This is a genomic window from Pseudoclavibacter sp. RFBA6 (assembly GCF_002931575.1).
Lineage (GTDB): Bacteria > Actinomycetota > Actinomycetes > Actinomycetales > Microbacteriaceae > Pseudoclavibacter > Pseudoclavibacter terrae.
Genome location: NZ_PSUA01000005.1, coordinates 397,019 through 482,649 on the forward strand (window position 1 = coordinate 397,019; position 85,631 = coordinate 482,649).

Genomic DNA, 85,631 nt, shown 5'->3' on the forward strand with positions numbered 1-85,631 from the left:
GCATCGGCATGGTCCACCAGCACTTCATGCTCATCCCCGTCTTCACGGTGGCGGAGAACCTCATGCTCGGCCACGAGCCAGCGAACGGTGCGGGTGTCCTCGACATCGACAGCGCTCGCCAGAAGGTTCGCGACCTCTCGGCGCAGTTCGGCTTCAACATCGATCCGGATGCGCTGGTCGAGCACCTGCCCGTCGGCGCGCAGCAGCGCGTCGAGATCATCAAGGCGCTCTCGCGAGACGCGAAGATCCTCGTCCTGGATGAGCCCACCGCCGTGCTCACGCCGCAGGAGACCGATGAGCTGATCGTCATCATGGACCAGCTGCGCAAGGCGGGCACATCCATCGTCTTCATCACGCACAAGCTGCGCGAGGTCCGCAAGGTCGCGGACCGCATCACCGTCATCCGCCGCGGCAAGGTCGTCGGCACAGCACTCCCGAGCGAGTCCAACGAGGAGCTCGCCGCGAAGATGGTCGGCCGTGCGGTCGACCTCGACGTCGACAAGGAGGCCCCGAAGCTGGGGGAGACGACGTTCGTCGTCTCCGAGCTGACGGTCTTCGACGAGGTCGGCGCCAAGCAGGTCGACGACCTCAGCTTCGAGGTTCGCGAGGGAGAGATCCTCGTCATCGCCGGTGTGCAGGGCAACGGCCAGACCGAGCTGACGGAGGCAATCCTCGGCCTCCACAAGAAGGCTCTCGGCTCGATCAGCCTCGACGGCAACGAGCTCATCGGGCAGACCGTCAAGAAGACATTGGACGCCGGGCTCGGCTTCGTGCCGGAAGACCGGACGGAAGACGGCATCGTCGGCGACTTCACGATCGCCGAGAACCTCGTGCTCGACCGCGCCGACCGTGCACCGTTCTCGAACGGGATCGCGCTGAACCTGCGCGAGATCACGGCCTTCGCCGAGAAGAACGTCAAGGACTTCGACGTCAGGGCGCCCTCCATCGAGACGGCCGTCGGCCGCCTCTCCGGTGGCAACCAGCAGAAGGTCGTCCTCGCGCGCGAGCTCGGCCGGGACCTGCGGATGTTCATCGCCTCGCAGCCGACGCGCGGTCTCGACGTCGGATCGATCGAGTTCGTGCACGAGCAGATCGTGCGCGTCCGCGACTCGGGCATCCCGGTCATCATCGTGTCGACCGAGCTCGACGAGGTTGTGCAATTGGCGGATCGGATCATGGTCATGTACCAGGGCAAGAGCATGGGAATCGTTGGACCGGAGACGTCGCGCGACGTGCTCGGCCAGATGATGGCGGGGGTCGAAGTATGAGCCAGCTCCAGAACGTGACGGCCGAGACGCCGCCACCACCCGGCACGCAGGTGCCGGTCACCGCGAGCGAGCAGTCGCCGTGGCACGGCCTCTGGCGCGACATCCTCGGGGGCGGGCCGCTGCGCTCCATCCTGGCGATCGTGCTCGCGCTGCTCATCGGCTCGCTCCTCGTCGTCTTCACCAGCGACGACGTGCTCGAGACGACCGGGTACTTCTTCTCTCGGCCGATGGACCTCTTCACCGCCGCGGGCGGTGTCATCGGCGGTGCGTTCCGCGCGCTGTGGGAGGGCGCGATCTACTCGCCCCGCAACGGCTTCGTCCCGCTGACGAACACGCTCATGTGGGCGACGCCGCTCATCACGGCCGGCCTCGGGGTCGCGTTCGCATTCCGCGCTGGCCTGTTCAACATCGGTGGTCAGGGACAGATCCTCATCGCCGCGCTCTTCACCGGCTTCGTGGGCGCGAGCCTGCAGCTTCCCTTCGTCGTGCACGTGCTCGTCGCAGCCTTCGCCGGCATCGTCGGCGGCTCGGTCTGGGCCGGCATCGCAGGGTGGCTGAAGGCACAGACCGGTGCGCACGAGGTGATCGTCACGATCATGCTCAACTGGATCGCGTTCTGGGGTCTCACGTACCTGCTCAAGACCCCGGTCTTCCAGGCGGAAGGCGCCGGCGGAAACGCCAAGGCCAAGCCCATCGTCGAGTCGGCGCAGCTGCCCGACCTCGTGGGTGCCGCCGACTGGGGCTTCATCCTCGCGATCATCGCCGCCTTCGTCTACTGGTGGATCATGGAACGAACGACGATCGGCTTCAAGGTGCGAGCCGTCGGCCTCAACCCGAGCGCCGCTCGCACCGCGGGCATCAACGTCGCCTTCATCACGTTCCTCACCATGGCCATCGCCGGTGCCTTCATCGGCCTCGCCGGAGCCACCCAGGTGCTCGGACGCGCCACCGCGGGCTACGACCCCGGCGTCCACGCCGGCATCGGCTTCGATGCCATCACGGTCGCGCTCCTCGGCGCGGGACACCCCGTCGGCATCATCCTGGCCGGCCTCCTCTTCGGCGCGCTCAAGGCCGGATCCTTCCCGATGCAGGTCGTCGAGGGAATCCCGATCGACATCGTCGCCGTCATCCAGGGCCTCATCGTGCTCTTCATCGCGGCGCCTCCGCTCATCCGGGCGATCTTCCGCCTGCCGAAGCCCTCCGGCATCCGCCTGCTCGACCGCATCCGCGCAGCGAGGCAAGGGCAGGATGACGGGCCGTCGAGCACGAAGGACGGCACAGGCACAGGCAGCAACGGCAAGAAGAACGAGGTGAACGCATGACCGCAGTGACGCCGAGCACCGAGGAGCAGATCCCGGTAGGCGCGAGCACCAAGGCTGAGGTCCGCACGACGCGCAGCTGGAAGGCCCCCATCGCGTACGCCTTCTTCAGCGCGCTCGTCCTCGTCGTCTTCGGGCTCCTCGCACCCGCGGGCGCCTCGAGCACGATCGACCTCAACTCGGACGGCGTGCCGATCAAGTTCGACCCGCTGGTCCTCCCGACCATGGTCACGAACCTCGTCATCGGCGTGGTCCTCGCCGGCATCACGGTCGTCGCCTTCCTCCGCACCGCGGCAGGCGCGAAGCTGCCCATGTGGGTCATGGTCGTCTTCGGCATCCTCTGGGTGTGGGCGCTCATCGTCTTCATCGGCGCGAACGCCAACGTGCCGCTGACCTGGCTGCTCACGGGAACGCTCGCGATCTCGACCCCGCTCATCTTCGGCTCGATGGCCGGCCTCGTCTCCGAGCGCGTCGGCGTCGTGAACATCGCCATCGAGGGCCAGCTCCTCGCCGGCGCCTTCACCTCCGCGCTCATCGGATCGATGACGGGCAACCCGTTCCTCGGCCTCCTCGGCGCGATCCTCGCCGGCATGCTCGTGTCGCTCATCCTCGCCGTCTTCTCGATCCGCTACCTGGTCGAGCAGGTCGTCGTCGGTGTCGTCATCAACATGCTCGTGATCGGACTCACGAACTTCCTCTACTCGGGCGTCATGACGCGCGACAGCGGATTCCTCAACACGATCGCCCAGGACGAGAAGTACCCGCGCTTCGCGATCCCCCTGCTCAGCGACATCCCGGTCATCGGGCCGCTGCTCTTCGACAACACGTTCATCGTGTACCTGATGTTCATCACGGTGCCCGTCCTCACCTTCGCCCTGTTCAAGACCCGCTGGGGCCTGCGCCTCCGCGCCGTCGGCGAGCACCCCAAGGCGGCCGACACGGTTGGCATCAAGGTGAACAAGACCCGCTTCTGGAACGTCCTGCTCTCCGGTGCCATCGCCGGCGCGGGCGGCAGCTTCTTCACACTCGGCAGCGTCGGGTCGTTCAGCCAGGAGATGACGAGCGGCCAGGGATACATCGCCCTCGCCGCCCTCATCTTCGGCCGCTGGCACCCGGTCTACGCGACCCTCGCCGCGCTGCTCTTCGGGTTCGCCTCGAACCTGAAGACCCTCGTGAGCCAGGTCGGGGCAAACATCCCGCCCGAGTTCATGGCGATGATCCCGTACATCGTGACGATCCTCGCCGTGGCCGGTTTCGTCGGCCAGTCCAGAGGCCCCGCCGCGGCGGGCAAACCCTACGTGAAGGCATAGGTGCAGTCATGACGGCAACAGGAACCGAAGCGCTCGAGCCCGACTGGGCGACCCTCCGCGAGGCTGCGCGCGACATCATGACGAAGGCGTACGCGCCCTACTCGAACTACTCCGTCGGCGCGGCCGCGCTCGTCGACGACGGTCGCATCGTCGTCGGCTGCAACGTCGAGAACGCGAGCTACGGGGTCGGCCTCTGCGCCGAGTGCGGACTCGTATCGGCACTCCAGGCGAGCGGAGGCGGCAAGCTCGTCGCCTTCACCTGCTGCAACGGCGACGGCGACGTCATCATGCCGTGCGGCCGCTGCCGCCAGCTGCTGTACGAGTTCTCGGCACCGGGGATGCTCCTCGAGACCGTCTCGGGCATCCGCACCATCGACCAGGTTCTGCCGGACGCGTTCGGCCCCAGAGATCTCGAAGGGATCAAATGAGCTCCACCCCCGCCCAGTCCGCAATCGAGGCGTTCGACGCCGTCGACCTCATCAAGGCGAAGCGCGACGGCCGCGTGCTGTCGACGCCCGAGATCGACTGGCTCATCTCGCGCTACGCGAACGGCTACGTGGGCGACGAGCAGATGGCCGCGATGGCGATGGCCATCTTCCTCAACGGCATGGAGCGCACCGAGATCCGCGACATGACGCTCGCGATGATCGCGTCGGGTGAGCGGATGAACTTCGACGGGCTCGGCAAGGTCACGGTCGACAAGCACTCCACGGGTGGCGTCGGCGACAAGATCACGCTCCCGCTGATGCCGCTCGTCGCCTCATTCGGCGTGGCCGTGCCGCAGCTCTCGGGCCGCGGACTGGGCCACACGGGCGGCACCCTCGACAAGCTCGAGGCCATCCCCGGCTGGAGGGCCGAGCTCTCGAACGAGGAGATGTTCACCCTCCTGCAGGAGATCGGCGGCGTCATCTGCGCGGCCGGCGCCGGCCTGGCTCCCGCAGACAAGAAGCTCTACGCGCTCCGCGACATCACGGGAACCGTCGAGTGCATCCCGCTCATCGCATCGAGCATCATGTCGAAGAAGATCGCCGAGGGCACCGACTCGCTGGTGCTCGACGTGAAATTCGGCTCCGGCTCGTTCATGGGCGACATCGAGCGTTCGCGTGCGCTCGCCGAGACGATGGTCGCGCTCGGCGAGGATGCCGGCGTCCGCACCTCGGCGCTGCTCACGAACATGAACGTGCCGCTCGGGCTCGCGATCGGCAACGCCAACGAGGTGCGAGAGTCAGTCGAGGTGCTCGCCGGTGGTGGCCCCGCCGATGTCGTCGAGCTCACCGTCGAACTGGCTCGCGAGATGCTCCGCCTCGCGGGGCAGCCGGACGCCGACGTCGAGGGCGCGCTGAAGAACGGCGCGGCGATGGACGTGTGGCGCCGGTGGGTCTCGGCGCAGGACGGCGACCCGGATGGGGCGCTGCCCGTCGCGCGCGAGACGCACGAGGTGCGCGCCGACCGCGACGGTGTGCTCGTCCGCCAGGAAGCGCTGCCGTTCGGCATCGCGGCGTGGCGCCTCGGGGCCGGACGCGCGCGCAAGCAGGACCCGGTCATCCACTCGGCAGGCATCGACCTCGCGGCCAAGCCGGGCGACGCGGTGAAGAAGGGGGACGTGCTCTTCACGCTCTCCGCCGAGGATGCGGCCCGCTTCCCACGTGCCCTCGAGGCGCTCGAGGGGGCGTACGAGATTGGCGACGCCGGCTCGGAGACCCTCACCGGCGGTCCGCTCATCGCTGGCCGCGTCGGCGCCGAGTAATCGGGCTGGCGGTGTGGAGAAGGGAGACCTTCTCCACACCGCCACGCCAGTTCGCGCGCTGGTTGCCTCCGCCAGATAGAATCATGGCTCTGGACGGCCGCATTTTCTGGATCGCGGCCACATTCGAAGGGGAACACCGTGTCTGTGCAGAGCTCCGCGCCATACGACGAGGACGATTTCACGCTGCGAGACGGCACCAACATCCGCGCGCTGCCCAAGGTGTCGCTACATGACCACCTCGACGGCGGCCTCCGCGCCCAGACGATCATCGAGCTGGCCGACGAGATCGGCCTCGAGCTCCCCGCAGCGAACGCGCCCGAGCTCTCGAACTGGTTCGCCGACCAGTCCGACTCCGGCTCGCTCGTCGAGTACCTGAAGACCTTCGACGTCACCACGGCCGTCATGCAGACCGCACACGGCCTTCGCCGCGTCGCCCGCGACTTCGTCAACGACCTCGGCGCCGACGGCGTCGTCTACGGCGAAGTCCGCTGGGCTCCCGAACAGCACCTCAAGCGCGGCCTGAGCTTGGACGACGCGGTCAACGCCGTGCAGGCAGGCATCAACGAGGGCATCGACGACGTGCGCTCGCGCGGCTTGCGCATCCGCATCGGCCAGCTGGTCAGCGCGATGCGCCACGCGGGCAACGGCCTCGAGATCGCCAAGCTCGCCGTCCGCCACCGCGAGCAGGGTGTCGTCGGCTTCGACATCGCCGGCCCGGAGGACGGCTTCCCGCCCACGAATCTGCAGGAGGCCTTCGACTACCTCATGTCTGAGCGCTTCCCGACGACGGTGCACGCGGGCGAGGCGGCCGGGCTCGACTCCATCGAGAGCGCCATCTTCGACGCACACGCGCTGCGTCTCGGCCACGGCGTGCGCATCGCGGAAGACATCGACCTCGAGGGTGAAGACGACGACGGCACCTACGTGTCGCTCGGGCGACTCGCGCAGTGGGTGCGCGATCGCCGCATCCCGCTCGAGCTCAGCCCGTCCTCGAACCTGCAGACCGGCGCCATCGCCGCCTGGGGTGAGAACATCGAGGATCACCCCTTCGACCTGCTCTACCAGCTCGGGTTCACCGTGACCGTCAACACCGACAATCGCCTCATGAGCGCCACGAGCATCTCCCGCGAATTGACGTTGCTCGCGGACACCTTCGACTACGACCTCGCCGACCTCGAGACATTCCAGCTCAACGCCGCGGAAGGCGCCTTCCTGCCGATCGAGGATCGCGAAGAGCTGGCGGAGATCGTGAGCGAAGGGTTCGACGAGGCGGGAGCATGAACGCGCAGGCCACACCTGAGCTGCAGTTCGACCCCACCAGCGTGCGCCTCGCGGAGCACGCCCTCGACTGGCGGCAGGCCGTCGGCCAGATGGGCGAGCTGCTTGCCGAGCGCGGGTTCGCGAAGCGCGGGTACACGAGCAACATGGTCCGCGTCATCGAGCGCTTCGGCCCTTACGTCGTCGTCGGCCCAGGGGTCGCGCTCGTGCACGCTCGACCCGGCGAGGAGACCATCGAGAACGGTCTCGCCGTCATCACGTACCCGGAGGGAGTTGGCTTCGGTCACGCCCGCTACGACCCGGTACGGGTCGTCGTCGGCATGACGGCGACCAGCGCATCCGAGCACCTGAAGCTCATCGCGGCCCTCGCGAAGACCTTCGACAACGACGCAGTGCTCAGCGAGCTCATCGCAGCGGAGTCGCCCGCGTCGCTTGTCGAGCTGCTCAATCCGCGCCTCGCGGCTGCGGGACTCGTCATCGCCTGACGCCGGCGCTCCGTATGCCGCGGGGTGCTGCGAGCCCCCCGACGCGACCGTGATCGGTCGCCAGCGATCCTCAACCGTCGTGTCCGATTTCCGCGAGTGGATGCGCTTCGAACCTGCCAGACTCGTCGCATGGCAAGCACCGAGCTGACCGGAGACGACCGGTACCGAGCGATCCTCGCCAAGGACGGCCGCTTCGACGGCCAGTTCATCACGGCCGTCGGCTCGACCGGGATCTACTGCCGACCGAGCTGCCCCGCGCGCACACCGAACCGCGAGAACGTCACGTTCTACACGACCAGTGCCGCGGCGCACGAGGCGGGCTACCGGGCCTGCAAGCGCTGCCTGCCGGATGCGGCGCCTGGCGACCCCGCCTGGAACCTCCGAGGCGACGTCGCCGGCCGCGCCATGCGACTGATCGCCGACGGAGTGGTCGAACGCGAGGGCGTCCCGGGTCTGGCCGCGAGGCTCGGCTACTCCTCTCGGCACCTCGGACGCGTGCTCGCGGCGGAGCTCGGCGCGGGCCCGCTGGCGCTCGCCCGTGCGCAACGCGCCCGCACGGCCGCGACCCTCCTGGGAGCCACGGACCTGCCCTTCGCCGATGTGGCGTTCGCGGCGGGGTTCTCCAGCGTCCGGCAGTTCAACGAGACCGTCCAGGAGGTCTTCCAGCTGACGCCCACGCAGGTGCGCGACGCGTCGCGTGGCCGATCGGCCAGAGCGCGAGCTGCGAGCCCCGGCGTCGACGAAGAGCGTCCGGTCCTCGGGGCCGGTGGTGTCCCGGTGACGCTCGCTCTCGCCTACCGCGAGCCGTACGACGCCGCCGGTGTCTTCACCTGGCTGGGGGAGCGCGCCATCCACGGCGTCGAGGTCGCGACAGGGAACAGCTACGAGCGCAGCCTCCTGCTGCCGGGCGGCCCAGCCTGGTTCAGCGTGGACGCGGGTGGCGCACAACCCTCGTCCCTGCGCCTCCGGGCCCAGCTCACCGATCTCAGCGACCTGCAGACGCTCGTCACCCGCGTCCGCCGACTCTTCGACCTGGACGCTGACCCGACGGCGATCGACGCGGCCCTCTCCGCGCATCCGGAGATCGCCGAGCGCGTGCGTCTTCGCCCCGGCAGGCGCCTCCCCGGGGCGGTGGACCCAGACGAGATGCTGATCCGCGCGATCATCGGACAGCAGATCACCGTCTCAGCGGCCCGCACGGCCCTCGGCCGACTAACGGCGCGCGCTGGTGTCGGGCTCGCGGCACATGGCGACCCTCCCCGACCGGACGAGGTGGACACGGCTGGCGTCGACGTCGCTGGCGTCGACGCCGCTCTTGAGCCGGGCCCGGGCCGCCGCGTCACTCGGCTCTTCCCGAGCGCCTCAGCCATCGCAGAGCTCGGCGACGAGTCGTTTGCTGGACCTCGCGCTCGCTCGGCGACGATCACGAGCGTCGCGGAGGCGATCGCCAGCGGTCAGCTGCGTCTTTCACACGGCGATGATGTCGCGGAGCAGCACTCGGCGCTGACCGCGTTCCGAGGCATCGGAGACTGGACCGCCGGCTACGTGAGCATGCGCGTGCTCGGCAACCCGGACGTTCTGCTCACCGGTGACGTGGCCCTGCGCAGCGGGGCCAAGGCCCTCGGTCTGCCATCAGAGCCGAAGGCCCTCGTCGCGTTCGCGGACCAGTTCAGGCCATGGCGAAGCTACCTCTCGCTGCACCTCTGGGGAGCGACGCCACCCAGGGCGCGGGCGGTTGCCGACAAGACCACCAGGACAGGGTCCGCCACGCAGCCGTCTGCGGCCGTGGCACGCCGGTCCGCACCTCACAGCACGGAGAACCCAGCATGAGCACACACCAGACCCCAGGCACGCCGGTAGCAGCGGTCGAGCAGCGGGCCGTCATCGAGACGTTCGGCACCCCGGACGGCCCGTTCACGATCGTCGCCCGCGAGAGCGACGGCGCGGTCCTCTCATCCGGGTGGAGCGACGACGAGCAGCTCGTCGTCGCCCGCATCACGCCCAGAGCCAGGCCGATGATCCTCACCCGCCGACGCCTGGCAGCATCCGACGCCGTCCGGACCTACTACGACGGCGAGCTCGATGCCATCGACGACGTTCCCGTCGCCCAGTTCGGCGCGGAGTTCAGGATGCAGGGGTGGCGGGGCCTGCGCGACATCGCAGCCGGACATCCGCTCACCTACACGGAGTTCGCGACAGCCCTCGGCCGTCCGACGGCCGTGCGGGCCGCCGCGAGCATCTGCGCGAGCAACGCCCCGGCGCTGTTCGTGCCGTGCCACCGGGTCCTGCGCTCGGACGGCACCCTCGGCGGCTTCGCGTGGGGCGTCGACGTGAAGCGCTCGCTCCTGCAGCGCGAACTCGCCCACGCAGCCTGACGCGCCGCATCCACGCGCGGCAGGGTTCGCCCGTGTTCGCCCGTGCTCGCCCGTGTTCGCCCGTGCTGGCCCGTGCTGGCCCGTGTTCGCCCGTGCTCGCCCGTGTTCGCCCGTGCTCGCCCGTGTTCGCCCGTGCTCGCCACGGTTCGCCACGGAGCTCTGGCCGACCTGTAGCTCACCTCGCCAGCTTCGGGATGGGTTTCACGCACGCGGATGGGTTGCAACCCATCTTGAAGCGTGGAAGCCATCCCGATGCGACGCGGTCGGGCGGACAAGTCGCGTCGGGCCGGGAAGGGCGCGTCGGGCGGGAACGTCGCCTCGGGCCACGCTCGCGGTTTCGGGATGGGAACCTCGCTTCGTTGTGGGAAGTTTCCCTCAAGACTGCGAGGTTCCCATCGCGAGGCGGATGCGGGGCGTCAAGACGTGAACGACAGAGGGCTCGGGCAAGAGACGACGCAGCGCGAGAACGACAAGAGCCCCTCGGGATGGAGAGAACTCCAACCCGAGGGGCTCCGAAGACGCGCGGCGCGGTGCCTACGCGGTGGTGAGGGTGACGCGCAGGGCTTCACCGGCGCGCGCTGCCTTCGCTTCGGCGTCGGCCGCTCGTTCTGCGGGCGAGCCGTCTTCGCTCGACGCGTCGACGTAGACCTTGATCTTGGGCTCGGTGCCGGACGGGCGCACCATGACGCGGGTGCCGTCGGCGAGCTGGTACCGGAGCAGGTCGATGGGCACCTCGTCGCCCGAGAGGTCGCCGGTCTCGAGCACCTCGACACCGCCGACCTCGGCGGGGGTGTTGCCGCGTAGCACGGCCATGACGCGCGGGATCTCGGTGATGTCGTCGAAGCGCACCGACACCTGCGTCGACACGAACGTGCCGAACCGCTCGGCGAACGCGTCGTCGTGGTCGATGAGCGTGCGCCCCTCGGCCTGCAGCCCCATGATGAGCTCGAGGATCGCCACGGACGCGGAGATGCCGTCCTTGTCGTGCACCGTCTCGGGGTTGACGAGGTAGCCGAGGGCCTCCTCGTAGCCGTAGAGGATGTTCGGGGCGCGCGAGATCCACTTGAATCCCGTCGGCGTCTCGGCGTAGTCGAGCCCGTATTCGTGCGCGATGCGTCCGAGCGCCGGTGCGGAGACGACGGAGGTCGCGAGCGTGCCGTGCAGGCCGTCTGCTTTCGCCTGCTCGGCGGCGCGCCAGCCGAGGATCTTGCCGATGTCGTTGCCGCCGAATCTGCGCCATCCGGCTGCGTCCTTCACGGCGACCGCAAGTCGGTCGGCGTCGGGGTCGTGGGCGATGACGAGGTCGATGCCGGCCGCATCCGCCGTCTCGTAGGCGAGGTCGAGGGCGCCGGGCTCTTCGGGGTTCGGGAAGTCGAGCGTGGGGAAGGCCCCGTCCGGCTCGACCTGCTGCGCGACGACCACGGGCTCGGCGACGCCGAGCTCGGTGATGACGGCGCGGAAGGTCTCCCATCCGACGCCGTGCAGGGGCGTGTAGACGAAGCGGACGTCGTTCGGTGTTCCCCGCAGCAGCGAAGCCGTCGCCGACACGTACTCGCTGACGATCGACTCGTCGGCCGTCGCGTAGTCGGTGGAGCGTGGGATCTCGGGCACGGTCGTGCCGGCCGCGACGGCCCCGATGGCCGCCGCGATCTCGGCGTCGACGGGCGCGACGATCTGCGAGCCGTCATCGGCGCCGCCGAGGTAGACCTTGTAGCCGTTGTCCCATTTCGGGTTGTGCGACGCGGTGACCATGACGCCGGCGGATGCGCCGAGGCGGCGGACCGCGAAGGCCAGCACGGGGGTCGGCAGCTGCCGCGGCAGGATCGTCGCGGCCACGCCTGCGGCCTGCATGATCTCGGCGGTGTCCTCGGCGAAGCGCTTCGAGTTGTTTCTGGCGTCGTAGCCGACCACGATCGACGGCGACTCCTCGCGCGAGAGCAGGAAGTCGGCGAAGCCACGCGCGGCCTGGGCAACGAGCACGCGGTTCATGCGGTTGGGTCCGGCTCCGAGCCTGCCGCGGAGGCCCGCGGTCCCGAAGGCGAGACGTGCCGAGAACCGGTCTTGCAGTTCGCGCCAGGCGCGTGCTCGCTCGCTCGTGTCGGTGTCTTCGATGACGGTGAGCTCGGGCGAGACGTCGCCCGCGGCGTGGATGAGCTCCTGCAGTTCGGCGCGCGTGAGCTCGTCTGGGTCCTGGGCGAGCCAGGCGACGGCGTTGTGTCGCAGGGCGACCTGGAGCTGGCGGGCGAGGCCGCTCATCAGAGCTTCACCACGATCTGCGAGAGCAGCTCGGCGAGGTCGGCTTCTGCCGCCTTGCCCGCCTCGAGCACCTCGGTGTGGCTGAGCGGGTTCGGCGAGACGCCGGCTGCTGGGTTCGTGATGAGCGACATGCCGAGGACCTCCATGCCTGCCTCGCGTGCGGCGATCGCCTCGAGCGCGGTCGACATGCCGACGATGTCACCGCCGATGGTGCGCGCCATCTTGACCTCGGCGGGCGTCTCATAGTGCGGACCGCGGAACTGCACGTAGACGCCCTCGTCGAGCTCGCGCACCGTGAGCGCCAGTTCGCGGAGGCGTGCCGAGTACAGGTCGGTGAGGTCGATGAACGTCGCGCCCTCGAGGGGCGAGTCGGCCGTGAGGTTGATGTGGTCCGAGATCAGCACCGGCGTGCCGGGGCCCCACTCGGGCCGCACGCCGCCTGCGCCGTTCGTGAGGATCATGACGGAGGCACCGGCGGCGGCGGCGGTGCGCACGGAGTGCACGACCCGGCGCACGCCCTTGCCTTCGTAGTAGTGGGTGCGCGCGGCGATGACCAGCGCGTGCTTGCCGTTCGCGAGGCGGATGGAGCGGAGGGTCCCAGAGTGACCGGGGATGTCCGACTTCGCGAAGCCGGGCACCTCGTCGGCCGGGATGGTCGCGATCGTCTCGCCGAGCAGATCGGCGGTCTGGCCCCACCCGCTGCCGAGGGTGAGCGCGATGTCGTGGCGTTCGACACCCGTCTTCTCGGCGATGACCGCGGCAGCTGCCTGCGCGAACTCGAAGGGTGAGGTGGCTGGGTCGTCGATCGAGGTTGCTTCGTGCGTTGACATGCTCACCAGCGTAGCGACCGTGGCGCGGCGAACGGGGAGCGTGGGCTGATGAACTCCGGGGGCGACCGGAAACGGCCCGGATACCGGCCCGGTTTGGCGGGTTCATGCGGGAGGAGCAGAATGGGCTCATGGCCACGCCTTTTGATCGCAAGCACCGCATCGTCGTCGTCGGCGGGGGGCCAGGCGGGTACGAAGCCGCACTGTCGGCAGCCCGCCTCGGCGCGGAAGTCACTCTCGTCGAGCGCGTCGGCGTCGGCGGCTCCGCAGTCCTCACCGACGTCGTTCCGTCGAAGACCCTCATCGCGAGTGCGGAGGCCGCGACGGCGATCCGCGAGTCCGGGGAGCTGGGCGTGCAGTTCTTCGCGAAGGGCGACAGCGGCAAGCCGCTGAAGCCCGAGGTGGCGGTGAACCTCTCGAAGCTCAACAAGCGTCTGCTGCGTCTTGCGCAGAACCAGTCGGATGACATGCAGCGCACCCTCGAGGCGGCGGGCGTCAACGTCATCCAGGGGGAGGGCAAGCTCGACGGCAACTCGGCGGTCACGGTGGGTACGGGCTCCGGCGGGCAGGACTTCGATCGCATCGAGTTCGACTCCGCCGTCATCTCGGTCGGTGCTCGCCCGCGCACGCTCGACTCGTGCAAGCCGGACGGTGAGCGCATCCTCACGTGGACGCAGCTCTACAACCTCAAGGAGATGCCGAGCCATCTCATCGTCGTCGGATCGGGTGTCACGGGCGCGGAGTTCGCCTCCGCGTACTCGGCGCTGGGCGCGAAGGTCACGCTCGTCTCCAGCCGCGACCGCGTGCTTCCCAATGAGGACGCGGATGCGGCTGACGTGATCGAGGACGTCTTCAAGCGGGGCGGCATGACGGTCCTGTCGAAGTCCCGCGCGGCGACCGTCGTCCGTGACGGCGACGAAGTCGTGGCGACGCTCGACGACGGGCGCGAGGTGCGTGGCTCGCACTGCCTCATCGCGGTCGGATCCATCCCGAATACTTCTGGCATCGGCCTGGAGGGCGCCGGCGTCGAGGTCACGCCCTCCGGCCACATCCGCGTCAACCGCGTCGCCCGCACTTCCGTGCCGAACATCTACGCGGCGGGTGACTGCACGGAGTTCTTCCCGCTCGCATCGGTCGCCTCCACACAGGGGCGCACGGCGGTGTTCCACGCACTCGGCGATGAGGTTCGTCCCATCAACCTCCGCAACGTGGCATCGAACATCTTCACCTACCCGGAGATCGCCACGGTCGGGTGGCAGCAGCGCTCGATCGAGGACGGAACCCGCGAGGGGCGCGTCTACAAGCTGCCGCTGAGTGAGAACCCGCGCGCCAAGATGCAGGGTGTGCGCGACGGCTTCGTGAAGCTCATCGCGGGCAACGACCTCGGTACCGTCATCGGCGGGGTCATCGTCGCGCCGCGCGCCTCGGAGCTCGTGCTGCCATTGTCGATCGCGATCGAGCAGCGCCTCACGGTCGATCAGGTCGCGCGCGCGTGGGCCGTCTACCCGTCGCTCGCGAGCAGCATCTCGGATGCGGCGCACGCCATGCACGTTCCGTACTCGGAGCAGACGAAGAGCTAGCGGCTGACAGCAGCTGACCGGATGCTCGGGGCCTGGCACGCGTGCCGGCCCTGAGCATCTGCCGTCTGCGCCGCTCTGCTCGAGCTACGCGCCGAAGTACTCGTTCCAGATGTCGAACGCGAGCTTGACGAACAGCACGGCCACGACGATGAGGAACACCCAGCGGATGAGCTTGCTGCCGCCGCGGATGGCGGTGCGCGCGCCGAGGTAGCCGCCGGCGACGTTCGAGACCGCCAGGATGGCGCCGAGACCCCACAGCACGTACCCCTGGGGTGCGAAGAAGAGCAGCGCGCCGAGGTTCGTGCCGAGGTTCACGATCTTCGCCTTCGCGCTGGCCTGCAGGAACGAGTAGCCGAGCAGCGACACGAGGGCGATGACGAGGAACGACCCGGTGCCTGGTCCGAGCACGCCGTCGTAGACGCCGATCGCGAAGCCGATGAGTCCCGCGACGACGTGGTGCTTGCGGCCCTCGTACTTGAGCTTGTCGAGTTGCCCGACGCTCGGCTTGAATGCCGTGAAGATGCCGATGCCGAGGATCGCGACGGCGATGATGGGCTTGAAGGCGGCGGCGGGGATGCTGGAGGCGAGGATCGCGCCGCCGTAGGCGCCGAAGAGCGCGATCGCCGCCATGGGCAGCGCGGTGCGCAGGTCGGGCTTCACGCGCCGGAAGTACGTGATCGAGCTGGTCGTGGTGCCGGCGATGCTGCCGAGCTTGTTGGTCGCGAGCGCCTGCACGGGCGTGACGCCGGGCAGGGTGAGGAGCATCGTGAGCTGGATGAGTCCGCCGCCCCCGACGACCGCATCCACCCAGCCGGCGGCGAAGCCGCCGGCGATGACGAGCGCCAGCAGCCAGCCGTTGAAGCCCTCGAGGCCGGTGAACGACTCGAGCCAGTTCGGGTCGGACGCGACGACAGATGCGTCGAGGGGTGACGAGAGCAGCGCGGAGGTCAGGAGAGGAGCGTCGAGCACCAGTCGAGGCTACTCGGCGTCGGCGAGCTCGAGCAGCTTCGTGCCGCTCGAGACCGTCTCGCCCGCAGCGCCGGTGATGGCCGCGACGACGCCGTCACGCGGAGCCTGGATGGGCTGCTCCATCTTCATGGCCTCGAGGACGACGAGCAGGTCGCCTTTGACGACCTTCTGGCCCTCCTCGACGGCGAACTTCACGATCGTCGCCTGCATGGGGGCGGTGATGTCTCCGCTCGAATGCGTCTCGACGTTGGTGTGCGTGCGACGCTTCGGGGCGTGGCCCGCCATGGTGCGGCCCGCTCCGCCGTGGCCCGCGCCGGTCACCGCAAGCAGGCGCTCGGGCAGGGACACCTCGAGGCGCTTGTCGTTGACCTCGACGACGACGTTGCGCCGAGCGATGGGCTCGTTGACGTCACCGGCTTCGCCGCCCCACGGCTCGATGGTGTTGTTGTACTCGCTCTCGATCCAGCTCGTGTACACGCCGAACTCGCCGTTCTCGGCCGTGAACGCGGGGTCGCGCACCACGGAGCGGTGGAAGGGGAGCACAGTCGGCATGCCGTTGAGCTCGAAGTCCTCGAGGGCACGACGGGAGCGCTCGAGCGCCTCCTCGCGCGTGGCGCCCGTGACGATGAGCTTCGCGAGCAGCGAGTCGAAGGCGCCGGAGACGATGTCGCCCTCTCGGACACCCGAGTCGACGCGGACGCCGGGGCCGCCGGGCACCCGGAAGGTCGTGATCGTTCCAGGGGCGGGGAAGAAGCCGCGGCCCGGGTCCTCGCCGTTGATGCGGAACTCGAAGGAGTGACCGCTCACCTGGGGGTCGTCGTAGCCAAGGGCCTCGCCCTGCGCGATGCGGAACTGCTCGCGCACGAGGTCGATGCCGGTGACCTCTTCGGAGACGGGGTGCTCGACCTGGAGTCGCGTGTTGACCTCGAGGAACGCGACGGTGCCGTCTGCGGCCAGCAGGAACTCGCAGGTGCCTGCGCCCACGTAGCCGACCTCCTTGAGGATGGCCTTCGACGCGCGACGCATCTCGGCCTCCTGCTCGGCGGTGATGAAGGGCGCCGGTGCCTCTTCGACGAGCTTCTGGTGCCTGCGCTGCAGCGAGCAGTCGCGGGTCGAGACGACGACCACGTTGCCGTGGGCGTCGGCGAGGCACTGCGTCTCGACGTGGCGTGGCTTGTCGAGGTACTTCTCGACGAAGCACTCGCCGCGGCCGAACGCCGTGATCGCCTCGCGCGTCGCCGACTCGAAGAGCTCGGTGACCTCCTCGCGCTCGCGGGCGACCTTCAGCCCTCGTCCGCCACCGCCGAATGCGGCCTTGATGGCGACCGGGAGGCCGTGCGTGTCGATGAAGGCGAGCACCTCGTCCGGACCCTCGACGGGGTTGAGCGTGCCTGGTGCGAGCGGTGCGCCGACCTTCTCGGCCACGTGGCGGGCGGTGACCTTGTCGCCGAGCGCCTCGATGGCTTCCGGGGAGGGGCCGATCCAGGTCAGGCCCTGGCCGATGACGGCGCGGGCGAAGTCGGCGTTCTCTGCGAGGAAGCCGTAGCCGGGGTGTACGGCGTCTGCACCGGAGCGACGGGCGATGGAGAGGAGCTTGTCGATCACGAGGTACGTCTCGGCGCTGGTGGCGCCGCGCAGCGCGTAGGCCTCGTCGGCGAGGCGAACGTGCGGTGCGTCGCGGTCCTGGTCTGCGTACACGGCGACGGAGGTGATACCCGCGTCTCGAGCAGCCCGTGCGATGCGTACGGCGATTTCGCCACGGTTGGCGATGAGGAGCTTCGAGATTCGCGACATGGTTCCTAAGCCTATTGAGGTCGGGGCGGCCGGATTTGGCTCGATTCGACAAACTTATCCGGAGAAGGTTGTCAGATGCGCGCGGTTGGAGGTTCTCACCACGCCGAGGTGCTGTCAGGTGGGCGACATTGGCGTCGCCGCGCATTCCCGCCTGGTGGGAAGGCAATTGCAGGGAGCGGTGCCCCGTGCTTAGCTACAGGGCTGCGGTTTTTTGCCCAGCCAGGCACCTAGCCAGCAATGGTCATTCGTGTCAGGTCCGATCCGGACCCGCCCACACTGCCGTCCACTCCGCGTCTTCGGTGACGCGCATCCACCACGTTAGCGGATGCGCTGCCGAAGAGGCCTCGTCGTTCCGGAGAATCGATGCTCGGTAAGCTCCTCGCCCGTTACCTACGGAAGTACTGGCCGCTCCTCGCGGGCGTGCTGGTCTTCCAGTTCCTTCAAGCGCTCGCGTCGCTGTATCTTCCGCGACTCAACGCCGACATCATCGACAAGGGCGTCGCCAACGCCGACACCGACTACATCTGGTCGACCGGCGCGGTCATGCTGGCGATCTCGCTCGGCCAGATCACCTGCTCGATCATCGCGACGGTCTTCGCCGCCCGCGCGGCGATGGCGCTCGGCCGCGACATCCGCGCCGACGTGTTCGCCCGAGTCAGCAGCTTCTCCGAGCGCGAGGTCTCGCGCTTCGGCGCGGGCTCGCTCATCACGCGCAACACGAACGACGTGCAGCAGGTGCAGATGCTCGCCATGATGGCCTCCACCATGCTGGTCTCGGCCCCGATGCTCGCGATCGGCGGCATCATCATGGCCCTGCAGCAGGACGTGGGCCTGTCCTGGATCATCGGCGTCGCGGCACCCGTGCTGCTCCTGCTGGTCGGCATCATCATCAGCCGCATGGTGCCGCTGTTCCGCCAGTTCCAGGTGAAGCTCGACAACATCAACCGCATCCTGCGCGAGCAGCTCACCGGCGTGCGCGTCGTGCGCGCATTCGTGCGCGAGCCCATCGAGGAGCAGCGCTTCGAGGTCGCGAACAACGACCTCTTCCTGCTCGGCAAGCGCGTCGGCGACCTCTTCGTCACGCTCTTCCCGCTCGCCATGCTCGTCCTGAACATCACCGTGGTCGGCGTCATCTGGTTCGGCGGCATCCAGGTCGACCAGGGCACGGTCGAGATCGGCACGCTCTTCGCGTTCATGGCCTACGTCATGCAGATCCTCATGGGCGTGCTCATGGCCAGCTTCATGACGATCATGATCCCGCGCGCCGCGGTGAGCGCCGACCGCATCTCCGAGGTGCTCGCCACCGAGTCGACGCTCATCATGCCGGCCAACCCGGTCACCGACTTCCCAGAGCCAGGAGTCATCGAGTTCGACGACGTCGAGTTCACGTACCCGGGCGCCGACGAGCCTGTCCTCACAGGCATCTCGTTCCGCGCCGCCCCCGGGGAGACCGTCGCCGTCGTCGGCTCGACGGGTGCGGGCAAGACGACCCTCGTGTCGCTCATCCCGCGCCTATTCGATGCGACGGGTGGCACCGTCAGGGTCAACGGGGTCGACGTGCGCCAGGCGGATGCGGAGCTCCTCTGGGACGGCATCGGCCTCGTTCCGCAGCGTCCGTTCCTCTTCACCGGCACGATCGCGTCCAACCTCCGCTACGGTCGCGAGGCTGCAACGGACGACGAGCTCTGGAAAGCGCTCGACATCGCGCAGGCGACCGCGTTCGTGCAGGAGAAGGACAAGCAGCTCGAATCGCGCATCGCCCAGGGCGGCACGAACGTCTCGGGTGGGCAGCGGCAGCGACTCGCCATCGCGCGAGCCATCGTGCATGAGCCGAAGGTGTTCGTCTTCGACGACTCCTTCTCGGCGCTCGATCTCACAACCGACGCCAGGCTGCGCCGCGCCCTCTGGGAGCAGCTGCCGGGCGTCACCAAGATCGTGGTCGCCCAGCGCATCTCGACCATCGTCGAGGCCGACCGCATCGTCGTCCTCGATGACGGTCACATGGTCGGTCTCGGAACACACGACGAGCTGCTCGAGAGCTGCACGACGTACAAGGAGATCGTGGATTCCCAGCTTGCAGTGGAGGCACAGGCATGAGCCGTGACGCAGAGAACCAGAAGCAGGATGCGAAGGCATCGCGCGGACGCGGACGCAAGCCCAAGGAGGTCGTCGAGAAGGTGCTGACGGAGGAGGAGCAGCTCGAACTCGAGCTCGCCGAACAGGCCCGCCAGTCGTCCGGAGACTGGGACAGCGTGGCTCCCGGCAAGGCGATGAACTTCGGGCAGAGCTTCGGCAGGCTGCTCGGCAGGCTCCGCCCGTACCGGGCCGCGCTCATCATCGTGTCGTTCCTCGGGGCGGTCGGCGTCGTGCTCTCGGTCATCGCCCCCCGCGTGCTGGGTGAGGGGACGAACCTCATCTTCGAGGGCGTCGTCTCCAGCCAGCTGCCTTCGGGAGCGTCCAAGGAGCAGGTCGTCGCGGGTCTCCGCGACTCCGGCCAGACGCAGTTCGCCGACATGGTCGCGGCCATGGACATCACCCCTGGCGAGGGTGTGAACTTCGAGCGACTCGGCATGGTGCTGCTCTCCGTGCTCGCGCTCTACGTCTTCTCGGCGCTGCTCATGTGGCTGCAGGGCTACGTCATCAACATCATCATGATGAAGGCGATGTACAAGCTGCGCGAAGACGTCGAGCGCAAGATCAACTCGCTGCCGCTGAGCTACTTCGACCGCGTGCAGCGCGGTGAGCTGCTGAGCCGCGTCACGAACGACATCGACAACATCACGCAGACCATGCAGCAGTCGCTGTCGCAGGTCGTCACGAGCGTGCTGACGGTCGTGGGCGTGCTCGTCATGATGTTCTCCATCTCCTGGCAGCTCGCGCTCGTCGCGCTGGTCACGCTGCCCCTCATGGGGGTCATCTTCGGCGTCATCGGGCCGAAGTCGCAGAAGAACTTCGCCGAGCAGTGGAAGAAGACGGGGCGCCTCAACGCACGCGTCGAGGAGTCCTTCTCCGGCCACGCGCTCGTCCGCGTCTTCGGGCGAGAAAAGGATGCGCAGGAGCAGTTCCAGGTCGACAACGAGCAGCTCTTCCAGGCCGCCTTCAAGGCGCAGTTCTGGGCTGGCGTCATGATGCCCGCGATGATGTTCATCGGCAACCTCTCCTACGTCGGCATCGCGGTGCTGGGTGGCCTCATGGTCGCGAGCGGCAACCTCCGCCTCGGCGACGTGCAGGCGTTCATCCAGTACTCGCAGCAGTTCACGCAGCCCCTCGCGGAGCTCGGTGGCATGGCCGCCGTGCTGCAGTCGGGAACGGCCTCGGCCGAGCGCGTGTTCGAGCTGCTCGACGAGGAGGAGCAGGAGCCCGATTCGAAGGACGCCCCCAAGCCGGCGAACGGCGCGGGGGAGATCGTCTTCGACGACGTCACCTTCTCGTACACTCCCGAGCAGAAGCTCATCGAGAACCTCAACTTCTCGGTCGAGCCGGGGCAGACAGTCGCGATCGTCGGACCGACGGGTGCTGGCAAGTCGACGCTCGTGAACCTCATCATGCGGTTCTACGAGCTCGACGGTGGGCGCATCCTGCTCGATGGGCAGGACATCGCCGAGCTGCGGCGAGAAGATGTCCGAAGCCGCACCGGCATGGTGCTGCAGGACCCGTGGCTGTTCGCCGGGTCGATCCGGGAGAACATCCGCTACGGACGTCAGGACGCGACCGACGAGGAAGTCCTCGCAGCCGCGACCGCCTGCTACGTCGACCGCTTCGTGCACTCCCTCCCGGAGGGGTATGACACCGTGCTCGACGAGGACGCGTCGAACGTCTCCGCCGGTGAGCGCCAGCTCATCACGATCGCGCGTGCGTTCGTCTCCGACCCGCAGGTCCTCATCCTCGATGAGGCGACGAGCTCGGTCGACACCCGCACGGAGCTGCTCCTGCAGCAGGCGATGGCGGCGCTCCGCCAGGGGCGCACGAGCTTTGTCATCGCGCACCGTCTGTCGACGATCCGCGACGCCGACCTGATCCTCGTCATGGAGCACGGCTCCATCGTCGAGCAGGGGACGCACGATGAGCTCGTGAAGCAGGGGGGCGCGTACGCGAGGCTCTACAACTCGCAGTTCGAGCAGGCCGTCAGCGACCTGGACGCGGAGCAGAGCCAGCTCACCTCGTAGTCCTCCACCGTTTCGGGATGGGTTCCGCGCTTCCGGATGGGTTCTTTCCCATCCCGAAGCGAGAAGCCCATCCCGAAACTGCGTTCAGGGGTGTTTGGGCGACGGATGCGCTCAGGCGAGCATCTCGTAGACGCCTGAGCCGATGAAGACCAGTGCGATCACGACGAGGCCGATCCAGAAGAACTTGCGCGTGCGCGTGACGGGTTTGCTCATGTGGGAAGCCTACGTGCGGAGGAGTGCCCACCGTGCGTGCGGCGGGCACTCCGGGTGGCGCCGGGGCCTACGCGGCAGACCAGCCGCCGTCCGAGGGGAGGATGACGCCGTTGACGTTGACGCCGTCGTCGCTCAGCAGGAAGGTGATGGATGCGGCGAGCGCCGTCCCGTTCGTCGGCGTCGGCATGATCGCCATGCCCTGCTGCACGCGCTTCGCGCCGAGCTCGGAGTCGAAGCGCGCCTCGATGTTGGTGGCGACGCCGCCCGGGGCGACGGCGTTGATGCGGAGTCCGCTCGGGCCGTACATGAACGCGCTCGACTTCGTGAGGCCGGCGACGGCGTGCTTCGACGCGGTGTAGGCGGCACCAGCTGCCGACCCGCGGAGGGCCGCCTCGGAGGCGACGTTGACGATCGCGCCCTTGCCGACGGCGAGCATCGCCGGGATCACGGCGCGCATGAGCTTCATCGTGCCGGTCACGTTGACAGCGAAGACGCGGTTCCAGATCTCGTCGCTGACCTCGCCGACGGGGGTCATGTTGTCCATGATGCCGGCGATGTTCGCGAGGCCGTCGACCTGTGCCCCTGCTGCCTCGACGATCTGGGCGACACCCGCGTCGTCGGTGATGTCGGTCGTGAGGGTGACGATGTCGGCACCCTCGTGCTCGGTGACGAGAGCGGCGAGGCGCTCGGACGAGACGTCGACCGCGATGACCCGACCGCCCTCGCGGGCGATGCGCGACGCCGTGGCCTTGCCGATCCCGGAGCCTGCGCCCGTGACGATGATGGTCTTGCCGGCGAAGCGTCCGCCGGTCACCGCCTCGACCCAGGCGGCGGCGCGGGGAGTGGGCGGTACGTCGAGGTCGGCGACGGGGCCGAAGTCGCCGGGGGAGGCGGGGGTGACCTCGCCGCTGTTGACGCGCGCGATCATCGCATCCACCATCTCCTGCGGGAACTTGCCCTGGCTGAGCTCGACGAGCTGCGAGAGCGGTACGCCAGCGACGGGGGCGAGGGAGGAGGCATCCTGCCCGCCCTGGGCGAGGATCTCGCGGATCACCACGCCGCCTGTCGGGTCGGTGAGCCATTCGCCGATGGTGTTGTCGGCGGTCAGGGGGTTTGCGCTCGAGGTCATCTGGATGCCAGCTTTCTGCTCGGGCCGCCCCTCGCCGCTCGCTGGAGCCTCGAGACAGGCGGCGACAGCGCCGGATCGAACGAACCGGACAACACTGTCCGGATTATGCTATCCCGGTGTCGACTCCAACGAAAGCCAATCGAGGACCAAGCGCGGGGCCCGAGAATCGCCGCGCCCTCATCGAGGCCGCGCGCGTCGTCTTCGCCGAGGGGGGCGTCGAGGCGCCGCTCAGTGCCGTCGCCAAGCTGGCCGGCGTCGGCCAGGGCAGCCTCTACCGGCACTTTCCCACGCGGGGCGCACTGGCGCTCGCGGTCTTCGGCGACGCCATCGTCGAGCTGGAGGAGCTCATGCAGTCGCCGAGCTCCGGCCTGGCGGACCTCCTCGACCTCATCGTCCAGCAGATGCTCGTGTCGGTCGGGCTCATCCAGCTCACGCTGACAGACGTCGGCGATGCACACGGCTCGACGGTGCGCGAACGCATGCTCGCGGTCCTCGACATCGCCCTCCCCCGGGAGCGCTCGGCTGGCCGAGTCGGGAGCGACATCAGTGCGGAGGACGTGCTCCTGCTGCTCTCGATGCTCGCCGGGGTGCTGCCTCGCACGCCCCGCGGGGAGCGCGAGGCCGTGGCTCGCCGGTCCCTCGAGCTGTTCTGGCGGTCGTTCGCGCCCTGAGCGAGGTCAGGCGCCGGTCGCGTCGGCTCCGTCTGCCGCGGCTGCTCCGTCTGACAGCTGGCGGAGCACGCGGCGGATGCCCTGGAAGCCGAGCACCAGTCCACGCAGCTCGTCGTCGCTCAAGTGCGCGGCGAACTCGTCGGTGTCGGTCCGGAGTCCGAGGAAGCGCTCGTGCAGCCGAATGGCCTTCCGCGTCGGGGCGAGGTGCCTGATACGCCGGTCGGGTTTGCCCTCGGTCCGGGTCAGGAGTCCGTGCTCGACGAGCTTGTCGATGCTCGCGGAGGCGGTGGGGACGGCGACGCCCAGGTGCTCGGCGGCCTGGGAGATCGTCGTGACGGTGCCGGTTGTGACGAGGAAGACGGTCTTCAGCTGCTGAGCCGTGATGTCGAGCTCGAGGAAGGGGGCCATGTGTCGGGCAGAAAGGCCACGGGTGAGCTCGGCTCGGACGTCGTTCAGCTGCGCGAGCAGCTCGTCGCGTGCAGCATCTGCCTCCATGGGAACCTCCTGAGATTGCCGAGCATCACTCTAATAGTGAGGATTTAGCTAAGTATAGTTCGGGGTGCAGGTGCCAAGCGAGCGCGCCGCAGAGAACGGAGTCGATCATGAGCAATGAGACCTGGTGCATCGCCGGCGGCGAGAACGGGGCCGACCGACGCCTCGCCGATGCCCTCCTGCGCGGGGGCAGCACGGTCGCCATCGTGGGCCGCGACGTCGCGCCCTTCGCGCTGCTCGTCGACGACTACGCCGACGCGATCATGCCCGTCGAGCTCACCGCGACCACCCCGCAGGCGCTCGCGGAGCTGCGCGAGAGCATCGAGTTGAACATCGGGGAGGTCACGCACTTCGGGGTGCTGCTCGGCGAGCTCGGTCAAGGGACCGCCGAGCAGGTGGCGGAGCGCCTTCTCGGCAAGCTCAAGGTGGCTGGCGCCAGCGGCGCAGCGGGCGTCGACGAACGCGCCGACCGCTGGCCGGCCGATGCGCAGCTCATCCTCGTCCGCGAGGCCGCAGCCGAGTCGGGGGCCTCCGACCAGCTCGCGGAGAACGCCGATATCGAGCAGCGCATCCGCCTCGCCGCGGAACGGTCGAACCTCCCCGTTCCGGCTGTCCACGTCCGCGACCTCGAGGGGCTCATCCGAGGCGCATCGGTCGTCGCGCCGCGATGACCGAGGATCGGGCCGACAGCGTCTCCGACGGTTAAGCTGACCCGGTGTCCTCACGCGCCGAGAATCTCCTTCGTACTCTGCTGTCCCGCGCCAAGCGTGCCGTCGGAGCGACCGTGGATGAACCCCCGCTGACGTGGGCCATCAAGGTGCCGGCTCCAGACTCCCCGGAGGGTGACGTCTGGGGTGACGTGTTCTACGCGGACGACCTCGCGGCCGCCCTGCGCCGCCTCGGGCAGACCGTGTACGTCGACCGCTGGGAGACGCGCAACCGGCCTGACCCGAGCGTGCAGGACGATGTTGCTCTGCACCTCCGCGGGTTCCACCGCCCCGAACTCGTCGACGGAGCCGTCAATATCCTCTGGATCATCAGCCACCCGGACTGGGTGAGCGAGGAGGAGCTCGACCTGCCCTTCGACCTGCGCCTCGCCGCGAGCGTGCCGTGGGCCGCCGTCATGTCGCGCCCGGACCGCGAGATCCGGCCGCTGCTCCAGGCAACCAACGCTGAGCGGTTCACGCCAGAGCCTCAGCCGGGCGACCTCGAGTCTGGAGTGCTGTTCGTCGGGCGCTCGCGCAACGTCTTTCGGCCCATCGTGCGAGACTCCATCGCCGCTGGCGCCGACCTCGAGGTGTACGGCGACCTGTGGGAGCAGTTCATCGACGCACGCCACATCAGATCCGACTACCTCGACAACGCCGCGGCTCCCGGTGCGTACCGCGGCGCGCGCGTCGTGCTCAACGATCACTGGGACGATATGGCGCAGCACGGCTTCGTCTCCAACCGCCTGTTCGACGCGGTCGCTGCCGGCGCCGCCGTCGTCTCCGACGAGATCACCGGTGGGTTCCCCGTCGCGTTCGGCGGCTCCGTGCGCACCTACTCCTCCGTCGACGAGCTCCGTGGTCTCCTCGCGGAAGAAGCGACAGGATGGCCGACTCCCGCGGAGCGACTGGCGACCGCGCGGACGGTCGCCGAGTTCCACTCGTTCGACGCGCGGGCGCTGACGCTGCTCATCTCAGCGAGGGAGATCCTGGCCGCCCGGGGGTGACGCGCGCCGTTCCGTGGTCGAGACGAGCGGTTCCGGCTACGCCTCACTCGGCTCGGTCACTCTCGTCACCGCCTCGAGGATCGGGGTGCCGACCTTCCCGTCCCCGAGGCCAACCGCCTCGACCGACGCGAACGCGGCCGCGTTCAGCACGATGATCGGCGTGATGAGCGAGAAGCCGGCCGCCTCCACGATGCCGCGGTCGAACTCGACGAGCACGGTCTGCGGCGTCACCTCGTCACCCGCCTTGACCTTGACGTCGAAGCCCTTGCCATCGAGTTCGACCGTGTCGATGCCGACGTGGATGAGCACCTCCAGGCCGTTGTCGAGCTGCAGGCCGAAGGCGTGGCCGGTCGGCTGCGCGACGGCGACCGTGCCGGTTCCGGGTGCGTAGACGACGTTCCCACTCGGTTTGATGGCGGCGCCCGGGCCCATGATGCCCTGGCTGAAGACGGCGTCTGGCACCTCGGAGAGTGCCACGATCTCGCCGTCCAGCGGAGAGAGCACCTCGACGGTGCGCGGCTGCGCCTCGGCCTCGCGGGAACCGGCCGCCGCGATGACATCGTCCGTGCTCTCGCGCCTCTTCGCGGTCTCCAGATCGGCCACGGGCACGCGGGCCGCCTCAAAGGCGGCCTGCTGCTCGGGGCTGCGGTAGCCGGAGAAGATGACCAGGAACATCGCCACGAAGAACGCCGCGCCGACCGCGGTGGCGTACAGCGGGATGTTGTCGAAGGCCGGGATCGTGAGGAGCGAGGTGAAGACGAACGCGCTCGTCTTCACACCGCCTCCGATGCCGATGATGACGCCGCCCACGAGGCAGCCGACGAGCATCCGCCCGTAGATGCGCTTGAAGCGCAGATGGATGCCGTACAGCGAGGGCTCCGAGATGCCGCCGAGGAGGCCAGCCGCGAGGGCGCCCGTGGAGGTCTGCCGCATCTGCGCATCCTTCTCGCGGATCGACAGGTACAGCACACCCGCGGTGGCGCCGAAGCAGGCGAAGTTCCATGCACCCATGGGGCCTTGGATGTAGTCGTAGCCGAGCGTCTGGATGTTGAGGAGCATGATCGCGTTGATCGGCCAGTGCAGGCCGAGCGGCACCATGAACGGGTAGGCGAGCGGGATGACGATGGCGAAGATGAGCGGCGAGAAGTCGTTGATCGCCCGCAGCAGGTTCGCGAGGCCGGCACCCGTGTAGACGCCGATGGGCCCGATGAGGAATGCAGTGAGCGGGATCATGATCAGCATGCTCAGGAACGGCACGAAGATGAGGTGCAGGTCTTCGGGGATGAGCTTCTTCAGTCCCTTGTACAGGGGGCCGAGCAGCGCGGCCATGAGCAGCGGCGGGAACACCTGCGAGCTGTAGTCGAAGACGGTCAGCGGCAGTCCGAAGATCGGCACGACCGACACCTCGGAGCCGAACACCTCGATCGGGTCGATGCCATCGGCGAGCCCCGTGAAGCCGGGCAGCATGACGACGCCCATGATGGCGAACCCGATCCACGGGTCGGCCCCGACTCGCTTCGACGCGTTGTAGGCGATGTAGAGGGGGAGGAAGACGAACACCGCCTGCCAGCACAGGTTGAGGAAGCGCCAGGACGGCGGCAGATCCGTGCGAGGGTCGGCCCAGTTGGGAATGACGCCGAGCGTGCTCATGAGGGCCATGAACGTGATGAACAGGGATGCGCCGAGCAGCGCCCCGAGGATGGGCCGGAACGAGTCGGACAGGAACTCGAAGACGCTGTCGAGCCAGGCGAACCTGCCGCGGGGACCCTTCGCTCTCGCCGCCGCCTTGATGGAGGCCGCGTCCTCCGGATCGGCGGGCGCGCCGCCTCCCGACATGGAGGGCAGCGCCTGGATGTCGTTGTAGACGTTCTGCACGCCGCCACCGATGACGACCTGGTACCGGTCACCAGACTGGGGCACGACCCCCATGACGCCGGGAATCGCTTCGACGGCCGCCTGGTCGATGCCGGAGGCGTCGCGCAACTGGAATCGCAGCCGGGTGGCGCAATGCGTGAGGTTGTCGATGTTCCCAGCCCCACCGAGCTGGTCGACGATCTCCTGGGCTGGCCCAGAAGCTCCTGATGATGATGCGGACATGGCAGGACCCCTCCCCTGTGAGACGTCACCGTTGACGACTCGAGCGCGACGTTACGCCCGGCCTCCGACATCCGCTAGACGCGAGGAGCGTCTGTGCTCATTTTGTGTCCGAATGCGCGAAACCGCTCATCCGGACGCTGCCCGGGGCAGAAGGTTCGCGGAGGGTCAGGCCCGGTTCCAGAGCTGCGGCCACCCGACGCCGAACCCGCGCACGAGCCGCCGAAGCGCGGGCAGCGAGAGCCCAACGACCGTCGACGGGTCACCCTCGATGCGGTCGATGAAGGGCGCCCCGAGCGAGTCGATCGTGAACGCGCCGGCCACGTGCAACGGCTCGCCCGAGGCGACGTAGGCGTCGATCTCGGCGTCGTCGAGGTCGCCGGCGAACGTCACGCTCGCGCTCGCGGTGCTCCCGGCCCCGTCCCCGGACGCGCTCGAACCCCCACGGCGGTCGACGAGCCAGTGCCCGGACCACAGCGTGCCCGTCTGGCCACGCTGCGCGAGCCAGCGCTCGCGGGCCACCTGCGGCTCGTAGGGCTTGCCGAGCATCCGGCCACCGATCTCGAACATCGAGTCACCGCCGAGCACCAGCCCGTCGAGGGGTGCTCCCGTCGACGGGTCTGGCGCATCCGCGACCGCGAGCGCCTTGGCTCGGGCGAGCAGCCGCACGTAGTCGCTCGGCTCGAGAGGTCCCTCAGCGAGGCGGGCCTCGATCACGGCGTCCTCGTCCACGCTCGACGGGATGACGACGGGCTCGATGCCCGCCTGGCGGAGCAGCATGAGACGGGCGGGCGACGTCGAGGCGAGGTACAAGCGCATGAGGCGAGGGTACCGGGGCTGTGGGACGACTCGGCGGTGGGCACGCACGACCGGGCCTGGCTGCTGGTCAGGGCGCGGTCAGCCAACGCGCCAGCTCCTGCCAGAGTGCGCCAAGGCCGCTTGCATACGATCTGTCGCATGCTCATCAGGCTCCGCAGTTCGGCCCAGCGCCCAGATTCCGAGGGGAGGGGCGTCGGGTGACCCGTCTCGAATCGCGGTACCGTGCGCCGAGGCAGACCAGGTTCTCCCGCTCGTCGGTGGTGTGGGATGCGCCAGGTGTCGAAGCGGTCTCGGCCCCCGCCACGCTCGCCTGGGTTGCCGAGGCGACTGGGCATGTGGAGTCGGCGAGCGTCGTCGAGAACGCCGTCGGAGCTCTCACGGCAAACTCCCGAATCTCAGCGCCCGTCGCCGGCGCACCCGACCCGGCGCAGGATCCGGAGCTCGTGTATCTGCTCGAGACGGACCCGGTGCTGCGCACCCGACTCGTCTCCCTCCGCCGTCCCCGCTCAGGGGAGAGCCTCACCATCACGTCCAACGGCCGCGGCGACTGGCGCGTCGGCGATCGTCCCGCCCCGGAGTTGAGCGGTGCACTGGATGTGGATATCCGTGCGACGCCGCTCACCAACACGCTTCCCATGCGCAGGCTCGGCCTCGAGGTCGGTGAGCAGCGCGAGATCGAGGTCGCCTACATCGACACCGAGACGTTCGCCGTCTTCCTCGACCGCCAGCGCTACCGTCGTCTCGGCCGCACCCGCTATCTCTTCCAAGCCGTCGACGGCACCTTCGAGCGCGAGATCACGACCGACGAGCAGGCCTTCGTCCTCAGCTACCCCGGCCTCTTCGCCCGCCTCTGACCCTCACCCGGAGGGCGGAATGCACGCACCCGGCTAGGCTCGAGCGCATGACCCAGGACGGCACGACCCAGCACCTTTCGGCGGAGATCACCCCAGGCGACGAGGTCGAACTCGAAGTCGGCGACATCGCGCACGGTGGCATCTTCGTGGCTCGCCATGAGGGTCGCGTCGTGTTCGTCGCCGACGCCGTGCCGGGGGAGCGGGTGCGGGCGCGAATCACCGAGGTGCGCAAGTCGTTCGCTCGGGCCGTCGCGACCGACGTGCTGCGCGCATCCGCTGACCGTCAGGCGCACGTCTGGCAGGAGGCGAGCATCGAGCGAGCTCCGGAGGACCGGGCTGGCGGCGCCGAGCTCGGACACATCCGTCTCTCCCGGCAGCGGGAGCTCAAGGCGCAGGTGCTCAACGAATCCATGGCGCGCTTCGCCGGGCACGAATGGCAGGGCGTCGTCGAACCGCTGCTCGGCGACGACGAGAATGGTGGCACCCGGTGGCGCACCCGCGTGACCCTGCACGTCGACAAGGACGGACGCGTCGGCCCGTACGCCGCTCGTTCGCACCGCGTCATCGAGACCGAGACGCTGCCGCTCGCGCACGTCGACATCGAGGAGCTGGCTCCCCTCGGCGAGCGCCTCGCTGGAACCGGGCGCATCGAACTCGTCGCGCCGGCGGAGCTCGACACGCGCATGCGCACCATCCTCGATGGTGCCCACGGCCGCAAGCCGGGTGTGGTCACAGAAGTCGTCAACGGGCGCGAGTACCAGGTCGACGAAGACGGGTTCTGGCAGGTGCACCGACTCGCCGCCGAGACCCTCTCCAACGCCGTCGCGGACGCGCTCGACCCGGCACTCGTCGACGCGGAGGCCGTGAACCTCGACCTCTACGGCGGTGTCGGCCTCCTCGCCGCGGCCTTCGCGCAGGAAGCCGGACCAGGCGCGTTCATCGAGACCGTCGAGTCGAACGCGGCGGCCACTGGCCACGCCGCCGCGAACCTCGCCGAATGGCGCGGCGCGAGCGCCGTGACCGCACGCGTCGACCAGTACCTCAAGCACCTCGAACGTGACGCCACGCACCTCGACCGGGAAGGCATCAGCCGCGGCACCGTCATCCTCGACCCACCCCGCTCGGGTGCAGGAAAAGACGTCGTCGATCGCATCGCCGGCTTCACGCCAGCCCAGCTCATCTACGTCGCCTGCGATCCAGTCGCCCTCGCCCGCGACACGGGGCTCCTGCTCGCGCACGGCTACGCACTCGAGTGGATGCGCGCCTACGACCTCTTCCCGAACACGCACCACTTCGAGACGATCGCGCGGTTCGTGCGAGCCTGACCCGAACGACGTCGCCACGCGCGAAGAACGCCGGGCACTCGCATGAGCGAGGCACCCGGCGTTCGTTGCACGGTCTCCGTCGAACGACGAGACCACAGGGGCTCAGCGCGCGGCGCCAGCGAGGCTGCCCGTCGTCTGCGCGGCCTCGTCGGTGACGATGCACTGGATGAGGCGGTCATCGGCATCATCCCAGCTCTGCTGCGTGGGCGTGAGGTAGCTGAAGTTCAGCGCGCTCTCCTCATAGGGAAGCCCGACGAAGGTCGCGAACTGCGCCGTGCAGTCGCCTTCCGCCTGCGCGCTGATCGCTTCGTCACCCGGGTAGTCGCCCGCGGGCATCTCGACCTCGAAGTACACCTCGTAGTCGTGAGGCTCCGAGCACGGAACGACCGGGATCTCGCTGACCATGGTGCTGCCGGCGTCGTTGAAGCAGTCACCCATCGCGAGCTTGAAGACGTCGAGGTCACCCGACTCGGTGACCTCCTGCGTCTCGCCGTCGCGGACCTCGCTCTCCCCGCCCGAGAGCTCGCCCTCGACCGAGTCCGCGATCTCCTGGGCCGCGGAGCACCCGCTGAGGCCGAATCCGAGGAGCGCGAGAGCCCCGATCGCGAGTGCTGATGTGACGCTGGTCTTCGCCATGATCTCCCCTGGAGGTTCGGTGGTTTTCGCTCACTGTAGCGACAAAGCGAGCTTCTCAGGACCGCTTCTCGAGAAGCAGCGCAACGGCGCGCTCCTTGCGATCGACCGGGCAGTCCGCGAAATACGCTGAGCTCGCGATGAGCGCCTGCGTGTAGCACTCGGCGTGCCCCTCGACCGCGGGGACGGCGCTGCCGTCGCGCCCGGAGAACTGCCCGTAGCCTTCCTCGTCGAGCACGCGGATCATCTCGTCCGGATTCGGGAAGACGTACGCCTGCTGGGCGTGGCCCAGCTCATGGATCAGGACCGACGCGCCCACATCGGTGATCGTCGGGAACAGCGTCGCATCATCCGCACGCAGATGGATGCTGGCCGTCGGAGGCTCGACCGGGCAGCCGCTGCCCTCGCACCAGGACTGCTTCGTGCAGGCCTGCGCCTCCTCGGGGCAGGCCGTCTCGCCATCGGCGGCCCAGGTCGCAGGAACACCGGATGCCGCGATGAACGCGTCGATGCCAGCCTCCCCCTCCGGCCACGGGCCGAGCGGGGCCGTCACGAGCGGCGGGTAGCTCAGCGAGGAGCTCTGCGCATCCTCCGGTGCGACGACGACCGGCTCGAAACGGCTCTGCGTCCCGAAGACGTTGACCTCGAACCACTCGCGGACGTCCTCAGCGCTCCACGGCTCCGCCGCCGTCGCGCCGCCCCCATCGTTGGAGGGCACTCCGGCAGGGGTCGCGAAGACCAGCACCACGGCAAGCACGGCGACGACGGCGAACAGGAACCCGCCAGACGATCGCTCGGTTCGCATGCGACAGGATCAGCTCCGGTAGGAGCCGCCGAACGGGTCGCTCGCGGAGCCGCCACCCCGCATCCCGCGCTGGGAGAGCTCCCACGTCGTGCGCCGCCTGACGATGTCACGCGGTCGGTCGAGGTCCTGTGCGGACTCGATCATCGACGCGAGCACGAGCGTCGCCGCGGCGAGCTCGTCCTCGCTCGGGTTGCCGCTGACCGTGCGCACGATGTGCTCGAGGCCGACGTGCGAGGGGATCTGCTCCTGGCTCACAGCGGGATGTTCCCGTGCTTCTTGGGCGGCAGCGACGCGCGCTTCGTGCGCAGCGTGCGCAACGCCTTCGCGACGATCACGCGGGTCGACGCGGGCTCGATGACCGAGTCGAGCTCACCGCGCTCCGCGGCGAGGAAGGGAGACGCCACGTTGTACGTGTACTCGTTCGCGAGACGCGTGCGCACGGCGGCCACGTCCTCCCCGGCCTCCTCGGCACGCTTGATCTCGCCGCGGTAGAGGATGTTCACGGCCCCCTGGCCACCCATGACCGCGATCTCGGCCGTCGGCCACGCGAAGTTCAGGTCGGCGCCGAGCTGCTTCGACCCCATGACGATGTACGCGCCGCCATAGGCCTTGCGCAGGATGACGGTCACCAGCGGCACGGTCGCCTCCGCATACGCGTAGAGCAGCTTCGCACCGCGGCGGATGACGCCAGACCACTCCTGGTCGGTGCCTGGCAGGTAGCCGGGCACATCCACGAGCGTGAGGATGGGGATGGAGAACGCGTCGCAGAAGCGGACGAACCTGGAGGCCTTCTCGCCGGCCTCGATGTTGAGGGTGCCCGCCATGGCGTTCGGCTGGTTCGCGACGATGCCCACCGAAGTGCCGTCGACGCGAGCGAACCCGATGATGATGTTCGGCGCGAACAGCGGCTGCACCTCGAGGAAGTCGCCGTCGTCGACGATGAGCTCGATGACCTGCTTCACGTCGTACGGCTGGTTCGGGGAGTCGGGGATGACGGTGTTCAGCTTCTTGTCGAGGTCCGTGACCTCGAGCTCCGTCTCGATGTCGTAGCTCGGCAGCTCCGCCTGGTTGTTGTCAGGGAGGAACGAGAGGAGCTGGCGCGCGTAGTCGAGCGCGTCGTCCTCATCCGCCGCCAGGTAGTGGGAGACGCCCGAGGTGCGGTTGTGCGCGAGCGCGCCGCCCAGCTCCTCGAAGCCGACCTCCTCGCCCGTCACCGTCTTGATGACGTCGGGCCCCGTCACGAACATGTGGCTCGTCTTGTCGACCATGATGACGAAGTCCGTGAGCGCGGGGGAGTAGACGGCCCCGCCCGCAGCTGGACCCATGACGATGGAGATCTGCGGGATGACGCCGGAGGCCTGCGTGTTCCGGCGGAAGATCTCGCCGTACTTCCCGAGCGCGACGACACCCTCCTGGATGCGAGCCCCGCCCGAGTCGAGCATGCCGATGATCGGCACCCCCACCTTCATGGCGTGGTCCATGATCTTGATGATCTTCTCGCCCGCGACTTCGCCGAGCGAGCCGCCGAACGTCGTGAAGTCCTGCGAGTACACCGCGACTCCGCGGCCGTGGATCGTGCCGGTGCCGGTGATGACCGCGTCGCCGTACGGGCGGCGCGCATCCATGCCGAACGCCGTCGTCCGGTGCCGCACGTACTCGTCCAGCTCGACGAACGAACCCGGGTCGAGGAGCTCGAGGATGCGCTCGCGGGCGGTCTTCTTGCCCTTCGCGTGCTGCTTCGACGCGGAGACCTCCTCCGCCTGCGTCACCGCTTCCGCGTGGCGGGCCCTGAGGTCGGCGATCTTGTCGGCCGTGCTCGTGGGAGTCGGGCCGGACGCTGCGGAGTCAAGTGGTGCGGAGTTCACCCGCGCTACTTTACCGGGCAACGGCTCACATGCGGCCGTACGGGTTAGCCTGAGTGCCCGGCGGCGTGCACAAGACGCGCGCGACGTACGACATTCGAGAGGTTGACGGCATGACTCAGGGCACTGGTGCACCGAACGAGGCCGCGCCTCGACCGGGCGCCGAGGTAGTACCGCTCGCACCGGATGCGCAGGCTCAGCAGTGCATGCTGCCGCCGAACGCCCCCGTCACCCCGTACGACGCGAACGCGCGCGGCGACAAGCCGGCGGCTGTTCCGGAATCGCGGCGCAGCATCTGGGGGATGTGGGCGCTCGGCGTCGCCGTCCTCGCTCTGGTGCTCGCGTTCATCCCCGTTCCCGTGCTCAACATCGCGCTCGCGCTCTCCATCGCGGCGGTCGCGTTCGTGCTCGCGATCGTCGCCCTCTGGCAGAAGCGACGCTCGAAGGCGCTCGCCATCACCGCGCTCGTCACGCTGTTCGTCGCCGTCCTCGCCTCCGTCGTGATGACGTTCGTGTACCTCTCCTTCATCGGCTCGGCGATCGCGGGTGCCCAGTGACCGCCCCCGCCATCACCCAGCTCCTCCTCGGGGGGCGGGCGGCCGGCACCGAGCTCCGCCTCATCTCCGTGCCGGAGGCGACCTCGACCAACGACGTGCTCGCCGACATCTGGGAGCGCACCGGAGGAGAAGCCAGCCAGAACCCGGCCCTCAGCACGCTGGTCACCTATGCGCAGACCGCGGGCGTCGGACGGCACGGGCGCGAATGGATCTCCCCACGAGGCAAGTGCCTCGCCGCGTCGACGCTCGTGCGCCTCACCGACGACGAGAACGCTCCCCGCATCCTGGGCTGGCTGCCGCTCATCGCAGGCCTCGCCCTCCGCAGCGCGATCCTCGAGCTCTCACCACCCGCACCGGGCTACCGGCCCGACGAGCAGGCGGCCCGCGTCGAGATCAAATGGCCGAACGACGTGCAGATCGACGGCAGCAAGGTCGCCGGAATCCTCGGCCGAGTCCTCGGCACTCGTGACGGTGAGCTCTCCTGCGTCGTCGGGACCGGCGTCAACATCACGCTGCAGGCCGACGAGCTCCCCACCCCGCGGGCGACCTCGCTCGCCCTCAGCGGCATGCTCCCCGCGCATCCCGCCGAACTGCTCCCCGCCTACCTCGCCGAGTTCGTGGCGCGCCTCGACGCGCTTCGTGCAGCACGAGGAGACGCCGTCGCGAGCGGCGCGCACGGCGAGCTGAGCGACGTCTGCTCCACCCTCCGAGCGCGAGTCGCCGCAACCCTCCCCTCGGGCGAGGTGCTGCACGGATTCGCCACCGAGCTCACACCAGACGGGCACCTCGTGATCCGCGGTGACGACGGCGAGACGAGAGCCGTCGCAGCGGGCGACGTCGAACGGGTGCGCCCCGAGAACGGGGCCTGATGCGCGGCCGCCCACCGCACCCGAGCGAGCAGTCCTGGGATCAGATCTTCGGTGCCCCCGCCAGCGCGCAGCCGAGCTTCCAGCAGTACCAGGGGCAGCCTGCGCCCGGACAGTACCCGAACCAGCGCCCGAGCCAGCCCGCCCAGCAGCAGGTACCCCACTCGTACACGCAGTACCCGCAGCACGGCGACCCCAGCCAGCAGCACGGCAACCAGCAGTACGACGGATACCCCCAGCCAGACAGCGGCCCGCAGCGGCACTACGAGCCGCTCGGCATGCGCCTGCCCGAGCGGACGGTCATGCGGGTCCGCAGACACGGGCGCCGCCTCCTGCTGCCCTCGTTGATCCTCATCTGCGGTTTCGGCGCCGCCGGCTACAACCTGGGCGCCCTGCAAGAGGCCACCATCGGGGCACGCCACGCCTGGCTGCTCGTCTCGCTCGCCGCGATCGTCCTACTCGGGATCGTGCCCGTCGTCATGTGGCTCCAGGCCCGCAACCGCATCACCACGCACCGGATCGTGCTCTCCCACGGCACGCTGACGAGCGAGAACCGCGAGATCCCCATGAACGCCATCGTCGACGTCACCGTCCGGCGCAACCTGTGGCAGGCGATGTTCCGCTCGGGAACGATCGTCATCACCTCGGTGTCGGGGCAACGGCTGCGGCTCGTCGACGTCCCCAGCGCGAACTCGGTCGCCGCGTGCATCCGGGAGCTCAGCGGGCCCTAGGGACGAGGGCGTCGATGCTGGGCAGCGGGCCAGCGTCAGCTGGTCGCGACGTCTGAGCCGTCCTTCTCCTGCATCTCGGCGACGCGCTTCGGGGAGAACACCCAGAAGCGGTACAGGATGAAGCGGAAGATCGCACCGAGGCCGATGCCCACGAGGTTCGCGATGTTGTAGGCCACCAGCGAGTGATTGTCGAGCACTGCGTTCGTGAACCAGATCGGCAGAAGACCGATGCCGAGCCCCACGAGGCTGACGCCGAAGAACTCGATCGCCTCACGGAAGTTGTCCTGCCGCCTGTGCTGGCGGAACGTCCAGATGCGGTTGCCGATCCAGTTCGTCACGATCGCGGCGCACGTCGAGATGACCTTCGCCCAGAGCGCCCCGTGCGCGACCTCGCTCGGATTGAGCACGGTCAGCATGAGGACATTGAAGAGGCCCGTGTCGACGATGAAGCCGACCCCGCCGACGAGACCGAAGTTGATGAGCTGCGCCATCATGCCCTTGGACGCGGCGATGCGCCGGAACACGTTGGCGACGCGGCCCCAGAGCGACCTCGAGGTGCGCTGAGCGGGAAGATCGAACTCGGCCGTCTCAGCAGCGACGAAGCCGACGAAATCCTCAGGCTCAGAGTGATGCGGCTCTGCGTGCTTGTGGGAGCGATTGGTCAAGCGCTCGACCTCCATCGTGGGGCACTTGCGGGGATGATGCCGCCGCAAGCAGGATAAACTGTCGGGGGAGTTGTGACCCTCGTCGGAGTATAGACACGTCAGAGCACAGGCACGAGATTGCCACAGCACCGCAGGCGGGGAGAAGTCCCCTCACGTCGAATTCGATGCGGGAACACAGACTCCTTCACGGCAGCAGACTGCCGGCACACTCTCGAACGGAGCGAACCATGGGTCAGGTCGTCGGCGTCATCGGAGCAGGGCAGCTCGCGCGAATGATGCTCCCGCCCGCTATCGAACTGGATATCGACCTGCGGGTCTTCGCCGCCGGCCGCGGCGAGAGCGCGGATCGGGCGGTCACCGAGGTCGGCGACATGCACGTGCTCGACGAGGTGCTCGCCTTCGCTCGCGGCGTGGATGTGGTCACCTTCGACCACGAGCACGTCCCGCAGGACGTGCTCCGCGGGCTGGTCGACGCGGGTGTCGCCGTGCGTCCCGGACCCCACGCCCTCCAGTACGCGCAGGACAAGCTGCTCATGCGCCGACGACTCGCGGAACTCGGCATCCCCATCCCCGAGTGGGCCGAGGTGCGAGACGAGGCCGAGCTGCAGGCATTCATCGACGCCAACGGCGGCGTCGCGGTGCTCAAGACGCCGCGCGGTGGGTACGACGGCAAGGGCGTGCGCATCGTGCGCTCCGGCGCTGAGGGCACCGACTGGTTCGAAGCAGGCGAGCCGCTCCTCGTCGAAGAGCGAGTCGACTTCCGCCGTGAGCTCGCGCAGCTCGTCGCCCGCCGTCCCTCCGGCGAGATCGCCCTCTGGCCCATCGTCGAGACCGTGCAACGGGACGGCGTGTGCGCCGAGGTCCTCGCCCCGGCGCCCGGCGCAGAAGGAGCAGACGACCGCCTCGGCTACGTCGCCGCGACCATCGCCCAGTCCGTCGCCCTCGGCCTCGACGTCACCGGCGTGCTCGCGGTCGAGCTCTTCGAGACCACCGACCAGCGCATCCTCGTCAACGAGCTCGCCATGCGCCCCCACAACTCAGGGCACTGGACGATCGACGGAGCCACGACAAGTCAGTTCGAACAGCACCTCCGCGCAGTCCTCGACCTCCCCCTCGGAGACACCGGCATGACCGCACCCCACGCCGTCATGGTCAACGTGCTCGGCGGTCCACAAGAAGGCAGCTACGGCGACCGCTACGAGCGGGCCATGCACGCGCATCCCGACGCGAAGATCCACAGCTACGGCAAGTCCGCTCGCCCCGGGCGCAAGGTCGGACACGTGACCGTCGCCGGTCCGGAACTCGACGACGTCGCCTACCGCGCTCGCGCGGCAGCGGCCGCCTTCGACGACGACAGCACCGTCTGACCCGTGACCGGGCGCGCCCGGAGGCCCGGCCCCACCGGCACGCCTCAGCGGCGCCCAGCGAACCCGCGTCTACGCTTGCACGCATGAGCGAGAACCCCACCGCATCGCCAGCGCCCACAGACGAAGCCTCGCAGCAGGCGCCACTCGTCGGCATCATCATGGGCAGCGACAGCGACTGGCGCGTCATGCACGAAGCCCGCGACGTGCTCGCAGAGTTCGGCGTTCCCGCCGAGGTCGAAGTGGTCTCCGCACACCGCACCCCGGAGAAGCTCGTCAGCTACAGCCGCGAAGCGCGCGAACGAGGCATTCGCGTCATCATCGCCGGAGCCGGTGGTGCCGCGCACCTCCCCGGCATGGTCGCATCCCTCACGACGCTCCCCGTCGTCGGCGTCCCCGTGCCGCTCAAGTACCTCGACGGCATGGACTCGCTCCTCTCGATCGTGCAGATGCCAGCAGGCATCCCCGTCGCCACGGTCTCCATCGGCGGCGCCAAGAACGCGGGAATCCTCGCCGCACGCATCCTCGCCACAGGCGATCAGGCGCTCGCGGCCAGACTCGCCGACTACAGTGACGGACTGCGCGACGCCGTCGAAGCCAAGAACGACGCCCTCAAGCAGTCGCTCTAGCCAAGCCGTCGCCGGCCAGACCCGCCGCACGCCTCCACGCTCCTCGACCGCAGGACCCCATGACACTCACCCTCCCGCTCCGGTACCCGGACGCCAGCTCGCCGCAGCTCATGACCAGGCGCGCCTGGTGGCTGCTCGTCGCGAACTTCTTCCTGCCCGGAACGGCGCAGGTGCTCGCCGGGAACCGCAAGTTCGGGCGCTTCATGCTGTCCATCTGGCTCGGCGGCATCGCCGCGATCCTCGTGGTCGTCCTCCTCGCCTTCGTGCTCCGCGGGCCCCTGCTGTTCGTCTTCTCGACAACGCTCGGCATCACGATCGGGCACCTCGTGCTGCTCTTCTACATCGCCATGTGGGTGGTGAGCGGGTTGGACGCCCTGCGGCTCGTGCGCATCATCAAGCTCGAACAGGTCGCGCGCCCCCTCATCGCCATCGTCGGCGTCGTGCTCGTCGCCGTGCCGCTCGTCTTCGCGGCGGTGACCTCGCAGGTCGCCAACCAGGGCAGGTCCGCCATCGAAGGACTCTTCGGCGGCGCCTCCAACGGCATCCAGCTGCCCGCAGACGGCCAGCTCAACATCATGATGCTCGGCGGCGACCGCGGCGACGACCGCGAAGGGCTCCGCCCCGACTCCATCAGCGTCATGAGCTTCAACGCGTTCACCGGCAAGCTCACGACCATCGGACTGCCGCGAGCCATGGAGAGCTTCCCGTTCTCCGAGGGGCCGATGCAGGACCTCTACCCCAACCTCTACGAGGGGTGCGCCGTCGACGTCTGCTACCTCAACTCCGTCTACACCGAGGCCACGATCTCCGAGAGCGGCAGCTACGCTGACGCCGCCGAGAAGGGCTCAGAGCCCGGGATCGAGGCGATGCGCGACGCCGTCGAGGGCATCACCGGGCTGAGCATCCAGTACTACGTGCTCGTCGACATGGCTGGCTTCACCGAGCTCATCGATGCCCTCGGCGGCGTCGACATCAACGTCACCGAACGCGTCGGCATCGGCATCAACGACGACGGCTCGCCCGGATGGGCGCCCGCGACGGAGTTCATCGAGGTGGGACAGCAGCACATGGACGGCTCCACCGCGCTCTGGTATGCCCGCTCCCGCTACGAGACCACGGACTTCGCACGCATGGAACGCCAGCGGCAGCTGCAGGAGGCGATGGTCGCGACCATGACCCCCAGCAACCTGCTCGGCAAGATCGGCCCCGTCACGGATGCGCTCGAGAAGGTGGTGCAGACCGACATCCCCGAGGGCATGATCGGGTACGTCGGCGACCTCCTCCTGAAGTCCCGCAGCGGCAACAGCGTCCGCCTCGACATCGTGCCGCCGAACTTCGACCAGGGCAACCCGGACATCCCAGCCATCCACGTCGCCGTGCAGGACGCGATCGCATCCGACCCGCCAGAGGCGCCGGCCCCCGAGGAGACCGCCCCCGCCGAGTAGCGCGGCCCGCGCCGCGCCGCGCCGCCCGCTCCGGTCCGCGCTCCTCTCCGCGCCGCGCCGCGCTCCGCGGCGCTCCGCGCTCCGATCGTCACCTCGTGGTCTCGGGATGGTTTGCACGCTTCGGGATGCCTTGCAAGCCATCCCGAAGCGTGCAGGCCATCCTGAGTTCTAGCTGTGGGCGGGCACGAAGTTGCGGATGGGTACGAATCAGCAGCGGGACTATCGAGTTAGGACGCGCGGACGCGTCGCAGTGCCGTGCGCAGCTGCGAGAAGAACGCGGTCGGGTTGGCGAGGTCTCGGTTGGTCACGCGAATCACGGTCCAACCGGCGTGCTGGAGGCGATTGATCCGTGCGAGATCCTCCATCGCCTGCTTCTTCTCCCAGTGGTACTCCCCGTCGTACTCGACCGCGACCTTCGCTTCAGGAAAGGCGAGATCGACGCGCCCGATGAGAATGGCCCCGTCGAGAACTCGGTAGCCGACGGCCGGTTCAGGGAACCCCGCTTCGAGGATCGCGAGTCTGGTGAGCGTCTCCATAGGAGACTCGACGCCGGGGCGGATAAACGTGAGGGCTGACCGCATCCGCGTCGCGCCGACAGTGCGCCCCCAGGAATCGGTCACCGCTTGCAATTCGGGGAGCTGTGCCAGTGGTGGCACCGGGGAGTAGGGATTCTCCGAGACAGCCGGATCGTACGGACGATTGATCCCTCTGTAGCTCCGCGACGTGGTCACGAGCGCATCTCCGACGGTCACGAGTTCGCGAGTGGTCAGCACGCGCGCGAGGAGGGCCCACGTGAGCGGAGGGGGTGCGAGTGAGAGTCCGAACTCAATGGTTCGGGCCCAGTTCGAAGCCTGGATGCTCCTCGCCCGGATATCGTTCCCGCGCGGCTTGTTGCGACCGGATGGCACGACGATGTGCACGGTTCGCTCGGCATCGAGGCGCCGTGGGAGTGGCAGCCCCCAGAGTCGAGCGGCCGTGGTGTCGCCGAGCGCATGCGAGTCGCGCATCCGTGGGGCGAAGGCACGCGCGTAGTCGACGGCGGATTCGACGGGACGCGTGGTGAAGACGCCACGGTGTGGGCGACCGTAGTCGCCACCGTAGAGCTCGCGCGCGCTGATCCCCGCGCTCTGGCCGTCTCGTGTCGTGAACGCACGCATCCGTGGAGCCGAGCGTTCCTCGTCCTGCGATTCCATGTCCGCAACAGTAGAGATCCGTGTGCACGTGTTCGGGACTTATCCACAAGTACCGGGCACCCGGTCTCGGGATGGGTTGCACGCCTCGGGATGGGTTGCAAGCCATCTGCATGCGTGAAAGCCATCCCGAAGGCCAGACGCCAGGCCAGGCGGCCCGCCACGAGGCGAGGTTTCCAGCGAGAGACGTGGCTACAGGTCGGCGTGGAAGTTCCAGACCTGGTCGGCTGAGATCTCCCACGAGAACATGCCGCCGCGGTCCTTGCCGGCGAGGCGCAGTCGACGTTCGAGGTCGCTGTCACCGAGGACCCCCGCGATGGCACCGGCAAGTCGTTCCGGGTAGCCGCTGTCGGCGATGCCGTCGCCGCGTTCCACGACGAGGGTCGCGTCGAGCCCCACCTCGACGAGGGCGGGGTCGTCGGAGGTGATGACGGGGGTGCCGAACTTGAAGGCTTCGATGATGGGCAGGCCGAACCCGGCGCTGAGGCTGGGCACGACGAGCGCGCTGGCGCGCTGGAGCGCGACGGCGAGCTGCTCGTCGCTGATGGCTCCGACGGCGACGACGCGCTCGCTGGCGACCCCGGACTCGCTGATGAGCGCGTCGAGGGTGACATCGCCGCGCTCGGTCGGGCCGACGACGACGAGCTTCACGTCGACGAGGCTGCGCTCGCCGAGCGCCTTGAGGAGCTGCGCGAGGCCGTGGCGCTTGTGCAGCGAGGCGAGCGTGACGATGTAGTCGTCGGGGAGTCCGAGCGTCTCGGCGATCGCATCGCCGGCCTCTTCGGACTCGGGGAGGCGGATGCTCGCTGCCGCGGCGGGGCTCATGACCCGCACGCGGTCGCCGAAGTCGTAGTGCTCGATGACCTGGTCGGCGACGGCGTTGCTCGGCACGACGATGCCGCTCGCGTAGCGGAACGCGCGGCGCAGCAGCGCCTTGTGGTGCTTGACCGTGTGCGAGCTGATGAGCTCCGGGTGGGTGAACGCGGTCATGTCATGCCACGTGACGACGGTCTGATCGATGCCCTGGCTGAGTGAGATGTCTCGCATGGGCGCGAGGGGCGTGAAGCTGTGGATGAAGCCGCCGCCGACGGAGTTCGTCAGCAGTCCCCGAGACCAGGAGGATTCGAGGCGCTCCGGACGAAGCGGAGCCTGCACGACGTTGGTCAGCCCGGGGATCCGCTCCTCGAGCAGCGCCACCTCTTCGCGCGACCGCTTGGGGGTGATCGCCTCGACGTCGCAGCCGCGTGGCGCGCGCGCGATGAGCTGGCGTCCGAGCTCCTCGCTGTAACGCCGGGTTCCGCCTGGGCGCTCGTCGGCGGCGCGATCGAGCAGGACACGAAGGGTAACCATCAGGTTCTGAGGACTCCTTGGGCGGCGGCGTCTTCGAGCGCGTCGAGCCAGGGCCGCATGGGTGGAACTCCCGCGCTCGCCCAGGCGTCGTGGCCGAGGACGGAGTAGGCGGGTCGTGGGGCTGGACGCACGAACGCGGTGCTGTCCGTCTCCTTCACGTTGGCGGGGTCGTGGCCCGCGAGGCGGAAGATCTCTCGCGCGAAGTCGTACCAGGATGCGATGCCCGCGTTGGTGCCGTGGTAGGTGCCCGCGGGTGCGTCTGCGTCGACGAGTGCGACGATCTGCGCTGCGAGGTCTGCCGAGGAGGTGGGCTGCCCGAGCTGGTCGGACACGACGGAAACCTCGGGCTTGGTGGCCGCGAGGCGGGCCATGGTCTTCGCGAAGTTCGGACCGTCGGCCCCGTAGAGCCAGGCGGTGCGCACGATGTAGGAGGCGTTCGGCAGCACGTCGCGCACAGCCGTCTCGCCCGCCGCTTTCGTGCGGCCGTAGGCGGAGATCGGGTCGTGGTCGGCGTCTTCCTCGTACGGGGACGTCGCGTCGCCTCGGAACACGTAGTCGGTGGACACCTGCACGAGCTTCGCGCCGTGCTCGGCGCACGCGGCGGCGAGCACGGCCGGACCGGTCGCGTTCACCGCGTATGCGGTGTCCTCGTCGGTCTCCGCGCCGTCCACGTTCGTGTAGGCCGCGGCGTTGATGACGACGTCCATCCCCGCCACGGCGGCCGAGACCGCCGCGGGGTCGGTGATGTCGAGCGCGGCGCGATCCAGGGCGGTGACGTCCCGGCCCGCGAGGGCACGTTGGAGGTCACGGCCGAGCATCCCGGATGCACCCGTGATCAGGAACCGCGCGGCGGCCGCTGGTGCGGCCGCCGCGGCGGGGACAGACGTCGAATCGGTCACAGGGCAGCGCGCTCCTTCAGCGGCTCCCACCAGGTGCGGTTGTCGCGGTACCACTGCACCACGTCAGCCAGGCCCTGCTCGAACGGAACCTTGGGCTCGTAGCCGAGCTCGCGCTGGATCTTCGAGATGTCGACGGAGTAGCGGAGGTCGTGGCCGAGGCGGTCCTGGACGCGGTCGACGTACGACCAGTCCTTGCCGGTCGCGTCGAGCAGGAGCTGCGTGAGCTCCTTGTTCGTGAGCTCCGTGCCGCCGCCGATGTTGTAGATCTCGCCTGGCTTGCCGCCGACGAGCACCATCGCGATGCCGCGGCAGTGGTCGTCCACGTGCAGCCAGTCGCGGATGTTGTTGCCCTCGCCGTAGAGGGGAACGTGCTTGTCGTCGATGAGGTTCGTGACGAACAGCGGGATGACCTTCTCGGGGAAGTGGTACGGGCCGTAGTTGTTCGAGCAGCGCGTGATCGACACGTTCAGGCCGTGCGTGCGGTGGTACGAGCGCGCGATGAGGTCGGAGGACGCCTTCGACGCGGAGTACGGCGAGTTGGGCTCGAGCGGGAACGTCTCGCTCCAGCTTCCCTCTTCGATCGAGCCGTACACCTCGTCGGTGGAGACGTGCACGAAGCGGGGCAGCTCGTGGCGCAGGGCCGCGTCGAGCAGCTTCTGCGTGCCGACGACGTTGGTCTCGATGAAGACGGACGCGTCGCGGACGGAGCGGTCGACGTGCGACTCAGCGGCGAAGTGGACGACTGCATCCACCTTCGGGATCCACTCGTCGAGCACGACGTCGTCGGTGATGTCACCCTCGACGAACGTGAACCGCTCGGAGTCCGACACGGGAGCGAGGTTCTCGAGGTTTCCCGAGTAGGTCAGCTTGTCCAGGACGACGACCTCGACGCCTTCCAGACCCTCGTATTGGTCCTGGAGCGCGCGGCGCACGAAGTTCGAGCCGATGAAGCCGGCCCCGCCGGTCACGAGAAGTTTCATACCTGTCCTGTTCAATCGTCGGCCGGGCTGTGCCGATGGAAATTTGCCGATGGTTGTGTGGTTCGAGCGGCGCGGTGCGACCCGCGCGCGGTCGGAGCTACTCTAGCGCGGCCCTCCGACGTGCTACCACAGTCGTGCGGCGATGAGCGTGGCGAGGGCGGCGCGGTCGCGCGGTCGGCGGCGGAGCTGACGCCAGCGTCGCACGAGCCGCAGCGCGTCGCGGTACGTGAACTCCACGAGGATCTCGTGCAGCCACTGCAGCCTCGGCAGCTCTTCCGGGGAGGCGATGTGGATGCACGCCTCGACGGTCAGCTGCACCTGCCCGCGGTGCCAGCGGTTGGAGGTGAGGCGGAGCCGCTTCCAGGCCTGGGAGAGGCCGGTGTTCGCGCCGACGGCGTTGGCGACGTGCTGGCGGTAGTCGACCGTCGACTCGCCGTCGATGATCCAGCGCAGGCCGGCGGCGCGCGCGAGGGCGTAGATCAGCCAGTCGTGGGCGAAGGCCTCGCGTGCGGGGGAGTCGGGGTTGTCGAGCTGCTCGGCGACGAGTCGCGCAAAGCGCCGGGTGAGGAGGAACGTCGAACCGGGGCCAGGCGTCTCGAAGAGGTGGTCGGCAAGGCGCTGGGGGTAGTCCTTCTTGATGAGGATGCGCGTGCCGTCCTCCGAGAAGGCGGTCACGTTCGAGGAGATGCCGTCGGCGTGGCCCTCGGCGAGGAGGCGGATGTGTCGTTCGAGCTTGCCTGGCATCCACACGTCGTCCTGGTCGGCGAAGCCGACGTAGTCGTACTCCTCGGTGGGGATCGTCGTCAGGAGACGGAAGAAGTTCGGGGCGGGGGCGCCGAAGGTCTCCGGCGGCAGGATCGTGATGCGCGCGTCGGCGGCCTGGCGCTCGGCGAGCAGCTCGAGGGTGCCGTCGGTCGATCCGTCGTCTGACACGAACACGTGGAGGTCGGCCCCCGCCTGGTCGAGGATCGAGTCGAGCTGCTCGTCGAGGTAGGTCCTGCCCATGTGCGTCGCGAGGAGGACGGCGACGCGCGGCGGCGTGCGCGACTCGGCGTTGGTGTGCATCCGTCGTCCTCTTTCTCTCTTGCTTGCGGCGAGCACCTCGGGTCGGGCAGCTCGCCAGCCCCCAAGTATGGCCGAGTGCGTCGGAGCGCGATCGCTGCACGCACCGCACTAGACTCCTCGGCATGGAGATTCGCGAACTCAGCATCCCAGACAGCTACGAGATCACGCCGAAGCAGTTCGGCGACGACCGCGGCGTGTTCCTGGAGTGGTACCGCTTCGACAAGCTCGCAGAAGCTGTCGGGCACTCGATCGACCTCAAGCAGGCGAACACCTCGGTGTCGACGCGTGGCGTGGTCAGGGGCATTCACTTCGCGGACATCCCGCCGAGCCAGTCCAAGTACGTGACGTGCACGCGTGGTGCGGTGCTCGACTTCGTCATCGACATCCGCACGGGGTCGCCCAAGTTCGGCGAGTGGGACTCGGTCCGCCTCGATGACGTCGATCGCAAGGCGATCTACCTCTCCGAGGGCCTCGGCCACGCGTTCGTCGCGCTGACCGACGACGCGACGGTGAGCTACCTCGTCACCGACACGTACCACGCGGAGCGCGAGCACGGCATCAACCCGCTCGACAAGGACGTCGACCTGCGCTTCCCCGAGGAGGCCGGCGAGCTGCTGCTCTCCCCGAAGGACACGGATGCTCCCTCGCTCGCCGAGGCGGCCGCATCAGGTCTCCTCCCCAGCTGGGAAGAGGCTCGCGCCTACTATGCGGAGCTCAGCGCGAAGGCGGGTGCGTAGCCATGAAGGGAATCATTCTCGCTGGCGGGTCCGGCACGCGTCTGTGGCCGATCACCAAGGGCATCTCGAAGCAGCTCATGCCCATCTACGACAAGCCGATGATCTACTACCCGCTGTCGACGCTCATGATGGCGGACATCCGCGAGGTGCTGATCATCACGACGCCCGAGTACAACGAGCAGTTCCGTGCCCTGCTGGGTGACGGCTCGCAGCTCGGGATGCGCATCGAGTACGCCGTGCAGCCGTCGCCGGATGGGCTCGCGCAGGCGTTCATCATCGGCGAGGAGTTCATCGGCGACGACTCGGTCGCGCTGGTGCTCGGCGACAACATCTTCCATGGCTCGGGCCTCGGCTCGTCGCTGCGCGGCAACAACGTGCTCGACGGCGGCCTGATCTTCGCGTACCACGTGTCGAACCCGGTTGCGTATGGCGTCGTGGAGTTCGATGAGGACAACAAGGCCGTGTCGATCGAGGAGAAGCCGGAGGTGCCGAAGTCGAACTACGCGGTGCCCGGCCTCTACTTCTACGACAACGACGTGGTCGAGATCGCGAAGAACGTCGAGCCGTCGGCGCGTGGCGAGCTGGAGATCTCGAGCATCAACTCGGCGTACCTGGATGCGGGCAAGCTGCAGGTGCAGGTGCTCGACCGTGGCACGGCGTGGCTGGACACGGGCACGTTCGAGTCAATGATGCAGGCGAGCGAGTACGTGCGCGTCATCGAGGACCGCCAGGGCTTCAAGATCGGCTGCATCGAGGAGATCGCCTGGCGTGCCGGGTGGATCGACGACGCCGAGTTCGCGGAGCTCGCGAAGCCGCTGCAGAAGAGCGGATACGGACGCTACATGCAGGGACTGCTCGCGTAGCGGGTCCCTCATGATGGCGAAGGCCGTGGCTCGTTCGAGTCACGGCCTTCGTCGTTCGCGTCGCAGCCGGGGTTCAGCCTCCGGTGTGCGCGTCGCGCTCCCGCAGTGACTGGAAGAGGTCGCGGGCGATGTCGTAGCTGCCGCGCGAGTAGGTGCGGTAGCGGCCCCGAAGGGTCCATCTGAGGATGTGGGGCAGGCGCCGGATTCGTGAGGTCGGCAGCTGGAGCCTCTGTCGTTCGTGGGCGACCTTGCGCCGCACGTGGGCTTCCTGCTCTGCTGTGCCGCCGAGTTCGGTGACGCGCTTGAGGAGGGCGACGGCGCGGCGGTAGCGGCGCAGCTGGTCGGCCGATCCGTCCTTCGTGGCCTGCGCGATCTTGACCTGCAGCGTCGGCGCGGTCTGCCCGATCTGGTTGTCGGTGTGCTGTCGGTAGTCGATGAGGGGCTCGCGGACCACGCGGAGCCCGTTGACGAGGGCGGCGGTCGTCGCGAGCCATTCGTCGTGGATCCAGGGGTCAGGCGCGTTGCCTGCGCGGACGACGAGGGATGCGCGGAGCATCATGGTCGCGCCGGTCACGAAGTTGCGGGCGGTGAGGGCTTCGAGCTGCCGCCCGTTCTCGTAATGGCGCCACTCGGTCTCCGTGATCTCGAGCGACTCGAGGAGGGTGCCGCCGATGGGTTCGCCGTCCTCGTCGACGAGGAGCGCGTCCGAGTGGGCGAGGAGCGCCTCGTCGTCGCCGAGGAGCGTGCCGAGGAGATGCTCGACCTTCTTGGGGTGCCAGACGTCGTCCTGGTCGCTCGTCGCGAGGTACTCGGTGCGGGCCTCGCCGAGGGCGAAGCTGAAGTTCGCGCTGACACGCAGCGGCTCGTCTCGCGTGTAGATGCGGAACGCCCGGTCGGAGGCGTCGAGCACGCGGCGGGCGAGCTCGACCGTGCCGTCGCTTGAGGCGTCGTCGGAGACGATGATCTCGGCGACGGGGTGGCTCTGCGACAGGATGCTCAGCAGCTGCTGTTCGAGGAACCTCTCGCCGTTGTGCGTGCAGACGACCGCGGTGACGGCTGCGTCTCCGAGTCGCGTCTCGCGGGCATCCTCTGGTCGGCGTTCGGCGACGAGTCGCGAAGCTGGCATCTGCTCTCCTGGGTCTGGTGCGCGGTGGTGCTAGCTTGGCACGAGTCTGCACGCGCTCAGGGGAGGAGTCGGCCGTATCGGCCGCCCGCGACTATGAATCGACTTGTCATCTACCTGCTCTTCGATAGGGCTGGCGTCGCCGACGCTGGCGTGCTGCACGCTCTTCGCGGCCTGCGCCCGCATGCGAGCGAGCTCTTCGTGGTCGTGAACGGCTCGGTGACCGTTGAGTCGCGCGTGTCGCTCGGCGCGGTCGCCGATTCGGTCTTCGAGCGACCCAATGAGGGCTTCGACGTCGGCGGCTACCGTGCGGCGCTCGAGGAGATCGGCGCCGAGCGTCTGGCCACGTTCGATGAGGTGATCCTCGCGAACTACACGTTCCTCGGCCCCGTGGGCGACTTCGCCGCGACGTTCGAGTGGGCGGATGCGGCGGGGCACGAGGTGTGGGGCGTCACCGAGCACGGCGAGCTCACGCCCGACCCGTACACGCGACGCGGCACGATGCCAGCGCATCTGCAGTCGCACTGGATCGCTGTGCGTCGGAGCGTCGTGGTGAGCGAGGCGTGGGCCGAGTACTGGGCCTCGATGCCGGAGATCCGGTCGTACGACGATTCGGTCAGGAACCACGAGGCTCGGTTCTCGCCGTTCTTCGCGGAGCGCGGCTTCTCGGTCGGCGCGCAGTTCCCGGCGGGCAACTTCAGAGTCGACGGGGCCCCGGTCGCCAATCCGAGCCTCGAGACGCCCGTTCTCCTGCTCGAGGCCGGTGCGCCGCTCGTGAAGCGCCGGATCTTCGTCCACGACCCGGTCGAGCTCGACCATCGGGGTGTGTCCGCTCGGGACGTGGCGCTCGATCTCGAGCGGCGCGCGTTCCCCATCGACGTGCTCGTCGAGAGCACGGCCAGGTTCGCGCCGAGCCGCGTGCTGGCCGGGGGAGTCGGGGCGGGGCCCAGGGTCCTGCGGCGCGCGTCCACCGCGGTCACGCACGAATGGGTTCGCGACGAGGCGAGCGGCGATGAGTCGGCAACCATCTCGGGGCTCCACCTCCGCATCGTGCGCGGTGACTTCTGGCGCAGGCTGGCGAGCGGTGACACTCGACTCCTCGGCGCCGACCTCGTGCTCGTCGAGTCGGTCGCGGCCGCGTCCCTGGACTCGATGCCTGCGAGCGCCTCGCTGCTCGCCCGCCAGCGTGGGCGCCGGGTCATCTTCGAGCGCGCCGAGCCCCTCGCGTGGGAGTTCGCCGACCATCGATCGCTCGGCATGGTCGTCCCTGTCACGCCGCCGATCGGCACGGGGCTGCTCGCCGACGGGTGGCGGGGTGCTCGAGCGAAGGCGGCCGCGCTTGCAGCTTCGCTCGGTGCGGATGCGCCCTTGGACGCGAACTCGCCCGTCGCGCCGTTCGCGGGCTTCGCCGCATACCGGGTGGACGCGCTCCGCGAGCTCGCAGCGGCTCTGGGGGTGCGCGGCTTCGCGGCGCTCGAGACGCGGTTCCCGGACGGTGAGCTCTCGCGGCTGCTCGACCTGCTCGCGAGCCGCCTCGTGCTCGACGCCGGGTTCGCCGTGTCGGAAGCGGAGACCGCCGATGGGCTCGCGAGCGATTACGCGCTCCTGGCCGCGAAGTACGAGGACCTCGTTGCGGACTTCGGCGCTGGGGTGCGGGCGCCGCACCGCTTCGCGCGTGCACGAAGGCCAGGCGGCAGTCGCATCGCGGGTCTCGCCGCGTCGCTCTTCCGCCGGATGCCGGCGTTCGAGGAGCCGTTGCGACGCCTCGCCGCTGACGCGAAGGGACTGCTCGCTCGCATCCGCTGACCTCGCTTCGCGGCGCGGCATCAGGTGGCCCCGACCTGCGCCGGGGTACCGTGTCTGCGACTGGAGGTGGCAGATGAGCAACGGCGAGACGCCGCTCGGCGGGCAGTACGACCCTGACGAGCTCGAAGAGCTGGAGAGCCAGGCTGAGCGCCGTGGCACCGGCCGGGGCCTTGTCATCGGCCTCCTCATAGCGGCGGCCGTGGCGATCGCAGCGATCGTGTTCGTGCTCATGAACCCGCTCGGCCAGGGCGCGCCTGCCGACAACACGGCGCCCGTCACGACGCTGCCCCAGGCGACCGAGGTCACCGTTCCGGAGACCCTCATCGTCACCGCGACGCCCGTGCCGACCGTCACCGTGACCGAGACGGCGACGGCAGAGCCGAGCCAGCCGGCCGAGGGCGCTGCCGTGCAGGTCTCCCTCAGCCGCGTCTACTGGGTGCCGGACCAGAGCGTCATCTCTGCTGCAGCGCTCGTCTCGACCACGGACCCGGGCGGCACGTGCACGCTGGTCCTCAAGAACGGTCCCGAGACGTTTGCGGCCACCGCGACGGCCACGGCCCCCACCTCGGCCGACACCGACGCGTCCAGCTGCATCGTGAACCTGCGCGACCCGGCCATCAAGGCCGGTGACTGGTCGGCCGTCATGCAGTACGAGGGCCCAGCTGGCAGCGGTTCCAGCGAGCCAATGACGGTCACCGTCTCCTAGCCAGAGCCCCGGATTTGCGGCCTGACGGCCCGAAATCGTGATTCTGCTCTCTGTGTAGGATGAAGCGCCGCCTGCTTGCGGGCGAACGACTCCACGACCTAGGAAGCTATGCCGCTGACGCTCGACAAGGCCTTCGATCCACGGGCCAACAGCATCGGGTTCCTCCGATGGCTTCTCGCCTTCGCGGTGATCTTCGCGCACGCGGGGCCCCTCGCAGGGTTCTATGGCGGGCACGACCTCGGCACGCAGATCTCCAGCGAGCAGTCCCTCGGCGGTGTCGCGGTCGCAGGATTCTTCTTCTTCTCCGGCTACCTCATCACGCAGAGCCGCCGCGGGAAGTCGACGATCTTCCGCTTCTTCTGGCGCCGGGCGCTGCGCATCTTCCCGGCCTTCTGGCTGGCGCTGCTGACGACCGCGTTCGTCCTCGCGCCCATCGCGTGGCATCAGGAGACGGGGTCGATGGCCGGCTACTGGGATGCCGACACCGAGTCGCCCTTCACGTACTTCCTGAGCAACATGTGGCTCGAGCTCGGCCAGCGCAACATCGCGGGCATGGGCAGCTCGCTGCCGTTCGCCAGCATCGGCGGATTCGACTGGAACGGGTCGGCGTGGACGCTGTTCTACGAGTTCCGCGCGTACATCATGGTCGGGCTGCTCGGCCTCTTCGGCGTGTTCTCGAACCGGATCGTCGGCGGCATCATCGCGGTCGGCATCATCGGCGTGAACTTCCTCACCTGGAGCGGCTGGGTCGAGATGACCTCGCTCAGCCCGTTCCTCACCAACCCCTTCTACCCGATGTTCTTCGCCCCGTTCGCGTTCGGGATGCTGTTCGCCCTGTTCGGCGACAAGATCCCGATCGATGACCGGCTGGCGGTGCTCGCGCTCGGCATCGCGGGCTTCGCATACGCGTTCGGCGGCTGGAACATGTGGGGTCAGTACGGACTCATGTACTTCCTGATGTGGTTCGCGATCCGCACGCCGCGGCTCAACAGGTGGGAGAAGCACGGCGACCTCTCGTACGGCATCTACATCTTCGCCTGGCCGCTCATGCAGTTCGGGGCGTACTTCGGCCTGCAGAACGCCGGCTGGTTCGTCTACCACCTCGTCATCGCGCTCGCGGCCCACATCTGCGCGTACATCTCCTGGCACCTGATCGAGAGCCCCGCGATGAGCCTCAAGAACTGGACCCCCAAGTGGCTCGCGTGGCTCCTCGAGCGGGGCACCCCGGTGGTGGATGCGGTGAAGCGCCGGATCGTCAACCCCGCCTACTCATCATCGAACTTCGCCGCGCGCATCCGCGCCGGACGCGTGGAGGCCAGCTCATGACCGCCGTCGGCCCGAGCGGGGTCCGGCCAGACAGCGGCTTCGAGGAACCGAAGTCCGAGACCGGGCGGCTGACCTGGGCGCAGCGGTGGCACCGGGTGCGGCTCATCCCGCTGATCCTGCTGCTCATCGCCGCGATCGTGGCGACGATCGCGGGGTACCAGACCCGAAACGCCATAGCGATGGAGGAGTTCGTGCCTCCGGCGGAAGCTCCCGAGTCGGAGGCCACGCGACTGCCAGGCGAGCAGTGCCAGCCGGGTCTCGTGGACCCCGTCACTGCCTCTCCGTGGACGGGCGAGGAGCGAGAGGCCAGCGAGGCGGTGTGGAACGAGCACATCGGCTCCGACCCCGATGCCCAGCTCTTCGTCCCTGGGGAGAACGGCTGGGTCTTCTGGGGAGACACGCAGGCGAACAACTTCTCGCAGGCCCTCGGCCGCAGCTTCCTCAGCGACGAGGAGAGCGAGGAATGGGCGAGCTACTTCCGGACCATCGACGAGGGCCTCAGCGCCCAGGGCATCGACTTCGTGATCCAGGTCGTCCCCGCGGACTGGTCGGTGCACCCTGAGCAGCTGCCCGAGTGGGCGCAGGAGCTCCGCGGGCCGACGGCGTTCGACTACCTGGTCGACGCGCATCCCGAACTGCCGCTCGTCGACACCCGTCAGGCGCTGCGCGACGCCTCCGAGGAGGGTGCGGTCTACGCGCCCGGCAACAGTCACTGGTCGCCTTTCGGTGCCGCCATCGGCTGGCAGCAGCTCGCCGGCTGCCTCGGAGCGGTCGACGCGAAGTACCAGGCGCTCGCCCCGCTGGACTACTCGAGCGTCGGGGACATGCCCGTCATCAGCGAGTTCGAGGCCTATGGGTTCCCGACGACGGACACCGGCTGGGGCACGCCGGTGCTGGACCAGGCGCCTCCGAAGATGCAGGCGACGCTCAACGACGGCTCCGTGCTGGAGGTCGACGCCGGCAAGGGGCTCGACATGCTGCAGCTGCCGGCCACAACGGTCACTGAGGGTGCGCAGTCCGACCTGCGCGCCCTGATCGTGCGCGACAGCCAGGGCAACAGCGCCGGACCGACCTGGCAGACCGGCTTCGCCGAGACCAAGCAGGTCACGAGCAACCTCGGCAGCGCCACCGAGCAGATCCCGGATGTGCTCGCCGAGGCGGCCGACTACCAGCCGGACGTCGTGATCTTCGAGATGACGGAGCGATACCTGAACTGGATCCCGGTTCTCCCAGCGGAGTAGCTCCATGGGCGACAGCGTCGCCTGACGTGGCGCTTCGCTAGCCTTGGGACAGACCCTAAGGAGCAACGCCATGACGACCTGTCTCATCACCGGGGGAGCCGGATTCATCGGATCCGCCCTCTCCCGCCGCCTGCCCGAGCATTTCGATCGGGTCATCGCCTTCGACAACCTGCACCCGCAGATCCACCCGGTCCCCGAGCGTCCGAGTGAGCTCGATAGCCGCGTGGAGTTCGTGAAGGGCGACGTGACCTCGGCGGTCGACTGGGACGCCCTCCTCGGCGACGTGGATCCGGACGTCATCATCCACCTGGCCGCGGAGACCGGCACCGGGCAGTCGCTGCTGGAGGCCACGCGCCACGCGAGCGTGAACGTCGTCGGGACGACAGAGATGCTCGATGCGCTTGTCCGCGCCGACAAGCTGCCGAGCAAGATCGTCCTCTCCTCGAGCCGCGCGGTCTACGGCGAGGGCGCCTGGGTGGACGCCGACGGGGCCGTGAGCTACCCGGGCCAGCGTTCCGCCTCCATGCTCGAGCGAGGCGAGTGGGACTTCCCCGGTCTCTCCGCGCTCCCGTTCGTCTCGTCGAAGGTGGCGCCGTCGCCGACGAGCGTCTATGGGGCCACGAAGCTCGCGCAGGAGCACATCCTCCGCTCGTGGTGCCTGTCGCTCGGGGTCACCGATGTGCTGTTCCGCCTGCAGAACGTGTACGGCCCCGGTCAGTCGCTCATCAATCCGTATACCGGGATCGTGTCGTTCTTCGCGCAGGAGGCGAAGGCCGGCCGCGTCATCCCCGTCTACGAGGACGGTCAGATCATCCGAGACTTCGTCTTCATCGACGACGTGGCCGATGCCATCGTGCGTGGCGCGCTCGAGTCGGACTCCAACGCGGACGCCTACGACATCGGGTCGGGGGAGGGCACGTCGATCCTCCGCCTCGCGGAGCTCATCGCAGCCCACTATGGCGCGCCTGCGCCGGAGATCAACGGGAAGTTCAGGAACGGCGACGTTCGCCACGCGTCCTGCGAGGTGTCGGAAGCCAGCGCGGCGCTGGGCTGGAGCCCTCAGATCATGGTGGACGAGGGCGTGGGCCTCCTCTGCGACTGGATCGACGCGCAGGGACTCGAACAGGCCGAGTAGCTCGCATATACGGCACAGCGACCCGATTCCCCGGATTTCTCTCCTCGGGCGTGTCGCGACGATCACGGATCTGCCTGGGTCCGTGATCGTTGTGTTTCCGGGCCTCGCGGAGTCAAGACTGACACGGATGTTGTTTATGTGACTCGTGTGAAAGTTGGGACGGGTGTGGAGTTCCGTGGCGCATGTATGCATACTTGGAAACTGCTGAGCCTTCTCGGTGCACTCCGTGGATGCCCAGCAACCCAGTCGACCGACGCGTTGGGAACTCATGTTTCGCCGTACTCTTGCCATATTCGCTACCGCAGCGGTAGCAGCCTCCGGGCTCCTCGGGCTGCAGCTCATCGCCTCGAGCCCCACGAGCGGCGGCATCGATACCGCTGCTGCTGCCGACGCCAGCGGCTTCGACCCCGGCAACCTCATCAGTGACGAGAACTTCTACAACGGCAACGCGATGTCCGCGGCCGAGGTTCAGCAGTTCCTCGTCTCGCGCAACGGCTCGTCATCGCCGACGGCGCTGCGCAACTACACGCAGGCGACGCCGTCCATGCCGGCGACGCAGTACTGCTCCGCCTACTCGGGCGCCGGCGGCGGCGAGTCGGCAGCGGACATCATCGCCAAGGTCGGCCAGGCCTGCAACTTCAGCCAGAAGGCCATGCTCGTGCTCCTCGAGAAGGAGCAGAGCCTCGTCTCCATGCAGAGCCCGACCCTCGGTCGCCTCGCGGCGGCGACCGGATTCGGCTGCCCTGACACGGCACCCTGCGACCAGAGCTACGGCGGCTTCTTCTACCAGGTCTACAACGCGGCGCGTCAGTTCCAGAACTACAAGGCCAACCCGTACAGCTTCAACCACATTCCGTTCGCGTCGAACAACGTGCTGTACAACCCCAACTTCTCCTGCGGCTCCTCCGCGGTTTACATCTCGAACTACGCGACTGCTGGCCTCTACAACTACACGCCGTACCAGCCCAACCAGGCTGCGCTGAACAACATGTACGGCGAGGGCGACGGATGCTCCGCCTACGGCAACCGCAACTTCTGGAGCATGTACACCGACTGGTTCGGCGACCCCAAGGGTGCCGTCAGCGTGCCCTGGCTCGTCAAGGCCGAGGGCAGCTCACAGGTGTACTTCCTCTCCGAGGAGGTCCGCTACCCGGTCACCGCATCCAAGGTCGCCGACTTCGCCTACGCACTCGGCGCCGTCTCGACGGTCCCGGCATCGACGCTCGACAAGTACACGACCGGCGCGAACGTCGGGGAGATCCTCGTCGGCCCGGACAACACGCCGTACTACATCGACGACGGTGTGTTCCGGAAGGTTCGCAACTGGACCGTGGCGGCCGACTTCGGCTACCAGCAAGGCTCGGACCTCGCGAAGATCACGCAGGAGCAGCTCGACAAGTTCAACAACGGCGGAGCGCTCGAGAAGTTCGTCCAGAACACGAGCGGTCAGATCTTCTTCATCGAGGGAACGACCAAGCGCGAGGTCGCGGACATCGCCGAACTCGGCGCCCAGGGCATGTACATCGGCACCACGAAGCTGAAGGACGACAAGATCGACTTCCTCAGCGACGGCGAGCCGTTCCTGACCGGCGGTGCCATCGTCGAGAAGCTCGACGGCTCGGGCAAGGTCGTGCTCGACAGCGACCTCACGGCCCATGCCGTTCCCGCATCGCTCGCCGACTTCAGCGCGTTCAAGGCGACCGGCACGTTCGGCCCGGCCTACGGCAAGCTCACCCAGGGTGACGCCCTGTCGGCTGAGCCGCTCGTCACCGACGGAACGTCGAGCTACGTGCACACCGACGGCGGCCTCCTGCGGGTGCCGGCGTCGACGTACGGAGCCTCGAAGTTCGTCTCCCTCCCGGTCGGCATCATCGGCTCGCTCGGCAAGAACGGCTCCGTCCCCGGCGCCCACTTCGTGCAGGAGCGCGAATCGGACACGATCAACCTCGTCGTCGGCGGCGAGCGCGTCGAGTTCTCCTCGAAGAGCGACGCCGAGGCCGAGGCCACGAAGCGCGGCATCTCGAGCACCATCTACACGGTGCCGAAGGGAACGCTCGACGGCATCGACACCGGCAACGGCATCACCAACGGTGCGCTCATCAAGAGCCCGAACAGCGACACGCTCTACGTGCTCGACGGCGCCCACCTCACGAAGGTGGCCAGCAGCGAGCTCGCCAAGGACTACGGCTTCGGCTCGAGCCCGTACGTCATCACCCAGGCCTCGTTCGACCGCATCCCGGTTCGCGACACGGCCATCACCACCAACCAGTTCCGCTGCGGCGACGACGCCTACGTCGCGACCGAGGGAGAGGCGTACAAGCTGACTCCTGAGCTTGAGGCGGCCTACGGCATCGACTTCCCGGGGATCTCGGCGCAGCTCTGCGGCGTCGTCCCGAACGCAGGCGCCTCGATGACCGAGTTCATCAAGGACGGCAGCGGGAAGATCTTCCTGGTGACGGATGGGGAGAAGCAGCACATCTCGTCCCCGAAGCTCCTCGTCGAGTTCGGCGCCGTCGGCAACGTGATCTCGGTCCCGGCCGCGTTCGCCGACCAGATCACGACGGGCGCGCAGCTCACCAAGCTCCCGGCAGGCTGGGGCGAGCCGACGCCGAGCGAGACGGCCACGCCGACTCCGACGGTAACGCCGACGGCAACGGCGACGCCCACCGCGACGCCCGAGCCCACTGCAACGGCGACGCCGGAACCGACCGCGACGCCGGAACCGACCCCGACCACCAGCGCGACGCCAGAGCCCACGAACCCCTCGATCGAGCCCACTCCGACGTCGACGGAGGCCCCAGGCACTCCCGAGCCGACGGAGACGGCAGCGCCGGAGCCGGCTGTCCCGCTCACGGCCGGTGAGGTCATCACCAACCGTGCGGGGACCGGCACCTGGATCGTGAACGGCGACGAGCTCCTGCAGGTCGGCTCGCCCGAGGTGGCGGCGCAGCTCGGACTCGCCATCGAGAACCCGCGCAGCGTGCCTGACGCGAACTTCGCGGAGTTCGGTGAGAACACCTCACCGCTCTACACCTCGGCGGTCACGGTCGGCGGCGTCTCCTACATCGGAGTCGACGGAGAGCTCGTGCCCTTCGCCACGCCGGAGTACGCGGCTGCCTTCGGTCTCGACTTCGCGCTCATCTCGCCCGAGGTCGGCGCGGGCCTCACGGTCTCCGCGACCGCCGAGCCGATCACGGACCGGGTCTTCGGCCCAGACGGAACGCTCTACCTCGTGAAGGACGGCGTGCTGCACCCCGTCGACCCGTCACTCGCGACCCCGGTCGTGACCGAGACGGCGACGGCCACCGCGGAGCCGACCGAGACGGCTGCGCCTGAGGTGACGGAAACCGAAGCGGCGACCGCCGACGAGGAGCCGACGGACACGAGTCGCCCGGATGCCACCGACGGGGCTACGGCGGAGCCGACCGCGACCTCGACCGAGGAGCCCGTCGAGACACCCGCTGAGGCCGCCGAGGCTGACGCAGGAGTCGACGAGACACCCGCCGCCGAGCCGACCGCGACCACGGAGCCGACCACGTTCCAGCTGTCCCGAGAGCTGTTCTCCACGTTCCGCATCGGGGAGCCGGTCGCCGGCTAGCGCCAGACCGCACGACACGAAGACCCCCGCCGGGGCGAGCGATGCTCACCTGGCGGGGGTCTTCTGCACGGGAGCGCTCGACGGCTCGAAGGCTCGAGCGATCAGGCGACGACGCAGAAGACCCCCGCCGAGGCGAGGGTCTTCTGCGTCGGGTGTGCGGCGCGCTACTGGCCGGGGAGCTTCGCGACGATGCGGGCATCCATCGCGAGCACGCCCTCGAGCGCGAACGGGGTGCCTGCGTGCACGCCGAACCGGAACGAGCCGGTGAGGCTGTCGACCGGCGTCGTGCTCTCGTCACGCCACACCTCGGCGTTGACGACGTACTCGCCCGGTGCGAGTGCGAGGCGGTCGAGGTGGAAGTCCATGCTGCCCTGGCCGACCTGCACGGAGTCGGGCTGCCAGCCGAGCTGCTTGCAGGAGGTGCTCCAGATGCGGACGCCCTCGAGCGTCTCGATCGCGATCTTGAAGTTCGGGCGCTCGACGGGGCGCCTCGCCTCGAAGTTGAGGCGGATGGTGGGCGACTCGCCTGTGCGGATCTCGTTGTCGACGGCGCCGCTCTCGCTCACGAGCTCGATCGTATCGATGTAGAGCTCACCGCTGCCGTGGCGCTGGCCGCCGCCTTCGATGATCTCCGTGACGTTGCCGGAGTCCCGGTACTTGTCGATGATCGCCGTCGCGGGGCCGACCTCCTGCAGCACGCCCTGCTCGAGCCAGGCTGCGCGGTCGCAGAACTCGCGCATGCCCTCGAGGCCGTGCGAGACGACGACGACGGTGCGGCCGCTGGCCTTGAAGTCGGCGAACTTCGCGCGACACTTGGCCTGGAAGTCCATGTCGCCGACCGCGAGCACCTCGTCGACGAGCAGCACATCCGGTTCCGTGTGGATGGACACGGCGAAGCCGAGACGCACGTACATGCCGCTCGAGTAGTTCTTCACGGGCTGGTCGATGAACTTCTCGATGCCGGAGAAGTCGACGATGGAGTCGAAGCGGTTGTCGATCTGCTGCTTCGACATGCCGAGGATCGACCCGTTGAGGTAGACGTTCTCGCGACCCGTGAGCTCGGGGTGGAAGCCGGATCCGACCTCGAGCATCGCGGCGATGCGGCCGCGCGTCGTGATCGTCCCTGAGTTCGGCGACAGGATGCCGGCGATGCACTTGAGCAGTGTCGACTTGCCGGAGCCGTTGCGGCCGAGCAGGCCGAAGGTGCCGCCCTCCGGGACCTCGAAGGTCACGTCGTCGAGGGCCTTGAACTCCTCGTACTTCGCCCGCCCGCCCTTGAGCACCGTCGCCTTCAGCGACTGGTTGCGGTCGTGGTAGATGCGGAAGGTCTTCGAGACGCCGGTGACGTCGACTGCTGTGCCTGCCATTTAGAGCTCCTCCACGATGTTCTTCGAGAACCTGGTGAACACGAGGATGCCGATGACCAGCATCACGACTGCCCAGACTCCGATGTAGAGCCAGTTCTCGAGTGGCGGCACCTGGTAGTCGTAGACGATGTTCCTGATCGACTCGAGCATGCGCTGCGTCGGGTTGAGCTGGAAGAGGAAGACGAGCGGCCACGGCTCGCCGAAGAGCAGGCTGCCCTCTTCGGTTAGGTTGTCCTGCGCGTTCTGCACCATCTGGAGGGGGAACATGACGCCGGAGGCATAGAGCCACAGCTGCGTGAGGATGCCCCAGAGGTGCTCGATGTCGCGGAAGTAGACCACGACGACCGAGAGGATGAGGGCGAGCCCGAGCACGAACATGATGATGAGGGCCAGCAGCGGGATCATGAGCGGCAGGTAGGCCAGCACCATGGGGCCCCCGATGAAGCACATGATGAGCGTGATGACGGCGATCTCGATGATGTAGGTCCAGGCGTTCGCGAGGATGCGCGACAGCGGCAGCACCCAGCGCGGGAAGTAGACCTTGCGTAGCAGGTCGGCGCTCGAGACGAGGGACCCCATGCCGCCGTTGACGGAGTTGGAGATGAACCCCCAGCTCACGACGCCGATGCCGATCCACAGCGGGAAGAAGTGCACGCCCGAGTTCGTACCGGGAGGGGCCGAGATCTCGAACAGCAGCCCGAAGACGAGCGAGAACGTCGCGATCTGCGCGAGCGGGTTGATGAGCGACCAGATTCGCCCGAGCGCAGTGCGCTTGTACTCCGACCGGATCTCACGGAGCGTGAGATTGACCAGGAGATTGAACGTGAGACCCCGGGACTGGGACCTCACAGAGACAGGCTTAGACATTGTCCTCCGCACACCTTGTGACGCTGGCCCCACGGAGGGGCCGCCCAAGACTAACACCAGGCTTCGGAGCCGATTCGGAGCCTCGCGGCGCGGCTGCGGAGGGCCGCCCGCTCGAGGTGGAGCGGGTCAGCGACCAGCCCGGAAGTTGCGGTACGCGGCTCGCGAGCGGCTGTAGACCGGGCGCAAGGCGTTCGCGATTCCCGGCGTCCGGCTCAGCACGAGGCCCTTCGCGCGACCGAGTGGAGACTCGGCCTGGGAGGCGATGTAGCGGCGGACCAGTTCGACCTGCTCGCGGAACAGGCCGGGCAGGCCGGCGGTGATCTCCTGCACCTTGTATTCGAGGAGCGTGTGCGAGATCGCGGCGTTGTGCGTCGTCAGCACCGTGCGGACGTGGAAGCCCTCGCTGATCGCCGAGTAGCCGAGGAGCCGCTCGAGCACGTGCGGGAGCCCGCCATCCGCGTACTGCCCCTCATCCGGGAAGTCGTCCCACGTGAATCCGGCCTGCACGAGGGGGCGCAGCGACTCGGGGCGGGCGATGAACATCGAGCCGAGCGGCGCGAGCGGGCTCGTCTCGTCGAACTCGACGCGCATCCCGAGCTTCGTGGCGAGCTCCTTCGCCGGCTCGAGGTTCGCGAACCAGGCGCGGCCGAGCGTCGGGAAGCCCATGTGGATCATCGGCGGGAAGACCATGCCGAGCGTCGGGTGGTCGACGAAGAGGCGGAGCAGGTTCGTCGTGTACCCGGGGGAGTTGAGCAGGTTCTGGAACAGGTGCTCCTTGAAGTGCCGCCCGGAGTTGAAGCCGTTCTGGGGGCTCTTCTTCGAGTGCAGCTTGACGACGATGTCGTAGCGTCCCGACTCGAGGACGTCCTTGCAGGTGAGCAGGAACGCCGAGATGTCGCGGCCGCGGTTGGAGCCGACGATGCGCACGTCGTCGTCCGCGCGGCCGAGCTCCACGAGCCGCTCCTGGATCGCGGTCTGCTTGTCGGCGTTCGCGGTCGTCACGACGAGGTCGTAGCCGCCGGGGATCGTGTTCGCGAGGTCGACGATCTCGTCGATCATCTCCTCGTAGAAGACGTGCGCGATGACGACGACGCGGAGGTCGCTCGGGTCGGCGCCGCCCAGGTCGACGTCCGGCATGATCTCAAGGAGCGCCGCGTTCGTGTTCAGGATGCGCGGCTTGGCCGTCGTGCCGATGTCCTGCCAGAGCAGGTCCAGCGGGTAGTGCTTCTCTTCGAGCTGCTCGAGCACGCGCTTGCCGATGATGGCGAGCTCATCCAGGTAGATGGGGTCGTGGAAGAAGAAGCGCCGCTTGACGATGGGACACCCGTCGGCGATGAGTACGTCGGCGAGGTTGAAGATCGGGTGCTGGTCGCCGTAGTGGGCCGACGCGTACGCGACCCACGAGGAGAAGCCGGCCGACTCGAAGTAGTGCGTGAAGCGCGCCTCGTGGAGCATGACGGAGTCGTCGTAGGAGTCGATGCGGGGCATGTCGTCCCAGTAGGAGCGCCAGGCGTCCGAGGTGAACATGCTGCGGCGCACGCCGATCCAGTGCGACTGGATGTGGCGGTGCATGACGCCGGTCATCGTGATGGGGTTCGGCACGACGGCGGCGTGGTCGGTGATGCCCCAGAAGTCGACGGTCTTCGCGTCGGCCTCTTCGAGGAGCGGCGCGAACGAGCCGATGGGCCCGTAGAAGGTGTAGTTGGCGAGGATGAGCTCGTCGTAGTCGCGGAGCCGGTCCGACCCGAACTCGCGGAGCGCGTCGCGGTACGCCCAGACGTCGTAGCCGACGTTCTCGCGCTCCCACACCGAGTCGGCGACGGCTTCGAGGCGTCGACGCGAGTCGGTGGTGAGGGGAGAGTTGGACACGACGAAGATGTGCTCGGCGTGGGCGCGCAGCTCGCGGAGGCAGTGCTCGACGTAGCCGCCGACGTGACCCTGCTTGTCGTAGACGAGGAAAAATACCACTCGACGCATGAGGTTGGCGTCCTTTGCTCTGCTCACGGCGACCCCGGCTGGAGTCTGTCGGGGCCGGGCGCCGGTGGGCGCCAGCCGATCCCCCATGCTACAGCGGGGTAGCCTTGGCCCATGAAAATCGTCATGACCATGATGGTTCGCGACGAGGCCGACATCATCGCGGCCGTCGTGGAGCATTCGCTCGCTCAGGGCATCGACCACCTCATCGTCACCGACAACGCGTCGGTCGATGGAACCCGCGAGATCCTCGAGCAGTACGAGGCGAAGGGGGTCATGACGCTCCTGCACGATCCCGAGCACAAGAAGCAGCAGGCGCAGGTCGTGACGCGCATGGCTCGCTCGGCGTACTCCGAGCACGGTGCCGACTGGGTCATCAACGGCGATGCCGACGAGTTCGTCTTCGCGCGCGACCGTTCGCTGACGGTGCGGCAGGCGCTCGAGCACTACAGCCAGGACCTCACCACGTTCCGGGTTCCCGTCGTGAACATGGTCGGCTCGTTCGGGCGCGAAGGCAGCGGACTCGCCCGCCTCCGCTTCCGGGACGAGCGCTCCATCGAGGAGCTGAACCGCGCCGGGGTGTTCGCGCATCCGACGCCAAACGCCATCCACGTGGGTTCGGACGAGGTCGAGGTCGCGCACGGCAACCACTTCGTCTCCCTCGAGCAGCACGGCGACGTGCCGGAGGGCTTCGAGCTCGAGGTGCTGCACGTGCCGTGGCGTTCCTGGTCGCAGTTCGAGCGCAAGACGGTCGCGATGGCCCTCGGCTTCGAGGCGAACCCGGGGCTCCGCCCGAGCGCGAACCACCATGGCATGCGCGACTGGCGTCGCTACAAGGCGGGCGTGCTCGAGGACTTCTTCGCGCTGCGCATGCCGACGACGTCCGAGCTTGCCGACGGCGGCTACGTCGAGGACACGTCCATCATTGACGCCCTGCGCGCCATCGGCGACGAGGCCGTGGTGCCCGCGCAGCTCTCGGCGGTGCTGGACGACGGCCACGACGAGGTCTACTCGGACGAGCAGCTGCTCCGCCTCCGGGAGCGGGCCGCGCTCTTCCAGAAGTACGACGACGTCGCGCACGAGGAGGTGCGCCTGCTTCGCGAGGAGGTCGACGAGCGCAACTCGACGCTGTACCAGCGCGAGCTGGACCTCGTGAGCCTGCGGACGGCGTACAACGAGCTGGGGCAGCGCGAGGCCGAGGCGCAGACGAAGCTGTACGAGCTGCAGCTGCGCGAGGACCGCACGGCGGCCGCCGAGCACAGTGCGGCGGATGCTCGTGCACAGGCGGCGCGGCTCGGTGCCGAGCTGCTCGGGGTTCGCCAGCAGCTGCAGGCGTTCGAGCAGATGCCGGCGGTCAAGCTCGAGCGGAAGGCGCGCCGCGCGGCGAAGTCGGTGCTCAGGCGCTGACCGCCAGGACTGAGAAGGGGCGCGCCGTCGAGTGATCGACGGCGCGCCCCTTCGGCGTCGTGGGTCAGGCGCTGTCGCGGCTCGCCATGAACGACTGGATGGCCATCGCGTCGCCGTAGACCTCTTTCGAGTCATACGGACGGTCGGGGAACGCGCCGTACTTCAGGGAGATGTCGAGGCCGTTCTCGGTGATGAACCGCTCGACGTGCTCGCCGAGCGAGACAGGGACGCCGGAGCCCACGTTGACGACGCCGCGCAGCTCATCCTGGAGGGCGACGGCCGCGATCTGCCTGCCGAGCTCCTCGACGTGGATGAAGTCGAACTTCGCCGTGCCGGAGGTGAAGGGGAACTCGGTCTTGCCCGCGTCCGCAGCCTCGAGGAGCTTCGTGAAGATGGACTGGTTGTTCCGGTCGTCTCCGTAGATGTAGTAGGCGCGCAGCCACTGCAGCGTGACCTTCTCGTCGAACGCGAGGAACGTCGACTTGCGCAGCGCGTCCTTCGCGATGCCGTAGAGCGACAGCGGGTTGGTCGGCGTCTCGGCGGTGATCGCACCCTCGTGCCTGCCGACCTCGTGCATGGTGCCGAGCACGGCGAGGCGCTGGACGCCCGCTTCGACCGCCGAGTTCAGGAACCTGAAGTGATCGGACAGCTTGAGCATGTGCACCGGGGAGTTGTGGGCGAAGCCCGCCTCCCAGGCAAGGTGGATGATCGCGGCCGGCGCGGGCTCGAGGACGCTCGAGTAGTCGGCGTCGCTGCTCAGGAGGTCGAGCTCGACGACTGTCGCATCGGGGTTGACCTTGGCGGCGCCACCGGGCCGGACGACGGCGACGACGTCTGCGTCCTCGGCGAGCAGCGCGTTCACGACGTGGCGCCCGATGTACCCCCCAGCGCCGGTCACCAGCACCCGTTGGCGTTCTGTCATGACGTTCCTTTCGACAAGGCCCTCACTCTAACGGAGCACGAAGATCGGCATCCGAGGCCAGCAAGGGCGGCACACGTTCCGTGCCATGATGTTTGCTGCGGTGGACGAGGCGGCGCAGGACGCGCGGCCGCTTGCAAAAGAGGAGACGCATGACGAGGACGACAGCCAGCGTGGTCAGGCCTGCTCCTGGTGCATCCAGGCTCCCGGACTGGACCAGGCGTGACTGGGTCTGGGTCGTGGTGGTCTTCCTCGTGGTCACGGTCTGGACGTGGTTCCGGATCCCGCTGCCGGATCACGATGTGGTCTGGGCTGAGGACGGGGTCATCTTCCTCAAGGAGCAGATCGAGCGGGGAACGCTTGCCACGCTCCTGCATCCGTACGCCGGGTACCAGCACTTCCTGCCGAGGGTCTTCAGCGCTGCTGTCGTCGAGTGGGTCCCCCTCGAGTCCTACAACCGCGCCGTCTTCACTGTCTGCGTCGTGTTCGCAGGGCTCACGGCCGCTGCGACCTACCGGCTCACTCGGGGGATCATCCGCTGGATCCCGGGCCGTGTGCTCATGTCGCTCGTCCCCGTGGCAGTGCCGCTGCTGAGCCTCGAGATCATCGGCAACTTCGCCGACCTCCACACGTACTGTCTCTGGCTGGCGGCGTGGGTCGCGCTCTCGAAGCCAGCGAGCAAGATCGAGGGCGTCCTCTGGGGAGTCGTCGCGCTCATCGCCTGTCTCACCGAGGTGCAGGCGCTGCTCGTCGTGCCGCTCGTGGTCGTGCGCCTCTTCTGGGACCGCAGCATTCCAGTCCTCGCGATCGCGGCCGGGACGCTCATCGGCGTGGGAACGCAGATGTTCTCGTGGCTCACGACGCCGCGTCCCATCAAGGAGGGTGTCGAGATCGGCATACCCGACGTCGTGGTCGGCTGGCTGGTGAACGCGGTCCTCCCGATCTGGAACGGGCACCGTGAGACGAACTCGATCCTCCTGGCCGAGTACGGGTGGAAGGTCCTGGCACTCGCCGTGCTGCCGTTCGTGCTCGCGACCCTGGCTGCCCTCGTCTTCGATAAGGGGTACCAGCGATTCGCCCTGTGCGGCCTGCTCTTCATCTCGGCGGCATCCTTCGGCGGGTCCCTTCTCGTGAACCCGCACGAGTCGTTCCAGTACGCGCGGTTCGTGGGCCCCGAGTGGTTCCTCGTGCCCATCGACCTCAGGTACGGCGCGGCCGCGGCTCTGTTCGTGCTCGCCGCGCTTGCGTTCGCGGCGTCCTCGCTCGTGATGCGCTTCAGCCCGAGGTTCCCGGTCCTGTCGCGCACGGTCGTGCTGGTCCTCTCGACCGTCGTCCTGGGCTACATCGCGATCCAGGGGCCGGAGGTGGCCTCAGCGAAGACGATGGCGAAGCCGTGGAGCGCGCAGGTCGCGGCGGCGGTCGTCGCCTGCGAGGCCGCGCCGGAGTCGAGCTACACCTTCGAGAGCGCGCCAGGCATCAGGTACTTCGACCTCTCCTGCTCAGACGTGCTCGAGCGCGCCACGCTCAGGCCGTGATCTTCGGCCGTGCTCCCTCGCGAGGGAGCACGGCCGACGCGGCTCAGCGCAGGGACTCGACGCGAGCGACGAGCGTCGACGCGCGCGCGCCGCCGCTCGGCCCGGCGGCGCGGTTGATGCGGCGCAGCAGGTCGAAGGTCATCGACAGCAGGTACTTGGCGAGCGCCGGCGTGACCGCGACTCTGGGGACGAAGCCCGCGGTCTGCACGGCGAGGGCGACGAGCTTCTGCCAGTCGCGGGTGCTCAGCTGCACGAGGCTTCCGTACGGCGCTGCCGCGACGGCGGCGCCGAACGCGCGGATCGCCTCGGTGCGGAGGACGACCGTACCGCCCGACCCCTGCAGCGGCGCAGTCTTGCGCGAGTATGGCACCGCGATTCCGAGCATCGCGGCGATGCCCTCGAACGCCGGGGTGGTGTCATCCCACTCCCGGCCGAGTTCGCCGAAGTGCTCGCCGTGGAGCAGCGGGGCCGCGACGAGCAGTCCTAGCTCTGGAGCGCGCTCGAACTCGGCGATGGCCGCCGACGGGTGGGGGAGCCCGAAGGTCTCTGCGCCGAACGCGCGCGCGTCGACGAGATCCGCCTGGCGTCCGCTCTGGTGGAACGCGTCGGGGCCGAGCATGATCGTGACGTCCTGGCTGATGCGGCCTGCGGCCTCCGACCAGTGCGATGCCACCTCGATGCCGGTAGCGCCGGAGGACCGGATGAGGGCGTCCGCGTCGCTCAGCCGGGTGCGGGTCCCGGTGACGAACAGTGCGGCGCGGCCTTCGATCAGGCGAGCCTGCGTGAGGCGCTCCTCGAAGCCTGCGCCGATGGGGACGAGGACGGCGAACTCAGTCGAGGTCGCGGCCGTGGACTCGAGCATCACCCAGTCGTGCAGGGTCGAGAACTGCGCGTACTGGTCCATGCTGCGCTGCATGTGCGCGCGCAGCTGTGCCGTGTCGAAGCGCCCGGAGGTCTCGAGGAACTCGTAGAGCCGCGTCGCGTTGAACCCGGCGATCTCCTCGATGGTCGACGGGATGCCCGCGAAGAGGGTCTTCCGCTTGAAGACGGGGCAGTTGCGCTCTTCGATGAGCTCGACCGGGTAAGTGTTGAGCGGGTAGAGCGTGTACGGCTCGAGGTCGGTCGTGTCGACGTAGGCCTCCCACGTGAAGCCGAGGCGGTCGAAGAACCACGTGAACTTCGCCTCGTGCTTCGCGACGGCGTGCGAGTAGTCGGGGATCTGCGGGAGGTCATCCCAGTAGTCCTGGAACGGCTGGGAGAGGAACATCGAGCGACGCACGGCGATGAAGTGCGACTGGATGTGCACGGGCAGGGTCGGCGTCTCGAGCACGCCGAACGGGTCGAAGGGGGCCGCGTGGTGCACGGTGATGCCCCAGAAGTCGAGGTCCTTCGCATCCATCGTGTCGAACATGAGGCCCATGTCGGCGACCGGGCCGACGATCGTGAAGTTGAACATCACGAACTCGTCGTACTCGGCGAGCCCCTCCCACCCGATCGAGTCGATGGCGGTCTTGTACGCCCACGAGTCGAACCCCTCGTTGGGGCGCACGATGAGGTCGGTGCCGGGGCGTGCCGTGAACAGCTCGCGGCCTGCGTCGTTCAGCTCGCCGTTCACGACGACGATGACGTGGTCGAGGTGCGGCTGCATGCCGTCGAGCAGTGTCGTGACGTATTCGTCGACGACGCCCTGCTCGTCGAAGAAGAAGAAGATGCCGAGCCGCTTGGGCGACCTGAGGTCGCTCAGCTTCACTTGATGCCACCCAGGATGCGCCGTGGCACGGCGAGGATGCGCCTCGGGATGCTGCGCGCAAGCGAGGGGAGGCGGCGCAGGAGGTTCCGTGCGCGCTGCATCGTCGTCGGACGCACGTTGAGGTGATAGTGCGCGTCGTCCAGAGAGTTCTGCAGTGCGAGGACCCTCGCCTTGAGCTCCGCGTTCTCGGCCTTCTCCTCAGCCCGCTCGCGGGCGAGCTCGTCGAGGCGCTCCCGGAGTGCCTCGATCTCGACGACCAGTTCTGCGGAGCTTCGGGTATCGGGTGCGCTGCTTGGCATGGCCACGAGCATATCGCCGGTGACTCCCGTGTCCGTCTCCCTCGCCGCCGGGCCGGCTTGGCGGCGGATAGCATCGACGAATGAGCGAGCGAACAGTCGGTTCCGAGTCGGAACGATGGCGACTCGCTCCCCACCGTGAGTCCGCCTGGTTGGCCGGTGTCTTCGCCGTGGCCCTCGTGCTGGCCTGGCTCCGAGTGCCGGCTGGGGCGCACGGAGTGCTCTGGGCGGAGGACGGCGATACGTTCCTGCGCGAGCAGATCGAGCTCGGCAGCCTCGCCACGCTGTTCCACCCGTACGCCGGCTACCAGCATTTCCTGCCAAGGGTGCTCACGATCGTCGCCTCGGAGCTCTTCCCTCGCGACAACTTCGGTGTGGCTGTCGCGTCCCTGAGCCTCCTGGCGACTGCTCTGGTCTGCGCCGGCACGTTCCGCCTGGCCAGGGGAATCGTCACGTGGCTGCCCGCGCGAGTCGCGGTCGCTCTCGTCCCCGTGCTCGTGCCGCTCATCAGCCGCGAGCTGCTCGGCGACCTCGCGAACCTGCACACGTACTGCCTGTGGCTGGTGGTGTGGATCTTCCTCGCCAGAAGCGACGTGTCCAGGGCGGAGCGGGCGTTCTGGGCCGGTGTCGTCTTCGTCTGCTTCCTGACGGAGGTCCAGGCGATCGTCGCGCTGCCGATCCTGCTGCTTCGTCTCCTCTGGGATCGCGGCCGCGCGGTGTGGCTCCTGCTCGCCGGTGCCCTCCTGGGCGTCCTGCCTCAGCTCGTGACGTGGCTGATCGCTCCCCGGCCCCAGTTCAACGCCCCGCACGGTCCCATCTCCGTCGCCGATGTGCTCGTCGGCTGGGGCGCGACGGCGCTGCTTCCCGTCTGGAGCGGAGACACGGAGTCGAACGCGGAGGTGCTCGCGAATCAGGGGACGGGCATCCTGCTGCTGGCCTTCGTGCCCTTCGCGCTCGCGGCAGGGCTCGTGATGACGATCGGGCGGCGGCCGCAGCGCGTGGCTCTCGCCGCGCTGCTGTTGGTCTCGGCTGCAGCATTCGGCGGCACGCTCCTGGTCAACCCGCTGACGATCTTCCAGTTCGCCCGGTTCCAGGGCGGCGACTGGCTCACCGCGCAGATCGACATCCGCTACGGGGCCGCCGCGGCGATCTTCGCGCTCGCGAGCTTCCCCCTCGCGGCGTCCGCGCTCGTCGAGCGCTGGGGAGTGCGCGCTCCACGTGCTGCTCGCGTGGCCGCCGCGGCCCTCCTGCTCGCCGTCGGGGCCGCGGTGGTCTCGCAGTGGGCGACGGTGCCCGATGATCGCAGTGCCGTGCCTGCCTGGTCGGCGCAGTACCGCGAGGCGGTCACGACCTGTGTCGGAGAGCCGGAGGGCCAGCGCGTGTTCGCCGTCGCCCCCGGCAAGTCCTTCGAGCTCGCCTGCGACGACCTGCTCCGCGACGCCGGGAAGTAGCTCAGGAGAAGCGTCAGACGCCCTCGAGCTTGTTGCGCTCGACGATCGGCAGGGGCCCCGTCTTCGTCGAGATGGTGCGCCTCGGCAGCGCGGGGAGGTCCTGGATGCGCAGCTTCGAGTAGATGGCGAGGTAGCAGAGCAGCAACCAGTTGCCTTCGACGAGGAGGCGCGACTCGGTGAGCGACTGCACGGTGAGGGCGACCATGAGGAGGAACGCGAGCATCGCCGTCGGCGGGAAGTCCCGCGGCCCGCTCGCGTCGGTCTGCGGGCGGTCGACGGCGAGCCACCAGGTGCGGATGAGGGTCGAGAGCACGATGCCGACGAAGAAGAACGCACCGATGAGGCCCGTCTGCATCCACACGTCGAGGTAGGCGTTGTGGGCCTGCAGGAAGTGCACTCCGTCGACGACGAGGAGTCCCTTGAACGGCTCCACCCACGGGGCCCAGTAGCTGATCCACCCCATGCCGGTGAGCCAGTGCTCGCTGCCGAGTCGACCGACCTCGGCCCAGATGTCGCCGCGCCCCGACATGTCACTCGAACGGTTGATGAGGCCGAAGAGCTGCGTGTTGAACTGCAGCACGATCCAGCCGACGACGAGCATGATGGCGAAGACTGCGCCGTACATGCCCCACCGCTGCGCGTTGCTGAGCGGGCGTGCGATGAAGACGAGGGCCACTGCGAGGAGCACGACAGCGCATCCCACGAAGACGGTGGCCGACTTGCACAGGAGGATGGCGACCAGGCCGAGCACGATCCAGGTGATCGCCGGCCACCGCTTCATCTGCTTGGCGTACCACTGCACGGCGACGGCGATGACGCACAGGAGCGCGGCCATGGCGAGCAGGTTGCGGTTGCCGAGGATGCCCTGGATGGCGCTGCCGGCGAAGATGTGCCCCTGGCTCCACAGGAACGCGGCTGGCACGGTCTCGGCGGTGGCACCGGGGATGCCGGAGACCCGCTCGAGCTGACCGGGGATGAGGAGGGCGAGGGGGAGCACGCCACCGGGGAAGAAGATCGCGACGAGAACCTCGAACGCAAGCGAGAGGCCCAGGATCCAGCGCATGGCCGCGCTGAAGGCGCGCAGGAACTGCGGCTTCGTGAGGGAGACGGCGAGGGCGAGGGCGACGATCACCGTCACGAGCTGGATGCCGAAGCCGAGAAGCGACTCGGGTCGGTAGGCGGACCAGATGATGGAGAAGGCGCACCAGACGACGAAGGCGACGAGTGCTGACGGAAGATGCATGATCTTCGGGAGGGGCTTCTTGCTGGCGAGGAGCCAGATCGCGACGCCGATGATGATCGCGACGACGACGCCGAAGCCGTACCAGGTCAAGAGGTTGCGCCAGAAGTCGCCGGCGAAGGCCGTGAAGAACGTGAACGTCGCGAAGGCCGTGAGCCCGGGGCTCCCGGGTACCCGCGACACGAATCGACGCCACGGGGCGCGTTCGGTCGCGATGGAGGCTGCGGGGATTCGGGTGGAGCTCACCGGCCTATTCTCGCTCACTCGCGGACCCGATCGGTGCTGGTCCGCCGGAACCGCGGACCGCGCGACGGGCGGCGTCGCTCACACGAACGCCGCGTGGCCCGTGATCGACCTGCCGACGATGAGGGTGTTCATCTCCCTGGTTCCCTCGTACGAGTAGATGGCCTCCGCATCCGCGAAGAACCGGCCGACGCCGTAGTCGGCGACGATGCCGTTGCCCCCGCAGACCTCGCGGGCGAGGGCGACGACCTGTCGCATGTTGCTCGTGGCCACCGCCTTCGCGAGCGCCGAGTGCTCGTCGCGCTGCGCGTCGTCGTCGTCGAGCTGCGACACGCGAACGCAGAGCGTGATGCTCGAGGTGATGAGTCCGAGCGCGTCGACGAGGCGCTCCTGGATGAGCTGTCGTGCCGCGATGGGGGCGCCGAACTGGAGCCGATCCTTCGCATAGGCGAGGGCGGTCTCGTAGGCGCCGACGGCGATGCCCGTCGCGAGCCATGCGACCTCCGCTCTGGTCTTGCGGAGCACACGGGCGGTGTCCTTGAACGAATTGGCGTGCTCGAGCTTGGCGTCGGCGGGCACGCGCACGTCGTCGAGCGTGATGTCGGCGTTCTGCACGATGCGGAGCGAGACCTTCCGCTCGATCTTCGTCGCGGTGAAGCCGGGAAGCGAGGTGTCGACCACGAAGCCCTTGACCTGCCCGTCCGCCACATCCTTGGCCCAGATCACGACGATGTCCGCGAAGGTCGCGTTCCCGATCCAGCGCTTCGCGCCGTTGAGCACCCATTCGTCTCCGACGCGCTCGGCGGTCGTCGTGAGCCCCCTGGCGGAGTCGCTGCCGGAACCGGGTTCGGTGAGGCCGAAGGCGCCGACGATCTCACCAGACGCCAGCGCGGGGAGCCAGCGTTCGCGCTGAGCGACCGACCCGCAGAGCCCGATGGCGCCGAGGGCCAGGCCGTTCTGCACGCCGACGTAGGTCGCGACGCTCGCATCGACGCGAGCGAGCTCGAGGGCAGTCCACCCGCGGAAGACCGCCGAGTTCTCGAATCGTCTGGTCTCCTCGAACGCGAGGCCGACGACGCCGGCCTCGGCGAGGCCCTGCACGATCTCGTGCGGGAAGGTCGCAGCCTCCCAGTGCGCGTCGATCACGGGGCGCACATCCCGCTCGAGGTAGTCGCGGAGGTTCGAGATCAGGCCCTTCTCCTCCGGAGAGAGCTCGGCCTCGAGCCCGGTGAAGTCGCCTGGCAGCAGCTGAAACTCGTTGTCGTCCATGACCGTCCTGTTCCTGGTCGAGCGGGGTGGGGCGCTGCGAGACCGTGGCGGCGTTGCCTTCGGCGATGAATCGAGCGCTCCGCGAGCTTACGAAGAGGTGAACCGCGTGCGCCACCGGGTTGGTGGAATCCATGAAGTCGAGCGCGGGCTGGGTGCGCACCCTTGTGCCTGGCATGCAGTTCGTCGTACCTCTCCCACAGGCGGAGCGAGATTCGGTAGCCTTCGCGTGATGTTTCTGCCACTGAAGAATGCGCCCCGCGACTACGCCTGGGGTGCCCCGGGATCGATCTCGCAGCTCCTCGGCACGACGGGTGCCTGCACCCTCGACGACGCGGACTGGGATGGGGTGCCGCAAGCCGAGCTCTGGCTCGGTGCGCATCCGGGGGCGCCGAGTCGTATCGTGGACCCCGAACTGGCTGGTGGGGCGAGGACGCTCGACGCCTGGATCGCGCAGGAGCCGGTGGTCACGCTCGGGCGGTACGCCATGGGCCTGCGAGAGGGTGATGGGCCGGGGCTCCCGTACCTCTTGAAGGTCCTCTCGGCTGCGGCCCCGTTGTCGCTGCAGGTGCACCCGACGCTGGCGGATGCCCGTCGCGGGTTCGATCGGGAGAATGCATCCGGCATCCCTCTCAGCGCGCCGGAGCGCAACTACAAGGACCCGCTCCACAAGCCGGAGATGCTCCTCGCTCTGAGCGAGACGATGGATGCCCTCGCCGGCTTCCGCGACTTCGGCGAGGTCGCGGCCGTGGTCGGCGACTTCGCCAAGCGGGCGGACGCGGACGAGGAGCAGCCGGAAGCCGGGCGCGCCGCGCTCGCGGACTTCAGCGCTCGAGTCCGCGCGCTCGCCACCGGTGAGGACCTCCGGGACCTCGTCACGTGGCTCCTCGAGGGAGGCGAGGCGGTTGATGAACTCGTCGCCGCAGTGTCCCGGGTTGCGCTCGCGGGAGGCGACGCCGCTGACCAGGCCGAGCGCTTCGCTCGGGAGCGCGGCATCATCGCGACGCTCGCACGCATGTATCCGGGTGACCCCGGGATCGCGCTCGCGCTCCTGCTCAACCACATCACGATCCGTCGTGGCGAGGCCATCTTCCTCCCGGCGGGGAACATGCACGCCTACGTCCGCGGGCTCGGCATCGAGATCATGGCGGCGTCCGACAACGTGCTGCGCGGCGGGCTCACGCCGAAGCACATCGATATCCCGGAGCTGCTCGCACGGCTGGACTTCGCGCCGGTGCCCCCGCCGTACATCGCGGCGACGCGCATCCAGGACGGTGTCGAGGAGTATCGGCCCGAGATCCCCGACTTCCGCCTCGTGCGCGTCGTGCCGAGCCCTGTCGACACGGTCAAGACCATCCACCTCGACGGGCCGACGATGCTGCTGTGCCTGGAGGGGGAGGCCCGCCTCGAGGGAGCCAAGACGACCGCGTCCATCTCGGCGGGCGAGTCTGTCTTCGTGACCCCGGACGAGCTGCCGGTGCGCGTGATCGGCTCGGTCGACCTCTTCGCCGCGGGCCCGGGCCTCGACAGGCGCGACACGGTGCCGATGCGACACGCCGACTAGCTGGGAATTTCCGGCGCGGACGTTCTGGCGCGTCGTTTCCTGGTCCCTCAGGGGATCCTCGGCGACACGCCGTCGCCAAACCCGCGCGGCTTCTCCGAAAAGTCTCAAGACCGGGCTTAGTGTTGAGGGCTTTCGACTTGACGCGGGGTGAATTACAACGATGTAATGATTCCGACGCGCGGGCAGGTGCCCGCAAGCAACGTGGGGAGAACGTGATATGGCAATTCCAGGGAGGAACCCCTCGGTTCCCGAAGACTGGTATGTCGACCCGGTCGTCCTCGGCGTCCCAGGAGTCCGCAGGAATGTCGGAGACGACAACCCGCTCGCCTGGCAGGCAGACGCGCTGTGCGCGCAGGTCGACCCCGAGGCCTTCTTCCCGGAGAAGGGCGGCTCGACGCGCGACGCGAAGCGCATCTGCGATTCCTGCGAGGTCCGGAGCGACTGCCTCGAGTACGCGCTCTCCAACGATGAGCGCTTTGGCATCTGGGGTGGGCTGAGCGAACGGGAGCGGCGGAAGCTTCGCAAGCAAGCCTGAGCCGCGCGGGCCACGGGCACGAGGCCCGGGCCGTAGCGTCTGGCCGGTCAGCCTCGGGCGACAGTGCACGAGCAGGAAGGGCCCCGTCTCGACTCCGGTCGGACGGGGCCCTTCGTGCATCCGTCAGCGGACGAGCAGGATGCGGGACGCGAGCCAGGGCGCGTCGACGCGTGTCGCGGCTTGCCGCCCGCAATGCCAGATCGCCAGGGGGACCCGAATACCATTCGTTCAATGCGTCCCGGAGTCACCGCAATCCTTGTCGCGCGAGATGCGTCGCGCGCGCTCGAGCGCACCATCGCCGCGCTCGAGGGCTCCTCGCGCCTCCCCGAGCGTGTCGTGATGGTGAATCTGGCCTCGACGGATTCGACGCTCGACATCATGCGCGCATCCGAACCGGACATCCTGCTGACGATGGAGACCGACACGACGTTCGGTGGTGCCGTCGCCGAAGCCGTTGCCGTGCTCGAGGAGCAGGGCCTCCACTCGGAGGGGGACTGGCTCTGGCTGCTCGCGGCCGACAACGCCCCGGAGCACGATGCGCTCGAGCAGCTGCTCGCGACGGCTGAGCGGAACCCGTCGCTCGAGGTGACCGGTCCGAAGCTGGTGCGCAGCGACGACGCCGCGACGCTCGTGGAGTTCGGGCAGTCCATGCTGCAGAACGGTGAGAGCCTCCGCCTTCGCGAGGACGAGCTCGATCAGGGACAGTTCGATCAGGACTCCGACGTGCTCGGTGTCGCGGCTGGTGGGATGCTGGTGCGCCGCGAGCCGTGGTTGGCGCTCGACGGGTTCGACCCCGGCCTCCCGGCAGTGGACGATGCCCTGGACTTCTGCACGCGCGTGTGGCTCGCCGGCGGTCGTGTGCTGCTGACCCCGTCCGCTCGAGTTGCCTGCGACCCTGAGGCTCCGGGCACGGCCGCGATGAACCCCTCGATGAGCGCGTCCGCCGTTGCGGCGGCGCGCGATACGGCGAGAGTGCACCGCAACCTCACGAAGACCCCGGCGCCCGCGTTCGCCGTGCTCCGGCTCCTGCTCATCCCGATCGCCATCCTCAAGGGCGTCTGGCACCTCGTTCGGAAGCGCCCGCGGCGCATCCTCGCCGAGCTCCGTTCCGCAGCTCGCGTGACGTTCGGCAAGACGGGCGCAGCTCGCTCGAGGGCGCAGTTCGCGAAGACCCGCACCGAGTCGTGGACGGTCATCGAGCCGCTACTCGTGAGCGCCGAGGAGAACCAGAAGACGCTGGGCCTGCAGCGCGAGGAGCTGCGTGCGCTCACGCACGAAGAGCGCGAGCGGTACTCGCTTGTCGGCTCCGGCGGTCTCTGGGTCCTGCTCGTCTCCACGCTCCTCGGTCTCGGCCTGACGCTGCCGCTCATCGGTCAGACGACGCTGTCCGGAGGTGGGCTCCTTCCCCTCGCCGACTCGGTCGGCGCGCTGTGGGGGAGGACGGGGTACGGCGTCCGCGACGTGGGCGACGGGGCCTTCGGCGTGGCAGACCCCTTCACCTATGTGCTCGCGGTGCTCGGCACCCTCACCTTCTGGCACCCGAGTCTCAGCATCGTGCTGCTCTGGCTCTTCGCCCTCCCGCTGGCCGCGATGGGCGCCTGGCTCCTCGTGGCGCGCCTCACCAAGCGGGCCGGCCTCCGCGCCTTCGGCGCATTCGCCTGGATGCTCGCGCCCCCGCTGCTGGTGGCCCTGGCCGAAGGTCGCATCGCGGCGGTCATCGCGCACCTCGTCCTCCCATGGCTGATCTTCTCCGCCCTGAGCGCTTCCCGGAACTGGTCGCGCGCGGCCGCCACGGGCCTGCTCGCCGCAGTCGCGATCGCATCCGCTCCGCTCCTCGCGGTCCCGCTTGCCGTCGTCTGGCTCGTCTGGCTGGTGATCGGCGGTCGCGGGTTCCTGCAGCGACTGCTGACGGCCGCTCCGACACTGGTCCTCTTCGCTCCGCTCGCGGTCGCGCAATGGAACCGAGGGAGGCCACTCGCCCTGTTCGCCGACCCGGGCGTCCCGCTCGCGAGCACGGCGCCAGACGCGTGGCAGCTGCTCCTCGGAGTTCCCACCTCGCTCGTCGCCGATCCCGGCTGGGCTGGCGGGCAGCTCGAGGCGTATCCGTTCGCCCCGATCGTCGCCGCCGTCCTGGTGGCGCCCCTGTTCCTCCTCGCTGTCCTCGCCCCCGGTGGCCGCAACTGGCGCGCGGCGCTCTTCGGTCTCCAGCTCCTGCTCCTCGGGTTCGTGACCAGTGCGGCGGCAACCCGTCTCGGGTTCGCGCACGTCGGCGTCGAGAGCATCTCGCTGTGGCCCGGCAGCGCGCAGTCGCTCATGTGGCTCGGCGCCGTGGTGGCGGCCGCGGCGACGCTCGGTGCGATCCGAGCGCGCGCCTCGCAGGTCCTCGCCGGCGTCACGATCGCCGGCATCGTGCTGCTCGCCGCACTGCCGGCAACCGCGGTGGCACGCGGCGACTCACTGGTCGGCGCGGGCGACGGCCGGTCCCTCCCCGCCATCGTCGACGCTCAGGGGCGGGCTTCTGATGAGGTGGGCACGCTCGTCATCGTGCCCCTCCCGAGCGGCGCGGTCGAGGTGCGGCTCGAGCGCGGGACGGGCGACAGCCTCGACTCGCAGTCGACACTCCGCGCAACGAGCGTCGGGTTCTCTTCCGGCGACCAGCGCTTGGCTGAACTGGCGGTGAACTTCGCCTCGGATTCCCTCTTCCGCCCGACGGAGGAGCTGCACGCGCTCGGCATCTCGTACCTGCTCGTCCCGGAGGGTTCCAGCGACGCGGCGACGATGGAGGGCCGACTCGTGTCGTCGCTCGACGCGAACCCGGGCCTGCGCCCGGCGGGCGCCACGGAGTTCGGCGCGCTCTGGCAGGTGGTCGGACCCACGCTCGAACCCACCGACCCGAGCGTCGCCGGCCCCCTCGACACGGCGAACACCGGGACGACGCTCGGGCGGTGGATGCTCATCGTGCAGGGCGTCCTGCTCGCGCTCACCCTCCTCACCGCCCTCCCGACCGGGGGCCTCACGGCTCGCGCCGCCGATGTGCGCCGCCGTGAGAAGACCACCGGCCGGCCCTGGTACGACCTGGACGGCGACGATATCGACGGCGGAGAGCGGATGCTGCGCCGCGACGTCACGTCGCTCACCGTCGATGACTTCGAGGACGACGATGACGACGTGCTCGGCACGGGAGCACGGGGAGGCGACCATGACGCCCGATGAATCGACCGTGATCGCCGAGGCCCGTGCCGCGGATGACGCCGCTCGAGAGACACCCCGACCTGCTGCGGGTGGGCGGCGTCCCATCTGGCGGGTCCTGAGCGTCGGCGCCGCGCTCGTGGCCGTGGGAGGCGTGGTCGCGGCGGTGCAGCTCGCACCAGAGGGCGTGCTCTCCACCCCCGCCAACGCTGTCCTCGTCAGCCCGGTCGCGAGCGCGCAGGAGCGGGTGTGCCCGGGTCCCCTCACGTTGCTCGGCTTGGCGACGGATGATCCGACGCTGCCCGCGACGCTCGGGACGACGAGCATCCGCCTCGCCGGCGACCTCGACGAGCTCGACATCGAGCCGATCGTGCAGTCGACGCCAGCGGCCGACGAGCAGCAGGCGCTCGCGCCCGTTCGCTTCACGGTTCCGGGGATGGCCGAGGACGGCGCCCCGACCGAGTTCGGGGCGGCACAGACGCTGGAGCTCGCGCAGCCCTCGGCTGCCGGCTTCGCCGCGACATCCTGCCGCATGCCGTCCGCCGAGCAGTGGCTCGTCGGGGGGAGCACCGCGGAGGGCAGCAGCACGCAGCTGGTCATCGTGAACCCCGCCGACCGGGCCGCCGAGGTCCGCGTGACGGTGACGACGGCCGACGGCACCGTGCAGGCGCCGACCATCCGTGAGATCGCGGTGCCCGCAAGCAGCCGTGAGGTGGTGAGCCTCGAGGGTGTGGCGCCCGACCGGGGCGACCTCGTCGTGCAGGTCGAGGCCGTCTCAGGCAGCGTCATCTCCACGCTCCACCAGACACGCACCTCGGGGGCGACACCGAGCGGCATCGAGATCATCGGAGCGCAGGACGCGCCGAGCACCTCCCTCTCGATCGTGGGCGTGCCGTCGACCAGCACGGCGTCCGAGGCGGAGGGCACCCTGGTGCTCGAGCGCGGTGCCACGCTTCGAGTCCTCGCCCCCGGCGACGAGGAGACCGAGCTCTCGGTAGCCGTTCGCGATGCAGCGGGCACGTCGCTCGAGCCGATCTCGCTGACGATCCAGGGAGGCCGAACCACCGAGATCCCGCTCACCGGGTATCCGATCGGCCAGTACACCCTCGAGATCGACGCAAGCCACCCCGTCGTCGCCTCGGTGCAGACCACGGCCACGGCGACGACCTCGGACCTGGCCTGGTACCAGCCCGTTCCCGCTCTCAGCGGCAGTCAGGTCGTGGCCGTGCCGAACGGCCCGTCACCGAAGCTGCAGCTCGCCGACGCCGACGGGGTCGAGAAGACTGCGACGCTCATCGCAGACGACGGCACGGAGACCCAGATCGCCGTCCCGGCGCACGGCACGACGTCCGTCGACGTCGAGGCGGGCCGCGAGTATCGGCTCGAGGGGCTCGACCGGGTCTCCGTCCAGCTCGCGTACGCGGGCGACGGCCAGCTCGCTGCCATCCCCATCTCGGCGAGCAACCCGCTCGCCGAGGTCATCACCGTCTACCGCTGAGCGCCCGGCTCTCGACCGGCGAGGTCACTCGTCGCCGAAGCGCTCCGGCGCGATGTCCCACGGGTCCGAGCCGAGCAGCTCGGCAACCGCCTGCAGCACGCACCGTTCCACGAGCATCCGGTAGTGCACCGGGTCCTCGCAGTGCAGCCGCGCGAGCCGATCGATCGCGACTCGGTAGAGGATGATCCGGTTCGGAGTCTCGACATGCCAGCGGTCCATGCCATCGGCGTGCTGCAGCGTCTTGGGCACGTTGGCGATGTCGACCTGCACGTTCGCGAGCCGTTCGGGGTTCGCCGCGCGAAGGTAGTTCATGGCATCCGCGACATGGTTCTCGAACCGCACCACCCGTCCCGTGAGCATCGGCAGGTAGGGGCCCGCGACGCTCGAGCGGATGCCCCGGCCGTGCCTTCCGCGGGCGAGGCCGCGCTCGGGGCGCGCCTGCCTCCTGGCGTTCTCGGATTTCTTCTCCCGGCGGCGACGTGGCATGACTGCGAGTTTACGCCCGGCGTACACTGGCCCCGATGCCCAATCGACCATGCTCACGAGTCGCGTGCTCCCGCAAAGCGGAGTACACGCTGACGTTCGACTACGAGGACAAGCTCGCCGTCATCGGCCCGCTTGCGCTCGCGGCGGAACCGCACAGCTACGACCTGTGCGCACGCCACGCGGAACGCTCGACGCCGCCGCAGGGGTGGAGCATGATGCGTCCGGTAGTTTTGGGTTCATGACTTCTGTGGCTATCGCACCCGCGTCGACTGACGAACGGGGTTCTCTCTCTGGTGTCGTGAAGAGCTATGACGTTCGGGGGCTCGTGGGCAGCGAGCTCACGGAGACGCTCGTGACGGCGCTCGGCGCCGGGTTCGTCGACGAATTCGCCCTCGCAGGGCAGACGGTCGTCGTCGGCCACGACATGCGCGACTCCTCGCCTGGCTTCGCCGCCGCCTTCGCCCGCGGCGCGATCGCGCGAGGCGCGAACGTCACGCACATCGGCCTCTGCTCGACCGACGAGGACTACTTCGCGTCCGGCCGCTACGACGCGGCCGCCGCCATGTTCACGGCGAGCCATAATCCCGCTGCCTACAACGGCATCAAGCTCTCGCTTGCGGGTGCCAAGGCGCTCAGCTTCGACACCGGTCTCTCCGCGATCCGCGACAGGGCGGCCGCGTTCCTCGACGACGGCATCGCCGCGGTCGATCAGCCGGGCTCGGAGCAGCGCATCGACGTGCTCGCCGACTACGCGGCGTACCTGCGCGAGCTGGTGGACCTCTCCAGCATCCGCCCGCTCAAGGTCGTCGTCGACGCCGGCAACGGGATGGGCGGTCTCACCGTGCCTGCCGTGCTCGGCGACGCGGCCGGTCTCGGGGCGCTGCCACTCGAGATCATCCCCATGTACTTCGAGCTCGACGGCACGTTCCCCAACCACGAGGCGAACCCGCTCGACCCCAAGAACCTCGTCGACCTGCAGGCGGCCGTCCTCGAGCACGGTGCGGACCTCGGGCTCGCCTTCGACGGCGACGCCGACCGCTGCTTCCTGATCGACGAGCTCGGCGAGCCGGTCTCGCCGAGCGCCGTCACGGCGATCGTGGCGCGACGGGAGATCGCGCGTGTGCGCACGGCAGGCGAGACCGAGCCCACGATCCTCCACAACCTCATCGTCTCCCGTCACGTGCCGGAGGCCATCGAGCAGGAAGGCGCGAAGGCGGTCCAGACGAAGGTCGGCCACTCGCTCATCAAGGCGCAGATGGCGGCCACCGACGCGGTCTTCGGCGGTGAGCACTCCGCGCACTACTACTTCCGCGACTTCTGGAGCGCGGACAACGGGATGCTCGCCGCCATGCACGTGCTGGCAGCGGTCGGCGGATCCGACAAGCAGCTCTCCGAGATCGGCGGGCTCGAGAACCCGTACTTCGCGTCCGGGGAGATCAACTCGACGGTCGCGGATGTGCCGGCCGCCCTTGCAAGGATCGTCGACGCCTTCGCCGGCACGGCCGAGTTCGAGGAGTTCGACGGACTCACGGTCCGCGGTGCGGACGAGACCGGCTTCTGGTGGTTCAACGTGCGCGCCTCCAACACCGAGCCGCTCCTGCGTCTGAACGCCGAAGCCAAGGACGAGGCACGCCTGCAGTCGCTCCGCGACCAGGTACTGTCCCTCATCCGAGCGCAGTAAAACGCGGCCTCGGTTCCCGTCTCGGGGCCGAGAGCAGCAGCATCCATCACCCCCGGAGCAAGGAAGCAGCACTCATGGCACCAACGTCGGGTATCGAGCTCTCCACCGAACGTCCGTTCGTCGTCGCGGACCTGGCACTCGCACCCGCGGGTCGTCACCAGATCCGTCTCGCCGAGATCGAGATGCCCGGGCTCATGGCGCTCCGGGCGCAGTACGCCGGGCAGAAGCCGCTGGCCGGGGCGCGCATCGCGGGATCGCTGCACATGACCGTCCAGACGGCGGTGCTCATCGAGACGCTCACCGACCTGGGTGCCGATGTCCGCTGGGCGAGCTGCAACATCTTCTCCACGCAGGACGAGGCGGCCGCGGCCGTCGCCGTCGGTCCGGAGGGCACGATCGAGGCGCCGAGCGGAGTGCCGGTCTTCGCGTGGAAGGGCGAGACGCTCGAGGAGTACTGGTGGTGCACCTCGCGCATCTTCGACTGGAGCGCCGAAGGAGCGGTCGGCCCCAACCTCATCCTCGATGACGGCGGTGACGCGACCATGCTGGTGCACCTCGGCCGTGAGGCTGAGCTCGCCGGGTCCGTGCGCGAGACGAGCGATGAGGACAGCACCGAGATGCGGGTTGTCCTCGACACCATCCGCGACTCGATCGCCCACGACGCAGGCCACTTCACACGCATCGCCGAGGAGGTGCGCGGCGTGACGGAGGAGACGACCACCGGTGTCCACCGCCTCTACGAGCTCGCCGAGCGCGGGGAGCTGCAGTTCACTGCGATCAACGTGAACGACTCGGTGACGAAGTCGAAGTTCGACAACACCTACGGCATCCGCCACTCTCTGCCCGACGGCCTGAACCGTGCGACGGATGTGCTGATCGGCGGCAAGACGGCGTTCGTCGTCGGCTACGGCGACGTCGGCAAGGGCGCGGCTGAGGCCCTTCGCGGGCAGGGCGCGCGCGTCATCGTGAGCGAGGTCGACCCGATCTGCGCGTGGCAGGCCGCGATGGACGGCTTCCAGGTCGCGAAGGTCGAGGACGTGCTCGACCAGGTCGACATCTGGATCACGTGCACCGGCAACAAGAGCGTGCTGACGCTCGAGCACATGCTCGGCATGAAGCACATGGCCATCGTCGGCAACGTGGGCCACTTCGACAACGAGATCGATATGGCCAGCCTCGAGCGGCTCGAAGGAGCGACGCGCGTCGAGATCAAGCCGCAGGTGCACGAGTGGCGCCTTCCGAACTCGCGTTCGGTGCTTGTCCTCTCGGAGGGGCGCCTGCTCAACCTCGGCAACGCGACGGGTCACCCGTCGTTTGTGATGAGCAGCTCCTTCACGAACCAGGTCCTGGCGCAGCTCGAGCTCTGGCAGCGACTCGATGCCTACCCGATCGGCGTCCACGTGCTGCCGAAGCACCTCGACGAGCAGGTCGCGCGCCTCCACCTCGATGCCCTGGGCGTGAAGCTCACCGAGCTGACCCCGGAGCAGGCCGACTACATCGGCGTCGAGGTGGGCGGGCCATACAAGGTCAGCCACTACCGCTACTGATCCGCTCCTGATCCGTTCGGCGCCGTTCGCTGCCGACACGACGAAGCCCGCCAGCTGGTCTGGCGGGCTTCGTCGTGTCGCTCGGTGACCGAGCCGTTCACCCCCGGTCCGGGAAGGAGTGGGGCATGCCGTTGAGGGTGGGCGCGAGTGCGTCCTCTCGACGGGCGATCGCGGTCAGGGCCGCGAGCTCGCGGTCTCGGCGCAGGACGGCGAGACCCCGCAGGTAGGTGTCGGCGTCGACGTCCGGAATCGGATGCACGTGGGGGAGCGTCTCGCGTGCGATCTCGCCTGCCGCTCGGTCCCGGTGGGCCGGAGTGAGCTGCGCGGACTGGTCGAGGTAGTCGAGGATGCGACGCGAGGTGCGGTCGGGGAGCCTGCCTGCGTCGGCGATCGAAGCCCATCCGATGAGCTGCGGGGGCATCGGCCCGAGGTGCCGGCGGAGCTTCGGGGCACGTTCGCGCTGGCAGGTCGTGCCGGCCAGGATGTCGCCGAGTCGCTTGGCCCGCGAGTTGACGAGGCCCGTGATGATGGCGATGCCGCCAGCCGATCCGTACAGCTCGATGAAGCCGAGAAGGGCGCGGATGAGTGCCTGCCGGAACCCGGATGCGCCGCCGTCGTCGCGGACGATTCGCAGGCCGGTGGCGAACCTGCCGACGGATCTCCCTCGCGTGAGCGTCTCCACGACACAGGGTGCGACGACGAGGCAGGCGACGAGCAGGGCGATGGCGATGGCGCTCAGCAGCGCTTCGTCGATGGCGACGGGGAGATCATCGCTCGACAGGATGGTCATCGTGAGGATGAGCAGCCCGATGTAGCCGGCCATGTAGACGAGTGCGTCGAGGGCGGAGGAGGCGGCCCGGAGCGCGAAGCCGGCGGGTCGCACGTCGAGGTGGACTCCTTCTCCGACGACAAGCTGCTCGTCGGTGACGCTCAGGCGTTCCCTGGGTCGCGTCTGAGTGGCCATGGCAGTATTGAAACAGATGGATCTTGAAGCTCTCACAACCGCCCGTTCGGCGGATTGGCAGCGCCTGGGGGCGCTCGCTCGGCGCCGCAATCTGACCGGCGCCGAGATCGACGAGCTCATCACCCGCTACCAGGATTCGTCGACGGAGCTGTCGGCGCTGCGCACGAGCTACGGGGAGACTCGCGAGGGGGAGTTCCTCTCCGTGCAGCTCTCGCGCGCGCGGGGGAGGTTCACCGGAGCCGGGCGAAACATCCTGGTGGTCCTCGGGGCGTTCTTCACGATGGCGCTGCCTGCCGCGCTCTACCGCGTGCGGTGGTGGACGCTCGGCGCGGCCCTCTTCACGATCGCGATCGCCGCGCTCAGCTACTGGTGGATCGTGGCGAACCCGGAGATACTCGGCTTCCTCGGCTCCGAGGCTGCGCTCGAGCAGTACGCCGAGGAGGACTTCGTCGGCTACTACTCCGAGTTCTCGGAATCCAGCTTCGCTGCGCGGGTCTTCACGAACAACGCCTGGATCGCGGCGCAGTGCATCGCCTTCGGCATCACAGGTCTGTGGGTGCCGGTCGTGCTCGTGCAGAACGCGCTTGGGCTCGGGCAGAGCGCGGCTGTCCTCGGCGCGCACGGGCACCTCGACGTCTTCTTCCTGTGGATCGCGCCTCACGGCCTGCTCGAGCTCACGATGGTCTTCGTCGCTGCCGGGGCAGGTCTTCGCATCTTCTGGGCGTGGGTGGCGCCGGGAGCCAAGACGCGGATCCAGTCGCTTGCTGACGACGGTCGCGCGCTCATCGTCGTGGCGATCGGAACGACGATCTTCCTGTTCATTTCCGGACTCGTCGAGGGATTCGTGACGCGTCAGGACTGGCCGTGGCCGATCAAGATCGCCATCGGCGCCGCGGCGCTCGGGCTCTACCTGGTCTACGCGCTCTGGCTCGGGGGACGTGCAGTCCGGGCGGGAGAGACCGGGGCTCTCGAGAAGTTCGATGGCGGAGCCCAGCGCGTCTATGCCGACTGACGCACCGGCTGTTCCGACGCACGGGCCGTCCCGCGGGCAGCTTCCGCGTGAACAGGCGACGACACGCCCGGGATCGCCCCCGAGTTGTGCGCCGCTGGGTCTCTGCGTAATGTAATCACTCGTCAGGCCGACGGAGCGAAACGCGAGAGCGGGTCGCACGGGCCAGACAGTTCTGAAAGAAAGATCAGCATCTGCCACTTGTTCTTGCAAGTTGGAGCAACATGATCTACACTCGGAACTCCTGCCTCACCGGGTAGCGAGATCAACGGCCTCTGGTTCTTCCAGGTGGTTGTGCGGAGGATGAGCTTCATGCTCACGGTCCGTGGTTCTTGTCCGGGGTTTGCAGTGCAAGCGATTGCTCCTTAGAGATGGCCGTGAGGTCTGAAGAGGGAAGCGCTCGATTCTTGAGAACTCAACAGCGTGCACTATGTCAAATGCCAATTTGATCCCGTGCCTCTTCTTTTGGAGGGGTAAGGATTCCTTTTGGAAACATATTTGGACAATACAAGTCAGTACTGAGCCTTCGGGTTTAGTGTTGTTTTGTTTTTTGTCAGTTTCAAACTTGTCATCGCACTTCGG

General features: G+C 68.6%; 71 protein-coding genes (1 of these 71 cut by a window edge). 42 read left to right on the forward strand and 29 right to left on the reverse strand.

The genetic code is table 11. From position 1 onward, the window contains the following. From C5C17_RS04765 to C5C17_RS04805, 9 genes are all read left to right on the forward strand, one after another. Window positions 1-1,268 carry the 3' portion of an ABC transporter ATP-binding protein gene (locus C5C17_RS04765; protein ID WP_104252208.1) on the forward strand. The gene continues 232 nt to the left of window position 1, outside the view, so only the last 1,268 of its 1,500 coding nucleotides appear in the window; its start codon lies off the left edge, out of view; its stop codon occupies window positions 1,266-1,268. Then, complete coding sequence (locus tag C5C17_RS04770; RefSeq protein ID WP_104252209.1) at window positions 1,265-2,590, forward strand: ABC transporter permease; 1,326 nt, start codon at window positions 1,265-1,267, stop codon at window positions 2,588-2,590. Before C5C17_RS04765 ends, C5C17_RS04770 begins: the two co-directional genes overlap by 4 nt. Then, a complete protein-coding gene (locus C5C17_RS04775; protein WP_104252210.1) occupies window positions 2,587-3,897 on the forward strand; it encodes an ABC transporter permease in 1,311 nt (436 codons plus the stop codon). The genes C5C17_RS04770 and C5C17_RS04775 overlap by 4 nt, the downstream gene beginning before the upstream one ends. Before the next feature lie 8 nt (window positions 3,898-3,905). Beyond that, window positions 3,906-4,325 (forward strand): cytidine deaminase, encoded by a 420-nt coding sequence (locus C5C17_RS04780; RefSeq protein ID WP_104252211.1) that lies wholly within the window; start codon window positions 3,906-3,908, stop codon window positions 4,323-4,325. Next, window positions 4,322-5,644: a thymidine phosphorylase gene (locus tag C5C17_RS04785; protein ID WP_104252212.1), complete on the forward strand. Its 1,323-nt coding sequence runs from the start codon at window positions 4,322-4,324 to the stop codon at window positions 5,642-5,644. Before C5C17_RS04780 ends, C5C17_RS04785 begins: the two co-directional genes overlap by 4 nt. Window positions 5,645-5,782: 138 nt before the next feature. Next, the gene (locus tag C5C17_RS04790; protein ID WP_258065932.1) at window positions 5,783-6,925 is read left to right on the forward strand and encodes an adenosine deaminase; all 1,143 of its coding nucleotides are present in this window, start codon (window positions 5,783-5,785) and stop codon (window positions 6,923-6,925) included. Further along, entirely contained in the window at window positions 6,922-7,407 is a 486-nt protein-coding gene (locus tag C5C17_RS04795) for a PTS sugar transporter subunit IIA (RefSeq protein ID WP_104252213.1), read from the forward strand. The genes C5C17_RS04790 and C5C17_RS04795 overlap by 4 nt, the downstream gene beginning before the upstream one ends. Before the next feature lie 129 nt (window positions 7,408-7,536). Further along, on the forward strand, window positions 7,537-9,237 hold the full coding sequence (locus tag C5C17_RS04800) for a DNA-3-methyladenine glycosylase 2 family protein (RefSeq protein ID WP_104252214.1): 1,701 nt from the start codon (window positions 7,537-7,539) through the stop codon (window positions 9,235-9,237). Then, window positions 9,234-9,782, forward strand: coding sequence for a methylated-DNA--[protein]-cysteine S-methyltransferase (locus C5C17_RS04805; RefSeq protein WP_104252215.1), 549 nt, complete (start codon window positions 9,234-9,236; stop codon window positions 9,780-9,782). Before C5C17_RS04800 ends, C5C17_RS04805 begins: the two co-directional genes overlap by 4 nt. Before the next feature lie 534 nt (window positions 9,783-10,316). Here the strand turns inward: C5C17_RS04805 and C5C17_RS04810 are convergent. Then, a complete protein-coding gene (locus C5C17_RS04810; protein ID WP_104252216.1) occupies window positions 10,317-12,038 on the reverse strand; it encodes a phospho-sugar mutase in 1,722 nt (573 codons plus the stop codon). Continuing rightward, window positions 12,038-12,868, reverse strand: coding sequence for a purine-nucleoside phosphorylase (locus C5C17_RS04815; RefSeq protein ID WP_104252217.1), 831 nt, complete (start codon window positions 12,866-12,868; stop codon window positions 12,038-12,040). Before C5C17_RS04815 ends, C5C17_RS04810 begins: the two co-directional genes overlap by 1 nt. Before the next feature lie 128 nt (window positions 12,869-12,996). Between C5C17_RS04815 and C5C17_RS04820 the strand changes: the two genes are divergently transcribed. Further along, entirely contained in the window at window positions 12,997-14,445 is a 1,449-nt protein-coding gene (locus C5C17_RS04820) for an NAD(P)H-quinone dehydrogenase (RefSeq protein ID WP_104252218.1), read from the forward strand. Between the two features lie 84 nt (window positions 14,446-14,529). Here the strand turns inward: C5C17_RS04820 and C5C17_RS04825 are convergent, their stop codons facing one another. Together C5C17_RS04825 and C5C17_RS04830 are read right to left on the reverse strand one after the other, a co-directional pair. Then, window positions 14,530-15,294: a TSUP family transporter gene (locus tag C5C17_RS04825; RefSeq protein ID WP_104252312.1), complete on the reverse strand. Its 765-nt coding sequence runs from the start codon at window positions 15,292-15,294 to the stop codon at window positions 14,530-14,532. Between the two features lie 129 nt (window positions 15,295-15,423). Further along, window positions 15,424-17,208 (reverse strand): biotin carboxylase N-terminal domain-containing protein, encoded by a 1,785-nt coding sequence (locus tag C5C17_RS04830; RefSeq protein WP_104252219.1) that lies wholly within the window; start codon window positions 17,206-17,208, stop codon window positions 15,424-15,426. Between the two features lie 363 nt (window positions 17,209-17,571). On the opposite strand from C5C17_RS04830, the gene C5C17_RS04835 reads away from it, so the two are divergent. Beyond that, window positions 17,572-19,305 carry an ABC transporter ATP-binding protein gene (locus C5C17_RS04835; protein WP_104252220.1) on the forward strand — a complete coding sequence of 578 codons (1,734 nt, stop codon included), beginning with the start codon at window positions 17,572-17,574 and terminating at the stop codon, window positions 19,303-19,305. Continuing rightward, entirely contained in the window at window positions 19,302-21,374 is a 2,073-nt protein-coding gene (locus C5C17_RS04840; RefSeq protein WP_104252221.1) for an ABC transporter ATP-binding protein, read from the forward strand. Before C5C17_RS04835 ends, C5C17_RS04840 begins: the two co-directional genes overlap by 4 nt. A gap of 280 nt (window positions 21,375-21,654) precedes the next feature. Here the strand turns inward: C5C17_RS04840 and C5C17_RS04845 are convergent, their stop codons facing one another. After that, complete coding sequence (locus C5C17_RS04845) at window positions 21,655-22,716, reverse strand: SDR family NAD(P)-dependent oxidoreductase (RefSeq protein ID WP_104252222.1); 1,062 nt, start codon at window positions 22,714-22,716, stop codon at window positions 21,655-21,657. Between the two features lie 116 nt (window positions 22,717-22,832). Here C5C17_RS04845 and C5C17_RS04850 point away from each other — a divergent pair, with 116 nt between their 5' ends. Next, a complete protein-coding gene (locus C5C17_RS04850) occupies window positions 22,833-23,387 on the forward strand; it encodes a TetR/AcrR family transcriptional regulator (RefSeq protein WP_258065934.1) in 555 nt (184 codons plus the stop codon). Window positions 23,388-23,393: 6 nt separating this feature from the next. On the opposite strand, the gene C5C17_RS04855 is transcribed toward C5C17_RS04850, so the two are convergent. Beyond that, a complete protein-coding gene (locus C5C17_RS04855) occupies window positions 23,394-23,882 on the reverse strand; it encodes a MarR family winged helix-turn-helix transcriptional regulator (protein WP_104252223.1) in 489 nt (162 codons plus the stop codon). 107 nt (window positions 23,883-23,989) lie between these two features. Between C5C17_RS04855 and C5C17_RS04860 the strand changes: the two genes are divergently transcribed. Both C5C17_RS04860 and C5C17_RS04865 read left to right on the forward strand, forming a co-directional pair. After that, window positions 23,990-24,550 (forward strand): hypothetical protein, encoded by a 561-nt coding sequence (locus tag C5C17_RS04860; RefSeq protein WP_104252224.1) that lies wholly within the window; start codon window positions 23,990-23,992, stop codon window positions 24,548-24,550. A gap of 113 nt (window positions 24,551-24,663) precedes the next feature. Then, on the forward strand, window positions 24,664-25,593 hold the full coding sequence (locus C5C17_RS04865; protein WP_104252225.1) for a hypothetical protein: 930 nt from the start codon (window positions 24,664-24,666) through the stop codon (window positions 25,591-25,593). Between the two features lie 36 nt (window positions 25,594-25,629). Here C5C17_RS04865 and C5C17_RS04870 read toward each other — a convergent pair whose 3' ends face one another. Both C5C17_RS04870 and C5C17_RS04875 read right to left on the reverse strand, forming a co-directional pair. Continuing rightward, window positions 25,630-27,690, reverse strand: coding sequence for a glucose PTS transporter subunit IIA (locus C5C17_RS04870; RefSeq protein WP_104252226.1), 2,061 nt, complete (start codon window positions 27,688-27,690; stop codon window positions 25,630-25,632). A 165-nt stretch (window positions 27,691-27,855) separates the two neighbouring features. After that, window positions 27,856-28,506 (reverse strand): nucleoside triphosphate pyrophosphatase, encoded by a 651-nt coding sequence (locus C5C17_RS04875; protein WP_104252227.1) that lies wholly within the window; start codon window positions 28,504-28,506, stop codon window positions 27,856-27,858. Between the two features lie 197 nt (window positions 28,507-28,703). On the opposite strand from C5C17_RS04875, the gene C5C17_RS04880 reads away from it, so the two are divergent. Beyond that, a complete protein-coding gene (locus tag C5C17_RS04880; protein WP_181028487.1) occupies window positions 28,704-29,360 on the forward strand; it encodes a putative glycolipid-binding domain-containing protein in 657 nt (218 codons plus the stop codon). 47 nt (window positions 29,361-29,407) lie between these two features. After that, window positions 29,408-30,685: a class I SAM-dependent RNA methyltransferase gene (locus C5C17_RS04885; RefSeq protein ID WP_181028488.1), complete on the forward strand. Its 1,278-nt coding sequence runs from the start codon at window positions 29,408-29,410 to the stop codon at window positions 30,683-30,685. Window positions 30,686-30,787: 102 nt separating this feature from the next. On the opposite strand, the gene C5C17_RS04890 is transcribed toward C5C17_RS04885, so the two are convergent. The 4 genes from C5C17_RS04890 to C5C17_RS04905 are packed head-to-tail and all read right to left on the reverse strand — an operon-like array spanning window position 30,788 to window position 33,988. Next, entirely contained in the window at window positions 30,788-31,321 is a 534-nt protein-coding gene (locus C5C17_RS04890; RefSeq protein WP_104252229.1) for a septum formation family protein, read from the reverse strand. 55 nt (window positions 31,322-31,376) lie between these two features. Then, a complete protein-coding gene (locus C5C17_RS04895; RefSeq protein ID WP_104252230.1) occupies window positions 31,377-32,123 on the reverse strand; it encodes a hypothetical protein in 747 nt (248 codons plus the stop codon). A gap of 9 nt (window positions 32,124-32,132) precedes the next feature. Then, window positions 32,133-32,378, reverse strand: a complete 246-nt coding sequence (locus tag C5C17_RS04900) for an acyl-CoA carboxylase subunit epsilon (protein ID WP_244296236.1) — start codon at window positions 32,376-32,378, stop codon at window positions 32,133-32,135. Further along, window positions 32,375-33,988 (reverse strand): acyl-CoA carboxylase subunit beta, encoded by a 1,614-nt coding sequence (locus C5C17_RS04905; RefSeq protein WP_104252231.1) that lies wholly within the window; start codon window positions 33,986-33,988, stop codon window positions 32,375-32,377. The genes C5C17_RS04900 and C5C17_RS04905 overlap by 4 nt, the downstream gene beginning before the upstream one ends. A gap of 110 nt (window positions 33,989-34,098) precedes the next feature. Here C5C17_RS04905 and C5C17_RS18530 point away from each other — a divergent pair, with 110 nt between their 5' ends. Genes C5C17_RS18530 through C5C17_RS04915 form a run of 3 tightly spaced genes read left to right on the forward strand, consistent with a single transcriptional unit; the run spans window position 34,099 to window position 36,139 of the window. Beyond that, window positions 34,099-34,542, forward strand: coding sequence for a hypothetical protein (locus tag C5C17_RS18530; protein WP_181028489.1), 444 nt, complete (start codon window positions 34,099-34,101; stop codon window positions 34,540-34,542). Next, complete coding sequence (locus C5C17_RS04910) at window positions 34,539-35,411, forward strand: biotin--[acetyl-CoA-carboxylase] ligase (protein ID WP_181028490.1); 873 nt, start codon at window positions 34,539-34,541, stop codon at window positions 35,409-35,411. Before C5C17_RS18530 ends, C5C17_RS04910 begins: the two co-directional genes overlap by 4 nt. Further along, a complete protein-coding gene (locus tag C5C17_RS04915; RefSeq protein ID WP_104252233.1) occupies window positions 35,411-36,139 on the forward strand; it encodes a PH domain-containing protein in 729 nt (242 codons plus the stop codon). The genes C5C17_RS04910 and C5C17_RS04915 overlap by 1 nt, the downstream gene beginning before the upstream one ends. A 35-nt stretch (window positions 36,140-36,174) precedes the next feature. Here C5C17_RS04915 and C5C17_RS04920 read toward each other — a convergent pair whose 3' ends face one another. Then, a complete protein-coding gene (locus C5C17_RS04920; protein WP_181028491.1) occupies window positions 36,175-36,804 on the reverse strand; it encodes a GtrA family protein in 630 nt (209 codons plus the stop codon). Between the two features lie 164 nt (window positions 36,805-36,968). Here C5C17_RS04920 and C5C17_RS04925 point away from each other — a divergent pair, with 164 nt between their 5' ends. The 3 genes from C5C17_RS04925 to C5C17_RS04935 all read left to right on the forward strand — a co-directional run bounded on the left by C5C17_RS04925 (window position 36,969) and on the right by C5C17_RS04935 (window position 40,242). After that, complete coding sequence (locus tag C5C17_RS04925) at window positions 36,969-38,171, forward strand: 5-(carboxyamino)imidazole ribonucleotide synthase (protein ID WP_258065938.1); 1,203 nt, start codon at window positions 36,969-36,971, stop codon at window positions 38,169-38,171. An 83-nt stretch (window positions 38,172-38,254) separates the two neighbouring features. Continuing rightward, window positions 38,255-38,797, forward strand: coding sequence for a 5-(carboxyamino)imidazole ribonucleotide mutase (purE, locus tag C5C17_RS04930; protein ID WP_104252236.1), 543 nt, complete (start codon window positions 38,255-38,257; stop codon window positions 38,795-38,797). A 59-nt stretch (window positions 38,798-38,856) separates the two neighbouring features. Beyond that, on the forward strand, window positions 38,857-40,242 hold the full coding sequence (locus C5C17_RS04935; RefSeq protein WP_104252237.1) for an LCP family protein: 1,386 nt from the start codon (window positions 38,857-38,859) through the stop codon (window positions 40,240-40,242). Between the two features lie 227 nt (window positions 40,243-40,469). On the opposite strand, the gene C5C17_RS04940 is transcribed toward C5C17_RS04935, so the two are convergent. From C5C17_RS04940 to C5C17_RS04960, 5 genes are all read right to left on the reverse strand, one after another. Further along, window positions 40,470-41,435, reverse strand: a complete 966-nt coding sequence (locus C5C17_RS04940; protein ID WP_104252238.1) for an endonuclease domain-containing protein — start codon at window positions 41,433-41,435, stop codon at window positions 40,470-40,472. 189 nt (window positions 41,436-41,624) lie between these two features. Further along, window positions 41,625-42,782 (reverse strand): glycosyltransferase family 1 protein, encoded by a 1,158-nt coding sequence (locus C5C17_RS04945; protein WP_104252239.1) that lies wholly within the window; start codon window positions 42,780-42,782, stop codon window positions 41,625-41,627. Further along, the gene (gene rfbD / locus C5C17_RS04950) at window positions 42,782-43,681 is read right to left on the reverse strand and encodes a dTDP-4-dehydrorhamnose reductase (protein WP_258065942.1); all 900 of its coding nucleotides are present in this window, start codon (window positions 43,679-43,681) and stop codon (window positions 42,782-42,784) included. The genes C5C17_RS04945 and rfbD overlap by 1 nt, the downstream gene beginning before the upstream one ends. Then, window positions 43,678-44,661, reverse strand: coding sequence for a dTDP-glucose 4,6-dehydratase (rfbB, locus tag C5C17_RS04955; protein WP_104252240.1), 984 nt, complete (start codon window positions 44,659-44,661; stop codon window positions 43,678-43,680). The genes rfbD and rfbB overlap by 4 nt, the downstream gene beginning before the upstream one ends. 123 nt (window positions 44,662-44,784) lie before the next feature. Then, complete coding sequence (locus C5C17_RS04960; protein WP_104252241.1) at window positions 44,785-45,726, reverse strand: glycosyltransferase; 942 nt, start codon at window positions 45,724-45,726, stop codon at window positions 44,785-44,787. A 122-nt stretch (window positions 45,727-45,848) separates the two neighbouring features. Between C5C17_RS04960 and C5C17_RS04965 the strand changes: the two genes are divergently transcribed. Together C5C17_RS04965 and rfbA are read left to right on the forward strand one after the other, a co-directional pair. Beyond that, window positions 45,849-46,463 (forward strand): dTDP-4-dehydrorhamnose 3,5-epimerase family protein, encoded by a 615-nt coding sequence (locus tag C5C17_RS04965; protein ID WP_068479667.1) that lies wholly within the window; start codon window positions 45,849-45,851, stop codon window positions 46,461-46,463. A 2-nt stretch (window positions 46,464-46,465) separates the two neighbouring features. Beyond that, window positions 46,466-47,326, forward strand: coding sequence for a glucose-1-phosphate thymidylyltransferase RfbA (gene rfbA / locus C5C17_RS04970; RefSeq protein ID WP_104252242.1), 861 nt, complete (start codon window positions 46,466-46,468; stop codon window positions 47,324-47,326). A gap of 73 nt (window positions 47,327-47,399) precedes the next feature. Here rfbA and C5C17_RS04975 read toward each other — a convergent pair whose 3' ends face one another. Beyond that, window positions 47,400-48,452, reverse strand: coding sequence for a glycosyltransferase family 2 protein (locus C5C17_RS04975; RefSeq protein WP_104252243.1), 1,053 nt, complete (start codon window positions 48,450-48,452; stop codon window positions 47,400-47,402). A gap of 93 nt (window positions 48,453-48,545) precedes the next feature. Here C5C17_RS04975 and C5C17_RS04980 point away from each other — a divergent pair, with 93 nt between their 5' ends. From C5C17_RS04980 to C5C17_RS05005, 6 genes are all read left to right on the forward strand, one after another. Then, window positions 48,546-50,255 carry a rhamnan synthesis F family protein gene (locus C5C17_RS04980; RefSeq protein ID WP_104252244.1) on the forward strand — a complete coding sequence of 570 codons (1,710 nt, stop codon included), beginning with the start codon at window positions 48,546-48,548 and terminating at the stop codon, window positions 50,253-50,255. 73 nt (window positions 50,256-50,328) lie between these two features. After that, window positions 50,329-50,961, forward strand: coding sequence for a hypothetical protein (locus C5C17_RS04985; RefSeq protein ID WP_104252245.1), 633 nt, complete (start codon window positions 50,329-50,331; stop codon window positions 50,959-50,961). A 108-nt stretch (window positions 50,962-51,069) separates the two neighbouring features. Continuing rightward, window positions 51,070-52,287 (forward strand): acyltransferase, encoded by a 1,218-nt coding sequence (locus C5C17_RS04990; RefSeq protein ID WP_104252246.1) that lies wholly within the window; start codon window positions 51,070-51,072, stop codon window positions 52,285-52,287. After that, complete coding sequence (locus C5C17_RS04995) at window positions 52,284-53,528, forward strand: hypothetical protein (RefSeq protein WP_104252247.1); 1,245 nt, start codon at window positions 52,284-52,286, stop codon at window positions 53,526-53,528. The genes C5C17_RS04990 and C5C17_RS04995 overlap by 4 nt, the downstream gene beginning before the upstream one ends. Window positions 53,529-53,598: 70 nt before the next feature. Further along, entirely contained in the window at window positions 53,599-54,663 is a 1,065-nt protein-coding gene (locus C5C17_RS05000) for an NAD(P)-dependent oxidoreductase (protein WP_104252248.1), read from the forward strand. Window positions 54,664-54,931: 268 nt separating this feature from the next. Next, window positions 54,932-58,261: a hypothetical protein gene (locus tag C5C17_RS05005; RefSeq protein WP_104252249.1), complete on the forward strand. Its 3,330-nt coding sequence runs from the start codon at window positions 54,932-54,934 to the stop codon at window positions 58,259-58,261. Window positions 58,262-58,425: 164 nt separating this feature from the next. Here the strand turns inward: C5C17_RS05005 and C5C17_RS05010 are convergent, their stop codons facing one another. The 3 genes from C5C17_RS05010 to C5C17_RS05020 all read right to left on the reverse strand — a co-directional run bounded on the left by C5C17_RS05010 (window position 58,426) and on the right by C5C17_RS05020 (window position 62,499). Continuing rightward, window positions 58,426-59,628, reverse strand: coding sequence for an ABC transporter ATP-binding protein (locus C5C17_RS05010; protein WP_219820466.1), 1,203 nt, complete (start codon window positions 59,626-59,628; stop codon window positions 58,426-58,428). Then, a complete protein-coding gene (locus C5C17_RS05015) occupies window positions 59,629-60,477 on the reverse strand; it encodes an ABC transporter permease (protein WP_179557949.1) in 849 nt (282 codons plus the stop codon). It lies immediately after the preceding gene. A 144-nt stretch (window positions 60,478-60,621) separates the two neighbouring features. Continuing rightward, window positions 60,622-62,499 (reverse strand): rhamnan synthesis F family protein, encoded by a 1,878-nt coding sequence (locus C5C17_RS05020; protein WP_219820467.1) that lies wholly within the window; start codon window positions 62,497-62,499, stop codon window positions 60,622-60,624. A gap of 84 nt (window positions 62,500-62,583) precedes the next feature. Between C5C17_RS05020 and C5C17_RS05025 the strand changes: the two genes are divergently transcribed. Then, window positions 62,584-63,876, forward strand: a complete 1,293-nt coding sequence (locus tag C5C17_RS05025; RefSeq protein WP_219820468.1) for a glycosyltransferase family 2 protein — start codon at window positions 62,584-62,586, stop codon at window positions 63,874-63,876. A gap of 64 nt (window positions 63,877-63,940) precedes the next feature. On the opposite strand, the gene C5C17_RS05030 is transcribed toward C5C17_RS05025, so the two are convergent. Next, window positions 63,941-64,798: an NAD(P)-dependent oxidoreductase gene (locus tag C5C17_RS05030; RefSeq protein WP_104252252.1), complete on the reverse strand. Its 858-nt coding sequence runs from the start codon at window positions 64,796-64,798 to the stop codon at window positions 63,941-63,943. A 149-nt stretch (window positions 64,799-64,947) separates the two neighbouring features. On the opposite strand from C5C17_RS05030, the gene C5C17_RS05035 reads away from it, so the two are divergent. Beyond that, entirely contained in the window at window positions 64,948-66,330 is a 1,383-nt protein-coding gene (locus tag C5C17_RS05035; RefSeq protein WP_146079078.1) for a hypothetical protein, read from the forward strand. Window positions 66,331-66,373: 43 nt separating this feature from the next. On the opposite strand, the gene C5C17_RS05040 is transcribed toward C5C17_RS05035, so the two are convergent. Next, entirely contained in the window at window positions 66,374-68,080 is a 1,707-nt protein-coding gene (locus tag C5C17_RS05040; protein ID WP_104252254.1) for a rhamnan synthesis F family protein, read from the reverse strand. Continuing rightward, window positions 68,077-68,379, reverse strand: a complete 303-nt coding sequence (locus C5C17_RS05045; protein WP_146079079.1) for a hypothetical protein — start codon at window positions 68,377-68,379, stop codon at window positions 68,077-68,079. Before C5C17_RS05045 ends, C5C17_RS05040 begins: the two co-directional genes overlap by 4 nt. A gap of 80 nt (window positions 68,380-68,459) precedes the next feature. On the opposite strand from C5C17_RS05045, the gene C5C17_RS05050 reads away from it, so the two are divergent. Then, window positions 68,460-69,827 carry a hypothetical protein gene (locus tag C5C17_RS05050; protein ID WP_104252256.1) on the forward strand — a complete coding sequence of 456 codons (1,368 nt, stop codon included), beginning with the start codon at window positions 68,460-68,462 and terminating at the stop codon, window positions 69,825-69,827. A 13-nt stretch (window positions 69,828-69,840) separates the two neighbouring features. On the opposite strand, the gene C5C17_RS05055 is transcribed toward C5C17_RS05050, so the two are convergent. Next, window positions 69,841-71,313, reverse strand: coding sequence for an O-antigen ligase (locus tag C5C17_RS05055; protein WP_104252257.1), 1,473 nt, complete (start codon window positions 71,311-71,313; stop codon window positions 69,841-69,843). Window positions 71,314-71,391: 78 nt separating this feature from the next. Continuing rightward, window positions 71,392-72,579: an acyl-CoA dehydrogenase family protein gene (locus tag C5C17_RS05060; protein WP_104252258.1), complete on the reverse strand. Its 1,188-nt coding sequence runs from the start codon at window positions 72,577-72,579 to the stop codon at window positions 71,392-71,394. Between the two features lie 229 nt (window positions 72,580-72,808). Between C5C17_RS05060 and manA the strand changes: the two genes are divergently transcribed. The 4 genes from manA to C5C17_RS05080 all read left to right on the forward strand — a co-directional run bounded on the left by manA (window position 72,809) and on the right by C5C17_RS05080 (window position 79,362). Beyond that, window positions 72,809-74,140 carry a mannose-6-phosphate isomerase, class I gene (gene manA / locus C5C17_RS05065; protein WP_104252259.1) on the forward strand — a complete coding sequence of 444 codons (1,332 nt, stop codon included), beginning with the start codon at window positions 72,809-72,811 and terminating at the stop codon, window positions 74,138-74,140. 217 nt (window positions 74,141-74,357) lie between these two features. Beyond that, complete coding sequence (locus tag C5C17_RS05070) at window positions 74,358-74,675, forward strand: WhiB family transcriptional regulator (protein ID WP_104252260.1); 318 nt, start codon at window positions 74,358-74,360, stop codon at window positions 74,673-74,675. Window positions 74,676-74,906: 231 nt separating this feature from the next. Further along, a complete protein-coding gene (locus tag C5C17_RS05075; protein WP_181028492.1) occupies window positions 74,907-77,888 on the forward strand; it encodes a glycosyltransferase in 2,982 nt (993 codons plus the stop codon). Then, window positions 77,875-79,362 (forward strand): DUF5719 family protein, encoded by a 1,488-nt coding sequence (locus C5C17_RS05080; protein WP_146079080.1) that lies wholly within the window; start codon window positions 77,875-77,877, stop codon window positions 79,360-79,362. Before C5C17_RS05075 ends, C5C17_RS05080 begins: the two co-directional genes overlap by 14 nt. A 24-nt stretch (window positions 79,363-79,386) precedes the next feature. Here C5C17_RS05080 and C5C17_RS05085 read toward each other — a convergent pair whose 3' ends face one another. Next, window positions 79,387-79,848: a hypothetical protein gene (locus C5C17_RS05085; RefSeq protein WP_104252263.1), complete on the reverse strand. Its 462-nt coding sequence runs from the start codon at window positions 79,846-79,848 to the stop codon at window positions 79,387-79,389. Window positions 79,849-79,883: 35 nt separating this feature from the next. Here C5C17_RS05085 and C5C17_RS05090 point away from each other — a divergent pair, with 35 nt between their 5' ends. From C5C17_RS05090 to ahcY, 3 genes are all read left to right on the forward strand, one after another. Then, window positions 79,884-80,090 carry a DUF3499 family protein gene (locus tag C5C17_RS05090; RefSeq protein WP_104252264.1) on the forward strand — a complete coding sequence of 69 codons (207 nt, stop codon included), beginning with the start codon at window positions 79,884-79,886 and terminating at the stop codon, window positions 80,088-80,090. Further along, window positions 80,087-81,529 carry a phosphomannomutase/phosphoglucomutase gene (locus tag C5C17_RS05095; RefSeq protein WP_104252265.1) on the forward strand — a complete coding sequence of 481 codons (1,443 nt, stop codon included), beginning with the start codon at window positions 80,087-80,089 and terminating at the stop codon, window positions 81,527-81,529. Before C5C17_RS05090 ends, C5C17_RS05095 begins: the two co-directional genes overlap by 4 nt. A gap of 74 nt (window positions 81,530-81,603) precedes the next feature. Further along, complete coding sequence (gene ahcY, locus C5C17_RS05100) at window positions 81,604-83,076, forward strand: adenosylhomocysteinase (RefSeq protein ID WP_104252266.1); 1,473 nt, start codon at window positions 81,604-81,606, stop codon at window positions 83,074-83,076. 97 nt (window positions 83,077-83,173) lie between these two features. Here the strand turns inward: ahcY and C5C17_RS05105 are convergent, their stop codons facing one another. Continuing rightward, a complete protein-coding gene (locus tag C5C17_RS05105) occupies window positions 83,174-84,040 on the reverse strand; it encodes an RDD family protein (RefSeq protein ID WP_104252267.1) in 867 nt (288 codons plus the stop codon). Between the two features lie 16 nt (window positions 84,041-84,056). Between C5C17_RS05105 and C5C17_RS05110 the strand changes: the two genes are divergently transcribed. Beyond that, window positions 84,057-85,052, forward strand: coding sequence for a stage II sporulation protein M (locus tag C5C17_RS05110; protein ID WP_104252268.1), 996 nt, complete (start codon window positions 84,057-84,059; stop codon window positions 85,050-85,052). Window positions 85,053-85,631 lie beyond the last annotated feature (579 nt).

Bases quoted from the DNA above. Each gene is read 5' to 3' on its own strand.
- C5C17_RS04810 (WP_104252216.1), bottom strand. From the start codon at position 12,038: ATGAGCGGCCTCGCCCGCCAGCTCCAGGTCGCCCTGCGACACAACGCC.
- C5C17_RS04770 (WP_104252209.1), top strand. From the start codon at position 1,265: ATGAGCCAGCTCCAGAACGTGACGGCCGAGACGCCGCCACCACCCGGC.
- C5C17_RS05050 (WP_104252256.1), top strand. From the start codon at position 68,460: ATGAGCGAGCGAACAGTCGGTTCCGAGTCGGAACGATGGCGACTCGCT.
- C5C17_RS18530 (WP_181028489.1), top strand. From the start codon at position 34,099: ATGACTCAGGGCACTGGTGCACCGAACGAGGCCGCGCCTCGACCGGGC.
- C5C17_RS05110 (WP_104252268.1), top strand. From the start codon at position 84,057: ATGGATCTTGAAGCTCTCACAACCGCCCGTTCGGCGGATTGGCAGCGC.
- C5C17_RS05080 (WP_146079080.1), top strand. From the start codon at position 77,875: ATGACGCCCGATGAATCGACCGTGATCGCCGAGGCCCGTGCCGCGGAT.
- C5C17_RS04805 (WP_104252215.1), top strand. From the start codon at position 9,234: ATGAGCACACACCAGACCCCAGGCACGCCGGTAGCAGCGGTCGAGCAG.
- C5C17_RS04775 (WP_104252210.1), top strand. From the start codon at position 2,587: ATGACCGCAGTGACGCCGAGCACCGAGGAGCAGATCCCGGTAGGCGCG.
- C5C17_RS04965 (WP_068479667.1), top strand. From the start codon at position 45,849: ATGGAGATTCGCGAACTCAGCATCCCAGACAGCTACGAGATCACGCCG.
- C5C17_RS04935 (WP_104252237.1), top strand. From the start codon at position 38,857: ATGACACTCACCCTCCCGCTCCGGTACCCGGACGCCAGCTCGCCGCAG.
- C5C17_RS05005 (WP_104252249.1), top strand. From the start codon at position 54,932: ATGTTTCGCCGTACTCTTGCCATATTCGCTACCGCAGCGGTAGCAGCC.
- C5C17_RS04830 (WP_104252219.1), bottom strand. From the start codon at position 17,208: ATGTCGCGAATCTCGAAGCTCCTCATCGCCAACCGTGGCGAAATCGCC.
- C5C17_RS04960 (WP_104252241.1), bottom strand. From the start codon at position 45,726: ATGCACACCAACGCCGAGTCGCGCACGCCGCCGCGCGTCGCCGTCCTC.
- C5C17_RS04875 (WP_104252227.1), bottom strand. From the start codon at position 28,506: ATGCGCTTGTACCTCGCCTCGACGTCGCCCGCCCGTCTCATGCTGCTC.
- C5C17_RS04870 (WP_104252226.1), bottom strand. From the start codon at position 27,690: ATGTCCGCATCATCATCAGGAGCTTCTGGGCCAGCCCAGGAGATCGTC.
- C5C17_RS05025 (WP_219820468.1), top strand. From the start codon at position 62,584: ATGAAAATCGTCATGACCATGATGGTTCGCGACGAGGCCGACATCATC.
- C5C17_RS04855 (WP_104252223.1), bottom strand. From the start codon at position 23,882: ATGGAGGCAGATGCTGCACGCGACGAGCTGCTCGCGCAGCTGAACGAC.
- rfbB (WP_104252240.1), bottom strand. From the start codon at position 44,661: ATGAAACTTCTCGTGACCGGCGGGGCCGGCTTCATCGGCTCGAACTTC.
- C5C17_RS05060 (WP_104252258.1), bottom strand. From the start codon at position 72,579: ATGGACGACAACGAGTTTCAGCTGCTGCCAGGCGACTTCACCGGGCTC.
- C5C17_RS04940 (WP_104252238.1), bottom strand. From the start codon at position 41,435: ATGGAATCGCAGGACGAGGAACGCTCGGCTCCACGGATGCGTGCGTTC.
- C5C17_RS04885 (WP_181028488.1), top strand. From the start codon at position 29,408: ATGACCCAGGACGGCACGACCCAGCACCTTTCGGCGGAGATCACCCCA.
- C5C17_RS05010 (WP_219820466.1), bottom strand. From the start codon at position 59,628: ATGGCAGGCACAGCAGTCGACGTCACCGGCGTCTCGAAGACCTTCCGC.
- C5C17_RS04945 (WP_104252239.1), bottom strand. From the start codon at position 42,782: ATGGTTACCCTTCGTGTCCTGCTCGATCGCGCCGCCGACGAGCGCCCA.
- C5C17_RS04985 (WP_104252245.1), top strand. From the start codon at position 50,329: ATGAGCAACGGCGAGACGCCGCTCGGCGGGCAGTACGACCCTGACGAG.
- C5C17_RS04800 (WP_104252214.1), top strand. From the start codon at position 7,537: ATGGCAAGCACCGAGCTGACCGGAGACGACCGGTACCGAGCGATCCTC.
- C5C17_RS04895 (WP_104252230.1), bottom strand. From the start codon at position 32,123: ATGCGAACCGAGCGATCGTCTGGCGGGTTCCTGTTCGCCGTCGTCGCC.
- C5C17_RS05095 (WP_104252265.1), top strand. From the start codon at position 80,087: ATGACTTCTGTGGCTATCGCACCCGCGTCGACTGACGAACGGGGTTCT.
- C5C17_RS04815 (WP_104252217.1), bottom strand. From the start codon at position 12,868: ATGTCAACGCACGAAGCAACCTCGATCGACGACCCAGCCACCTCACCC.
- C5C17_RS04990 (WP_104252246.1), top strand. From the start codon at position 51,070: ATGCCGCTGACGCTCGACAAGGCCTTCGATCCACGGGCCAACAGCATC.
- C5C17_RS04795 (WP_104252213.1), top strand. From the start codon at position 6,922: ATGAACGCGCAGGCCACACCTGAGCTGCAGTTCGACCCCACCAGCGTG.
- C5C17_RS05070 (WP_104252260.1), top strand. From the start codon at position 74,358: ATGGCAATTCCAGGGAGGAACCCCTCGGTTCCCGAAGACTGGTATGTC.
- C5C17_RS05090 (WP_104252264.1), top strand. From the start codon at position 79,884: ATGCCCAATCGACCATGCTCACGAGTCGCGTGCTCCCGCAAAGCGGAG.
- C5C17_RS04785 (WP_104252212.1), top strand. From the start codon at position 4,322: ATGAGCTCCACCCCCGCCCAGTCCGCAATCGAGGCGTTCGACGCCGTC.
- purE (WP_104252236.1), top strand. From the start codon at position 38,255: ATGAGCGAGAACCCCACCGCATCGCCAGCGCCCACAGACGAAGCCTCG.
- ahcY (WP_104252266.1), top strand. From the start codon at position 81,604: ATGGCACCAACGTCGGGTATCGAGCTCTCCACCGAACGTCCGTTCGTC.
- C5C17_RS04820 (WP_104252218.1), top strand. From the start codon at position 12,997: ATGGCCACGCCTTTTGATCGCAAGCACCGCATCGTCGTCGTCGGCGGG.
- manA (WP_104252259.1), top strand. From the start codon at position 72,809: ATGTTTCTGCCACTGAAGAATGCGCCCCGCGACTACGCCTGGGGTGCC.
- C5C17_RS05030 (WP_104252252.1), bottom strand. From the start codon at position 64,798: ATGACAGAACGCCAACGGGTGCTGGTGACCGGCGCTGGGGGGTACATC.
- C5C17_RS05085 (WP_104252263.1), bottom strand. From the start codon at position 79,848: ATGCCACGTCGCCGCCGGGAGAAGAAATCCGAGAACGCCAGGAGGCAG.
- C5C17_RS05075 (WP_181028492.1), top strand. From the start codon at position 74,907: ATGCGTCCCGGAGTCACCGCAATCCTTGTCGCGCGAGATGCGTCGCGC.
- C5C17_RS04915 (WP_104252233.1), top strand. From the start codon at position 35,411: ATGCGCGGCCGCCCACCGCACCCGAGCGAGCAGTCCTGGGATCAGATC.
- C5C17_RS04975 (WP_104252243.1), bottom strand. From the start codon at position 48,452: ATGCCAGCTTCGCGACTCGTCGCCGAACGCCGACCAGAGGATGCCCGC.
- C5C17_RS04995 (WP_104252247.1), top strand. From the start codon at position 52,284: ATGACCGCCGTCGGCCCGAGCGGGGTCCGGCCAGACAGCGGCTTCGAG.
- C5C17_RS05035 (WP_146079078.1), top strand. From the start codon at position 64,948: ATGACGAGGACGACAGCCAGCGTGGTCAGGCCTGCTCCTGGTGCATCC.
- C5C17_RS05105 (WP_104252267.1), bottom strand. From the start codon at position 84,040: ATGGCCACTCAGACGCGACCCAGGGAACGCCTGAGCGTCACCGACGAG.
- C5C17_RS04845 (WP_104252222.1), bottom strand. From the start codon at position 22,716: ATGACCTCGAGCGCAAACCCCCTGACCGCCGACAACACCATCGGCGAA.
- rfbA (WP_104252242.1), top strand. From the start codon at position 46,466: ATGAAGGGAATCATTCTCGCTGGCGGGTCCGGCACGCGTCTGTGGCCG.
- C5C17_RS05045 (WP_146079079.1), bottom strand. From the start codon at position 68,379: ATGCCAAGCAGCGCACCCGATACCCGAAGCTCCGCAGAACTGGTCGTC.
- C5C17_RS04840 (WP_104252221.1), top strand. From the start codon at position 19,302: ATGAGCCGTGACGCAGAGAACCAGAAGCAGGATGCGAAGGCATCGCGC.
- C5C17_RS04860 (WP_104252224.1), top strand. From the start codon at position 23,990: ATGAGCAATGAGACCTGGTGCATCGCCGGCGGCGAGAACGGGGCCGAC.
- C5C17_RS04835 (WP_104252220.1), top strand. From the start codon at position 17,572: ATGCTCGGTAAGCTCCTCGCCCGTTACCTACGGAAGTACTGGCCGCTC.
- C5C17_RS04780 (WP_104252211.1), top strand. From the start codon at position 3,906: ATGACGGCAACAGGAACCGAAGCGCTCGAGCCCGACTGGGCGACCCTC.
- C5C17_RS04890 (WP_104252229.1), bottom strand. From the start codon at position 31,321: ATGGCGAAGACCAGCGTCACATCAGCACTCGCGATCGGGGCTCTCGCG.
- C5C17_RS04925 (WP_258065938.1), top strand. From the start codon at position 36,969: ATGCGGGAACACAGACTCCTTCACGGCAGCAGACTGCCGGCACACTCT.
- C5C17_RS04980 (WP_104252244.1), top strand. From the start codon at position 48,546: ATGAATCGACTTGTCATCTACCTGCTCTTCGATAGGGCTGGCGTCGCC.
- C5C17_RS05000 (WP_104252248.1), top strand. From the start codon at position 53,599: ATGACGACCTGTCTCATCACCGGGGGAGCCGGATTCATCGGATCCGCC.